Source organism: Paraburkholderia sp. EB58 (assembly GCF_050436665.1).
GTDB lineage: Bacteria > Pseudomonadota > Gammaproteobacteria > Burkholderiales > Burkholderiaceae > Paraburkholderia.
This window is the reverse complement of record NZ_JBNDMQ010000035.1, coordinates 1-97,671: the sequence shown is the minus strand read 5'-3', so window position 1 is coordinate 97,671 and position 97,671 is coordinate 1. Positions and strand designations below refer to the sequence as shown.

General features: G+C 62.3%; 86 protein-coding genes, 3 tRNA genes and 1 pseudogene. 58 read left to right on the top strand and 32 right to left on the bottom strand.

Annotation, left to right across the window (positions count from 1 at the left end; genetic code table 11):
• Nucleotides 1-357 precede the first annotated feature (357 nt).
• The 4 genes from P3T40_RS35595 to ompR all read right to left on the bottom strand — a co-directional run bounded on the left by P3T40_RS35595 (nt 358) and on the right by ompR (nt 3,919).
• On the bottom strand, nt 358-882 hold the full coding sequence (locus tag P3T40_RS35595; protein WP_429272390.1) for a carboxymuconolactone decarboxylase family protein: 525 nt from the start codon (nt 880-882) through the stop codon (nt 358-360).
• Nucleotides 883-957: 75 nt separating this feature from the next.
• Nucleotides 958-1,506, bottom strand: a complete 549-nt coding sequence (locus P3T40_RS35590; RefSeq protein WP_429272389.1) for a peroxiredoxin — start codon at nt 1,504-1,506, stop codon at nt 958-960.
• 284 nt (nt 1,507-1,790) lie between these two features.
• Complete coding sequence (locus P3T40_RS35585; RefSeq protein ID WP_429272388.1) at nt 1,791-3,140, bottom strand: ATP-binding protein; 1,350 nt, start codon at nt 3,138-3,140, stop codon at nt 1,791-1,793.
• Nucleotides 3,141-3,184: 44 nt separating this feature from the next.
• Nucleotides 3,185-3,919 (bottom strand): two-component system response regulator OmpR, encoded by a 735-nt coding sequence (ompR, locus tag P3T40_RS35580; protein ID WP_006048917.1) that lies wholly within the window; start codon nt 3,917-3,919, stop codon nt 3,185-3,187.
• Nucleotides 3,920-4,148: 229 nt separating this feature from the next.
• On the opposite strand from ompR, the gene P3T40_RS35575 reads away from it, so the two are divergent.
• The 3 genes from P3T40_RS35575 to P3T40_RS35565 all read left to right on the top strand — a co-directional run bounded on the left by P3T40_RS35575 (nt 4,149) and on the right by P3T40_RS35565 (nt 7,544).
• A complete protein-coding gene (locus tag P3T40_RS35575; protein WP_429272387.1) occupies nt 4,149-4,481 on the top strand; it encodes a hypothetical protein in 333 nt (110 codons plus the stop codon).
• A gap of 341 nt (nt 4,482-4,822) precedes the next feature.
• The gene (locus P3T40_RS35570) at nt 4,823-6,241 is read left to right on the top strand and encodes a DUF1800 domain-containing protein (protein ID WP_429272395.1); all 1,419 of its coding nucleotides are present in this window, start codon (nt 4,823-4,825) and stop codon (nt 6,239-6,241) included.
• 76 nt (nt 6,242-6,317) lie between these two features.
• A complete protein-coding gene (locus P3T40_RS35565; protein WP_429272386.1) occupies nt 6,318-7,544 on the top strand; it encodes a DUF1501 domain-containing protein in 1,227 nt (408 codons plus the stop codon).
• A 68-nt stretch (nt 7,545-7,612) separates the two neighbouring features.
• Here P3T40_RS35565 and P3T40_RS35560 read toward each other — a convergent pair whose 3' ends face one another.
• A complete protein-coding gene (locus P3T40_RS35560) occupies nt 7,613-8,449 on the bottom strand; it encodes a squalene/phytoene synthase family protein (RefSeq protein ID WP_429272385.1) in 837 nt (278 codons plus the stop codon).
• Nucleotides 8,450-8,680: 231 nt separating this feature from the next.
• Between P3T40_RS35560 and P3T40_RS35555 the strand changes: the two genes are divergently transcribed.
• Nucleotides 8,681-8,767, top strand: a tRNA-Leu gene (locus tag P3T40_RS35555).
• Nucleotides 8,768-9,080: 313 nt separating this feature from the next.
• On the opposite strand, the gene P3T40_RS35550 is transcribed toward P3T40_RS35555, so the two are convergent.
• Together P3T40_RS35550 and P3T40_RS35545 are read right to left on the bottom strand one after the other, a co-directional pair.
• On the bottom strand, nt 9,081-9,533 hold the full coding sequence (locus tag P3T40_RS35550; protein ID WP_429272384.1) for a MarR family winged helix-turn-helix transcriptional regulator: 453 nt from the start codon (nt 9,531-9,533) through the stop codon (nt 9,081-9,083).
• A gap of 65 nt (nt 9,534-9,598) precedes the next feature.
• Nucleotides 9,599-10,744 (bottom strand): glycerate kinase, encoded by a 1,146-nt coding sequence (locus P3T40_RS35545; protein ID WP_429272383.1) that lies wholly within the window; start codon nt 10,742-10,744, stop codon nt 9,599-9,601.
• 434 nt (nt 10,745-11,178) lie between these two features.
• On the opposite strand from P3T40_RS35545, the gene tig reads away from it, so the two are divergent.
• The 8 genes from tig to P3T40_RS35505 all read left to right on the top strand — a co-directional run bounded on the left by tig (nt 11,179) and on the right by P3T40_RS35505 (nt 20,353).
• Complete coding sequence (gene tig, locus P3T40_RS35540) at nt 11,179-12,525, top strand: trigger factor (protein WP_429272382.1); 1,347 nt, start codon at nt 11,179-11,181, stop codon at nt 12,523-12,525.
• Nucleotides 12,526-12,691: 166 nt separating this feature from the next.
• Nucleotides 12,692-13,345 carry an ATP-dependent Clp endopeptidase proteolytic subunit ClpP gene (clpP, locus tag P3T40_RS35535; RefSeq protein ID WP_429272381.1) on the top strand — a complete coding sequence of 218 codons (654 nt, stop codon included), beginning with the start codon at nt 12,692-12,694 and terminating at the stop codon, nt 13,343-13,345.
• A gap of 178 nt (nt 13,346-13,523) precedes the next feature.
• Nucleotides 13,524-14,795: an ATP-dependent Clp protease ATP-binding subunit ClpX gene (gene clpX, locus P3T40_RS35530; protein WP_074298724.1), complete on the top strand. Its 1,272-nt coding sequence runs from the start codon at nt 13,524-13,526 to the stop codon at nt 14,793-14,795.
• 185 nt (nt 14,796-14,980) lie between these two features.
• Nucleotides 14,981-17,401 (top strand): endopeptidase La, encoded by a 2,421-nt coding sequence (gene lon / locus P3T40_RS35525; protein ID WP_429272380.1) that lies wholly within the window; start codon nt 14,981-14,983, stop codon nt 17,399-17,401.
• A gap of 336 nt (nt 17,402-17,737) precedes the next feature.
• Nucleotides 17,738-18,028: an HU family DNA-binding protein gene (locus tag P3T40_RS35520; RefSeq protein ID WP_429272394.1), complete on the top strand. Its 291-nt coding sequence runs from the start codon at nt 17,738-17,740 to the stop codon at nt 18,026-18,028.
• Between the two features lie 107 nt (nt 18,029-18,135).
• A tRNA-Val gene (locus P3T40_RS35515) sits at nt 18,136-18,211 on the top strand.
• Between the two features lie 47 nt (nt 18,212-18,258).
• Nucleotides 18,259-18,335 (top strand) — tRNA-Asp (locus tag P3T40_RS35510).
• Between the two features lie 86 nt (nt 18,336-18,421).
• Entirely contained in the window at nt 18,422-20,353 is a 1,932-nt protein-coding gene (locus P3T40_RS35505; protein WP_429272379.1) for a SurA N-terminal domain-containing protein, read from the top strand.
• A 112-nt stretch (nt 20,354-20,465) separates the two neighbouring features.
• On the opposite strand, the gene P3T40_RS35500 is transcribed toward P3T40_RS35505, so the two are convergent.
• The gene (locus P3T40_RS35500; RefSeq protein ID WP_429272378.1) at nt 20,466-20,807 is read right to left on the bottom strand and encodes a hypothetical protein; all 342 of its coding nucleotides are present in this window, start codon (nt 20,805-20,807) and stop codon (nt 20,466-20,468) included.
• A gap of 116 nt (nt 20,808-20,923) precedes the next feature.
• A complete protein-coding gene (locus tag P3T40_RS35495) occupies nt 20,924-21,619 on the bottom strand; it encodes an arylesterase (RefSeq protein ID WP_429272377.1) in 696 nt (231 codons plus the stop codon).
• Between P3T40_RS35495 and P3T40_RS35490 the strand changes: the two genes are divergently transcribed.
• Nucleotides 21,618-22,304: an ABC transporter ATP-binding protein gene (locus P3T40_RS35490; protein ID WP_429272376.1), complete on the top strand. Its 687-nt coding sequence runs from the start codon at nt 21,618-21,620 to the stop codon at nt 22,302-22,304. The genes P3T40_RS35495 and P3T40_RS35490 overlap by 2 nt on opposite strands.
• A 171-nt stretch (nt 22,305-22,475) precedes the next feature.
• On the opposite strand, the gene pgi is transcribed toward P3T40_RS35490, so the two are convergent.
• The 3 genes from pgi to P3T40_RS35475 all read right to left on the bottom strand — a co-directional run bounded on the left by pgi (nt 22,476) and on the right by P3T40_RS35475 (nt 27,533).
• Nucleotides 22,476-24,098: a glucose-6-phosphate isomerase gene (pgi, locus tag P3T40_RS35485; RefSeq protein WP_429272375.1), complete on the bottom strand. Its 1,623-nt coding sequence runs from the start codon at nt 24,096-24,098 to the stop codon at nt 22,476-22,478.
• A 351-nt stretch (nt 24,099-24,449) separates the two neighbouring features.
• A complete protein-coding gene (locus tag P3T40_RS35480) occupies nt 24,450-26,072 on the bottom strand; it encodes an NAD(P)H-hydrate dehydratase (RefSeq protein ID WP_429272374.1) in 1,623 nt (540 codons plus the stop codon).
• Nucleotides 26,073-26,222: 150 nt separating this feature from the next.
• On the bottom strand, nt 26,223-27,533 hold the full coding sequence (locus P3T40_RS35475; RefSeq protein WP_429272373.1) for an FAD-dependent oxidoreductase: 1,311 nt from the start codon (nt 27,531-27,533) through the stop codon (nt 26,223-26,225).
• A 313-nt stretch (nt 27,534-27,846) separates the two neighbouring features.
• On the opposite strand from P3T40_RS35475, the gene purL reads away from it, so the two are divergent.
• On the top strand, nt 27,847-31,929 hold the full coding sequence (gene purL / locus P3T40_RS35470; protein WP_429272372.1) for a phosphoribosylformylglycinamidine synthase: 4,083 nt from the start codon (nt 27,847-27,849) through the stop codon (nt 31,927-31,929).
• 400 nt (nt 31,930-32,329) lie between these two features.
• A complete protein-coding gene (locus tag P3T40_RS35465; RefSeq protein ID WP_429272371.1) occupies nt 32,330-33,829 on the top strand; it encodes an ATP-binding protein in 1,500 nt (499 codons plus the stop codon).
• Nucleotides 33,830-33,884: 55 nt separating this feature from the next.
• Here P3T40_RS35465 and P3T40_RS35460 read toward each other — a convergent pair whose 3' ends face one another.
• The 5 genes from P3T40_RS35460 to P3T40_RS35440 form a co-directional block, all read right to left on the bottom strand.
• A complete protein-coding gene (locus tag P3T40_RS35460; RefSeq protein ID WP_429272370.1) occupies nt 33,885-34,664 on the bottom strand; it encodes a peptidylprolyl isomerase in 780 nt (259 codons plus the stop codon).
• A 10-nt stretch (nt 34,665-34,674) separates the two neighbouring features.
• Complete coding sequence (locus P3T40_RS35455) at nt 34,675-34,989, bottom strand: BolA family protein (RefSeq protein WP_429272369.1); 315 nt, start codon at nt 34,987-34,989, stop codon at nt 34,675-34,677.
• Between the two features lies 1 nt (nt 34,990).
• Nucleotides 34,991-35,524 carry a septation protein A gene (locus P3T40_RS35450; RefSeq protein WP_429272368.1) on the bottom strand — a complete coding sequence of 178 codons (534 nt, stop codon included), beginning with the start codon at nt 35,522-35,524 and terminating at the stop codon, nt 34,991-34,993.
• 225 nt (nt 35,525-35,749) lie between these two features.
• Nucleotides 35,750-36,169 (bottom strand): peptide-methionine (R)-S-oxide reductase MsrB, encoded by a 420-nt coding sequence (gene msrB / locus P3T40_RS35445; RefSeq protein ID WP_429272367.1) that lies wholly within the window; start codon nt 36,167-36,169, stop codon nt 35,750-35,752.
• Between the two features lie 116 nt (nt 36,170-36,285).
• Nucleotides 36,286-37,842: a protein adenylyltransferase SelO gene (locus P3T40_RS35440; RefSeq protein ID WP_429272366.1), complete on the bottom strand. Its 1,557-nt coding sequence runs from the start codon at nt 37,840-37,842 to the stop codon at nt 36,286-36,288.
• 143 nt (nt 37,843-37,985) lie between these two features.
• On the opposite strand from P3T40_RS35440, the gene P3T40_RS35435 reads away from it, so the two are divergent.
• The 4 genes from P3T40_RS35435 (at nt 37,986) to P3T40_RS35420 (ending at nt 43,919) form a co-directional block, all read left to right on the top strand.
• Nucleotides 37,986-39,632 (top strand): 3-(methylthio)propionyl-CoA ligase, encoded by a 1,647-nt coding sequence (locus P3T40_RS35435; RefSeq protein ID WP_429272365.1) that lies wholly within the window; start codon nt 37,986-37,988, stop codon nt 39,630-39,632.
• 152 nt (nt 39,633-39,784) lie between these two features.
• On the top strand, nt 39,785-41,869 hold the full coding sequence (locus tag P3T40_RS35430; protein WP_429272364.1) for a 3-hydroxyacyl-CoA dehydrogenase NAD-binding domain-containing protein: 2,085 nt from the start codon (nt 39,785-39,787) through the stop codon (nt 41,867-41,869).
• Nucleotides 41,870-41,970: 101 nt separating this feature from the next.
• A complete protein-coding gene (gene pncA, locus P3T40_RS35425; RefSeq protein WP_429272363.1) occupies nt 41,971-42,597 on the top strand; it encodes a bifunctional nicotinamidase/pyrazinamidase in 627 nt (208 codons plus the stop codon).
• 143 nt (nt 42,598-42,740) lie between these two features.
• Entirely contained in the window at nt 42,741-43,919 is a 1,179-nt protein-coding gene (locus P3T40_RS35420) for an acetyl-CoA C-acyltransferase (protein WP_429272362.1), read from the top strand.
• Between the two features lie 20 nt (nt 43,920-43,939).
• On the opposite strand, the gene P3T40_RS35415 is transcribed toward P3T40_RS35420, so the two are convergent.
• The gene (locus P3T40_RS35415) at nt 43,940-44,446 is read right to left on the bottom strand and encodes an LEA type 2 family protein (protein WP_429272361.1); all 507 of its coding nucleotides are present in this window, start codon (nt 44,444-44,446) and stop codon (nt 43,940-43,942) included.
• Between the two features lie 337 nt (nt 44,447-44,783).
• Here P3T40_RS35415 and P3T40_RS35410 point away from each other — a divergent pair, with 337 nt between their 5' ends.
• Nucleotides 44,784-45,374: a BPSL1445 family SYLF domain-containing lipoprotein gene (locus tag P3T40_RS35410; RefSeq protein WP_429272360.1), complete on the top strand. Its 591-nt coding sequence runs from the start codon at nt 44,784-44,786 to the stop codon at nt 45,372-45,374.
• A gap of 137 nt (nt 45,375-45,511) precedes the next feature.
• On the opposite strand, the gene P3T40_RS35405 is transcribed toward P3T40_RS35410, so the two are convergent.
• Nucleotides 45,512-46,498: a zinc-dependent alcohol dehydrogenase family protein gene (locus P3T40_RS35405; RefSeq protein ID WP_429272359.1), complete on the bottom strand. Its 987-nt coding sequence runs from the start codon at nt 46,496-46,498 to the stop codon at nt 45,512-45,514.
• 99 nt (nt 46,499-46,597) lie between these two features.
• Here P3T40_RS35405 and P3T40_RS35400 point away from each other — a divergent pair, with 99 nt between their 5' ends.
• The 5 genes from P3T40_RS35400 (at nt 46,598) to P3T40_RS35380 (ending at nt 51,130) form a co-directional block, all read left to right on the top strand.
• Nucleotides 46,598-47,497, top strand: coding sequence for a LysR family transcriptional regulator (locus P3T40_RS35400; RefSeq protein ID WP_429272358.1), 900 nt, complete (start codon nt 46,598-46,600; stop codon nt 47,495-47,497).
• Between the two features lie 190 nt (nt 47,498-47,687).
• Nucleotides 47,688-48,029, top strand: a complete 342-nt coding sequence (locus P3T40_RS35395; protein WP_429272357.1) for a PadR family transcriptional regulator — start codon at nt 47,688-47,690, stop codon at nt 48,027-48,029.
• Entirely contained in the window at nt 48,026-49,156 is a 1,131-nt protein-coding gene (locus P3T40_RS35390; protein ID WP_429272356.1) for a DUF1700 domain-containing protein, read from the top strand. The genes P3T40_RS35395 and P3T40_RS35390 overlap by 4 nt, the downstream gene beginning before the upstream one ends.
• Nucleotides 49,157-49,250: 94 nt before the next feature.
• The gene (locus P3T40_RS35385) at nt 49,251-50,048 is read left to right on the top strand and encodes a BPSS1780 family membrane protein (RefSeq protein ID WP_429272355.1); all 798 of its coding nucleotides are present in this window, start codon (nt 49,251-49,253) and stop codon (nt 50,046-50,048) included.
• Nucleotides 50,049-50,134: 86 nt separating this feature from the next.
• Complete coding sequence (locus P3T40_RS35380; protein WP_429272354.1) at nt 50,135-51,130, top strand: NAD-dependent epimerase/dehydratase family protein; 996 nt, start codon at nt 50,135-50,137, stop codon at nt 51,128-51,130.
• Between the two features lie 17 nt (nt 51,131-51,147).
• Here the strand turns inward: P3T40_RS35380 and P3T40_RS35375 are convergent, their stop codons facing one another.
• A complete protein-coding gene (locus tag P3T40_RS35375; protein WP_429272353.1) occupies nt 51,148-51,621 on the bottom strand; it encodes a GNAT family N-acetyltransferase in 474 nt (157 codons plus the stop codon).
• 313 nt (nt 51,622-51,934) lie between these two features.
• Between P3T40_RS35375 and P3T40_RS35370 the strand changes: the two genes are divergently transcribed.
• From P3T40_RS35370 to P3T40_RS35340, 7 genes are all read left to right on the top strand, one after another.
• Complete coding sequence (locus P3T40_RS35370; RefSeq protein ID WP_429272352.1) at nt 51,935-53,014, top strand: fatty acid desaturase family protein; 1,080 nt, start codon at nt 51,935-51,937, stop codon at nt 53,012-53,014.
• Nucleotides 53,015-53,048: 34 nt separating this feature from the next.
• A complete protein-coding gene (locus tag P3T40_RS35365) occupies nt 53,049-53,357 on the top strand; it encodes a non-heme iron oxygenase ferredoxin subunit (protein WP_429272351.1) in 309 nt (102 codons plus the stop codon).
• 313 nt (nt 53,358-53,670) lie between these two features.
• Nucleotides 53,671-53,973 (top strand): Dabb family protein, encoded by a 303-nt coding sequence (locus P3T40_RS35360; RefSeq protein WP_429272350.1) that lies wholly within the window; start codon nt 53,671-53,673, stop codon nt 53,971-53,973.
• A 130-nt stretch (nt 53,974-54,103) separates the two neighbouring features.
• The gene (locus P3T40_RS35355) at nt 54,104-54,556 is read left to right on the top strand and encodes a PaaI family thioesterase (RefSeq protein ID WP_429272393.1); all 453 of its coding nucleotides are present in this window, start codon (nt 54,104-54,106) and stop codon (nt 54,554-54,556) included.
• An 89-nt stretch (nt 54,557-54,645) separates the two neighbouring features.
• Nucleotides 54,646-55,644 carry an NADP-dependent oxidoreductase gene (locus tag P3T40_RS35350; RefSeq protein ID WP_429272349.1) on the top strand — a complete coding sequence of 333 codons (999 nt, stop codon included), beginning with the start codon at nt 54,646-54,648 and terminating at the stop codon, nt 55,642-55,644.
• Between the two features lie 117 nt (nt 55,645-55,761).
• Entirely contained in the window at nt 55,762-56,628 is an 867-nt protein-coding gene (locus tag P3T40_RS35345; RefSeq protein ID WP_429272348.1) for an SDR family oxidoreductase, read from the top strand.
• 97 nt (nt 56,629-56,725) lie between these two features.
• Nucleotides 56,726-57,694 (top strand): alpha/beta hydrolase, encoded by a 969-nt coding sequence (locus tag P3T40_RS35340; protein WP_429272347.1) that lies wholly within the window; start codon nt 56,726-56,728, stop codon nt 57,692-57,694.
• Between the two features lie 27 nt (nt 57,695-57,721).
• Here the strand turns inward: P3T40_RS35340 and P3T40_RS35335 are convergent, their stop codons facing one another.
• The 4 genes from P3T40_RS35335 to P3T40_RS35320 form a co-directional block, all read right to left on the bottom strand.
• Nucleotides 57,722-58,552 carry an NRDE family protein gene (locus P3T40_RS35335; protein ID WP_429272346.1) on the bottom strand — a complete coding sequence of 277 codons (831 nt, stop codon included), beginning with the start codon at nt 58,550-58,552 and terminating at the stop codon, nt 57,722-57,724.
• A gap of 88 nt (nt 58,553-58,640) precedes the next feature.
• The gene (locus P3T40_RS35330; protein ID WP_429272345.1) at nt 58,641-59,066 is read right to left on the bottom strand and encodes a PIN domain-containing protein; all 426 of its coding nucleotides are present in this window, start codon (nt 59,064-59,066) and stop codon (nt 58,641-58,643) included.
• The gene (locus P3T40_RS35325; RefSeq protein ID WP_429272344.1) at nt 59,053-59,286 is read right to left on the bottom strand and encodes an AbrB/MazE/SpoVT family DNA-binding domain-containing protein; all 234 of its coding nucleotides are present in this window, start codon (nt 59,284-59,286) and stop codon (nt 59,053-59,055) included. The genes P3T40_RS35330 and P3T40_RS35325 overlap by 14 nt, the downstream gene beginning before the upstream one ends.
• 71 nt (nt 59,287-59,357) lie before the next feature.
• Nucleotides 59,358-60,410, bottom strand: coding sequence for a YgfZ/GcvT domain-containing protein (locus P3T40_RS35320; protein ID WP_429272343.1), 1,053 nt, complete (start codon nt 60,408-60,410; stop codon nt 59,358-59,360).
• Between the two features lie 78 nt (nt 60,411-60,488).
• Between P3T40_RS35320 and mltG the strand changes: the two genes are divergently transcribed.
• From mltG to P3T40_RS35270, 10 genes are all read left to right on the top strand, one after another.
• Nucleotides 60,489-61,499 (top strand): endolytic transglycosylase MltG, encoded by a 1,011-nt coding sequence (mltG, locus tag P3T40_RS35315; protein WP_429272342.1) that lies wholly within the window; start codon nt 60,489-60,491, stop codon nt 61,497-61,499.
• Complete coding sequence (tmk, locus tag P3T40_RS35310; protein ID WP_429272341.1) at nt 61,499-62,119, top strand: dTMP kinase; 621 nt, start codon at nt 61,499-61,501, stop codon at nt 62,117-62,119. The genes mltG and tmk overlap by 1 nt, the downstream gene beginning before the upstream one ends.
• A 93-nt stretch (nt 62,120-62,212) precedes the next feature.
• Nucleotides 62,213-63,250 (top strand): DNA polymerase III subunit delta', encoded by a 1,038-nt coding sequence (locus P3T40_RS35305; protein WP_429272340.1) that lies wholly within the window; start codon nt 62,213-62,215, stop codon nt 63,248-63,250.
• A 246-nt stretch (nt 63,251-63,496) separates the two neighbouring features.
• Complete coding sequence (locus P3T40_RS35300; protein ID WP_429272339.1) at nt 63,497-64,003, top strand: N-acetyltransferase family protein; 507 nt, start codon at nt 63,497-63,499, stop codon at nt 64,001-64,003.
• Nucleotides 64,004-64,076: 73 nt separating this feature from the next.
• On the top strand, nt 64,077-64,868 hold the full coding sequence (locus P3T40_RS35295) for a TatD family hydrolase (protein ID WP_429272338.1): 792 nt from the start codon (nt 64,077-64,079) through the stop codon (nt 64,866-64,868).
• A gap of 51 nt (nt 64,869-64,919) precedes the next feature.
• On the top strand, nt 64,920-65,669 hold the full coding sequence (locus tag P3T40_RS35290) for an ankyrin repeat domain-containing protein (protein ID WP_429272337.1): 750 nt from the start codon (nt 64,920-64,922) through the stop codon (nt 65,667-65,669).
• A gap of 147 nt (nt 65,670-65,816) precedes the next feature.
• Entirely contained in the window at nt 65,817-66,173 is a 357-nt protein-coding gene (locus tag P3T40_RS35285) for a Rap1a/Tai family immunity protein (protein ID WP_429272336.1), read from the top strand.
• A gap of 157 nt (nt 66,174-66,330) precedes the next feature.
• Nucleotides 66,331-67,743, top strand: a complete 1,413-nt coding sequence (gene otsA / locus P3T40_RS35280) for an alpha,alpha-trehalose-phosphate synthase (UDP-forming) (RefSeq protein WP_429272335.1) — start codon at nt 66,331-66,333, stop codon at nt 67,741-67,743.
• Nucleotides 67,744-67,771: 28 nt separating this feature from the next.
• Nucleotides 67,772-68,935, top strand: a complete 1,164-nt coding sequence (locus tag P3T40_RS35275; protein WP_429272334.1) for an AAA family ATPase — start codon at nt 67,772-67,774, stop codon at nt 68,933-68,935.
• Between the two features lie 205 nt (nt 68,936-69,140).
• Entirely contained in the window at nt 69,141-70,211 is a 1,071-nt protein-coding gene (locus P3T40_RS35270; RefSeq protein WP_429272333.1) for a glycosyltransferase family 4 protein, read from the top strand.
• Nucleotides 70,212-70,299: 88 nt separating this feature from the next.
• On the opposite strand, the gene P3T40_RS35265 is transcribed toward P3T40_RS35270, so the two are convergent.
• The 3 genes from P3T40_RS35265 to P3T40_RS35255 form a co-directional block, all read right to left on the bottom strand.
• Nucleotides 70,300-70,887, bottom strand: coding sequence for a BPSL1445 family SYLF domain-containing lipoprotein (locus P3T40_RS35265; protein ID WP_429272332.1), 588 nt, complete (start codon nt 70,885-70,887; stop codon nt 70,300-70,302).
• 407 nt (nt 70,888-71,294) lie between these two features.
• Nucleotides 71,295-71,741, bottom strand: a complete 447-nt coding sequence (locus P3T40_RS35260; RefSeq protein WP_429272331.1) for a hypothetical protein — start codon at nt 71,739-71,741, stop codon at nt 71,295-71,297.
• Between the two features lie 233 nt (nt 71,742-71,974).
• Nucleotides 71,975-72,262 carry a PsiF family protein gene (locus P3T40_RS35255; protein ID WP_429272330.1) on the bottom strand — a complete coding sequence of 96 codons (288 nt, stop codon included), beginning with the start codon at nt 72,260-72,262 and terminating at the stop codon, nt 71,975-71,977.
• A 446-nt stretch (nt 72,263-72,708) separates the two neighbouring features.
• Here P3T40_RS35255 and P3T40_RS35250 point away from each other — a divergent pair, with 446 nt between their 5' ends.
• Both P3T40_RS35250 and P3T40_RS35245 read left to right on the top strand, forming a co-directional pair.
• Nucleotides 72,709-73,005: a YciI-like protein gene (locus P3T40_RS35250; RefSeq protein WP_429272329.1), complete on the top strand. Its 297-nt coding sequence runs from the start codon at nt 72,709-72,711 to the stop codon at nt 73,003-73,005.
• A 533-nt stretch (nt 73,006-73,538) separates the two neighbouring features.
• Nucleotides 73,539-74,723: a DUF6566 family protein gene (locus tag P3T40_RS35245; protein ID WP_429272328.1), complete on the top strand. Its 1,185-nt coding sequence runs from the start codon at nt 73,539-73,541 to the stop codon at nt 74,721-74,723.
• Nucleotides 74,724-74,799: 76 nt separating this feature from the next.
• On the opposite strand, the gene P3T40_RS35240 is transcribed toward P3T40_RS35245, so the two are convergent.
• Entirely contained in the window at nt 74,800-76,320 is a 1,521-nt protein-coding gene (locus P3T40_RS35240) for a mannose-1-phosphate guanylyltransferase/mannose-6-phosphate isomerase (protein WP_429272327.1), read from the bottom strand.
• Between the two features lie 610 nt (nt 76,321-76,930).
• Between P3T40_RS35240 and P3T40_RS35235 the strand changes: the two genes are divergently transcribed.
• The 10 genes from P3T40_RS35235 (at nt 76,931) to P3T40_RS35190 (ending at nt 89,973) form a co-directional block, all read left to right on the top strand.
• On the top strand, nt 76,931-78,328 hold the full coding sequence (locus P3T40_RS35235) for an undecaprenyl-phosphate glucose phosphotransferase (RefSeq protein ID WP_429272326.1): 1,398 nt from the start codon (nt 76,931-76,933) through the stop codon (nt 78,326-78,328).
• Between the two features lie 96 nt (nt 78,329-78,424).
• Nucleotides 78,425-79,855: a UDP-glucose dehydrogenase family protein gene (locus P3T40_RS35230; RefSeq protein ID WP_429272325.1), complete on the top strand. Its 1,431-nt coding sequence runs from the start codon at nt 78,425-78,427 to the stop codon at nt 79,853-79,855.
• Nucleotides 79,856-79,877: 22 nt separating this feature from the next.
• Nucleotides 79,878-80,339 carry a low molecular weight phosphotyrosine protein phosphatase gene (locus P3T40_RS35225; protein WP_429272324.1) on the top strand — a complete coding sequence of 154 codons (462 nt, stop codon included), beginning with the start codon at nt 79,878-79,880 and terminating at the stop codon, nt 80,337-80,339.
• A complete protein-coding gene (locus P3T40_RS35220) occupies nt 80,333-81,505 on the top strand; it encodes a polysaccharide biosynthesis/export family protein (protein WP_429272323.1) in 1,173 nt (390 codons plus the stop codon). The genes P3T40_RS35225 and P3T40_RS35220 overlap by 7 nt, the downstream gene beginning before the upstream one ends.
• Before the next feature lie 105 nt (nt 81,506-81,610).
• Nucleotides 81,611-83,809, top strand: coding sequence for a polysaccharide biosynthesis tyrosine autokinase (locus tag P3T40_RS35215; RefSeq protein ID WP_429272392.1), 2,199 nt, complete (start codon nt 81,611-81,613; stop codon nt 83,807-83,809).
• 26 nt (nt 83,810-83,835) lie between these two features.
• Nucleotides 83,836-84,762 carry a glycosyltransferase family 2 protein gene (locus tag P3T40_RS35210; protein WP_429272322.1) on the top strand — a complete coding sequence of 309 codons (927 nt, stop codon included), beginning with the start codon at nt 83,836-83,838 and terminating at the stop codon, nt 84,760-84,762.
• Nucleotides 84,763-84,865: 103 nt separating this feature from the next.
• A complete protein-coding gene (locus P3T40_RS35205) occupies nt 84,866-86,014 on the top strand; it encodes a glycosyltransferase family 4 protein (RefSeq protein ID WP_429272321.1) in 1,149 nt (382 codons plus the stop codon).
• Between the two features lie 3 nt (nt 86,015-86,017).
• Nucleotides 86,018-87,478 (top strand): glucose-6-phosphate isomerase, encoded by a 1,461-nt coding sequence (locus P3T40_RS35200; protein ID WP_429272320.1) that lies wholly within the window; start codon nt 86,018-86,020, stop codon nt 87,476-87,478.
• The gene (locus P3T40_RS35195) at nt 87,479-88,756 is read left to right on the top strand and encodes a glycosyltransferase family 4 protein (RefSeq protein WP_429272319.1); all 1,278 of its coding nucleotides are present in this window, start codon (nt 87,479-87,481) and stop codon (nt 88,754-88,756) included.
• A 50-nt stretch (nt 88,757-88,806) separates the two neighbouring features.
• Complete coding sequence (locus P3T40_RS35190) at nt 88,807-89,973, top strand: glycosyltransferase family 4 protein (protein WP_429272318.1); 1,167 nt, start codon at nt 88,807-88,809, stop codon at nt 89,971-89,973.
• A 78-nt stretch (nt 89,974-90,051) separates the two neighbouring features.
• Here the strand turns inward: P3T40_RS35190 and P3T40_RS35185 are convergent, their stop codons facing one another.
• Nucleotides 90,052-91,434: a hypothetical protein gene (locus P3T40_RS35185; RefSeq protein WP_429272317.1), complete on the bottom strand. Its 1,383-nt coding sequence runs from the start codon at nt 91,432-91,434 to the stop codon at nt 90,052-90,054.
• Nucleotides 91,401-93,068 (bottom strand): S8 family serine peptidase, encoded by a 1,668-nt coding sequence (locus tag P3T40_RS35180; RefSeq protein ID WP_429272316.1) that lies wholly within the window; start codon nt 93,066-93,068, stop codon nt 91,401-91,403. Before P3T40_RS35180 ends, P3T40_RS35185 begins: the two co-directional genes overlap by 34 nt.
• Before the next feature lie 794 nt (nt 93,069-93,862).
• On the opposite strand from P3T40_RS35180, the pseudogene P3T40_RS35175 reads away from it, so the two are divergent.
• Nucleotides 93,863-94,261: pseudogene (locus P3T40_RS35175) on the top strand (glycosyltransferase); the annotation flags it as partial.
• Between the two features lie 121 nt (nt 94,262-94,382).
• Here the strand turns inward: P3T40_RS35175 and ppk2 are convergent.
• Both ppk2 and P3T40_RS35165 read right to left on the bottom strand, forming a co-directional pair.
• Nucleotides 94,383-95,414: a polyphosphate kinase 2 gene (ppk2, locus tag P3T40_RS35170; protein WP_429272391.1), complete on the bottom strand. Its 1,032-nt coding sequence runs from the start codon at nt 95,412-95,414 to the stop codon at nt 94,383-94,385.
• A gap of 172 nt (nt 95,415-95,586) precedes the next feature.
• A complete protein-coding gene (locus tag P3T40_RS35165) occupies nt 95,587-95,808 on the bottom strand; it encodes a YdcH family protein (RefSeq protein ID WP_429272315.1) in 222 nt (73 codons plus the stop codon).
• A gap of 286 nt (nt 95,809-96,094) precedes the next feature.
• Between P3T40_RS35165 and P3T40_RS35160 the strand changes: the two genes are divergently transcribed.
• Genes P3T40_RS35160 through P3T40_RS35150 form a run of 3 tightly spaced genes read left to right on the top strand, consistent with a single transcriptional unit; the run spans nt 96,095 to nt 97,380 of the window.
• Entirely contained in the window at nt 96,095-96,577 is a 483-nt protein-coding gene (locus tag P3T40_RS35160; RefSeq protein ID WP_429272314.1) for an Hcp family type VI secretion system effector, read from the top strand.
• An 18-nt stretch (nt 96,578-96,595) separates the two neighbouring features.
• Nucleotides 96,596-97,078 carry a DUF2778 domain-containing protein gene (locus P3T40_RS35155; RefSeq protein ID WP_429272313.1) on the top strand — a complete coding sequence of 161 codons (483 nt, stop codon included), beginning with the start codon at nt 96,596-96,598 and terminating at the stop codon, nt 97,076-97,078.
• Nucleotides 97,075-97,380 (top strand): hypothetical protein, encoded by a 306-nt coding sequence (locus P3T40_RS35150; RefSeq protein WP_429272312.1) that lies wholly within the window; start codon nt 97,075-97,077, stop codon nt 97,378-97,380. Before P3T40_RS35155 ends, P3T40_RS35150 begins: the two co-directional genes overlap by 4 nt.
• Nucleotides 97,381-97,671 lie beyond the last annotated feature (291 nt).

Sequence of the window (97,671 nt, the reverse complement as noted above, 5' to 3'; positions counted from 1 at the left end):
CTATCTGAATCCGGAGCGAACCCGGGCCTCGGCCGAAATGTACAAACACGCAGCATAGCGGTTCACGCGACAACTACCTTGACACACACCGCGGCGGCGGCAAAGAAAGTGAGTGCCGCCCCGCACAGGGGCGAAGCTAATAGACCAATATCAAATCAAGGAAAGTCCAACGCCGCAGGCAAACCACCAATAAACGAGGCGCCGCAGGCAAAACAGCCAGACCGATATCAAAACAAGGAGAGGCCAACACCATAAGCAGACAACCAAAAAGCGCCGCACCGGCAAAAAAGCCAGATAAAAATGAAAGACGCCACACAAAAAAACCGCGTAGCGTCCCACTTAAAGTGAAAGACCGAATTACTTCCCTTCAGCCACAATAACCTGCGCCGCAGCATTAACAACCGAAGCAATCCGCCCCACATCCCGCAGCTGAGTGGAACTCATCCCCTCAGCAACGAGCGTATCAAAGTGCGATTTAACACAAAAATGGCACTTACCAATAATAGAAGCCGCCAGCGCATACATCTCAAACCGCCGCTTATCCACGCCACCATGCGAAGCATAAGCATTCATCCGCAAACCAGCCGGCTGCGATTTCAGATCCGCATTGTCAGTCATCTCCACATACGGATACCAGACATTGTTCATCCCCATCAAGGCAGCAGCCGTCAGCGCGCCATTGACTTCCTCAGGGGATAACACGCCCGCATTGCGAATCGCATCGACAATCACCGGGCTCTTCGCAGCAAACGCTGCCGCCAGCGCAACACCCACCGCATCCGTGCCTTCCAGCGACGAGCGCGCAATCGTGCCGTCCAGATTCAAACGAATGTCTTTAGCGTAATCAGGAACAAGCGCTTTAATCGCAGACAAGAATTCCATTGATATCTCCTATCAGGTTGCCGATAAAAAAGCCCGCAGGCTCTTTCAAGCTTAGCGGGCTTCCGACTGCAATGCTTACAGCGTTGCGCCGCCAACTGCACGGTTGCACGGGCACAGTTCGTCCGTTTGCAGACCGTCCAGAATACGCAGCACTTCTTCCGGGTTACGGCCGACGTTCAGGTTGTTCACCGAAACGTGCTGGATCGTGTTGTCCGGGTCGACGACGAACGTTGCGCGCAGTGCCACACCAGCTTCCTTGTCGCGCACGCCCAGTTGGTCGATCAGCTCGCCCTTGACGTCGCCGAACGCGTAGTGGTTCAGCTTGCTCAGGTCCTTGTGCTCACGGCGCCATGCCAGCTTCACGAATTCGTTATCCACGCTGCCGCCCAGCAGGATAGCGTCACGCTCTGCGAAGTCGTTCGCCAGCTTGCCAAATTCGACGATTTCCGTCGGGCACACAAAAGTGAAGTCCTTCGGGTAGAAGTAAATGATCTTCCACTTGCCCGGGAACGACTGTTCGGTGATTTCCTCGAACGCCGACACGCCATTTTCTTCGTGATTGTTGAAGCCCGGCTTGGCTGCGGTGACGGTGAAAGCTTCGAGTTTGTCGCCAACGGTTTTCATGCGGAATACTCCTGTGAAAGGTTGCCAATGAGTTGGAAAAACAGCCTGTTCAAGCTACCTGCTCGCTGTAACGAATACGTTACACACAGCTAATTATAACTCTATTGATGCATCGCAGCAATAGTTTTTAACTAACAAAGCGGATAGTTTTTCTTCACTGCGCTGATAGTTGATTCAAATGTCACCCTTTCCGACGCTTTCATGGCAAGGGCGTTGCGCGGAAGGTGAAGAGGGTCGTGCGCCGCAGCATGCGACCTGGTGACGCAGGTGACGCAGGTGGCGCTTTAAGCACCCTTGGCGAGCGGAAACTCGATCGTGACTTCGAGTCCCGGCCCGGGGGTACGGTTGCGCAGGCGCAGACCGCCCCGATAGCGTCCGACGAGGCGTTGTACGATCGCCATGCCGAGGCCGGTGCCGTTGGCCTGGGTGCGCGCCGTATCCACCCGGTAGAACGGCCGGGTCACGAGCGCCAACTGGTCTTCCGGAATGCCTGGCCCTTCGTCGACCACGGACAGTTCGACGCGCGCATGGGATACGCGCGTCTCGAGGATCACGTGCGGAATGCCATCACCTTCGCTCAGCCCATACTTGCGAGCGTTCTCGAGCAGGTTGCCGATGACGCGGCGCATATCGGTTTCGTCGGCCTCGATCACCGCTGAGGGCGCGAGACGCGTGATCAGCCGCATGCCGTCTTCGGACGACATGCGCGCCGCCAGCTCTTGTGCGATCACGGAAAGGTCGACAGGTTCCGGGACTCTTTGCACCGGCCGCGCGTAATCCAGGAACCGGCCGATGATCATGTCCATCTGCTCGATGTCGTCGACCATCGCGTCCTTGGTGGTCTGATCGGACGGGCTCATTTCCGTTTCGAGCCGCAAGCGGGCGAGCGGGGTGCGCAGATCGTGCGAGATACCAGCCAGCATCAGCGCGCGGTCGGCCTCGAGCTGTTCGAGGTCCTGGACCATCTGGTTGAAGCTGCGGTTGGTTTCGGCAGCCACGCCCATGCCACGCTCGGGTAACGGTTCGGGTGATTGCCCGGAGCCCACCTTGCGTGCCGCCATGGCGAGCCGCGCGAAGGGCCGGTTCACCAAACTGGTGATGAAGGCCGCGCCGAACAGCGAGAGCGCGAGCGCGAACACCCCCCAGCCGGCCCATTGCAGGCCCGTGGCGTTATCGAGTTGATCGCGGTCGAGCGCCACCCAATAGTCGTCATCGTCGATCTTGAAGCTGATCCACACGCCGGGGATGTCATTGACCGACTGCGCGATCACCGTGTCGTCGCCAAGCCGTCCGCGGATGTCGTGTTCGATCAACCGGTTGAGCGACTCGTCCGGTTGCAGCTTGTACTTGTCGGTGGTTTCGCGCGGATACACGCGCACCCCTTCATTGCTCTCCAGGTCCTGCAGCAACGCACGCCGCAGATCGGGATCGGAATAGAGGAGTGCGGTACGCGTGAGCTTCACGATGGCGACGAGCTGCAGCGCCACGCGCTGCGCGCGCGGCTCGCGCTCGATCACCCGGAAGCTCTGGAACCAGGCGGCGAGACTGACTGCGATCAAAAGCGCGATCAACAGAAAGGTCCGCCAGAAAAGGCCGCCGAACGCGAGCGTCAGGAGGCGCCGGTCGATCCGCATGGGCCCTTCTTATCTGAAAACAGAAACGGAAAGCGCGAACAAGCTCAGGCTGCGCCGTCGGGAATGAACACGTAGCCAAGACCCCAGACGGTCTGGATGAATCGCGGGCTGCCCGGATCGGGTTCGATCAGCTTGCGCAGACGCGAGATCTGCACGTCGAGGCTGCGGTCGAACACTTCGTATTCGCGGCCACGCGCCAGTTCCATGAGCTTCTCGCGCGACAGCGGCTGGCGCGGATGGCGGGCAAACACCTTCAGCACGGAGAACTCGCCGGTGGTCAGCGGGATTTCCTGGCCTGCCTTGGTCAGCGTGCGGGTGGCGAGGTTGAGCGCGAATTCGCCGAACTCGAAGACCTCGGTGGTCTCGGACGGCGCACCCGGCAGCTCGGATGGCGACTGACGGCGCAGCACCGCGTGAATCCGTGCCACCAGCTCGCGCGGGTTGAACGGCTTGGGCAGATAGTCGTCAGCGCCCATCTCGAGGCCGACGATACGGTCTACATCCTCACCCTTGGCCGTGAGCATGATGATTGGCGTGCGGTCGTTGCTGCCGCGCAGGCGGCGACAGATCGACAGCCCGTCTTCACCCGGCAGCATCAGGTCGAGCACCAGCAGGTCGAAACGTTCACGCACCCAGAGCTTGTTCATTGACGGCGCGTTTTCGGCGACGTAGACGTTGAAGCCCTGTTCGCCAAGGTAGCGGCGCAGAAGATCGCGCAGACGCGGATCGTCATCGACGACGAGGATTTTCGAAGGGTTTTTGGTTTCCATGGTCGGCATCTTAGCGCGATTACAAAGTGGTGCGAGTTTGCATCAATTCGCGGGTTACAGTCAGTTACAAAATTTACCCGCACTGTGGCACGACGTAAAGCGGTGGCAGGTAGACTGCTTTACTGAATGCGGCTGTTCGGTGGATACTTCACTCGAATAAAATTCTCGCTCCCGGCTTCTTTCCGGGGTTTGTACACGCATTTAGGGTAGCCGGTTGCCGCACCACGAAGGGAACAAGATGAAGGGAGGGGTTTGGCCGAATCTGCGCCTAAGCGTGATTGCGCTGGCAGTGGCCGGCAGCCTCACGGGCACATTCGGCCCTACGCTCGCCCATGCCCAGTCCTCCGAAGAACGGGCATCGAACGCACACGTGCCTCGTTCTCGAGGCTCCAAATCGTCCCACCAGCCGCATACTCCTACTGACGACCACCCTGCATCAGACGCCATGATGCGCACTGCAGTTCCCCCCGATCTCGATCAGCGTCGCCGCGACGGTCACATGACACCGGAAGAACGGCGTCTGTTGCGCCAGCATATCGAAGACGCCGTGCGCGAGTTGTACAAGCGCTAGAGCGCCCACGCCCAACACCCGTCGCCGTATGCCGCGATGTGCGTGAAAAATTTCGTTGCACTTCGCCCGTCAACTTTCCTGCTTGATCTGCCGTTGAGTCGCCAGAGGGGACAACCGTACGAAACGCGGATGCCTTTGCGCCACCGTCACCCGACCACGGACGACTGACAATGAAAACGCTGTTCAGGTGGACTCGCGGCATGTCGGCGCCGTTGCTCGCTGCCGCGGCAGCTGCAACGCTCGTGTGCGCGCTGCCGGCCCTGGCCCAGGACGGCACGCTTCATAGCCAGCGCGCGAAACATCATGCAGCGGCGGTGGCTGGGGATGATTCGACTGAGACCATGCTCGACGGCGATGACGCACGCTTTTTCCTGACCCGGGTGGGCTTTGCGCCGGACAACGCCGAGGTCGTCCAGTATGTGGGCCTCACGCGCGAGCAGGCGGTCGACAAGGTGCTGGCCGCTGCACATACGGAAGCCTCGACGCCCCTGCCTGCGTGGGTGCTGGAGCCGGTCCCGACGCGCGACGAGCGCAAGGTCTGGACCCAGGATCAGCGTCAGGCCGAGCAACGTATGCGCGGCCAGCGTTACGAAGAGCTGCGCGCATGGTGGGTCCGCGAGATGTTGACCACGCCGTCGCCGCTGACCGAGCGCATGACGCTCTTCTGGCACAACCACTTTACTTCTGGGCAGGACAAGGTCGGCTATCCGCAACTCATGGGGCAACAAAACATGTTGTTTCGCCGTGATGCGCTGGGCAATTTTGGCGAACTGCTGCACGACGTTGCGAAAGACCCGGCCATGCTGCAATACCTGGATGGCGCCGGCAGCCGCAAGGGCAAGCCCAACGAGAACTTCGCCCGCGAGGTGATGGAGCTGTTCACGCTCGGCGAGGGCCACTACTCGCAGCAGGACGTGTCGGAGGCCGCGCGCGCTTATACCGGCTGGACCCTCGACCCGGATACCCAAGGCTATGTATGGCGCGCCAACCTGCACGACGATGGCGTCAAGACGGTGCTCGGTCAGGGCGGGCCGTTCGACGGCGATCAGGTGCTCGACATTCTGCTAGCCCGGCCGGAGACAGCCACCTTCGTCACGACCAAGCTATGGCGCGAGTTCTTATCCGATACGCCTGACCCGGCTCAGGTCGCGCCTATCGCGGCGCGTTTTCGTGCGAGTCACTACGACATCAAAGTCGCGTTGCGCGGTATCTTCCTGAGCGACGCGTTCTGGGACGACAGCAATCGCGGCATGCTGGTGAAGTCGCCGGCTGAGTTCGTGGTGGGTACGCTGCGCGAGTTCGATATCGGTTATGACAACACAGCGCCGTTCGCCGGCGAAATTCGCACCTTGGGCGAAAACCTGTTCTATCCCCCCAACGTCAAGGGCTGGCCGGGTGGTCAGACGTGGATCAATAGCTCGACGCTGCTCGCCCGCAAGCAGTTCGTCGAGCAGCTATTTCGCGCCACCGAGGCCGCCGCTGCGCATCACGCGCAAAATGGCATGAGCCAGAACCCGAAAGGTGCGGCGATGGTGCGGCGTGCCATGGCGCGAGTGGGTCAGGGCGGAGTACGCTTCGATATCGACACCTGGCTGGCCCAGTACGACACCACGCCCTCCGCAAAGGCGGGGTTGTCGGCGGAGCTGCAGTTGCAGCACGCGGTGCTGCCGCTTGCACCGGTCGACGCGATCGAAACCGATTCGACCGCCAGCGCGTACCTGGAGGCGCTGTTGATGGACCCGGCTTTTCAGCTGAAATAAGTGGCATGCGTGGTGAACCGAAGCGGCGCGAGCCGGGCGGTGTACCTGGCGCCACCACAACCGAACGAGGTGCAGCATGAAACGGCGCGACTTTCTTTCGATGACCGCTGCGGCAAGCGCCGCCCTCTGGTTGCCGCGGGCGTTCGGCGCGCAGGCGCCGGGCCAGGCCGACGGCGCAGCGCTCGCGCGCGGCGGCTATGGCAATCTCCTGATCCTCGTGGAGTTGAAGGGCGGCAACGACGGCCTGAACACGGTGATTCCGTACGCCGATCCCACTTACTACCAGTTACGCAAGAACATCGGCATCAAGCGCGAACTGGTGATCCAGATAGATGAGCGCACCGCCTTGCACCCCGCGCTGCAGCCGCTGATGCCTCTGTGGCAGAGCCAGCAACTGGCGATCGTGCAGGGCGTCAGTTATGCGCAACCGAATCTGTCGCATTTCCGTTCGATCGAGATCTGGGACACCGCCTCGCGCTCGGATCAATATCTGCGCGAAGGATGGCTGACACGGGCGTTCGCTCAGCACGCGGTGCCGCCGGGTTTCGTCGCGGATGGCGTGGTGATCGGCAGCGCCGAGATGGGGCCGCTCGCCAACGGCGCGCGAGCGATTGCGCTGGTGAACCCGGCGCAGTTCGTCAAGGCATCGCGGCTCGCGACGCCGGTGTCGCTGCACGAACGCAATCCCGAACTGGCGCATATTCTCGACGTCGAGAACGACATCGTGAAGGCCGCCGACCGTCTGCGTCCCTGCGAAGGGCAATTCCCTTTGAAGACGGCTTTTCCCGCGGGTGCGTTCGGCGCCTCGATCAAGACCGCGATGCAGGTGCTCGCCGCAGGGGACACGCTGCAGGGCCGGCCGCTGAACGGGCAGGGGGTGGCCGTGATCCGGCTGACGCTGAACGGCTTCGATACTCATCAGAATCAGCCCGGTCAGCAGGCCGCGCTGCTCAAGCAGCTCGCGGAGGGGTTTGCATCGATGAAGTCGGCGCTTGTCGAGCTCGGGCGCTGGGACAATACGCTGGTGATGACCTACGCAGAGTTCGGCCGTCGGCCGCGCGAGAACCAGAGCAACGGCACCGATCACGGTACGGTCGCGCCGCACTTCGTCATGGGTGGACGGGTGCGCGGCGGCTTGTATGGCGCGCCCCCGGTTTTGACGCAACTGGACGGGGGTGGCAACTTGCCGGTGGGCGTTGATTTCCGCCAGCTCTATGCCACGGTCCTCGGACCGTGGTGGGGACTCGATGCCACGACTGTCCTGCAACAGCGCTTCGAGCCGGTGCCTCTGTTGCGTGTGTGACCGATGCGCCGTGCACGCCCCGCGTATTTGACTGGCGGATGGCGCCGCACCGCGAAGCGGACTGCCGTCTAGCTTTGGCGCGCGCCGCGCCACGCGATCCAGAGCTTGCGGATCGGCGTCAGTGCGATACGCTGATGCAGCACGTGGTAGCCGTCCCGCTCAATCTCATCCAGTAGCGCCAGCGCGAGCGCGGCTTGCGCCCGCAAGGTGCGCTGCGTGCGCCGCTCGCCGGCCGGCAACGCGGCGAGCGCGGTGCGGATGGCATCACGGGCGCGACTCGTCTGAAAGCGCATCAGTTCGGTGAACGCGTCGCTGTATTTGCGATTGATCAGGTCAGCCGCGGTGACGTTGAAGCGTTGCATCTCGTCGATCGGAATATAGATGCGCCCATGCCGCGCGTCGTTGCCGAGTTCGGCGACGAGCTGGGCCAGCATCAGCGCGTGACCGAGCGGTGCGGCCCAAGCCGCGGCTTCGGCCGGATTTTGCGCGGTGGCGCGTGCGACTAGCGTGGCAAACGTACCGCCGACGCCATGCAGATAGCGGCGCAGATTCGGGTAGTCGAGGTAGCGGGCCTGATCAAGGTCCATTTCGAAACCCGCCAGCAGCGTTTGCAACGCCGAATATTCAGCCTCGACGCCACTACCGAGGTGGGCAGCCAGCGCCTTCGAGACCGGATGCGAGGGCGTTCCCGCGGCCAGCGCAGCAGTTTCGTTCTGCCACCAGGCGAGCTTGGTGCGGCCAATGGCCGGATCGCTGGTTTCCTTCACCGTTTCCTCGAATTCGCGGCGCAGCGCGAACAGGGCGGTCAGGAGCGGCTGGCGTCCCGCGGGCGCCTGACGGAGCGCGTAGTAGCTGCTCGAGCCGGGGGGCGCCGCCTTCTGCTGGCAATATTCGTCGAAATTCACTTGAATGGAGTGTGGGGAGCTTGAAGCAGGGACGGCACGGCGCGTGTGCCGTGCGTACGTTAGCCAAAAATTGTAGCATCGACCTACGTCGGGCAAATGCAGACAAGCGCAAATCTATCGGTTAGAATCTCGCGCTTACGCTTTCGGACGCGTCCAGGCCAGCTTGGCCGGCAGGGCGCGGACGTGGGCTAGCCAGACATCGGACGCGGCGTGCAAACGTTTCGCCCGGCTGCGAGGATGGCGAAATTGGTAGACGCACCAGGTTTAGGTCCTGACGCCAGCAATGGTGTAGGGGTTCGAGTCCCCTTCCTCGCACCACGTATTTGTGAAAACCCCGCCAGTCGATGACTGGCGGGGTTTTTTGCTTGATGGCGTTGGGGACGTGCATATCGCCGTGAGTGGTGGTGGCAGCCCTTTGGGGCATCTTGCCGCGTGGGCAGTCGTACAGGAGGTTGTATTCGGTTCGAAGTAACAGTCTTCAAACTGGTTGTCCGCACAACCAGATCCGCTGATCCTCGAAACGCCGAGGTTTGCGCATCGAATCTGCTCAATATCGACTTCGACGGCAGGACTGTGAGCGCCTCAAAACACCCGGTGAATCAGGCGGGTTTTGTCGTGCACTACCACGCTATCACTCAGTGCGCGCCTGCACGCTTTCGATAATTTTGTCGAGCGTGGCGCCCAGCACCGCTTTCTCATCCTCACTGAGGCAATCGAATAGATCGGCATTCCACTTGCGGGCGATCGGCATGACCTTCCGGTAAAGCTCGCGTCCTGCGGGCGTCAGGGAAATCAGCACGACGCGTCCGTCTTCTTCGCTTGCCTCGCGCTGCACGAGCCCCTGTTTGATGAGCGCTTCAGCCGCGCGGCTCGCCTGGCTTTTGTCGAGGTTCGCGTGCCGCGCCAGATCCATGATCGAGAACGGCCCGAACGACCCCACCGACGCAATCACGCGCGCCTCCGGCACGGTCACGCCGAGCTTTTCCTGGTAGCGCTCGCCGATGCCGCGCTCGGCAAGCTTGTTCAAGACATGCAGGCGATACGTCAGAAACTGTTCGAGTCCGGCTTTGGCGGAGGCCTTCATGGTCGTCCCGGGATTGAGTGGAGGCGGAAGTGGCGCTGTGATTGTTGCCGCAACCGCCTCACCGGTCAACGCATGCCGTACTTTAGGCGCGTCAATTGCTCAGCTTCGTTGGCGAGTAGTCTGGCCGCGTCGCTGATCGCCACCTCGAGCGTGATCGGGCCGGGAGCCGGCGAGAAGCAGCCGTTGAAATGCTCGGAGAGACGCGGCAGCGCGGCGGAGTCGACCGCGCCCGACAGCAGTGTGGCCGGCACGCCCAAGGCGCTCGCGTGGCCGCAGGCGATAAACGGCGCCTTGCCGTGCAGCGTCTGCACGTCGGAGCGGCCTTCGCCAGTGATCAGCCAGTCTGCCCCGGCGAGCGCGGCATCGAGGCCTATCAGCCGCGCGACCGTTTCCGCGCCCGGTTCGAACTGCGCGCCGAGCATATGCAGCGCGAAACCGAGGCCGCCGGCCGCACCCGCGCCGGGCAGGTTGCGCGCCGTGCGCTGCAGCGCCGGTTCGATCAGGTCGGCGAAGCGGGCGAGGGCTGCGTCGACGCCCGCAATCTGTCCGGGCTGTACCCCTTTCTGAGGCCCGAAGACCGCAGTGGCGCCGTGTTCGCCGGTGAGCGGATTGTCCACGTCCGACATGCCGACAAACGACGCATCGGCGAGCCGCGCATCGAGTTGCGACACGTCTACACGGGCGACGCGGGCCAGTTGTTCCGGCGTCGGCTCGAGTTCCTTATCATCTGCATCGAACAGCTTCACGCCGAGGCCGGCGAGGAGACCTGCACCGCCGTCATTGGTGCTGCTGCCGCCTAGCGCGACGAAAAAGCGCCGCACGCTGGCATCGAGCAGCGCACGAATCGCTTCGCCCATGCCGCGTGAACTGCGTGCTTCGACCGGCACGCCCATGCCGACCGGATCGGTAATGCCGACAATTTCGGCCGTCTCGACGATCGCGCTGCCGTCGGCGAGGAGGCCCGTGGCCGCTTCACGCACGGGCCCGGCGGCGCCGCGCACGGTAAGCACGCGGCGCTCGCCCCCGCCGGTGAGCATGGCGTCGAGTGTGCCTTCGCCGCCATCGGCCATCGGGCAGATGCGTACAGTGGCATCCGGCCGTGCTCGCGTCACGCCGGTTGCGATGGCTTGCGCCACCTGTTCGGCGCTAAGCGAACCTTTAAAAGAATCGGGAGCAATGACGACGACGGGCGCGGACGACGGGTTCGGCATGGTGTCTCTTGATGGTAGGAGTCGAGGCGATGGCGGAGCAGGCGGGCAGGGGCCCGAACGCGTCCGCTAGCTTATCAGCATGCCGCGTGCGGCTGAATATGTCGAATCGCATAGCCGGCATCGAACGCGCGGAACCTGCCGGACCCCGGGCGTGCCCCCCCCGCAAAGACGCCTGCAGCCGGCCCCAACAAGCCAAAAGCAGCCTCAAAGTGGCCCCAAAACGCACAAAAACGGGCGCGAAACATCGAATCCCGGCTAAGCGCGCGAATAGTTTGCTAAAATATTCGGCTCTTTAGACCCAAACCGTGCTGCCGGTGATCTGCAAGCCCGCGGCGCAGGCGCTGAATTGATGTGACGCGCGATGCGAAGCGACATCGAAAAGCGGCACGTGAAGATAACTGATTCGCTCGAATAATTTTAGGACGATTGAAGCCATGGCTAACGTTGTTGAAAACCTCGGCAAGCTGGAACGCCGCGTAACGATTTCCCTGCCGAAGGATTCCGTGCAGAAGGAAGTGGACTCGCGTATCCGCCAACTCGCGAAGAACGTGCGCATGCCGGGTTTCCGCCCGGGCAAGGTGCCGCTCAAGATGGTCACGCAACAGTATTCGGGCCAGGTGGAAGCCGAAGTGCTGAGCGACAAGGTCGGCAAGGAATTCTTCGACATCAGCCGCGCTGAAAACCTGCGCGTGGCTGGCCAGCCGAGCTTCGCGCCGAAGACCGACGCGGCAGAAAACGACTACGCTTTCGACGCGACCTTCGAGGTGTACCCGGAAGTCAAGCTGGGCGACGTCGCCACGGCTGAAATCGAGCGCACCAAGACCACCATCAGCGAAGCGGAAATCGACCGCACGCTGGACATTCTGCGCAAACAGCGCGTGCATTTCCACGCACGTGGCGAGGCAGGTGAGCACGGCGACGGCGGTACGGACACCGCAGCCAAAGACGGCGACCGCGTCACGGTCGACTTCGTCGGCAAGATCGAAGGTGAAGCGTTCCAAGGTGGCAGCGCGGACGATTTCGCATTCGTGCTCGGCGAAGGCCGCATGCTGCCGGAATTCGAAAAGGCAGCGCTCGGCCTGAAGGTCAACGAGGCGAAGGAATTCGATCTGGCATTCCCGGCCGACTATCACGGCAAGGAAGTCGCCGGCAAGACGGCGCAGTTCACGATCACAATGAAGAAGATCGAGTGGCCGCATCTGCCGGAAATCGACGGTGAATTTGCGAAGTCGCTCGGCATCGAAGACGGCGATCTGGTCAAGATGCGCGCTGAGATCAAGGACAACCTTGAGCGCGAAGCGAAGCGCCGCACTCAATCCATCGTCAAGAACCAGGTGATGGACGCGCTGCTGAAGATTTCCGAACTGGATGTGCCGAACGCACTGGTCGAACAGGACCAGCAGCGCCTCGTCGAAATGGCGCGTCAGGACCTGACGCAACGTGGCGTGCCGAACGCTGCCGACGCGCCGATCCCGGCAGAAATGTTCAAGGAACAGGCTGAGCGCCGCGTGAAGCTGGGCCTCGTACTGGCGGAGTTGGTCAAGGCCAACAACCTGCAAGCGAAGCCGGAGCAGATTCGTGCCGAAGTCGACGACTTCGCGAAAAGCTACGAAGACCCGAAGGAGGTCGTCCGCTGGTATTATTCCAACCAGCAGCGCCTTGCAGAAATGGAAGCGTACGTCGTGGAAGCTAACGTCGTCGATTTCGTCCTCGGCAAGGCCAAGGTGACGGACAAGGAAGTGAGCTTCGAAGAACTGGCAAGCGCAACGGCGCAAGCGTAAGCGTCGCTGCAACGGCGTGCCGGCTGTCGGAGCGACGGCCCGCACGCCGTTTTTTTCTGGAGCGTCGTGTTGATCGCGTTGCGCGGGTTTTTGCGCACTTGAATACCGCGCCGTCGCACTCACCTGTCCGGTATCGAATAAATATTCCCAGACAAGGATCCATTGCATGACCTTTCGCGCCCAAATGCTGGACACGTTGACCTCCCAGTCGTCGCGGGATCTCGAAGCGCAGGCGCTCGGACTCGTGCCGATCGTCGTGGAAACGAGCGGCCGCGGCGAGCGCTCGTATGACATCTACTCGCGTCTGCTGAAGGAGCGGGTGGTGTTTCTGGTCGGTGAAGTGAACGACCAGACCGCCAATCTCGTCGTGGCACAGTTGCTGTTCCTGGAAAGCGAGAATCCGGACAAGGACATCAGTTTTTACATCAACAGCCCGGGTGGCTCGGTTTCGGCCGGGATGGCGATCTACGATACGATGCAGTTCATCAAGCCGGACGTTTCGACGCTGTGCATGGGGCTCGCCGCCAGCATGGGCGCGTTCCTGCTAGCAGCTGGCGCGAAAGGCAAGCGTTTCACTTTGCCGAATGCGCGCGTGATGATTCACCAGCCGTTGGGTGGCGCGCGCGGCCAGGCGTCGGACATTGAGATCCAGGCGCGTGAAATCCTGTATTTGAAGGAGCGGCTTAATCAACTGCTCGCGCATCACACCGGTCAGCCGGTCGAACGTATTGCACGCGACACCGACCGCGACAATTTCATGTCCGGCGACGACGCCCAGGCGTACGGTCTGGTCGACCAGGTGCTGCACAAGCGTCCATGATCCGGAGCGCTCTCGCCCTTTTTTGAGGGTGAGAACGACCGCGTTTTTGGTGTGAAATAATCAGATTCGTCCAAACGCCTGCGGCAAGCGCCGTCACTGCTTTTGCTCATTCGCCCCAACTGCGAGGCAGGGGCAAACGGCGTATCATGTAATCGAGTGTCCGGAGGCTCACACATCTATGGCGGACAAAAAAGGTTCTAACAGCGAAAAGCTGTTGTATTGCTCGTTTTGCGGCAAGAGCCAGCATGAAGTCAAAAAGCTGATTGCAGGCCCGTCGGTCTTCATCTGCGATGAATGTATCGACCTGTGCAACGAAATCATCCGTGATGAGGCTGCAGGCGCGGGCATTGAAGCGGGCTTGTCCAAGTCCGATTTGCCGAGTCCGCAGGAAATCCGCGAGATTCTCGATCAGTATGTCATCGGGCAGGAACGCGCGAAGAAGATCCTTGCAGTGGCTGTTTACAACCACTACAAGCGACTCAAGCACCTCGACAAGAAGGATGAAATCGAGCTGTCGAAGAGCAACATCCTGCTGATCGGCCCGACCGGTTCCGGCAAGACCCTGCTCGCGCAGACGCTCGCGCGCCTTCTGAACGTCCCGTTCGTCATTGCCGATGCAACGACGCTGACGGAAGCCGGCTATGTCGGCGAGGACGTCGAGAACATCATTCAGAAGCTCCTGCAGAACTGCAACTACGAAGTCGACAAGGCCCAGCGCGGGATTGTCTACATCGACGAAATCGACAAGATCAGCCGCAAGTCGGATAACCCCTCCATCACGCGCGACGTGTCGGGCGAGGGTGTCCAGCAGGCCTTGCTGAAGCTGGTTGAAGGCACGATGGCGTCGGTGCCGCCGCAAGGTGGTCGTAAGCATCCGAACCAGGACTTCATCCAGGTCGACACCACCAATATTCTGTTCATTTGCGGTGGTGCATTCGACGGCCTCGAAAAGGTCATCGTTGACCGTACGGAAAAGACGGGCATTGGCTTTGGCGCCAGCGTCAAGAGTAAGCAAGACCGCGACGCGGGTGAAGTGCTGCGCGAAGTGGAACCGGAAGATCTGATCAAGTTCGGGCTGATTCCTGAACTGATCGGCCGTCTGCCGGTGGTCGCCACGCTCGGCAAGCTCGACGAAGCGGCCCTGATGAAGATTCTCGTCGAACCGAAGAACGCGCTCGTGAAGCAGTACCACAAGCTGTTCAATATGGAACGCGTCGAACTCGAGATTCGTCCGGGTGCGTTGCAAGCCGTTGCGCGTAAGGCGATTCGCCGCAAGACGGGTGCTCGCGGTCTGCGCTCGATTCTGGAACAGGCTTTGCTGGACGTGATGTATGAGTTGCCGGCGATGAAAGGTGTTAGCAAGGTCATCATCGACGACAACGTGATCGACGGTGACGGCAAACCGTTGCTGATCTACGAAGACGCGCCGAAGGTCGCAGGTTCGAATTGATCGGCTTTAAAGGTTTTGCGAAAAAAGCCGTTCATGGCAACGTGAACGGCTTTTTTGTTTATCTTGGGTTAGGATGGTTGTGTTTCCTTTGGAGTCACTGAACTTTTCCCACACGCGGAGGCCTTGTAATCGTTTTTGCAGGCCTCACCTATCGAACGAACTGATACCACTCATGGGGAAATGAAATGTCAGGAACCCAACTCCTCCCGCCGGAACGCACTACGCTCCCGCTGCTCCCGCTGCGTGATGTAGTCGTTTTCCCGCACATGGTGATTCCGCTCTTCGTAGGCCGCCCGAAGTCGATCAAGGCTCTCGAAGCAGCGATGGAAGGCGGCAAGCACATCATGCTCGTCGCCCAGAAGACGGCTGCGAAAGATGAGCCGACCGAAAAGGACATGTACGAAGTAGGGTGTATTGCTAACATCCTGCAAATGCTGAAGCTGCCGGACGGCACCGTGAAGGTGCTTGTCGAAGGCTTGCAGCGCGCGAAAACGCTCTCGATCGAAGAGCAGGAAACGCAGTTTTCGTGCGAAGTCATGCCGCTCGAGCCCGACCACGCCGACAGCGCTGAAACTGAAGCGCTGCGCCGCGCGATCGTGTCGCAGTTCGACCAATACGTGAAGCTGAACAAGAAGATCCCGCCGGAGATTCTGACTTCGCTTTCGGGCATCGACGAAGCCGGCCGTCTGGCCGACACGATTGCAGCGCATCTGCCGCTGAAGCTCGACCAGAAGCAACACATCCTCGAGATGTTCCCGGTCATCGAGCGCCTCGAGCATCTGCTCGCGCAGCTCGAAGCCGAGATCGACATCCTGCAGGTTGAAAAGCGCATCCGTGGGCGCGTGAAGCGCCAAATGGAGAAGAGCCAGCGCGAGTACTACCTGAACGAACAGGTCAAGGCGATCCAGAAGGAATTGGGCGAAGGCGAAGAAGGTGCGGATCTCGAAGAACTCGAGAAGCGCATCACCGCAGCGCGCATGCCGAAGGAAGCCAAGAAGAAGGCTGATGCTGAGCTGAAGAAGCTCAAACTGATGTCACCGATGTCGGCGGAAGCCACTGTCGTGCGCAACTACATCGACACGCTGATCGGCTTGCCGTGGCGCAAGAAGAGCAAGGTCAACAATGACCTCTCGAATGCGGAACGCGTGCTCGACGAAGACCACTTCGGTCTTGAGAAAGTCAAAGAGCGCATTCTTGAATATCTTGCGGTCCAACAACGCGTGGATAAGGTGAAAGCGCCGATCCTCTGCCTCGTTGGGCCTCCGGGTGTCGGTAAGACGTCGCTGGGCCAATCGATTGCACGCGCAACGAATCGCAAGTTCGTGCGTATGGCACTCGGTGGCGTGCGTGACGAGGCCGAAATTCGCGGCCACCGTCGGACCTACATCGGTTCGATGCCAGGCAAGATTCTGCAAAGCCTGACCAAGGTCGGCGTGCGCAATCCGCTCTTCCTGCTCGACGAAGTCGACAAGATGGGCCAGGATTTCCGCGGCGATCCGTCGTCGGCATTGCTGGAAGTACTCGATCCGGAACAGAACCATACGTTCGCCGATCACTACGTCGAAGTCGACTTCGATCTGTCGGATGTGATGTTCGTGGCGACGTCGAACTCGCTGAACATTCCGCCGCCGTTGCTCGACCGGATGGAAGTGATCCGTTTGTCGGGTTACACGGAAGACGAGAAGGTCAGCATCGCGCAACGCTATCTGTTGCCGAAGCAGAAGAAGAACAACGGCCTGAAGGAAGGCGAGGTCGATGTCACGGAAACTGCAATCCGCGACATCATTCGTTACTACACGCGTGAAGCGGGCGTTCGTTCGCTCGAGCGTGAAATTTCGAAGATCTGCCGCAAGGTCGTGAAGATGCTTCTGCTGAAGAAGGCGGAAGGCGCTGTGAAGGTCGACGGTACCAATCTCGATACCTTCCTCGGCGTGCGCAAGTACGACTTCGGTCTGGCAGCGAAGGAAAACCAGGTCGGCCAGGTCACGGGTCTCGCGTGGACAGAAGTGGGCGGCGATCTGCTGACCATTGAAGCCGCCGTGATGCCGGGTAAGGGCGCTGTGACTCGTACGGGTTCGCTGGGGGACGTGATGAAGGAATCCGTCGAAGCGGCGCGCACGGTGGTCCGTTCGCGTTCGCGTCGTTTGGGTGTCAAGGACGAAGCGTTCGAGAAGCAGGACATTCACATTCACGTGCCCGAAGGTGCGACGCCGAAGGACGGTCCGTCCGCAGGTATCGCGATGACGACCGCGCTGGTGTCGGTGTTGACCGGTATTCCGGTGCGCGCCGATGTCGCGATGACGGGTGAAATCACGCTGCGTGGTGAAGTGTTGCCGATCGGCGGCCTGAAAGAGAAGCTGCTCGCAGCGCATCGCGGTGGCATCAAGCTGGTGCTGATCCCGGAAGAAAACGTCAAGGATCTGACGGAGATTCCGGACAACGTGAAGAACGCGATCGAAATCGTGCCGGTCCGCTGGATCGACAAGGTGCTTGAACTTGCGCTCGAACGTGTGCCGCAAGCGTTGCCGGAAGAAGAGCCGAAGCCTGCCACGCCTGTCGCGGCAGAGCCCGGTAAAGACGCCGCAACGGATGTCGTGAAGCACTGAGCCACTTCCTACTGCACGTAGTGTTTGCATCAACAGAAACCCGCGGCCTTGTCCGCGGGTTTTTTATTATCTGAGCCAAATGCAGCATATGCATTTGCATAGCTTTTGCCCGCTGATTCCCACTTTCTGGGCCAAAAGCGCCGCGCTCGACGAATGAGTTGTGGTCGCACTCATCGGCCGCAAGATTTCGTTATAAATACTGTGCCAAAAGCACCCTCTAATCCGGCTCAACCCCGCTTGACACAAGGGTTTCGGCCAATTCTAATTGGTTCGCTCGGCGTTTTTGCCGTGCCACGTTGACCTGGCGCTTTGAAGCGCCATTACGATTGTCCAAAAATATTCTCGGGGGTTGGAATGAATAAAACGGAATTGATCGATCACATTGCACAAGAAGCCGACATTTCGAAAGCGGCGGCAGGACGTGCGCTGGATGCCGTGATCGGTGGCGTCAAAGGTACGTTGAAGAAGGGTGGTTCGGTGACGCTGGTAGGCTTCGGTACGTTTGCGGTGGGCAAGCGCACGGCACGCACCGGTCGTAATCCGCGCACGGGAGCGGCAATCAAGATCAAGGCCGCCAAGGTGCCGAAATTTAGGCCTGGCAAAGCGCTAAAAGATGCGCTAAACTAATCGACTTGCTGCTTGGGGGTGGCGCGGTTTAAAGAGTTAAGAAACCTGCGGGTTGAAAGACTTGAGAAGCGCGGCGCAACATCAGGTAGCAGGCAGAATCGCGGAGCGGGTGCTTAGCTCAGTTGGTAGAGCGGCGCCCTTACAAGGCGTAGGTCGGGAGTTCGAGCCTCTCAGCACCCACCAGTTCCCGGTTCCACATGCAGTATTTAGGCAGCACACACGCAGTATAAGGAGTGGTAGTTCAGTCGGTTAGAATACCGGCCTGTCACGCCGGGGGTCGCGGGTTCGAGTCCCGTCCACTCCGCCAGTATCCTTGAAAGGCGAACTCCGGTTCGCCTTTTTTATTGCCCGCTGTTGTAATATCGGGCGTTCCGTTTTTGGCATCCTTAACGCATGCTCGATTTCTTCCGCAATCACAAACGCCTGATGATGTTCATGCTCATCCTGGTCATCGTACCGGGGTTGGGTTTTGTGGGTATTCAAGGCTTCCGCGGCTTCTTTGACGAAAGCGCAAACGTCGCCAGCGTCAACGGGCACAAGATCACCCGAGCCGAGTACGACGACGCGATGCGTCAGCAACTGGATCGCGCGCGCCAGATGCTCGGTGGGCAGTTCGACGCGAAGATGTTCGATACGCCTGAACGCCGCAAGCAATTGCTCGATAGCCTTATCGAGCAGCGCGTACTGGCTGATGAAACGCAGCGGCTGCATCTGACCGCCTCTGACGACGCAGTGCGGCGTACGTTGCTGAGCGATCCGGTCATCTCTTCGCTCAAGAATCCTGACGGTTCGATCGATGTGAGCCGCTACAAGGAACTGCTCGCCATGCAGGGCATGACGCCCGATCAATATGACGAGCGCGTGCGCTACACGCTGGCTACGCAGCAGTTGCCTGGCAGCATCGAGGGCAGTGCCTTTACGTCGAAGACGCTTGCACAGAACCTGACTGCGCTCGCTGAGCAACAGCGCGAAGTGCAAGGTCTCGCATTCAATCCACACGACTACGTGGGGAAGGTGCAGCCGACGGACGCGCAATTGCAGGCGTACTACGACGCGCATCGCAACGATTTCGCCACGCCCGCTACGGCCACCATTCAGTATCTGGTGATGTCGCCGGCTGCGCTCGCTGCGGGCCTACAGCCCACGGATGCGGATCTCAAGAAGTTTTACGACGACAACATCGCTCACTACCAGACCGCTGCGCAAATGCGTGCGAGCCTGATCCTCGTCTCAGTCGCGCCGAACGCGAGTGCGGACGACAAGGCCAAGGCAAAGCAGAAAGCAGACGCGTTGCTTGCTCAAGTGAAAGCGCATCCAGACGACTTCGCGAAGATTGCTGAGCAGAGTTCGCAGGACCCGGCTTCGGCCTCGAAGGGTGGCGATCTGGGTTACTTCGGCCGCGGCATGATGGCCGGTGGTCAGGCGTTCGACGACGCTGCGTTCAAGCTGAAGAAGGATGAAATCAGCGACGTTATCCCGACGGATGTGGGCTTGCTGATCCTGAAGGCGACGGATGTTAAGCCGTCGGTCACCCAGCCGTTCGATACCGTGAAGGACGCGATCGCCAAGGACCTGAAGACGCAACTGGCGGGCAAGGCATTCAGCGACGATTCGGACGGCTTTACATCGGTCGTCTATGAGCAGGCGAAGAGCTTGCAACCGGCCGCCGACAAATACAAGCTGCAGATCCAGACGGCCACGGTTACGCCGCAGCCGAACGCAGCACTACCGCCGGACAGCCCGCTGAACAACGCGAAATTCTTGAGCGCAGTGTTCGCGAACGACTCGGTCCAGGCCCATAACAATACCCAAGCCATCGATGTCGGCAACAACACGCTGATCGCTGCTCACGTCACCGATTACAAGCCGGCTGCGGTGCCTCCGCTCGACACGATCAAGGACGCGGTGCGCCAGAAGGTCATCGCGGTTCAGGCCGATGAGATGGCGCATAAAGATGGCATCGCCAAGCTCGCTGAGTTGCAGAAGTCGAATGCAACCACCGGCTTCTCAGCGCCGGTGAAGGTCTCGCGCAATGACGCACAAGGCTTGCCGCCTGCTGCACTGAGCGCAATCTACAAGGCCGACTCGCAGAAATTGCCGGCTTACGTGGGTGTCGATCTGGGCGATGCGGGCTACGCGGTGTATCGAGTGAATGCCGTGGTAGCGGGTGCGCCGATCGATCCGCAGCATCTGGCCGCCGCGCAGCAGCAGATCACTCAGGCTGAGGCACAGTCCGATGTTGGCGCGTATGTCGAAGCGCTGCGCGCTCGCTCGAAGCTCAAGTTCTATGGCTCGCTGGATAGCGCGCAATCGGGCGGTGACTGATCGAGGATGCGGTCGCGTGAGCGGCGTGCGTCGCAAGTACAAAAAAACCCCGCAATTTTGCGGGGTTTTTTTATCCGGCGAGCAAATCGCTGGAGGATTTGTTAAGGCTACCTTAGAGGCAGCCGCTGATCGCGCCAGTAGCGTCGCTACCGGCACCGCCATTGGAGCGGAAGCCAACCCATGTGCCCGAGCCGCTGTAGGCCGGGCGCACCACAGCCGCTGCGCCGCTGGGCGGTTGCTGGCCCGGTACATAAACGTCCATTGCCTGGTCGTTTGCCATCGTGTCCTGCGAGACAACCTGTTGTTGAGAGCTGTCAGCCCACTTCTGGGCGATACATTGCGCGACGGCCTTAGGCGGTTGCTGGCTTTGTCCAACGGATTGCACGCCCGCCGGCGGTTGAGCGGCGCAAGCAGAAATGGCCACGGTCAAAGCGATAAGCGGTAGGTATTTCACGTTATCTCCTCACAAAAGCGCTCGAGACGAGCCGGATTTCGCGGTTAGCGAAAATGTCTGAGCGACATTCCCTACGCACGTTCCCAGTTCGTTCGCAACAAGATGTAAGTGCCTTGTCAGTGTGAGGGGCTGTTGTGCAGCAGAGGTTTCAATGTCGTCCACACGTTATCGAGTAGCACGGGCTGTGCCCGCTGGGTGGGATGCATCTGGTCGGACTGGAACATCTCCGGTTTGTCCGCGATGCCTGCGAGGAGGAACGGCACGAGCGATGTGTGCAGTTCTTTCGACAACTGCTCATACACACCGTGGAACTTTTGTGTGTAGTCCGGGCCGTAATTAGGTGGCACGTACATACCGATGAGCACAACCTTCGCATGACCTTGTTGTGCCTCTTCAACGATCGTGCGCAAGTTGTCTTCGGTAGTCGGAAGCGGCACGCCGCGCAGTGCGTCGTTGGCGCCCAGTTCGACAATCACGATGCTGGGCTTGAGCCGCTGCATCAACTCGGGCATGCGGGCGCGTCCGCCGCTGGTTGTGTCGCCACTGATGCTTGCGTTCGCAACGCTATAATCAATGCGCTCGCTGGCCAGACGCTGGCGCATCAACGCCACCCAACCCGTGTCGCGCGGCAGCCCATACTCGGCGGAGATGCTGTCGCCTAGCACCACGATGACCGGTTTGGCCGGCTCCGGTGGATTAGCGGCATGAGCCGCAAGCGGCAGCGTCGCGGCCATCATGACCATGCCGAAGGCTGTATTCAACGCGGCGGCGCCAGGTGCAGCTAGGCGCACTTTCAACCTACGCCTTACCATGCAAAAGAAAACTGATCCAGTCATCGAAGTGCGGGGATTGTGCAAGAGGGTTAAGGATGCTACAGGCGAGCTGACGATTCTCGATCATATCGATCTTTCAATCGAAGGCGGCAGCAGCGTGGCCATTGTCGGTGCATCCGGATCCGGCAAGTCTACGCTGCTAGGTCTGCTCGCAGGTTTGGACAGTGCAACCTCCGGGTCGGTTCGGCTGCTGGGTCAGGAACTCACCGAGTTGAGCGAGGACCAACGCGCGGCACTGCGCAACGGCTCGGTCGGCTTCGTGTTCCAATCGTTTCAATTGATGCCGCATTTGACGGCGCTCGAGAACGTGACCTTGCCGCTCGAATTGCAAGGCGGCATCGCTGCGCGCGATGCAGCGGCGCGAGCGCGTGGCCTCCTCGAACAGGTGGGACTGGGGCAGCGTACCCGTCACTATCCCAAGCTGCTGTCGGGCGGCGAGCAGCAGCGCGTCGCGTTGGCGCGCGCCTTCGTCACTCATCCGGCCATCCTGTTTGCCGATGAGCCGACCGGCAGTCTCGATGCGGCAACGGGGCATGCGGTTATCGATCTGATGTTCGAGATGAACCGGGCTAATGGCGCAACCTTGATTCTGGTCACGCACGACATCGAACTCGCGCGTCGTTGCGATACCACGGTCACGATCGAGGCAGGGCGCCTCGCCTGAGGGCTGAGCGCGTACAAAAGAAAAGCGGGCCGTCGATGGCCCGCTTCACAACAAGTTCTGCAACTGATCGATCACGTGGCGATGCTCAGGCTATCGCCACGTGTTGCCCACTCAACCGAAAACGCAGCAGCAAACGTAGAAGCAAACGTAGAAGCAAACGCAGCCGCCCACTCAGCGTTTCAAAGCCGCACGCGCGCGTGCGATCAACGCGGTGGTCGAGGAGTCGTGCTTGCCGCCCTCGACGCTAGCCGAGGTCAGATCGGCCTCCACTACCTTGCCGAGGATCTTGCCCAACTCGACGCCCCACTGGTCGAACGAATTGATATTCCACACCGTCCCCTGGACTAGCACCTTGTGTTCGTAGAGCGCGATAAGCGCGCCGAGCGAACGCGCCGTCAGCGCTTCGAGAATCAGCGTGCTGGTGGGGCGGTTGCCCGGGAACACCAGATGCGGTGCGAGTTCCGGCTTGTCCGGACCAGCCACCTTCTTCGCTTCCTCCAGTGTGCGGCCCAGCATCAGCGCTTCGCTTTGCGCGAAGCAGTTCGCCAGCAGCTTCGGGTGATGGCTCACTAGCGGGTGCTCCGGCGTGAGCACGGCGATGAAGTCGATCGGCACGATCGTCGGGCCTTGATGCAGCATCTGGAAGAAAGCGTGCTGACCGTTCGTGCCCGGTTCGCCCCACGTCACGGCCGAAGTCGGATAGTCGACCATCGCGCCATCCAAACGTGCGGACTTGCCGTTGCTCTCCATTTCCAGTTGCTGCAGATACGACGGAAGATAGTGCATCGCCTCGGAATACGGCGCGACCAGATAGCTTTGCGAGCCGAAGAAGTTGCGATACCAGATGCCGATCATGCCCATCAGCACCGGCAGGTTGCGTTCGAGCGGCGCAGTGCGGAAGTGCTGATCCATTTCGTTCGCACCGGCGAGCAGTTCGTCGAACTGCTTGGGGCCGATCGCGATCATGATCGACAGGCCGACCGCCGACCACAGCGAATAGCGGCCGCCCACCCAGTCCCACATCTGAAAGACGTTCTCTTTCGCAATGCCGAACTTGACGACTTCGGCCGGGTTGGCCGACACGCCGACGAAGTGCTTCGCCAGCGCGCTTTCCGGACAGCCTTTCTCGATGAACCAGTCGCGCAGCGAGCGCGCGTTGGTCATCGTTTCGAGCGTCGTGAAGGTCTTGGAGACGATGATGGCGAGCGTCTCTTCCGGATTGATCTCCTGAAGGACGCGGTACAGATCGGCGCCGTCGACGTTCGACACGAAGTAGCTCTTGATCTCCGGCGTGGCCAGGTGATGCAGGGAGTGCACCACCATCTTGGGGCCGAGATCCGAGCCGCCGATGCCAATGTTCACCACATAGCGAATCCGCTTGCCGGTGTAGCCGGTCCACTCGCCGCTGCGCACCTTGTCGGAAAACGCTGCCATCTTGGCGCGTTCGGCCATGACTTCGGCATGGAATGGCGCGTTCGGATCGCTCGCACGCAACGCGGTGTGCAGGACGGCGCGGCCTTCGGTGGGATTGACGATTTCGCCGGCGAACATCGCGTCGCGGCGTTTTTCGACACCGGCTTCACGGGCGACTTGCACGAGCAGCTTGAGGGTTTCGTCGGTGATGCGATGCTTCGAGAAATCGGCCGCGATACCGCCCCCGGCAAACGCGAAGCGTTCGGCACGGGTAGGAGCGGGATCGTTCGCGGGGGCAAACCAGTCGCGCATGTGCGCATCGCGAATCTGCTCGTAATGGGCTTGCAGCGAGGACCAGGCGGGGAGCGAGTTCAACGTCATGGGATCGTCCATCTAACGTAGGGGCACGAATGAAAGGCAGTGCGCAAAGCGCGGCCGCGGGGATGCTCTGGCGTGCTGTCGGACTTCGGGTTCGCAACGGTTCCCGGCCGGTCAGCACGAGCATTCAGTATAGCGGCCTTGGCGGGAAGGGGGCAGGGACTTGGACCCCGGGTCCAGATAGCGGGATCGTGCGGGGGCCAAGCGGTGGCCGCCCGGGGTTCAAGTACGGCTGAAGCAGGGTGCAAGGGGGCAAGTACAGCTGTGAAGCAGGGCTCAGGCGGGACCTAGGTACGGCTGAAGCATGATTCAGGCGGGACTCAAGCAAGGCCGAAGCGAGGTTTCAAGCAAGGCTCAAGCCGGCGGATAAAACATCCGGTTCAGCAGCTTGCGAACCATCGGCGCCAGCTCGCCAGCGGTCAGGCCGGCGGGACCCTCTCCTTGAGCAGTCAACGTGTCGGCGGCGAGGCCGTGCAGATACACGCCCGCCAATGCCGCCTCGTAAGGCGGCAAGCGCTGCGCCAGCAAGGCGCCAATGATGCCGCCGAGCACGTCGCCCGTGCCGCCCGTCGCGAGCGCGGCGTTGCCGGTCGGATTGATCGCATACCGGTCGTCCGGTGCGGCGACCACGGTGCCGGTTCCCTTCAGCACGATCACGCTGGCAAAACGTGCCGTCAGCGCACGCGCCGCGGCCAGCCGGTCGCGCTGCACCGTAGGCGCGTCGCAGCCGAGCAGACGCGCCGCTTCAAGCGGATGCGGCGTGAGTACGCACGGGTCGCCCTGCGCACCACGCGCGGTGACCTTCGCGGCGAGCGAGGCATCTGCTGCCAGCAGATTCAACGCGTCGGCATCGAGCAGCTTGGGGACATCGAGCGCGAGCACATCGTTGAGCACCTTGGTGGCGCGCTCGCGGTTACCCATGCCGCAGCCGATCGCCAGCGCGTCCATCTTGTCGAGCGGCAGATCGTCGACGGGATGCAGCATCAGTTCGGGATGCGGTGGATCGTAGGGCGGGGCGCCCGCGCCAAGCAGCGCAACATGGACTTTTCCCGCGCCGGTATAGAGCGCTGCGCGCGCGGCAAGGATCGGCGCGCCGCACATGCCGGTATCGCCTCCGACCACCGCGAGGCTGCCAAACGAGCCCTTGTTGGTCGAGAAATCGCGCGCCGGCAGGAAGGCGGCGAAGAGCGTCGGTGCGTTCAGTTGCACAGCAGTGCGGGCGGCGCTCGCCACGCGCTCCACGCCGATCGGCGCGACCGTCACCGTGCCCGCGAGATCGCGTCCCGAGGCCATGAAGAGGCCTGGTTTCGCCCCGATGAAGGTAATGGTATGCGTGGCGCGCACGCTGGTGCCCGCTCCGACCACGTTGCCAGTGTCGCTGTCGAGGCCGCTCGGCACATCGAGCGCGAGTACCCGGCCTTGCTGTTTCGCGCGTTGCCACAGGTGTTGCGCGAGGGTCGCGAAGACGCCTTCGAGCGGCCGTGTGAGACCGATTCCGAACATGCCGTCGACCAGCCAGCCATATTGCTCGAACGATGCGGGCGCAGTGGCTGTGATCGCTACGCCGGCGGCGCGTGCTTCGGCGAGTGCCCAGCGGGCGTCGTCCGGTTTGACGTCGACGGGCATGCAGACTTCTACCGCGATTCTCGCGCGCTGGAGTTCGGTGGCGAGAACCAGCGCGTCGCCGCCGTTATTGCCGGGGCCTGCTGCGATCCATACCGTGGAAGGAGACGCGGCTGCGTTGTCCTGTGCGATCTGCTCGCGCAGCCAGCAGGCGGCGGCGCGGCCGGCGCGCGCCATCAGCGTATGCGGCGGCAAACCAGCCATGGCGTCGGCCTCGATCGCGCGCAACTCCGCGAGGGAGAGGAGCGTGAGCGGGCGGTCGTGCGGATTCAGCAGCGTAGGCGTTTCAGGGGCGAGGGAAGATGCAGCGGGCGCGGCGGATGCGACATGTGTTCCAGGTGTGGCTTCGGTCATGGCAGTCTCGAGCGTTGACTCTGAGCATTGGGCCCGGGCGTTGCGCCCAGGCATTGACCCCGGCAGCGCCCCCGGACGGTGTGGAACTGCCATGGTAGTTGAATGCGCGCGGACCTGTGAACCGCTTCGGCCCCAGCCCCTCAGCCGGGGTCAGCCGCCGTAGCGCCCGAACCGCTCCGGCCGCAACGCGGCGAGCGTGTCGGCGGGCAGATCCGGCGTGACGCCGCCGATCAGATCCGCCACCAGTTTGCCGGCCCCGCAAGCGAGCCCCCAGCCGGCCGGCCCATGTCCGGCATTGACGAACAGGCGCGGATGCAGCGCATTACCGACCAGCGGCAGCCCATCCGGTGACAGCAGCTTGAGTCCGTCCCAGGACAGAGCCGCCGAAATCTTGGCGGCGCCCGGAATCCAGTCGTGCGTGGCCTGGCCGAGCAACGCTAGCGCATCCTTGGTGACCGCTTCGGAGAGCGGCTTGTCGGCCTGGCCGGCGCCTTGCAGCACCGCGCCGCCGGCGATGCGCAGGCGGTGGTTCATGCGGGTGATCGTGATTCGCTTCACCGCATCGACAATCGCCACGTGCGGCGCGCATTCCTCGTGGGCAATCGGCGCGGACAGCGTATGCAGACGCAGCGGATGCAATGGCACCCGCAAGCCGAGCCGCTCGAGCAGCGGCAGCGTGCCGGTGCCGGCCGCGACCACGACGGCGTCGGCATTGATCACGTCGACTTCACGGGTCGAAGTGACTTCACCCAGTCGCGGCGCCAGTTCGACGGCGGCGCGGTGCCCGTCGAGCCGAATGGCCGCGACTTCGCGGTTCAGCATGAACTGGACGCCGCCCTGGGTATCGAGGGTCTGCTTGATGAGCTTGGTGAAGAGCGGGCAGTTCGCGGTGCGTTCCTGGTCGAACAGCACGCCGCCCGCAAACTCAGGATCGGTCGGGACCGAATGCTCGAACGCGGCGCACTCGGCGGGCGTCAGCACATGGTGCGGGACTTCGTATTGGCGCAGCAATTCGAGCGCCGGCTGGGTTTGCTGCCATTCCTGCGCCGAGCGCGTGAGATACAGCACGCCGTCCGACTGTTCGAAATCGAGCCCGAAACGGGCCTCGATATCGGCCATCGCGTCACGCGATGCCTCGATCAGCGGCCGCAGCAGCCCGTATTGCCGGCTGAAGGCTTGCGGTTCCTGCCAACTGGCCAGTTGCTTTTCGAACAGGCGTGCGGCGCCGTTAAACCCCGTCTTGCGGATTACGCCGCTTTTCGCTCCCTGGCGGCTATGCATGAAGGTCGGCCCGAACCAGACGTCGAGCGGCGTCGGCAGCACGGTGCCGCCGTGGCCGTAGGTCGCGCCTTGCGCGACCGTCGCAAAGCGTTCGACCACGCATACGCGGTGGCCGGCTGCGCGCAACTGATAAGCGGTGGCGACGCCCACAATTCCGCCGCCAATGACGATGACATCCATGTTTGATTCGATTTGCCGGCGGAACGCGAACAACCCGCGTTCCCCGTAGGCGTGACATGCGGCGCATGCGAAGGCTTGCTGCGCCGATCTGGTGAAAGGCGGAATGATATCAGTCAAACAGGTCAGACGCGTAGGCGTCGGACCATCCCGAAATCGGCTGGCGGTGCGTCCCGACACTCGCTAAAACCCCACAGACACGCCACCGGAACGCTGTCAGCAGGGGCGCGGGAGGGTCTTCCCGGGGTATAATCTCGGACTTCCCTTTCGCCTCACGTCGCCTGTATGCGCGACTCATAGACGCAACGTCAAGTCCATGGCCCACTTCTCGTGTTTCCCCGGCGCTTCGGCCCTCTCCGATTTCCGTCAAACCCGCCTGCTCGAGACGCTTACGCGCATCGATCCCAACATCACCAGCGTGCGCGGGCAGTATCTGCACTTCGTCAATTCACAGACGCCGCTTGCGGCTGACGACAGCGCGAAGATCGAGGCGCTGATGCACTACGGCGATCCGTTCGCCGAAGCGAAGGAGCGCGGCGGCGCCGAGACTTTCCTCGTGGTACCGCGTTTCGGCACGGTGTCGCCGTGGGCCAGCAAGGCGACGGATATCGCGCACCATTGCGGCCTCACGCAACTGCGCCGCATCGAGCGCGGCATCGAATACACGGTCACGTTGAAGAGCGGCCTGCTGGGCGGCAAGAAAGCCTTGTCCGACGAAGCACGCGAGGCCGTCGTGGCTGCGTTGCACGACCGCATGACCGAGAGCGTCGCGCCGTCGCGCGATCACGCCATGCATCTGTTCGACGAACTGCCGGCCAAGCCGCTGCAAACGGTCGACGTGCTGGGCCATGGGCGTGGCGCGCTGGAAGCCGCCAACGCCGAACTGGGTCTGGCACTCGCGGAAGACGAGATCGACTATCTGGTCGACGCCTTCACGAAACTCGGCCGCAACCCGACCGACGTCGAACTGATGATGTTCGCGCAGGCCAACAGCGAGCATTGCCGCCACAAGATTTTCAACGCGGAATGGACCATCGACGGCGAGAAGCAGGACATCTCGCTGTTCAACATGATCCGCAACACTGAGAAGCTCAATCCGCAGGGCACGATCGTCGCGTACTCGGATAACTCGGCGATCATGGCGGGCGGCGTGGCCGAACGCTGGTTTCCGCGCAAGCCGGGCCAGACTGATGGCGCGGGCGAGCTGGCTGAGCACTACGGCCGCCACACCGAGCTGACGCACACGCTCATGAAGGTGGAAACGCACAACCACCCGACCGCGATCTCGCCGTTTCCAGGCGCCGCGACCGGTGCGGGCGGCGAAATCCGCGATGAAGGCGCGACGGGCCGCGGTGCGCGGCCGAAGGCTGGTCTCGCGGGCTTCACCGTGTCGAACCTCGACTTGCCGGATGCGCGCGAAGCATGGGAAAACGCCCGTGACGCCGTGCAGCCGGTCGGTCACCGCAATCCGGCCGACACGCAGGAAGTGTATGGCCGTCCGGACCGCATCGCCTCGCCGCTGCAGATCATGATCGACGGGCCGCTCGGCGGCGCGGCGTTTAACAACGAATTTGGCCGGCCGAACCTGGGCGGTTACTTCCGCGCCTTCGAGCAGAACGTGGCGGGCGTCGTGCGCGGCTATCACAAGCCCATCATGATTGCCGGCGGCATCGGCAACATCTCCGATCAGCACACCCACAAGCACGATTTGCCGGAAGGGTCGCTGCTGATCCAGATCGGCGGCCCGGGCATGCGCATCGGCATGGGCGGCGGTGCCGCCAGTTCGATGGCGACCGGCACGAACACGGCTGAACTCGACTTCGACTCGGTGCAGCGCGGCAATCCGGAAATCGAACGGCGCGCGCAGGAAGTCATCAACGCCTGCTGGCAGCTGGGCGAAAAGAACCCGATCCTGAGCATTCACGACGTCGGCGCGGGTGGTCTGTCGAACGCGTTCCCAGAAGTAGTGGACGGCGCGAGCAAGGGGGCGATTTTCGAACTGCGCAAGATCCAGTTGGAAGAAAGCGGCCTGTCGCCGCGCGAGATCTGGTCGAACGAAGCGCAAGAGCGTTATGTGCTGGCCATTGCACCGGCCGATCTGGCGGAATTCCAGGCCATCTGCGAGCGCGAGCGCTGCCCGTTCGCGGTGATCGGCACGGCAACGAACGAACGCCAGTTGAAGCTCGTCGACACCGAACAGAAAGACGACAACGCCCACCAGCCAGTCGACATGCCGATGGAAGTGCTGCTCGGCAAGGCGCCGCGTATGCATCGCGACGTCAAGCGCGTCGAGACGACGCTGCTGCCGGTCGATGTCACCGGCGTCAACCTGTCGGAAGTAGCGGTGAGCGTGCTGCGCCACCCAACCGTGGCCAGCAAGTCGTTCCTGATTACGATCGGCGACCGCTCGGTGGGCGGCACGACCGCGCGCGATCAGATGGTCGGCCCGTGGCAGGTGCCGGTTGCCGACGTGGCGATCACCACGATGGACTACGCCGGTTTCCGCGGCGAAGCGATGACGATGGCTGAGCGTACGCCGCTCGCCGTGATCAACGCGCCGGCGTCGGGCCGCATGGCGGTTGGCGAGGCGGTGACGAACATCGCCGCGGCGCCGATTGCGTCGCTCGACAAGCTGAAGCTGTCGGCCAACTGGATGGCCGCTTGCGGCGCACCGGGCGAAGACGCCGCGCTGTACGACACCGTCAAGGCGATCGGCATGGAACTGTGCCCGGCGCTTGGCATCAGCATTCCGGTGGGCAAAGACTCGCTGTCTATGCGCACCAAGTGGCAAGACCAGGGCGTGGCGAAGGAAGTGGTCGCGCCGGTGTCGCTGATCATCTCGGCCTTCGCACCGGTCGAAGACGTGCGCGGCCATCTGACGCCGCAACTGCGCCGTGCCGACGAAGCGGGCGACAGCGTCCTGATCGCCATCGACCTCGGCCGCGGCAAGCATCGCCTCGGCGGCAGTATCCTCGCGCAGGTCACCCAGCAGGTGGGAGATACCACGCCGGACGTCGACGATCCGGAAGATCTGAAGCGTTTCTTCGCCGCCATCCAGGCGCTCAATAGCGACGGCAAGCTGCTCGCTTACCACGACCGCTCGGACGGCGGCCTGTGGGCGACAGTGTGCGAAATGGCGTTTGCGGGCCATGTGGGCGTGTCGCTGAATGTCGATATGCTGACGCTCGATCCGAACCACGAATTCGACTATGGCGACGCCAAAGACTGGGCCAAGCAGACCAGCGGCCGCCGCGAAGACCGCACGATCCGCGCGCTCTTCAACGAGGAACTGGGCGCTGTGATCCAGGTGCGAGCGCAGGATCGCGATGCCGTGCTGGCTGCGCTGCGCGAGCATGGCCTCTCGGCGTGCTCGCACGTGGTCGGCAAGATCAACAATCGCGACGCCATCGAAATCTACCGCGACGCCAAGAAGATCTACGAAGCACCGCGTACGGAACTGCATCGTGCGTGGAGCGAAGTGAGCTGGCGCATCTCGCGCCTGCGCGACAACCCGGCTTGCGCGGATGCTGAATACGACACGCTGCTCGACGCCGCCGACCCGGGCATCACGCCGCAGCTGAGCTTCAATCCGGCTGAGGACGTGGCTGCACCGTTCATTAGCAAAGGCGCACGTCCGCGTGTCGCGATCCTGCGTGAGCAGGGCGTCAACTCGCACCTCGAAACCGCTTACGCGTTCGACCGTGCGGGTTTCGATGCGTACGACGTGCACATGAGCGACCTGCTGGCCGGTCGTGCCACGCTGGCTGACTTTGCCGGCGCGGTCGCGTGCGGCGGCTTCTCGTACGGCGACGTGCTCGGTGCCGGCGAGGGCTGGGCGAAGACGATCCGCTTCAACTCGCAGCTGGCGGACATGTTCGCCGCGTTCTTCGGCCGCAACGATACGTTTGCGCTGGGCATCTGCAATGGCTGCCAGATGATGAGCAGCCTCGCGTCGATGATCCCGGGTGCGGAGGCCTGGCCGAAGTTCACGCGCAACAAGTCGGAGAAGTTTGAAGCGCGTTTCTCGCTGGTTGAAGTGCAGCAGTCGCCGTCGCTGTTCTTTACCGGCATGGAAGGCTCGCGCATTCCGGTGGCTGTCGCTCACGGCGAAGGTTTCGCAGACTTCTCGCAACAAGGCGATGCGTCGAAGGTCGCGGTTGCCATGCGCTTTGTCGACCACCGCGGCCAGGCCACCGAGCAGTATCCGTTCAACCCGAACGGCTCGCCGAACGGCATTACCTCGGTGACGACGCCTGATGGCCGCTTCACCGTTCTGATGCCGCATACGGAGCGCGTGCATCGCACGGTGCAGATGAGCTGGCATCCGGAAGGCTGGAGCGCCAACGACGGTAGCCCGTGGCTGCGCGTGTTCCAGAACGCCCGACGTTGGTTGGGTTGATGCGCTGACTGGGCGACTACTAGCCGCCAAAAACAACAAAGCCGCCCTCGGGCGGCTTTGTCGTTTGGTGTATTGATGAAGTCGCGACGTTATCAGGACGCCTTGTGAGCCAAATCCTCGTGGATCACGTTATGCCCGTGAGAATCGCTGCCCACGGAAAAAGAGTATTTTTTCGTTTAAAATCAATGGTATAACTGGATGGATAGAATAGCGTACAATTTGCTACGCTAATTTTGTGCCACAGCCGTCAGCGTAGGCCGGACGCAGCGAAATAGCTTTAAACAGGCATCGCCACTTCCCTCCGGACACGGATCAACCCGATTTTATCTCGCAAATTCAATGGTTTGCGATAGCCTATCCGTTAGCGTAGAATTTAGTACGCTAACTTACCAGGGACGATATGGCAGATTGGCGTTTCTACGGGCGACGCAGTACGTTGGACGAATTGCGCGGGCTGCTTGAGCAGCCGCAGTGGTTTTTCTGCCGGATTCAAGGTCGCAGGCGCATTGGCAAGACGACGTTACTGCGTGAACTGGCGCGCAACGACGAAGCGCTTGCAGAGCGCCTTTTCTACGTCCAGATTCCCGATTCCGACCAGACCGACGTCGCTAGCCAGTTTCGGCGGGCGTTGCAGGACAGTCTCTCGACCTCGGTGCAGGCGCTGGCAAATGACGTGCAGGACTTCGCATCCATGGCGCGGGCAATTGCCACGATGAACCGCGCCGGCATCATCGTGGTCCTGGACGAATTTCAATATTTCACATCCCCCCAGCTCGCCGCATTCAACTCTTTTTTGCAGGCTGAAGTCGATGTTCTGCGTGAATCAAAGAGCGGTGGTCTCTTCGTACTGGGCTCACTTCAATCTGAAATGAGCGCTCTGCTGGATGATAAGGCGGCTCCGCTATACGGCAGACTGACCCATTCGTTTCTTCTTGACCACTGGGACTTCGAAGACCTGCTCGCGGTGTACAACGACCACGGTGTGGCAAACCCGTACCAGTGGCTGCTCTTATGGACTTACTTTGAGGGTGTCCCAAAGTTCTACAGGGATGCCTATGGGCAAGGGCTCTTCAATGCTTCCACCAAGCATTTGCGGAACGAACTGATCGGACGTCTGTTCCTGAACGAAGGCAGCCCGCTTTCGGAAGAAGCGGACACTTCGTTTTTGCGCGAGATGAAAGGGCAACTGCTCTCGATCCTGCACTTCGTGGCGGATCATCCGGGTGCCGGTCACAACGATCTGGTAGCAAACATGCAGGCGCCGGCTGACATGAGCCGTTCATTGGGTGGGCAACTCAAGAAGCTGGTCGACGACTACGGGATGATTGACCGGCGCTATCCCGTGTTCTCGGACAGTCGAAGCCGCAATGCCCGATACTACGTGACAGATAACTTCTTGCAGGCGTGGATTGCAGTCGTTCGGCCTGCGCGTGACGCGGCGCGAATGCAGCTTCGCGAGCGCGTGCTGGAGAAGGCAAGTCCCCGTAGCGAGACGCTCGAGGGTTTTGCGTTCGAGAAGCTGATCCGGCAGTTGCACGTCGAGTGTTCAAGAAAGGGCCGGGGCGATTTTCCCATCACGTCTATAGAGGTGGGATTCTGGAATCGCGCTCGTTCGATCGATCGGTTGATCGAGATTGATATCGTGGCATTGAATCGCGACGACAAACGTGTGCGATTCGGTTCCTGCAAACGAAGCGCGAATGGCCACGACAACGGCGCATTGGTCGCGTTCGAAAATCACATCGCGGGATTCTTGTCGACAGCGGAGGGGCGCAAGCTCACCGGCTGGGAAATCGAGAAAGTATTGTTTTCGCCTACTTTCTCGAAGAACGAGGCAAGTGGTCTTGAGAATGCAGGGTATCGCTGTGTCGATCTGGAAGAGTACGCGAAACTCTTTTAAGCGCACCTTCGAACAGACGCCGGAAGTCTCTCCGGCGTCTGAACCGTACTGACTCTTACTGGACCTTCGCGTTCTTCCGCAAGCTCTCTTCAAACGCCTGCAGCTTTTCCTGCTGGATCTGCTGGACGATCTGCGGGCGCACCTGTTCGAGCGGCGGCGGCGTGATGTCGCGCGTGTCGTCGAGACGGATGATGTGCCAGCCGAATTGCGTGTGTACCGGCGTGTCGGTCATCTGGCCTTTCTGCAGCTTCTCGGCCGCAGCCGCGAATTCAGGCACATACGCCTTCGGATCCGACCAGTCGAGGTCGCCGCCGTTCTTGCCCGATCCCGGATCCTTCGAGTACTGCTTGGCGAGATCTTCGAAGCTTGCGCCGGCCTTGATCTTGGCGATCAGGTCTTTGGCTTGATCCTCGTTATCCACGAGGATGTGGTGCAGGTGATATTCCTTGCCGCCAGCGTCCTTCGCCAGTGCGTCGTAGCGTGCTTTGACCTCTGCGTCGGTCGGCTGGTTGTTCTTCAGGAAGTCTTCGATCAGCGCGCGCAGTACGACGGTCTGCTGGGCGACGGCGACTTGCGCCTTGACGTCGGGACGCGTCGGGATACCGCGACGGGCCGCTTCCTGCATCAGGATTTCACGGTTGATCAGTTCTTCGCGCACGGCCGCCTGCAACTGCGGCGAGTCCTGCTGACCCTGATGGACGAGTTGCTCGACGAGCGCGTCGACGCGTGCCTTCGGGATCGGCGTGCCGTTCACGACGGCGATGTTCTGTGCAAACGCAGGCGCAGCCGCAAAAGCGGCCAGCAATACCCAGAGGCGGGTTTTCTTCAAGGTCATCGGAAGTTTCCTAACGGGACAGCAAATCGAATTCTTCGGGCGTGTACGCCGTGATTGCGAGGGCGTGAATGCCGCGCTGCATGGCATCGGCCAGCGCATCATACACCAAGCGGTGCCGTGCTACGCGGGCCTTTCCGGCGAATGCAACTGCCACAATCGTGACACTGTAATGACCGCCTGCCGAGGCGCCGGCATGCCCCGCATGTTGTGCACTGTCATCGCGCACGCTGATCGAAGCAATCGGCGCAAGCGCCGCAGCGAGGCGCGCTTCGATCAGCGCGAGGCGCTCGGCGGGCGTGGCGTGCAGGAAAATGTCGTCGCTCATGTCACTCTTCTTCCTTCATGTACTTTGAGAGCCACAGGCTCTGGCCGACAATAAACACCACCAGACAGCCGGTCGCGCCGAACAGCTTGAAGTTCACCCAGGCATTGGTCGAGAAGTGGTAGGCCACGAACAGGTTGAGGATACCCAGCAGCACGAAGAACACCGCCCAGATCATGCTCAACTGGCCCCAGATGCGATGCGGCAGCGTGATTTGCTTGCCCATCATCGCTTCGATCAGGTTCTTGTTCAGCACCAGCTGCGAGAAGATTAGCGCGACCGAAAACGCCCAGTACAACACGGTCGGTTTCCATTTGATGAAGGTGTCGTTGTGCAGCACCAGCGTGGCCCCGCCGAACACCGTGACGACCCCGAGGCTCACCCACAACATCGCGTCCACTTTACGGTGACGGAAGGCCACCCACGCGATCTGCACCAGCGTGGCGACGATCGCCACTGCCGTGGCCGGGAAAATGCCCCACAGCTTGAACGCGACGAAAAACAGGATGATCGGGAACAGATCGAACAAGAATTTCATTATCTGGGCGGGGACCTGGAGAAATGAGGGAAATATAAGCGCGGACTGAAGGGCGCTTCGCGCCCAGGATATGCGTGCTGTGTGTACCCGTCGCGGCGGCCGGCTAGCGGCCGGCGCCAGATGGCCGGTTCGCAAGCTGGCTGAAGCGTTTAAGTCGGGGTTTGCATCGCTGGACGGCCTCGCGCCGTCCAGCAACGCCGCCGGACCTGCGCTGCCCGCGTTGCGTTACTTGGGCTCGAATTGTAGCGCAGCCGAATTGATGCAGTACCGCAGTCCGGTCGGCGCGGGGCCGTCTTCGAAGACGTGGCCGAGATGCGCGCCGCAATTCTTGCACTGCACCTCGATGCGCAGCATGCCGTGCGAGCGGTCGGTTTTCTCGGCGATCACTTCGCCGTTGATCGGCTTGAAGTAGCTCGGCCAGCCGCAGCCGGCGTCAAACTTGGTGTCCGATTCGAACAACGGCGTGCCGCAACAGACGCAGTCATAGATGCCGCGGTCCCAGTGGTCGTTGTACTGGCCGGTGAACGGGCGTTCGGTGGCAGCGTGGCGGGTCACCTGATACTCGATGTCGGACAGCTGCTTGCGCCATTCGGCATCGTCTTTCTGCAGGGCAGGCGCGGGGGTCTTGGTGTCGTCTGAGTTCATGGTTGGTTCCTGTCTCGGGTTTTGTCTCTATGTAGCTCTGGTTAGGGCGGGTGTTGCCTGGCGCGGCCAGCTGCAGCCCGCCGCCGCCCGGTAACGCCGCGGGGCGGACGCGCGCTTTATGACGAGCAACTGACTTCCAGCGAACTTGCCCAGTCGGGTGGCAGCGCGGCGTATGCCTCGTGTTCCGGTTGCTCGTCGAAGGGACGGCGCAGTACGGCCGCCAGCCGCTCGAGTTCCGAAAAGTCCTTCTCCTTGGCGCGGCGAATCGCCGTTTCGGCCAGGTGATTGCGGAGAATGAATTTGGGGTTCACGCGGTTCATTGCAATGGCGCGTTCGGCATCGTCGAGTGTTTCTTCGGACAGCCGCGCGCGGTAGTCGTTCACCCAGACATCGAACGCGGCACGGTCGAGAAACAGGTCGCGAGCCGGCGCGTCGCCGCTCGCGTCGTGTTTCGAAACACGCGCCAGATTGCGGAAGGTCAGCGTGAAATCCGCGCGGTTCGCCTGCATCACTTCGAACAGGCGGTTCGCCAACGCGTCGTCGCCCGGGCGTTCGGTCTGCAGGCCGAGTTTGGCGCGCATCCGTCCCTCAAGGGCGGGCGCGAAACGGTCCTTGAAGCCTTCGAGCACGCGCTGTGCGTCCTTCACTGCTTCCTCGCCGCGCACGCTTTCATCGTGCTGTTGACCGAGCAGCGGCAGCAAGCCCTGGGCAAGGCAGAAGAGGTTCCAGTAGGCGATCTGCGGCTGCATCCGGTAGGCGTAGCGGCCCTGCGAATCGGAGTGATTGCAGATATAGCCCGCATCGAAGCCGTCGAGGAAGCCGAACGGGCCATAGTCGATCGTGAGACCGAGGATCGACATGTTGTCCGTGTTCATCACGCCGTGGCAAAAGCCGACCGCCTGCCATTGCGCGAGCAGATCTGCGGTGGACAAAACCGCTTCATTCAGTAGCGCGAGATACGGGTCGTCCGCTTCCTTGCAATCCGGGTAGAAACGTTCGATCACGTGATCGGCGAGTGCCTGCAGCGCGTCGACGCGGTCGTTCGAATAGAAATGCTCAAAGTGGCCAAAACGGATGAAGCTCGGCGCCACGCGCGTGACCACCGCCGCCGTTTCGATTTCCTCGCGCCGCACGGACTGATCGGAGCCGATCACGCACAGCGCGCGCGTAGTGGGAATGCCGAGGTGATGCATGGCTTCCGAGCACAGATACTCGCGGATCGACGAGCGCAATACCGCACGGCCGTCTCCCATACGGGAATAGGGCGTGCGTCCCGCACCTTTGAGTTGCAGTTCGTAGCGTGCGCCGTCGTGCTCGACTTCGCCGAGGCCCAGCGCGCGACCGTCGCCGAGCTGGCCGGCCCATACGCCGAACTGATGCCCCGAATACACCGACGCATACGGCATCGCCTCGGCGGGCCAGTCGCGTGTGGCGTTGCCGGAGAAGAACTCGGCGAAGGCGGTATCGTGCGGGAGATTGGCGTCGAAACCGAGCAGGGCGGCGGTCTCGGCAGAAAAGCCGACGACATACGGCGCGCTGAGCGGCTGCGCCGGCAGGCGGGTCATAAACACGCCGCCGAGCTGTGCGAATGCGCCTTCGCGCGGGGTGCCGAGGGCCTCGGCGAGCGCCGCCATCGACCCGGACAGGCCGGAAATGCTTGGGGAAAACGACATATTGAGCGCCTCTGGATTAACCGATATTGTAAGTCGGCGCCCGCGGCGCTGCTGGCTGGCCGGTTGCCGGCGCCGCCAGCCCGGCGCCGCGCGGCATCGAACCTGAGAGAGAAGACGAAAACACCGCGAGGAGACCGCTGCTTATGACGACGCCGTTGCTGGGCCAGATGATGGACATGCCGCTCACTGTGTCTTCCCTGCTGGCGCATGCCGCGCGGCATTTCGGCGACACGGAAATCGTTTCGCGGCGCATCGAAGGCGACGTGCATCGCTACACCTACCGTGATTGCGAGAAGCGCGCGAAGCAACTGGCGCAGGCCTTGATTGCGCTCGGCGTGCAGCCGGGCGAGCGGGTCGCCACACTCGCGTGGTGCGGCTACCGGCATCTGGAGGCGTACTACGGCACGACCGGCTTCGGTTCCGTGTGCCATACGATCAACCCGCGGCTCTTTCCCGAGCAGATCGCCTACATCATCAATCACGCCGACGACAGCTATGTGCTGTTCGACATCTCATTCGCCGAGCTGCTCGACACGCTGGCCCCGCAGTGCCCGAAAGTGCGCGGCTGGATTGCGCTGACCGACGACGCACACCTGCCGCAGATGCAGACGCCGGTGCTCAGCTACGAGACATTGCTCGCCGCGCAGGACGGTGTGTACGACTGGCCGCCTATCGACGAACGCGCGGCTTCTTACCTTTGCTACACCTCCGGCACGACCGGCAATCCGAAGGGCGCGCTGTACTCGCATCGCTCGACCGTCTTGCACGCCTACGGTGCATCCCTGCCAGATGCGATGAGCCTGTCAGCGCGCGACTCAGTGCTGCCGGTGGTGCCGATGTTCCATGTGAACGCATGGGGCATTCCGCACGCGGCGCCGTTGACGGGCGCAAAGCTGGTGTTCCCCGGCAAGGACCTCGACGGCAAGTCGCTCTATGAGATGATGGAGGCCGAACGCGTCACCTATTCGGCCGGCGTGCCGACCGTCTGGCTCGGCTTGCTCGCGTATATGAAGCAGGCCGGCGTGCGCTTTTCTTCGCTCAATCGTACGGTGATCGGTGGCTCTGCCTGCCCGCCGGCCATGCTGCGGACCTTTCAGGACGAATTCGGCGTCGAAGTGATCCATGCGTGGGGTATGACGGAGATGTCGCCGCTCGGCACCCTGTCGAAGCTCACGTGGGAGCAGTCGCAGCGCTCGCCTGACGAGCAACGCAAGCTGCGCGAAAAGCAGGGCCATGTGATCTACGGCGTGGACATGAAGATCGTCGATGCGGACGGCAACGATCTGCCATGGGATGGCGTCGCGTTCGGGGATCTGCATGTGCGCGGCCCGTGGGTCATCGACCGGTATTTTCGCAAGGACGATTCGCCGCTCGTGGACGGCTGGTTTCCGACCGGCGATGTCGCCACGATCGATCCGGACAGCTTCCTGCACATCACCGATCGCAGCAAGGACGTGATCAAATCCGGCGGTGAATGGATTAGCTCGATCGACATCGAGAATGTCGCGATCGCGCATCCGGCGGTGGCCGAGGCGGCCTGTATTGCCTGCTCGCATCCGAAGTGGACCGAACGCCCGTTGCTGGTCGTCGTCAAGCGCAAGGGCACCGAGGTGACGCGTGAAGAGCTGATTGCCTTCTACGAGGGCAAGGTGGCGAAATGGTGGATTCCCGATGACGTGGTGTTCGTCGACGAACTGCCGCACACGGCCACCGGTAAGCTGCAAAAGCTCAGGTTGCGCGACATGTACCGCGACCACGTGCTGCCCTCGGCGATGGAGCGTGCGGTCTGACTCGAGGTCGTCAACCCCAGGGCAAACCCTTTCCCGCTATAAATTGAACGAGCGTGCTTTTTTGTGTATCCTGCTTGCTGACCCGGAATGTCGGACAATGAACCGGCACAGGCAGCGCGCGATGCGCTGCCTTACCGCATGGAGGCAGGCAGATGGCAGTGGACTACACGACTCATGACGGCGTCGCCGTCATTACGCTAAACAATCCCCCGGTCAACGGGCTCGGTCTGTCGACGCGAGCCGGCATCGTCGAAGGGCTCGAACGCGCGCAGAACGATCCGGCCATCAAGGCCATCGTGCTGACGGGCGCCGGCAAGGCCTTCTCGGGCGGCGCGGACATCACCGAATTCAACACCCCCAAAGCGACTCAGGAGCCGACGCTGCACACGGTCATCAAGGCCGTCGAAGGTAGCGCCAAGCCGGTCGTCGCGGCGATCCATAGCGTCGCCATGGGCGGTGGGCTCGAACTGGCGCTCGGCGCACATTACCGGATCGCGGCGCAGGGCGCGCAGATCGCGCTGCCGGAAGTGAAGCTCGGCATCCTACCGGGCGCGGGCGGCACGCAGCGTCTGCCGCGCGCCATCGGCCTCGAAGCGTCGCTCAACATGATCGTGTCGGGCGCGCCGGTGATGTCAGAAAAGTTGGCCGGCTCGGGCCTGTTCGACGAAGTGGTGGAAGGCAATCTGCCCGAAGCCGCGCTTGCGTTCGCGCGCAAGGTTGGCGCACAGACGGGTCCGCATCCGAAGGTGCGTGATCGCAAGATCGAGCATCCGAACGCGGAAGGCTTCATTCAGTTCGCACGCAATAGCGTCGCGGCGATTGCGAAGAACTTCCCGGCACCGCATAAGTGCATCGATGCGGTTGAAGCGGGCGTGAAGGACGGTTTCGACAAGGGTCTCGCGTTCGAACGCGAATGTTTTATGGCGCTCGTGCAGACGCCGGAAAGCCGCGCGTTGCGTCATGCGTTCTTCGGTGAGCGTGCGGCGAGCAAGATTCCCGATGTGCCTTCGGATACCGTTGCACGCGAGATCAGGCAGGTTGCCGTGATCGGCGCCGGCACGATGGGCGGCGGCATCGCGATGAACTTCATCAACGCGGGTCTGCCGGTCACACTGCTCGAAACGAAGCAGGAAGCGCTCGACCGTGGCATCGCGACGATTCGCAAGAACTACGAGGCCACCGTCAAGAAGGGCAAGTTGAAGCCCGAAGCGCTGGAACAGCGCATGGCGCTGATCACGCCCACGTTGTCCTACGACGACCTGAAGCAGGCCGACCTGATCGTCGAAGCCGTGTTCGAAGAACTCGGTGTGAAGGAACAGGTCTTCAAACGTCTGGATGAAGTCGCGAAGCCCGGCGCGATCCTGGCGTCGAACACTTCCACGCTCGACGTCGACAAGATTGCTGCGTTCACCAAGCGTCCGCAGGACGTGGTCGGCATGCACTTCTTCAGCCCGGCCAACGTGATGAAGCTGCTCGAAGTGGTACGCGGCAAGGAAACGGCGAAAGACGTGCTCGCCACCGTCATGCAACTGGCGAAGAAGATCAAGAAGACGGCGGTGGTGTCGGGCGTGTGCGACGGCTTCATCGGCAACCGGATGATCGAGCAATACATCCGCCAGGCGCTCTTCATGCTCGAAGAAGGCGCGCTGCCGGCCCAGGTCGACAAGGCCATCGAGAAGTTCGGCTTTGCCATGGGGCCGTTTCGTATGAGCGACCTCGCGGGCAATGATATCGGCTGGGCCATTCGCAAGCGCCGCTATCTGGAGCATCCGGAGATGCACTACTCGAAGATCGCCGACCGTCTGTGCGAGACGGGGCGCTTCGGGCAGAAAACCGGTGGTGGCTGGTACGACTACAAGGCCGGCGACCGCACGGCGTATCCGTCGAAGCTGGTGGACGAGATGATCGTTTCCTTCTCGAAGGAGACGGGTGCCGAGCGCCGCAAGATCAGCGACGTGGAAATCGTCGAACGTCTGGTGTTCGCGCTCGCCAACGAAGGCGCGAAGATTCTCGAAGAGGGGATCGCCTCGAAGGCGTCGGACATCGACATGGTTTATCTCACGGGCTACGGCTTCCCGTTGTGGCGCGGTGGCCCGATGCTGTACGCGGACACGGTGGGGCTCTACAACGTCGAGCGCGCGATTCGCGGTTATGCCGCGCGTCCGAACGGCGATGCGTGGCAACTCGCGCCGAGCATTGCTGAGTTTGCCGGGAAGGGCCGCGGGTTTAACGGCTGAGTGCTCGGCGTGTGCTTGGGCTCAGCTCGGGCGAGGCGGGTGAAGCCTGGATGGCAGGACTGGCAGATAGCAAAGTGAACGAGATTGCGCGAGGTGCCGCGATGAAAGATGCCGACGAAGTGCTGCTCGTCATCGATGTGCAGAACGATTTCATGCCTGGGGGCGCATTGGCTGTCGCACATGGCGATGAAGTCGTGCCGGTCATCAACCGGCTGGCGCGCGGGTTTAGCCACGTCGTGCTGACACAGGATTGGCATCCGGCTTCGCACATCTCGTTTGCTGCCAATCACGCGGGTCGCTCGCCGTTTGAAATGCTCACGCTGCCGTATGGCGAGCAGGTGCTGTGGCCGACCCATTGTGTGCAGGACACGCCGGGTGCGGCCTTGCATCGGGATCTCGACATTGCCCATGCGCGAGCGGTGATCCGCAAGGGGCACCACGCTGGCGTCGATAGCTACTCGGCTTTTCTCGAAGCCGATCGCACGACGCCGACGGGCCTAGCAGGATATCTGCGCGAATTGGGCGTGAAACGCGTCTGGTGCTGTGGCCTTGCGACCGACTATTGCGTCGCCTGGTCCGCGCTTGATGCACGGACAGCAGGATTTGAAGTTGCGCTGATCGAAGACGCTTCGCGCGCCATCGATCTCAACGGTTCGCTCGAGGCCGCATGGCGCGATCTGCACGCAGCGGGTGTCAAGCGCGTGCAGGCCGCGGAAGTGGCGGGGTAAGGAAGGGGTGAAGGTCCAAAAGGCTTGTACACCGGAGTGCCGCCCACCAGGGCGCCGGCCGTCGGGAGGCCAGCCCCCGGATGGCCGGCCGACGGAAGGCCACCCCAACGAACCACATTCAACATTGGAAGCAGGAGACATGCATGACTGACGCCGTAATCGTATCGACCGCCCGCACGGGTCTTGCCAAATCGTGGCGCGGCGCTTTCAACATGACGCACGGCGCGACGCTTGGCGGTCATGTGACGCAAGCCGCAGTCGAGCGCGCAAAGCTCGATCCGGCACGCGTCGAAGACGTGATCATGGGCTGCGCGAATCCCGAAGGCGCGACGGGCGGCAATATTGCACGGCAAATCGCCTTACGCGGCGGCTTGCCCGTCAGCGTGCCGGGCATGACGGTCAACCGCTTCTGCTCATCGGGCTTGCAGACGATTGCGCTCGCCGCACAGCGGGTGATCGCCGGTGAAGGCGACGTGTTCGTCGCGGGTGGGGTCGAGTCGATCTCGTGTGTGCAGAACGAGATGAACCGCCACATGATGATCGAAGGCTGGTTGAACAAGAACAAGCCGGAGATTTACTGGTCGATGTTGCAGACCGCTGAAACCGTCGCCAAGCGCTACTCGATTTCGAAGGAGCGCCAGGACGAATACGGCGTGCGTTCGCAGCAGCGCGCGGCGGCCGCGTTGGAAGCCGGCAAGTTCAACGACGAGATCGTGCCGATGACGGTGCTCGCGGGCGTCGCCGACAAAGCCAGCGGCCGGCTCTTCACGAAGGAAGTAACGATTGCCGCCGACGAAGGCATCCGCGCCGACACGACGCTCGAAGGCGTGTCGAAGATTCGCACGGCGCTGCCGGGCGGCGTGATCACGGCCGGCAATGCGAGCCAGTTTTCGGACGGCGCATCGGCCTGCGTGGTGATGAACGCGAAGGTGGCCGAACGCGAAGGGCTGCAACCGCTCGGGATTTTCCGCGGCTTTGCCGTAGCGGGTTGCGAGCCTGACGAGATGGGCATCGGTCCGGTGTTCGCGGTGCCGAAGCTGCTCAGGCAGGCAGGCCTGAAGGTCGAAGATATCGACCTGTGGGAACTGAACGAAGCGTTCGCCGTGCAGGTGCTGTATTGCGCCGACAAACTCGGGATCCCGCACGACAAGCTGAATGTGAACGGCGGCGCGATCGCGGTTGGCCATCCGTACGGCGTGTCGGGTGCGCGTCTGACCGGGCATGCGCTGATCGAAGGCAAACGGCGCGGTGCAAAACTGGTCGTCGTGACGATGTGCATCGGCGGCGGGCAGGGCGCGGCGGGCTTGTTCGAAGTGGTTTGAGCCCGAGGCCGGGCCGCGACTCACTGCCCAGCTAGCCCGAGCCCCGGCAGCGACAGCACGCCCTGATCGAGGAAGCGCGTGCCGCCCGTCAGGCCGCCCGCCAGCCGTCCGCGCAAGATATAGGGATACTGGCCGGGCGGCGTATCGCTGCCGGCGAGCGAGAAGGCCTGACGCAAGGCCGTAAACGCGGGCACCGTCAACGGCACGCTCACGACGGTCTCGCCGTAGCGCGGCACCGTGCCCTGCTGATTGCTGACGCCGCTGGCAAACGCTTTGCCGTTCAGTTGCAGATCGACTGAGACGCCGTCGAAGTTAAGCGCCTCTTCGTTGGGATTCTGGATCCGCAGCTTCACGTTGAAACGCATTTCCAAACCCTGGCTGTCGAGCGGTTCGATGCCCGCCACGCTCACGCGCAGCGGGTCGTGGCCGAACCATCCCGCGCAGCCGCCGAGCGTCACTACCGCGAGCAACCCCGCCGCGAGGAGGCGGGCGGAGCGCCCGGACAACAACAGACGAAGGAAGGGCATAGCGGGCACCTCGAGTCGAACTGGGTTGGGGTTGGTCGGTATTCTACCGGCAGGGCCAGTTTGCTGTGTGGCCCGCGATTACTCCGACTCTACAGCCGCGGAGGTCGCTTGAGTGAGTCGAACTGCCGCATCCGGACAGACAGGTTCCATCGCCTTACCGGACTGAATCGCGCACGAACTCAGCGTGATAATGGTTGTCCGATTGGCACTAGCCGAAAGTCTCCGTTTCGCGAGCACAATGAAACGGTTGCAGAGGGATCGAAAACGGACTTCAATGCCGTACTAAAGCGATTTCGTGACGGCTATCGATCAACCCTGTCTTCATAGGAAAGCAACGATGCACCGACGTCAATTCATTACCGGCACCAGTGTGCTTCTCGCATCGAGCGGCCTGACGCTGGCAGGCTGCACCACCACGCCGCTCGGCTCGGGTGAGACCGCCGAGGACTACGCGCAAAAGCGCAACACGATTAACGCCGGGATCGATTCGACGCTCGCTCGCCTGCAGAGCACGGTAAATGGTTCGCAGGAGATCCTTGCCAAAGCGCGCGGCGTGCTGGTGTTTCCGTCTGTGTTTGCGGCCGGTTTCTGGTTTGGCGGCCAGTACGGACAGGGCGGCCTGCGTGTCGATGGGCAGACGACGGGTTACTACAGCACCGTCGCCGGCTCGTTCGGTTTGCAGATCGGCGCGCAGTCAAAGGCGATCATCTTTGCTTTTCTGACGCAGGAAGCGCTTGATCGTTTTATGCAAAGCCAGGGCTGGGCGGCCGGCGCGGATGCTACCGTCGCGCTGGCGAAGATCGGAGCGAACGGCAATCTCGACACCTCGACGGCGATGAGTCCAGTGGTCGCGTTCGTGCTGACCAATGCTGGACTGATGGCGGGTATCTCGCTGGAAGGCACCAAGGTTTCGCGGCTCGTGATTTGAGCGGCGCCAAGGTGTCGCAGCCCGGTGATTTGAGCGGCACCAAGGTCTCGCGGTTGGTGATCTAAGCGGGTGCCAAGATCTCACGGCTGATTCTCTCAGCACAAAAGCCGTCGCTCGCCCCAGGTCCAACGCGACGCTCAATCTATCTCCACCACCACTTTGCCGCGGGTGGTGCCGCTCGTGATGGCTTCGTAGGCAAGTTCGGCTGAACCCAGATCGAAACGGCGCGGATCGAGCCGCGGCTTGAGCTTGCCCGCTTCCGCGAGCCGCGTGGCTTCGCGAAGCATGGAGCCGTGGTGGGCGCGATGCTCGCCGGTAAGGAGCGGATACAGCGTGAACACGCCCGAGTAGCTCGCTTCACGAAACGAAAGCGGCGCGAGCGCATGGGTTCCCCAACCCAACGCGCTCACCACGTGGCCGAAATGCCGGACCGCTGCGAACGACGCATCCAGGGTCGCACCGCCGACCGTGTCGACCACCAGCTCGAAGCCTTTGCCGTCCGTCGACGACGCCACGTATTGCTCGACGGTTTGCGCCCGGTGGTCGATTGGCGTCGCGCCGAGGCTCGCCACGAAATCCAGATCGCGTGTGCTCGCAGTCGCGAACACCTTCGCGCCAAGTGCGTGAGCCAGCTGCACGGCGACATGTCCGACGCCGCCTGCGCCGCCCTGGACCAGCACGGTTTGTCCGGCCTGCAGCCGCGCCCGGTCCACGATGCCTGCGTACGCGGTGATGAAGGCGAGCGGCAGGGCGGCGGCTTCGCGCATCGACAGATTGGCCGGTTTCAGCGCGAGCAGGTCGGCGTCGACGGCTGCGTACTGGGCCAGCGACCCTTGAATACCGCCAACCCCGCCCGTCATGCCATACACCTCATCGCCAACCTTGAACGCGCTGACTCCTGGCCCGACCGCTTCGACCACCCCCGCCATGTCGATACCCAGCACCAGCGGCAACGGATGCTTCGCATGGTCGGCGCTGCCGGCGCGGATCTTGGTATCGAGCGGATTCAGACCACTGGCTGCAATCCGCACGAGCACCTGACCTTGCGAAGGGCGCGGACGGGAGAGCTCGGTCATTTCGAGGGGGCCGTGGTAACGGTTGAGTACGAGAGCGTGCATGGACATGGTGATCTCCTTCCGGTTGAGTCGGTGCTGCGATAAGTCCATACTCCTTCATGCGAAAAGGCATGTAAATCAACGTTGTTGAATGATGGTCAAACGAAAATGAATGGACGCGAACTGGAATGGAGTGACGTGCGTATCTTCCTCGCTATCGCCCGGACCGGCACGCTAGGCGCGGCGGCGAGGCAAACTGGCCAGACTCAGCCGACCATGGGCCGGCGCCTGCGCGCGCTCGAAGAGGCGACCGGGCATGAGTTGTTCCAGCGCACCCGCGACGGTTTCGTCCTGACCGATGAGGGCACGGCGGTGCTGGCCTACGCCGAGCGAATGGAGGAGGAAGCGCATGGCTTCACGCGAGCGCTGGCCGGCAAGGACGCCCAGCTGTCGGGCTTGTTGCGCGTGTCGTCATCGGACTGGTTCGGGATCCACGTGTTGACGCCTGTATTTGCGCGGTTCCTGGCACGGCATCGCGGCGTGTCGATCGAACTGGTGACGGATTCGCGCCGCTACAACCTCGCGCGGCGGGAGGCGGATCTGGTGTTTCGCATCACACCCTTTGACGAAGCCGATGTCATCCAGCGCAAGCTGATGCACATGGATTACGCGCTGTACGGACGCCTGGATCTCGTCGCCCCGCAGGCGGGCGACGGGGAAGGCCATACGCTGATCACGATGGACAGCGCCTTCGGCACGCTGCCCGATGTGGCGTGGGTCACACGCATGCTGCCGAATGCGCGGATCGCGTTCGGCAGCAATAACCGCGGCGCACAGGCGCAGATGTGTGCCCAAGGTGCCGGCTTTGCGGTACTCCCGTGTCTGCTCGGCGATACGACCGCAGGACTGCGGCGCATCGATCTCGGCGAGGTGCCGCCGGGCCGGGAGGTCTGGTTCGGCTACCACCGCGACCTGCGCCGGGTGGCGCGCCTGCGGGCCTTGCTGGATGTGACGATCGAGGCGCTCGGCATCGAGGCGCTCGGCATCGAGGCACTGGGCAACACTTGATGGGGTACTCGCGCCGATCCACGGCCAACCTATGGCCGATCCGACGCTCCGGAGATATGTATAAAACGGTACCTTGCATAAAACAGTAGAGCCTGCTACATTTCAGCCATGGTCACCGCGGCCATTAGTCCGCCCGGTGACAGTGCATAGCACGGTACCTTGCAACGCACACTACGAATCGTGGAATTAGATGAAGACGCAGTTAAAAAAAGGAACGCTCGATATGTGCGTGCTGGCCGTGCTGGCCCGCGGGGACAGCTACGCGTACGAGCTGGTGTCGACACTCGCTGAAACGATGGAAATCAGCGAAGGCACGATCTACCCTTTGATGCGGCGGTTGCAGGCCGAGGCATGGGTGTCGACCTACCTCGTCGAGTCGAGCTCGGGGCCGCCACGCAAGTACTACTCGCTGACGGGCACCGGTCGCCGCAGCCTGCTGGAGATGGAAGAGGAGTGGCGCAGTTTCGTGGATGAAGTCAACGGCGTACTTGAACAACCCGCCATAAAAATGAACACAGGGGAAAACCCATGAAGCAGGAAGTATTCATTGAGGCTCTGCGGCGGGAATTGAGCAGTCTGCCGAAGCAGGCGGTCGATGAAATCATTGCCGATTACCACGAGTACATTGGCGACGCGCTCGCCGCCGGGCGGCGCGAGGAAGATGTGATCGCGGCCCTGGGCGACCCGGTCAAGCTCGCTCGCGAACTCAAGGCGCAGGCGAACTACCGTCAGTGGCAAGACCGCCGTTCGTTCGGCAACCTGATTCGCGTGATCATGTCGATTTCCGCGCTGGGCCTGCTGAACGTCTTGCTGCTGGTGCCGTTCATGCTGTACCTGGCGTTGCTTACCGCCGGCTACGCGGTCTCCGTAGGGCTGACGATCGCCGGGCTGGTGGGGGTGATCGCGTTGAGCGGTCATCACTTCTTCGGCAAGACCGCACGTGATGCGCTGCCGTTCAGCTTTAGTAGCAGCTCCAGCGAGCAAGCCAAGACGGCACCTGGCGGCGCCTCAGACACGAAGGATGCGGATGACGATAGCGACGACCAGACGCCGACCAGTCTGAAGAGCTTGAAGATTGTCGGCGACCGTTTCGTCTTCAACCTGCAGGACGACAGCAAGCTCGAGCTGGTCACGCGCTCGGGATCGATCGAGATACGCAACGACGGCGACAACTTCAAGTTCGAGAGTTCGTCCGAAGCCGCCCGGCACCTGCTGACAAAGGACGCGGACGGCACGTGGAGCATCCCGCGCGACGAAGTGGTCACGCTGGAGTTGAAGGACGACGACGAGAAAGTATCGTTTGTGCGCTCCAGTAGCGATCCCAAATCGGGAGTTTGGGACATCTCGAGCGACGACGGCGATAACGTCAAGCTGGAGCAGGATGCGAACGGCAAGACTAATCACGTGACGGCGCATAGCGGTGAGGACACGGTGGATATCGGCAACGGCAAGATCGCCATCAACGACGGGCACGACGTGATCCGCGTGGCGGCATCGGACAGCGAATACACGTATGCGATCGTGATGCTGCCCATCGGATTGCTTGGCCTTGTGTTGTGTATCTGGCTCACACGGATTACCTGGCGCAGCGTGGCGCGCTACGTGAAGCGGCAAATCGACGTCGTCTCGGCGAGTCTCGAGCGCCAGCAGACGTCCTGAAGAAGCACGGGCAAAACCCGAACAACGAAGTACCGAATATCTGAACCCTTAGTAGTACGTACAACCATTTTTCGCTTTAATAGAGGAAATTGTCATGAACATCGATTACCCGAGCGACGTTTCTAAGGAAACCCGTCTCCATCGTGTGCCGGCACTGCCTTTTTCCGGTGGAAGAGAAGTCAATCCCCTGCGTATTGCCGACTGGCTGATGGCCGGCTTGCGTGCCGCCGGCGTGCAGCCTGTGCTGTGGCTCAGCGTGTTGCTGATCTGCGCCGATTTCGCGACGGCGTTGGGGTTCCTGCCGCTGTTGCGTCCGCTGGCGGTGTTGCTGGCGCCGCTTGTCGTGGGTGGCCTGATGGTGGTTCAGGACGGTGCCGTCAAGGGTCAACCGGTGTCGTTGCGTGAAGCGTTCGCGGTGCTGGGGCGGCGTAGCAACGCGCTGTGCGTGATCGGGCTGTACGGTGCGGCGATCGTCGCCGTCGGCTATGTGATCCTGCTGGCAACGTTCCATGTCTCGCTGAACGCTTCGGTGACGGCAAGCGGGGTCCATAACCTGTCGATCAGCTACGGCGGCGATCAAGGCGTGCGCGGCGCGCTCGAATCGCTGCTCGGCGCGTCGATCTTTGCGGTCGCGATTGCCTCGGCGTGCTTTGCTCCGGCGCTGGTGGTGCTGCACGACATGACCCCGCATGACGCGATGATCGCGAGCCTGAGCGGTGCCGCACGTAACTGGCCGGTCACGCTGATGTACTTCGCGGCGATGACGGTGGCTGTGCTGTTCGCGCCGATGGTGCCGCTGGCGCTGCGCGCCCTGGTGCTGACGCCGGTTCTGACCGCTGTGCCGCTGCTGTCGATCTACGGCGCTTACCGGGATGTGTTCGTCGGGCGCTGAGCTGGAATGTAAGCGTGTGTGGACGGTGTACACGAGCCGGTCTGCGCGAGAGTTGCACGGATGATATGAAGGGTGACGGAGTACGCATGAGACTGCTGATCATGGGAGGGACCTTGTTTCTCGGCCGCCATATCGTGGAGGCGGCCTTGAGGCGAGGGCACGAAGTCACGCTGTTCAATCGCGGGCTTCAGAATCCAGGCTTGTTTCCGACGGTGGAGAAGCTGACCGGCGACCGGGACTCGAATCTGTCCGCATTGAAAGGGCGCTGCTTCGACGCGGTGATCGACCCGTCCGCTTACCGCCCCGAACAGATCGATCGGCTGCTCGCGGCCTTGAGTGAACCGACTTCGCACTACACGTTGGTGTCGACCATTTCAGTGTATGGTGCGTTTCCGCCGAGGCGCCGTTTTGACGAAAGCACGGCTGTGGTTGCCGGCCATGAAGGTTACGGCGCGCTGAAGGCGCGGGCCGAGGCGGCGGTTCAGGCCGCGCTGCCGGGCCGGGTTGCCATTGTACGTCCCGGATTGATCGCGGGTCCTCACGATCCCACCGAGCGGTTGACCTATTGGCTGCGCCGCATCGACGCCGGTGGCTGCGTGCTGGCGCCGGGGCGTCGCGAGCGGCCGGTTCAGTTCATCGACGCGCGGGATCTTGCCGAATGGTCGGTGCGCCTCGCGGAGGGGCGCGTCTGCGGCGTCTATCATGCGGCCGGCCCACAGGCCACGCTGACAATGGGGCAGTTCCTCGACCAGTGTCTGGCGATAACCGGAAGCGATGCCGAGTTCGCCTGGATTCCCGATGAAGAGGTCGTAGCCGCAGGAATCGAAGGTTGGACCGAATTGCCGCTATGGATTGCAGAAGACGACGCGGAAGCTGGCGGGATCTTTTACGCGGACAACGGCCACGCGATCGAGCAGGGGCTCACATTCCGCCCGCTCGCACAGACCATCCGGGACACGCTTCAATGGTGCCGTGAAGCGAGCGGCGAAAGCATCGATTCGCCGCTGCGTGTCAGGACCTTGAGTGCGCAGAAAGAGCGGGAGACCCTCGCGCAACTGCGTCTGCGTCCGCTGTCGGGCTGAAGCCTGCGCGCCCGGTACTACGCTGACATCGTTGTCTCCGCGGCCAGATTCTTCTCCATGAAGACGCTCAGCGGATCGGGCTGGTAATCCGCGAACGGCTCGCGGGCGACGAAACCCGCCCGACCGTAGAGGCCGAGCGCCGAATGACTGTCGACGCCGGTCTCGAGGCGCAACCAGCGCACCCCGTGTGCACGGGCCTGATTTTCGAGCTTGCCGAGGATGGCCTTGGAGAGTCCCTGGCCGCGCGCCTGCGGCTCCACCCACATCCGTTTGATTTCAGCCCAATCGCCTTTCAGGACCACCGCGCCGGTTGCCAGCGCTGCGCCGGATGCGTCGCGGGCGACGTGAAACAGCACGCTGGGTTCGCGCAACGAGTCGAGCGGCAAGAGGTGGTTGCTCTCGGCCGGATAGAGCCTCGCGGCTTCTGCGTCGCCATGCTCGAGCAGGGCAATAATGTCGGGCTGGGCGGGATCTTCGATGGCGATGTTCATGGGTGAAGTCGACTGTGTAAGCGGATGGTCAGGCAGGCATGAGCGTATCAAAGATGGCGCGTCTGTCCAAAATGTTTTATGCCGGCCTCGATGTATTGACGATGCGCGTCCAACATCTCATGCCCGACCCACGTCACCTGGCCCGCGAGGCCCGCCTGGTGCAGTGCGGCCTCGATGCCGTGCCATCGCTACGCCAGAGAAATGGCGAGATTTCGTGAATCTTCCCATTGAGGCGCGCCGTCCGCTCGCCTATTTTTTATTATGCGAGCTCCACGCCGGACAAAGCGGAGCCAACCCGAGCAAGGAGACACAAGTGGCGAACACGGAGACAGGCGCACGGGAGCCTTCGGCCGCGGCGCGCGACGCGTACCGGTTGATAGGCGGTGCGGGCGAACGCGCGCGGGCGGCAGGCCTTGTCAATGCCGACTGGTACAAGTCCCCGGTGCCGCGCCCGATGATGAAGCAGTTGATGCAGCGCAGCAATGCGCGTGCGATCCGCGACACGCTGCTCTGGTACGCGGCGATCATCGCGAGCGGCGTGCTCGCCGGATTCGCCTGGCATGCTCACTCATGGTGGGTGATCCCGGCGTTCCTGCTGTACGGCACGCTGTATTGCAGCCCCGCCGACTCGCGCTGGCACGAAGCGGGACACGGCACCGCCTTCAAGACGCGCTGGATGAACGATGCGCTGTATCAGATCGCGTCGTTCCAGATCTTTCGCCGCGCGACCGTCTGGCGATGGAGCCACGCACGTCATCACACGGACACGCTCGTCGTCGGCCGCGATCCGGAGATCGCCGCGCCCCGGCCCACCGACTGGCTCGCACTCGCGCTCAACGTGTTCGCGATCAAGCACGTCGCTCACGAACTGCCGAAGATGGTGAGCGCCGCGTTGGGCCGCGTCGGCGCGGACGAGGAAACCTTTGTTCCCGCTTCCGAATGGCCGAAAGTGATCCGCGAGGCGCGCATCAGCCTGCGCGTCTGCGCGCTCGTGATTGCCGCCTGCATCGCGTTCCGCTCGGTGCTGCCGCTGCTCTATATTGGGCTGCCGAGCCTGTACGGCGCGTGGCTCTACGTCTACTTCGGTCTGACGCAGCATGCTGGCATGCCGGAGAACGTGCTCGATCATCGCCGGAACTGCCGCACGATCATGATGAATCCGCTGTTCCGCTTCCTCTACTGGAACATGAACTACCACGTCGAGCATCACATGTTCCCGTTGGTGCCGTTTCACGCGTTGCCGCAACTGCACGAGGTGGTGAAGGCGGACATGCCGCCGCCGTATCGCAGCAGCCTCGCCGCGTATGCGGAGATCATTCCGGCGCTGGTGCGCCAGACGCGCGATCCGTCGTATGCGGTCGTGCGGCCGGTGCCCGGCACCGCGCAGGCCTGACCCGGCGCGACCACACAGGATTCAGGAGACCAACATGACGCAATGGATCGATGCAGCCGCATTCGACGATATCGAAGACGAAGACGTGATGCGCTTCGATCATGCTGGCCGCACCTACGCGATCTACCGGGTCGAAGACGAGGTCTATGCGAGCGACGGACTCTGCACGCACGAGCAGGTCCACCTGAGCGGCGGGTTCGTGATGGGACACGAGATCGAATGTCCGAAGCACAACGGCCGCTTTGACGTTCGCGATGGCCGGCCGCTGTGCGCACCCGTATGCGAAAAGCTGCAGACGTATGCGGCGAAGGTCGAAGGCGGACGCATCCTCATCGAGGTGTGACGCGCTGCCTGCCGGAACATACTTGACACCTCTAACATAGTGGCGGGACCTCGATATAGAGGCCAATGCAGTCCGTAAGTTTGATAGGCTTGCAGCCTGCCTTGAGCTGCCTGATCCTGGTGCCAGTAAGCGCCAAGGGGTAGAAAGCGGGTATCGTTTTCGGTTCTGCACTGCATACCCTCTGTATGCCCGCTTTTTCGCCGGATGGGGATGCCTTCCTGAGGAAGGTTGCGGACGCCGTGGCACGCTGGGATCAAGGTAGGGTAAGGTATTGAGCCCATTTAACGGACTGGCGCGAACCGCTGGGAACACTATGATTCGACATATTGTGATGTGGAAGTTGAAGGAATCGGCAGAAGGTGCGAGCCGCGCAGAAAACGCTGCCAAACTCAAGGAAAAGCTCGAAGGTTGCCGCGACATCGTTCCCGGCATCCTGCATCTCGAAGTGGGGCTCGCAGCACCTGGCCTCGAATCGACCTATGACGTCGTGCTCGTTTCCGACTTCATTGACAAGGCTGCGCTCGACGCCTATCAGGTCCACCCGACCCACCTGGCGCTTAAAGGTTTTGTCGGCGCGGTGCGTGAATCGCGCGACTGTGTCGATTACGTCGTCTGACGGCGCGGCAATGACTGATTCGCAAAAAGAGGGGGCCGGTGATCCGGGGGCCGGCCTTCCGGGGGCCGGCCTTCCGGGCCCCACCCATTCCGCCGCCACCCCAGCCACACCCCGCGCCGCGCCCAACGCCCTGGCCGTCCTCGAAAGCCCCTTCGTCGACCACCTCGGCGTGCAACTGGTGTCCGCGGCGGACGGCGTCAGCGAAGTCGTGCTACCCCTTGCGCCGGATCATATGAACACGTGGGCGGTCGCACATGGTGGCGTGACGATGACGCTCGCCGACGTCGCGCTGGCGATGGCCGCCCGCAGTCTCGCGGGCGACGGCGTCGGCGTCGTCACCGTGGAAATGAAAGTCAACTTCATGCAGCCGGGGCGAGGCGAGTTGCGCGCTTCTGCACGCGTGCTGCATCGTTCGACCACGATGGCCTATTGCGAAGGCGAAATCCGCGATAGTGAAGGCCATTTCGTTGCGAAGGCACTCGGCACCTTCAAGTACATGCGGCGGCTTGCCGTGGGCCGCGACGTGACGCATCAGCGTCTGCGCAGCGACCCGTCCGCCAAACCCGGTCCCAGCGACGGTTAATTGCGGCGCCGGACGTGCCACTGCGCGCGTCCCGCTGTGCATATCCCGGAGTGTCCGGCTTCACCTTAAAAATTATGGAGACGATCCTCATGACCCAGATTAACCGCCAACTCGTCCTCGCGTCCCGTCCGGAAGGCGCGGCCACGCCGGACAATTTCAGGCTCGTCGAAACGCCGCTGGCACCGCTCGCGGAAGGTCAGTTTCGCGTGCGCAATCACTATCTCTCGCTCGATCCCTACATGCGTGGCCGCATGAACGACAGCAAGTCGTACGCCGCGCCGCAACCGCTCGACGAAGTGATGATCGGCGGGACGGTGGGCGAAGTCGTGGAATCGAAGCATCCGAAGTTCGCGGCGGGCGACAAGGTGGTCGCCATGTTCGGCTGGCAGGAATACGGCACCTCCGACGGCACGGGCGTGCGCAAGGTCGACGACACCCATGTGCCGCTCTCCGCCTATCTCGGCTCGGTGGGCATGCCGGGTGTCACCGCCTGGTACGGGCTGAACAAAATCATCGCGCCCAAGGCCGGTGAGACGGTGGTGGTCAGCGCGGCGAGCGGGGCGGTCGGCAGCGTCGTCGGGCAACTGGCGAAGCTGGCCGGTGCGCGGGCGGTCGGCATCGCCGGCGGCGCGGACAAGTGCCGCTATGTGGTCGAGCACCTCGGCTTCGACGCCTGCGTCGACTACAAGGCCGGCAAGCTGTATCAGGACCTCAAAGCGGTGACGCCAGAGGGTGTCGACGGCTACTTCGAGAACGTCGGGGGAGAGGTGCTTGACGTGGTGCTAGCGCGGATGAGCGCGTTCGGCCGCATCGCGTTGTGCGGGATGATTGCCAGCTACGACGGCCAGCCGATGCCGCTCAAGCACCCGGCGCTGATGCTCACGCAGCGCTTGCTGGTGCAGGGCTTTATCGTTAGCGAGCACCCGGACGTGTGGCCCGAAGCGCTCACGCAACTTGGCACGCTCGTCGCGCAAAAGAAACTGCATTACCGCGAAAGCATCGCGCAGGGGCTCGAACAGGCGCCCGAGGCGTTCGTCGGCCTGCTCAAGGGGAAGAACTTCGGCAAGCAGCTGGTCAAACTGATCTGACGCGACGTGGCCGGAACCGGTTGCGGTAGGGCGGGTCGCCGTGGCAAAGCCCGCTTTTACGACAACGCCGCCCGGTCAGGCTCACCCCTCACAACAAATAACTAACGGAGACACACGATGTTCCAGTTCGAAGGCAAAGTGGCTGTGATCACCGGCGCGGCGAGCGGCTTTGGGCGTGCGTTTGCCGAAAAAGGCGCAACGCTTGGCATGAAGCTGGTGCTGGCCGACGTCGACGGCGAAGCGCTTGCGCAAACCGTCGAAGCACTGCGCGCGGCCGGCGCCGATGCGATCGGCGTGCCGACCGACGTCTCGGACGCCGCCCAGGTCGACGCGCTGGCGCTCGCGGCGCTCGATGCGTTCGGCAAGATCCATCTGCTGTTCAACAACGCGGGCGTGGGCGCCGGCGGCTTTCTGTGGGAAAGCACGGCCAACGACTGGTCCTGGGTATTCGGCGTCAACGTGATGGGCGTCGCGCACGGCGTGCGCGTGTTCACACCGATCATGCTGCGGCAAAACGAACCGGCGCACATTGTCAATACGGCTTCGGTGGCGGGGCTCCTGTCGCCGCCGGCGATGGGCATCTACAACGCGTCCAAACACGCGGTCGTCTCGTTGACGGAGACGCTCTATCACGATCTGCAGAATACTGGCGGACAGGTAGGGTGTTCGCTGCTGTGCCCGGCGTTCGTGCCGACCGGCATCGCCAACGCCGAACGTGCACGTCCCGAGACCTTGCGCAACGACGCGGCGCCGACCCGCTCGCAACTTGCCGCGGGCAAGCAACTGCAGCGGGCGGTGCAGTCGGGCAAGCTAAGCGCGAAGGATGTCGCTGAGCTGACGTTTGCGGCGATCGAAGCAGGGCGCTTCTACATCATCACGCACCCGGCGATCATGCCGACCGTGCGACTGCGCCACGAAGATATCGAGCAGCAGCGCAATCCGACCGATCCGCTGTCGCTCAAGCCGGAGGTGAAGGGCGAGTGAGCCCGCGCTGTGCACGAGGCCGGGCGCCCCGCTCCGGCTTCATGGCATCATACGGCGCTTACGCCACCCATGGCGCGCTCGCGCCGCCTGACGCACGATGCCGTTGAATCCGAAGCTCAAGCAGGTGCTCGACATGATCGCGCGGGCGAAGAACCCGTCGTACCACGAGCTCACCGCGCAGCAGGCGCGCGCCGCTTACGAGATGAGCGCGCCCATTCTCGAGATTCCCAGCGCGCCGATGTTCTCCGTCGAAGACCTCGCGGTCCCGACGCGCGACGGTGCGACCATCCGCGCTCGGCTTTATCAGCCGTCTGAGCCGAGCTGGGCGGAGCCCGCGCCGTCGCTTGTCTATTACCACGGCGGCGGCTTCACGGTCGGCAGCGTCGACACGCATGACGCGCTGTGCCGGATGTTCGCACGTGACGCGCAATGCGCCGTGCTGTCGGTCGACTATCGGCTCGCACCCGAACACAAATTCCCCACTGCCGTGCATGACGCGTTCGACGCGTTGAGCTGGCTGCACGCGAATGCCGGGTTGTATGGCGTCGACGCCGGACGCATTGCCGTTGGCGGGGATAGCGCGGGCGGCACGCTCGCCGCGGTCTGCGCGGTGCTGGCGCGCGACGCCGGTCTGCCGAAACTGGCCTTGCAGTTGCTGATCTATCCAGGCACGATCGGGTATCAGCAAACCGATTCGCACGCCCGGCTCGCTGATGGCTATCTGCTCTCAGGGAAGACGATCCAGTGGTTTTTCGAGCAGTACGTCCGCGACCAAGGCGATCGCGACGACTGGCGCTTTGCGCCACTCGACGGCACGCGCGGCGCACCTGCGTTCAACGGCCTCGCGCCGGCGTGGATAGCGACGGCGGAATACGATCCGCTGAGCGACGAAGGCGTCGCCTACGCGGAGAAGCTGCGCGCGGCGGGTAACGAAGTCGCGCTCAAGCGCTACGCCGGCATGATCCACGAGTTCTTCAAGATGGGCGGCTTTGTGCCCGATGTGGCGCAGGCCCATTTTGATTCCGCGAGCGCGTTACGCCTCTCGTTTGGGCTTGATCCTGACTGATTGCTGAAGCTGAAGCCGAAGCGCGCCTCAGCGCTCGATATTGAACGCGAAACTACGCTCGAAGTCACCAGGCCGAACCACACGATGCGAGCCGTTGTCGTCGCTGCGTTCGGCGACGGCCGCGCTGAGATGCTCGCCATGCGTGGAGTTCGCCACCACCCTCAAAGCGGTCGTACCCCGCGTGCCGTATTCGGGCGACTCGATAAACGCCGCCGACAGCACCCGTTCGCGTTCGAGCGGAATACCGGTCGACGGCAACTCGTCGTCGCGGGCGAGCCGCGGATCGCGCATCAGATCGATGAGCCGCTCGAGCGGCACAAGCGGATCCACGGCAAGCAGCGCCCCTAACTGCGAACGCTTGCGCACGAGCTTGGGCCACGGTGTGTCGAGCACTGCGTTGGAGATGCCATGTGTGCCGGCCGTGAGCAACGCAGGACCTGCGGGCGAGCGGTTGCAATACCAGCCAAGCTCACGCCGCGACCAGTCGCCGACCAGCAGATTAAAACCGTTATAAATGTCGCCGTCCTTGGCGACTTGCTGCAGGTAGTCGAGCGGCGCGAGCTGGGCGGACGGTTCGCCCAGCAGCCAGTTGCTCACCAGCGTGCCGCGCGTGGGCGCGTCGGGGCGCATTTCGTGCGGTGCCCGGTAATTCGTCAGCGCCGCGAAACGGCCGTCGCGCGTCATGCCGAGCCAGGTGCCGCCGCCCACCAGATCGCGTCCGGCGAGCAAAGCCGGCGCCTCGGACCACCAGTGCATCGGCTCCGCCGTGCGGCGCAAGAACTCGTCGCGGTTGGCGGCAAGCGTAAAGAGCGGTCCGTCGACCGCATCGGGCCGCCAGTCGAAGACGATCAGGCACATCGGGGGGAGTCTCCCGCGGTGGGGTAAGCGCGTTCAATGCGGCCATCCGGTCGCAGATTCAAGGCAGCGGCGACCTCGGTGAGCGGGCTCAAGATGCCGGCGACACCGGTGCGGCGAACGGATTGCGAATCCGCAACTGCTGGTCGACCAACAGTCCGTTCTGCATGTCCTCGGAGTACAGGGTTTCGCATCCGCTCTCCAGCGCAGCGGCGACGATCATCGCGTCGTAGACGCTCAACCCGTAACGCTGTGCCACCAGCCTGCCGCGCTCGTGCATTTCGACGGTCAGAGGCTCGACCGAGCACAGGGATCGTATGAGCGACCGCACTTCATCAAGCTGGGCCCAAGGCATGGCCAGCTTGCGGCGGGCCACATTGGCGATTTCGTTTAACACCTGCACGCTGATCCGACCGCCGGCCCGCACGGTGGACTCGGCCCGGTCGGCTTTGGCCGCATCGGCCGATAGCAGGTAGAGCAACACGTTGGTATCGATGAACGCTTTAGCCGCGGGCATTCGCGTCGTCCCGGTCGAACGTGAAATCGGCGGGCAACGTGCCGCGGAACGCGCGCAGGCGAGCGAGAAATTCCTCGCTTCCGGGCTTCTTGCTTAACTCGAACACTCGGACATCGGCAATGCGTACTTCGATGTCATCGCCTTCGTGTAACGCCAGTGCTTCGACCACCGAAGCAGGCAGCCGAATGGCCAGACTGTTTCCCCACTTTGAGACTTGCATGGCGCGACTCGCTTGATTGATATACATATGGCAAAGTATATCAATCAAGCGGCACCAGCGCCAACGCCGCTTCAAACCTCAGCGGGCAGCGCGTACGGCAGCGGCAGGAAGTTCAGCGCCGGACCCTCGGCGGCGCCCAGATGAACCGAACCCGTTTCAAGGGCCGCGAGCTTGACTTCCACGAGCACATCCACGCCGCCATCCGGCGCCGACGCTGCATTGACGACCATGCCACAAGGCTGACCCGGATCGTCCGAGTGGAACACTTCCGCACCCGGCAAGACCGTATCCAGTTCCTCCGCGACGTTCGCTAGCGCCGTGCGCCGCTTGATCGTGCCGCGGTACTGGCTGCGCGCGACCACCTCCTGGCCCGGATAGCAGCCTTTGCGGAAATTCACGCCGCCGAGCACGTCGAAGTTGACCATCTGCGGCACGAACTGCTCGACCACCGGCTGGGTGATACGCGGCTCGCCCGCGCGGATATCGAGCCAGTCCCACACCGCCGCCGAGGCACGCGTGAGCTTGCCTTCGAGAAGCGGCAAGCGCGCTTCGACCTCGGCTTTCGGCCCGACCCATAGATAACGCAGGCGCCCGAGCGCGTCAGGCACGCGGATCAGCGCGCCCGCCGGGCCGTCCACCTTGATGTGCACGCCATCCGGCACCGCGTCGAACACACCCGAGAGCGCCTTGCGCACGTCGCCCGCGAGACCCACCACAGCCAGCTCGCCGCTAGCATCCGTGAGCTTCGCCTTGGCGCGCAGCACGAACATCGACAGACGTTTTTGCACCGCCGCCTGGACGTCCTTCGACACCAGCAGCCGGATCGTTTCCCCGCTGCGCCAGCTCAGAAACGATGCCAGCAAACGGCCCTTGGCCGAGCAATAGCCGGACAGACGGGCGGTGGCGGCCTCCAGGTGCTGGGTATCGTTGGTCAGCTGGCTGTGCAGGAAGCTCGCCGCATCGTCGCCGATGGCGTCAATGACGCCGAATTGCGTGAGCGGCATATATGCGCCGCGTGCAGTCACCGCGTCGAATTCCTCGCGCGTGGGGCGCGGCAGCAAGGGGAGCGTGACCGGTGTGGCGGCAGCAGCGGTGCCGGGAGCAGAAGCGAGCGGTGCGTTCATGGATTCACAGAGCAGTCAATTCTGACTTTAGCTAGGGCAAGCTTGTATTATATGAGGTCCACCCCAGCCACGTTTCGCATGTCCCTTCTGAAGAAATGTCTCATTGCCGGCACGATCGTCGTTGCGCTGGCCGCAGCCGCTGTTGCCGGCGGATATCACTGGGCCAACACTCCCATCAGCCTGACACCCCCGCAGCTCGACGTCACCGTCAAACCGCATAGCAGCCTGCGCAGCGTCACGCTGCAGCTGAACCGCGGCGGCGTGCCGGTCGAGCCGGAACTGTTCGTCATGATGACGCGCCTGCTCGGGCTGCAAAGCCAGCTCAAATCGGGCAACTACGAGTTCAAGAGCGGCGTGACGCCCTACGAAGTTCTGCAGAAGATCGCTCGCGGCGACGTCAACGAATACGTCGCAACGATCATCGAAGGCTGGACCTTCAAGCGCATGCGCGCCGAACTGGACGCCAATCCGGCGCTGACGCACGATACTGTCAGCATGAGCGACGCCCAGCTGCTCACCGCAATCGGCGCGCCGGAAGCGTCGATCGGCAACGGAGAGGGGCTGTTTTTCCCGGACACGTATCTGTTCGACAAGAACACCAGCGACCTCGACGTCTACCGCCGCGCCTATCACCTGATGCACGAGCGTCTCGACGAGGCGTGGATGGCACGAGCGCCGGGCCTGCCGTACAAAACGCCTTATGATGCGCTGACGATGGCGTCGATCATCGAAAAGGAAACCGGCAGGCCATCGGACCGGCCGATGGTCGCGGCGGTGTTCGCAAACCGCCTGCGCGTGGGCATGCCGCTGCAGACCGATCCGACGGTGATCTACGGCATGGGCGACAGTTACGCCGGGCATTTGCACAAGCACGACCTGCTGACCGACACTCCCTACAATACCTATACGCGGATGGGCCTACCGCCAACCCCAATTTCGTTGCCGGGGGTCGCGTCGCTGCAGGCGGCGCTCAACCCGGCACAGACCACCGCGCTGTACTTCGTGTCGCGCGGCGACGGCAGCAGCATTTTTTCTGACACACTCGGCGATCACAACAAGGCCGTCGACAAATATATTCGAGGGCAATGATGGCGCGGGGCAAATTCATCACGTTCGAAGGCATTGACGGAGCGGGCAAGACCACCCATCTCGCGTGGTTTCGCGAGCGCCTCGAACTGCACATCGCGCCGAGCGGCCGGGCGGTCGTCATGACGCGCGAGCCGGGCGGCACCGCTCTCGGCGAGTCACTGCGCGAGATCCTCCTGCATCAGAAGATGGACCTCGAAACCGAGGCGTTGCTGATGTTCGCGGCGCGCCGAGAACATCTGGCCCAGGTGATCGAGCCGGCGCTGGCGCACGGCGACTGGGTGCTGTCGGACCGCTTCAGCGACGCGACCTTTGCCTATCAGGGCGGCGGCCGCGGCCTGCCACGCGACAAGCTGGAAGCGCTGGAGCGCTGGGTGCAGGGCGGTTTCCAGCCGGACCTGACGCTGCTGTTCGACGTGCCGCCCGATACCGCCAGTGAGCGGCGCAGTTCCGCGCGTGAACCGGACCGCTTCGAGAGCGAATCGGACGCGTTTTTCACCCGCACGCGGGCCGAGTATCTGCGTCGCGCGGAAGAGGCGCCGTACCGGTTCGCTATCATTGACTCTTCGCAGAGCATTCCGCAGATCCAGAAAAGACTCGAAGAGTTGATCACAACGCTTTGATTTTAAATAAATATAAACGCCAGTCATAACAGGTCGACAGCTCGCGTAGTGCTTGAGAAAATGCTGTCAACCGATTGAATTAAAAGAGAAAAGATGATTTATCCGTGGCAAGCCGATGACTGGAACCGTTTGCAACAACTGCGCGGGCATTGGCCGCATGCGTTGTTGCTCCATGGGCAGGCGGGGATCGGCAAGCTGCGCTTTGCGCAGCATCTGGCGCAAGGCCTGTTGTGCGAGGCGCAGCTTCCCAATGGCGAACCGTGCGCTACCTGCGCCGCCTGTAACTGGTTTGTGCAGGGCAACCACCCGGACTACCGGATTGTCGTGCCGGAGGCGCTGGCCGCAGAAGCGGGCCTCGCCAGTGCGGCCGCGGACGAAAAAGCCGAGAAGGCCGACGCCGACGACGGCAAAAAGACCCGCGCCCCAAGCAAGGAAATCAAGATCGAACAGGTGCGCGCGTTGCTGGACTTCACCGGCGTGGGCTCGCACCGCGGTGGCGCGCGGGTTGTCGTGCTGGCGCCAGCCGAGGCGCTCAACGTCGCGGCGGCCAACGCGCTTCTGAAGACGCTCGAAGAGCCGCCTGCGGGCGTGGTGTTCCTGATGGTCTCGGCGCGCATCGACCGCCTGCTGCCCACCATCATCAGCCGCTGCCGCCAGTGGCCGATGACGGCGCCCGCGGCGGATGTCGCAACGCCGTGGCTGGCCGCGCAGGGCGTGGCCGATGCACCGGCGCTACTGGCCGAAGCGGGCGGCGCGCCGCTCACCGCGCTGGCGCTGGCTAGCGACGAAAACCGGACGCTGCGCGACTGGACCCTCAAGCAACTCGCCGCTGGCCCGCAGTGCGACGCGTTCGCATGCGCCGAAGCGCTGCAGAAGCTGCCGGTGCCGCTCGTGCTTGGCTGGCTGCAGCGCTGGCTGTACGACCTGCTCGCACAACGCACCGCCGGCGCGCCGCGCTATTTTCCGCAGGCGGGAGCGGCGCTCACGCGCTGCGCCGCCCAGGCTGATGCCACTGCGTTCGCCCGTTACACGAGAAGCGTGACGCGTCAGCGCGCGGTGGAGAATCATCCGCTGAACGCCCGCTTGGTCTTCGAGGAGCTGTTTATCGGCTATCGCGACCTGTTCGCCTAAGCATCGTTGATGCTGGCGCGCGCCTTTTGTCCGGTCCTTGGCCCTTGGCCCCGGTCACGGCGCCCAACCCTGGCCCTGGTCCCGGTCCGGGCACTCGGCTCCAGCCTTGGCCCTGACCTTGACCACCGGCTGGACTGCGCCGCGTCGGCCGCTTTGCCGCCAATCCGCCGCGCGATTGACACCCGATTTCCTTTTGATTGATCCCCGCTTGAACCCTGATTGATACCAGACAACTTCACCGCCACCATGAGCCTTTCCTACCGCGATGCCACGCTCGACGACCTGCCCGCAATCGTCGCCATCTATAACTCAACAGTGCCGTCGCGCCAGGTCACGGCCGATCTGGAGCCGGTGAGCGTCGAAAGCCGGCTCGGCTGGTTTCACGCGCACGGGCCGGAAAAGCGGCCACTGTGGGTGGTCGAAGGGGAAGGCCGGGTGATCGCGTGGCTGAGTTTCTCGGATTTCTACGGCCGCCCCGCGTATTCGCATACGGCCGAGGTCAGCATCTACCTGGACGAGGCGGCCCGCGGCAAGGGCCTCGGCAAGCAGTTGCTGGCTGCGTCTCTGAAGGCCGCGCCGGCGCTCGGCATCGACACCGTGCTGGGTTTCATTTTCGGCCACAATGAAGCGAGCCTGCGCCTGTTCCGCAGCTTCGGCTTCGGTGATTGGGGCGCGTTGCCGCGTGTCGCGGTGCTGGACGGCGTCGAGCGCGACCTGATCATTCTCGGACGGCGACTCGAGCCCGCTGCCTAACGTCTGGGCTTGACCCCGCCCGCTCCCGCTTCAGACATTCAGACCACCACCGGATTCATCGCAGGACGCCACCATGTTTGTAGACTCGCACTGCCACATCAACTTTGAAGGACTCGCCGACCGCCTGCCGCAGGTCATCGAGAACATGCGCACCCATTCGGTCACGCATGCGCTGTGCGTGTCCGTCGACTTCGAATCCCTACCGTCCGTGCTGGCGGTCGCCGAAGCGTATGAGAACGTCTACGCGTCGGTCGGCGTGCATCCGGATCATGAGGACGCACAGGAGCCGAGCGTCGCCGAACTGGTCGAGTTGGCCCGACACCCGAAGGTAGTCGCCATCGGCGAGACGGGTCTTGACTACTACCGCCTCGAAGGCCGCGCGATCGCCGATATGGAATGGCAGCGCGAGCGCTTTCGCACCCATATCCGCGCCGCGCATGCAACGGGCAAACCCCTCATCATCCATACCCGCTCGTCGGCGGAAGATACGCTGCGGATCATGGCCGAGGAGCGCGCGGGCGAACCCGGCGGCGTAATGCACTGCTTTACCGAACCGTGGGCGATTGCCGAACAGGCGCTGGCGCAGAACTTTTATATCTCGCTCTCCGGCATCGTCACGTTCAAGAGCGCGACAGACGTGCAGGACGTGGCGCGGCGTGTGCCGCTCGAGCGGCTCCTGATCGAAACCGACTCGCCGTACCTCGCGCCCGTGCCTTATCGCGGCAAGCCGAATGAACCTGCGTACGTAAGTTATGTCGGACGCTTCATCGCGCAACAACGCGAGATGCCGGATGCGGCGCTGGCCGCCGCGACGACGGAAAATTTCTTCCGGCTCTTCAGGATTCCCGCATCGGCCGGTGCGTGAAGCTGAAATCGAATATTATCAACAGGATAGGGACGCTTCCTAAAGCTATATATGAACAATTACTTGACTCAGACCCACGCCCAGATCGCCTCGTCGCCCGCTACCAACCGCACGCGGAGCCTCTCGTCGCTGCGGCGCGGCGCTGCTCGCGTCGCCCGGCTGGCGCTGGCCGGCGGCTTCGCCTGCGCGGCATTCGCTGCGCTGCCGGTTCAGGCTGCGCCCGCTGACACGATGATCAAGGCAGTCAAGTTCGACGATGTCAACGAAGTCAACAAGCAGCTCTCGCACGGTATGGACCCGAATCTGACCGACGACCAAGGCATGCCGCTGCTGGTGCTGGCTGCCCGCGAAAAGTCGGATAAGGTCGCCGCCGCGCTGGTCGCCAATCCGAAGACCAACATCGAGATTACGGATAAGGCCGGCGAAAACGCCATGATGCTCGCCGCGCTGAATGGCGACATGGACATGGTGCAGCTGCTGATTTCGAAGGACGCCGAGGTCAACAAGAAGGGCTGGGCGCCGCTGCACTACGCGGCCGCCAATGGTCATGACGACATCGTCAAGCTGCTGCTGGATCATTCGGCCTATGTCGACGCCGGCTCGCCGAACGGCACCACGCCGCTGATGATGGCCGCGCGCGGCGGTCACATCTCGACCGTGAAGCTGCTGCTCGATAACGGCGCGGACCTGAACGTGAAAAACCAGATCGGCATGAACGCGCTCGACTTTGCCAAGCAGTACAAGGAACCGGACGTCGTCGAGGGGCTGACGGCGCGCATGCAACAAACGCAGCCGAAGTAACCCGGCAGAAGCAATCCTGCAGAAGGAAGGCAGCCGGCATGCTTCGCATGCCATAAAAACAGTGCAGAATAACGGTTACGGCGCGCTTTGGGGCGCGCCGTTTCTATGCGGCAGCAGACCGCTCGATAATTACCTGGAAGGATCACCATGCTGCGGGCTTTGATTTGCGCCAGCGCGCTTGCCGTACCGCTAACGGCAGCCGCGTTCACGGGAGGCGACCTCAACAGGCTGTGCGAGAAAACGGATGTAGCGTCACGAAGTGCCTGCGCCGCGTATGTCGAAGGCGCGGCCGATGGCGTCTTCAATACGATCGACGCGATCGGCGGCACCACCGGCCCGCGGGTCGGCCAGTATTTCTGCCTGCCGCAGGACGCCCGTTCGCAACAGTTGACCGATGCGGTGCGCAAGTACATCGCGGAGAATCCGAACGCCGTCGGCTATAACGCCAGCACAGCCATTTCATTGGGGCTCGGCAAGGCGTTTCCCTGCAGGAGCGGCGAGTAAGACTGCCTGCGTTGAAGCCCGGCCGGTCGCGCCGGGTTTATGCCTGGCCTGCAACTGATCCTCCTCAAGACGGGTCGAAGTGTCATTCTGACCTGACAAGCGAACCTGGGCGGCGCGCCGGCATGGCCGTTGCCCCGAACCGAGGAGGACAACAGACATGGGCCGACTGATCGTCGTGTCGAATCGCGTCGCAACGCCGACGGAAACCAAAGGGTCGGCGGGGGGGCTTGCGGTTGGCGTATTCGGCGCACTAAAGGACGCGGGAGGCGTGTGGTTCGGCTGGAGCGGCGATGTGGTCAGCGAGACCGTGGCCAACGCCGGCCCGACGCTGGAACAGGAAGGCGCGGTGACGTTCGCCACCGTCGGCCTCACGCGCAAGGACTACGACCAGTACTATCGCGGCTTTTCGAACGCGACCCTGTGGCCGGTCTTTCACTATCGCAATGATCTCGCGAAGTATGAGCGCGAGGAGTACGCGGGCTACCGGCGCGTCAACGCCTGGCTCGCGCACCGCCTGATCAAGCTGCTTGAGCCCGACGACGTGATCTGGGTGCACGACTATCACCTGATTCCGTTCGCCGAAGCGCTGCGCTCCGAAGGCATCACCAACCGCATTGGCTTTTTCCTGCATATCCCGTTTCCCGCGCCGCAGATCCTGCTCAATATCCCGCCGCACGAAGAGCTGGTGAAGTCGCTGTGTTGCTACGACCTGCTCGGCTTCCAGACCGCCACCGACCAGGAAGCGTTTCACGACTACCTGGTGCGCCACGCTCGCGGCAGCGTGAGCGCAGATGGCCACGCGGAGGCCTTTGGGCGCAAGCTGCGCACGGGTGTCTACCGGATCGGCGTGTTCCCCGACGAAATCGCCGAACAGGCGCAGCGGTATGAGAGCCGCCAGCACGTGCTGGACCTCAAGCAGAGCCTCGAAGGCCGCAAGCTGATCATGAGCGTCGACCGGCTCGATTATTCGAAAGGCCTTATCGAGCGTTTCCGCGCCTTCGAGCATCTGCTGGAGCGCTCGCCCGAATGGCGCGGCAATGTCACGCTGGTGCAGATCGCGCCACCCACTCGGTCCGATGTCGCCACCTACCAGCAGATCCGCCAGGACCTCGAATACGAAGCCGGGCGCATCAATGGCCGCTATTCGGGCCTCGACTACACGCCGATCCGTTATCTGAATCAGCGTTACGACCGCTGGAAACTGATGTCTCTGTTTCGCGAGTCGCAGATCGGCTTCGTTACGCCGCTGCACGACGGCATGAATCTCGTCGCCAAGGAGTATGTGGCGGCGCAGAACCCCGACGATCCGGGCGTGCTGGTGCTGTCGATTTTCGCGGGCGCAGCGGCGGAACTGACCGGCGCGCTGCTGGTGAATCCGCACGATTCAGTAGGCATGTGCGAGGCCCTGCAGCGGGCGCTCTCGATGCCGCTCGAGGCGCGCCAGCGCCGTCACGAGATCAACATGGCCGCGCTGCGCGAGAACGATCTCGGCGTATGGCGCGACTCGTTCCTGCGCGACTTGCGCAGCGTGCCGGAGCATGGAGCGGGTGCCGCGGGACGGTCGTCCTGATGCGGGCGGGCTTGCGGGCGGAGGCGTCATGCTGAGCGCGCTCGCGATTGCCAACTATCGCTCGCTTCGCGAATTAATTGTGCCGCTTGGCGCGCTGAATATCGTCACCGGGCCGAACGGAAGCGGCAAGTCCAGCGTGTATCGCGCCTTGCGCCTGCTGGCGCAGACGGCGCGCGGTGGCGTGATTGGCTCGCTGGCGCGCGAAGGCGGTCTGCCGTCGACGCTCTGGGCCGGTCCCGAGCGTTTCTCGCGCGGCATGCTGACGGGCGACCAGCCGGTGCAGGGCACGCGCCGCAGCGAGCCGGTCAATCTGCGGCTCGGCTTTGCCAGCGATCAGTTTAGCTATGCGATGGATCTCGGCTTGCCCACGACCAAGGAGACGGCGTTTGCGCTCGACCCTGTGATAAAGCGCGAATGCATCTGGAGCGGCCCGCTGCTGCGGCCGTCGGCGCTGCTGGTAGACCGCCAGGGCGCGTCGATCCGGGCGCGTGATGACAGCGGCGAATGGCAGACCATTCCGCAGCCAGTCGCCACTTTCGACAGCATGATGACGGAGTTCTCCGACCCGCGCAACGCGCCGGAAATGATCGCGGTACGCGAGCAGATCCGTTCGTGGCGCTTCTACGACCATTTCCGCACCGACAGCGAGTCGCCCGTGCGGCTGCCGCAAATCGGCACGCACACGCCGGTGCTGAGCGACGACGGCGCCGATCTCGCCGCCGCGCTGCAGACCATCCGCGAAATCGGCGATCCGGTCGCGCTCGATGCCGCCATCGACGACGCGTTTCCCGGCTCGAGCGTTTCAGTCGCGAATCTCGAGGGCCGCTTTGAAGTAACGATGCATCAGCACGGGCTACTGCGCCCGCTGAAGGGCGCGGAGCTGTCCGATGGCACCTTGCGCTACCTGTTGCTGGTGGCTGCGCTCCTGACGCCGCGCCCGCCCGCCTTGCTGGTGCTGAACGAACCGGAAACGAGCCTGCATCCCGATCTGCTGCCGGCGCTGGCGCGGCTGATCGCGGGGGCCGCACGCCATTCGCAGGTGGTGGCGGTTTCCCATGCGGCGCGCCTGATCGCGGCGCTCGAACGCGAGGACGGCAGTCAATCTGTCGTGCTCGAAAAGGAACTGGGGGCAACGCGGATTGCCGGCGCGGACGACCTCGATATGCCGCCGTGGAAATGGCCGGGGCGGTGACTGCAGCGCTGGCGGCTTTGGCGGTGCTCCATGCCGCGGATGTTTCCTGACTGTAACAGCGCAAAGGAATTGAAAGGTTTAGGTTTTTTGGGGACGTAATCGGCAATAATGCGAATGAGAGGCTAATGCAAGCGGCTAATGCAGGCTAGCGGCAGGCTAATGCAAATACAGGCCGTAGAGGCCGACAGTTTCACGGAGACAGTCGATGAGAATTGCTCAGATCGCCCCCTTGACGGAATCGGTGCCGCCCAAGCTGTACGGCGGGACTGAGCGCGTCGTGTCGTACATTACCGAGGCGCTGGTCGACCTCGGCCACGATGTGACGCTGTTCGCCAGCGGCGACTCGGTCACCAGCGCAAAGCTCGAAGCGGTGTGGCCGCGCGCGCTGCGGCTCGATCCCGGCATCCGCGACCGTATTGCGCCGCATATGCTGCTGATGGAGCTGGTGCGCCGCCAGGCCGATTCGTTCGACGTGCTCCATTTCCACATGGATTACTACTCGTTCTCGGTGTTCAAACGCCAGGACACGCCGTTCGTCACGACCCTGCATGGCCGGCTCGATTTGCCGGAGCAGCAGCCCGTCTTCGACACCTTCAACACCGCGCCGGTGATCTCGATTTCGAACTCGCAGCGCCAGCCCTTGCCGCAGGCCAAATGGCTGACCACCGTCTATCACGGGCTGCCTGAGAATCTCTATACGCCGCAGCCGGTCGAACAGAAGTACCTGGCGTTTCTCGGCCGTATCTCGCCGGAAAAACGCGTGGATACGGCGATTCGCATAGCCGGCCGCTGCGGGCTGCCCATCCGGATCGCGGCGAAGGTCGACTCGGCCGACCGCGAGTACTTTGATCGCGATATCAAACCGCTGCTGGATCTGCCGTATGTCGAATTCATCGGCGAGATTGCCGACGATCAAAAGGCCGAATTTCTCTCGGGCGCGCATGCGTTGCTGTTCCCGATCGACTGGCCGGAGCCGTTCGGCCTGGTGATGATCGAGGCCATGGCGTGCGGCACGCCGGTGATCGCCTTCAATCGAGGTGCTGTACCGGAAGTGCTGGACGACGGCGTGACGGGCTTTATCGTCGAGGACGAAATCGGCGCTGTGGCCGCGGTGAACCGTCTGCACAAAGTGCCGCGGGCAGGCGTGCGGGCGTGCTTCGAGGCGCGCTTTACTTCGCACCGGATGGCGCAGCAGTATGTCGACGCGTACCAGTCGGTGATTCGCGCGCAGAAGCGCTCGCGCTTCAAGGTGATCGATACGTCTACGCCACGCTGAGCGCAGCGTCTCTCGCGGCAAGAAAAAACGGCGATGCCAGACGCATCGCCGTTTTGCGTTGGGACCTTACGTCCCCCATGCCGTGTGCCTAGATCTTCAGGCGCGACACCTTCGTACCGTTGATCGAAATGTCGCCCATCAAACCGGTGTTCGTCATCACGAACACTTCGACCGGCGCGGTGGCCGTGGTGGTGTCGATAGAGCCGTTCGCGCCCATCTTCACGAGGGCAACCGAAGCGTCGCCGCCTGCGGACCAGCCGTCGGTATTGCGGAATTTGTCGAGCGCGTCCTGAGTCATGAACAGGAAGATGATGGCCTTCGACTGCGCACCGGCCGTCAGACCGAACGAGCCAGAGACCGTACTGTAATAGCCGACCGTGCTGCCGCCGACTTTCAGCGAACCCTCGCCATACTGGCCGCCGACGATCAGACCCGCCTGTATGACCGACGGGAACACGAGCACGCCACGCGCCTTCGACACGAGCTCACGTGAACCGGGCACCGTCTGGAAGAGGCGCGACATCGTGCCGTCGACACTGGCGTCGATCGACTGACGCTTCGACATGTTGGTCGATGCGTTATCGGGCGTGCCCGACGACGTGGTACATCCAGCGAGTGCAAGGCCTCCGAAAGCTAGCGCAACGGTAGTCTTCAGCATGAAGTTTCGTCTTTGCATCGTTTTTCTCCATCACGGTTCCTGGGCGCAGCCTCTGCCTGCTGCTGGGCTGCCTGATTAGTTATATCACACGCAGGCTTAAAGGGTGCAAACCCTCGCAGCCCGCGAACCCTTATAGGACGGGCGTTTGCGGCCAATCTGTAAAATCTGTTGGGTAACTATGACCGAACGCAACACACCCGCTGAAGCGTATCGCTCGCTTGAGGCGCCATGGATTTTGCGCCGCTCGCGCGTCTTCCCAGCAACCGTGCGGCAAGCTCCAGGCAACTGCCGTCTCACCACTTTTTACCGATTTCGGGCGGGCGTAGAGCATATGAAATAAAAATGAAAGAATTGTGCGAATGTGTTGCACGGATGCCGCAACGCGGTATCGCAGCCAGAGGGCGAAGGAAGTGGCGCGCCGGCATTCAATGATTGGGTGTGCTTTTGACGGACGGCGGCCGGCGCAGCGCCCGGCGAATCCCGCCAATCACCATGCCGATCAGAAACAGCGTGACGGCCGGCACGACCCAATAACCGACAAATGCGTGCCACAGATAGGCGGCGAGCGTACTACGGCGCAAGGTGTATTCGTCGCGCGCTTCCTGCTGGCGGGGCGCGTTGGCGGCCAGCACGTCCGCCGGGCAGCCTGCCGCGCGCGCCTCGTCGGGCTCGCCACGGCAGTGGGTGGCGGCGCCTGCGGCGCGTTGGGCGTCGGTGAGATCCCAGGTGGTCAGTGAGTGTTCGAGGTCGACGGCGTTATAGGCCATCTCCTCCTGAATTTCGCGCACCGCGACAATCGCGACCGGCACCGCCCAAAAGACGATGACAACCAGCCACCGCCTGAACCAGCGGTTTTTGTGTCTCCATACCATCCTTGCCTCCGTTCAATGCTCTATGGCATCAACGACAAGATGGCGGCCCTATGGCGCATGTGTTTTATAGACGGGCCGTCTCCGCAGCCATCATAGAAGAAAATGCCGTATTCCGGCGAACGGACTTTGAAAGCTGGCGGAGGGCTAGGGAAGCGGCCGGGCTGGCGGCGCGGGGAGGGGCGCGAGTGCCCGAACGTCGCTACGGTGGCCGCGACGCCCAGGCCGGCTCAGGTTTAGCTCTTGTTGCTCAGGCATGACGACATGAAGGCCTTGCGATCGTCACCTTTCTTGCCGGCGGCTTGCACGTTGCAGGCCTTCATCTTGTCCTGCTGGGACATGGGGGCGGCGGCGGGTTTCGCCGACAGGCACGATTTCATGAAGGCCTTGCGGTCGTCGCCTTTCTTGTCGCCGGCCTGCTGGTTACAGGCGGTCATCTTCGACTGCTGGCTGTTCTGGGCGAAAGCGGGCGACGCCAGCACGGCGCCGAGGAGGAGGGCAGCGAGAGCGGATTGGATCTTCATGGGACACTCCGTCGGTGGTGAAACTGTTATGGGTAGTCGTACAACCGGGTCACAGGCATCCGTTTGCCCATCGCCGTCGCTATTATGGCAAAACTGTCAGGTAAAACGGATGACGCTGTCGGCTGGTTGACAGGCGCGGGGACGGATTTTCCCCTACGTGTGCGACGGATTGTGGTAGCGGGGTGATAACCCCCAGGGCGCGTCTGTTTAGCGCTGGGAGCGAAAATGTTATGGAATCCATATCGAATAAGGAAGTGTAAGTCTCTTTTCTTCGGGCTTATTTCGGCTTCGCGGGGACTTGCACGCTGCGCACATTAGCATCTCAGTCCATTCGCTTCGCTGCCAATAAGAATTCGGCAGAAAATTCCGTAAATAATGTAATGCCGAAAAATTGACACTATTGACTCGATGCGATTCTTTTGTTGTGTAATTCGTGAGGCGTAACCATGCACTATCTATTGATCTATGACTTGACTGCGGACTATCTCGAGCGCCGCGCCGCGTGGCGAGACGAGCATCTGAAGCTCGCATGGGCCGCGGCTGCGCGCGGTGAATTGCTACTGGGCGGGGCGCTCGTCGAGCCGACGGATCAGGCGATGTTGTTGTTCGAAGGCGAGTCGCCCGTTGTCGCCGAGGCGTTTGCAAATGCGGATCCGTACGTGCGCGAGGGGCTCGTCACGCATTGGCGCGTGCGTCCGTGGATGACGGTGGCGGGTGAGCACGCTTCGAATCCGGTGCGTTGAGCCGCTGCGCTGGCGTTCGCCGAGGCGTGCGTGAAAGCCGAGTTGGAAGGGCGCACAACGGTGTGATCGACCTGCGCGGCACGGCAATTCGCTGCTCACACTCACGCCTCACCCGCGATAAAAAAAGCATAAAAATCTTGAGCCGTCTTTACATCGGAATTCGGCGATTTATCCACCACAAGGCTCTGCGCGATAGCCGAATGTGCTGTTGACACTGACAGGATTTCTGCGGCGACATTGGAAATTCAACGTGACAAAAAGAACAAGATTGTTTCCATCCGTAACAACTGTCATTGTCATATTCATGCAAACCCTGGTGGTGGTATGCTTCCTGCACAAAATCTCCAATGCACGGGTGAGACCACGTTTCGTGCTTCGCGGTGGGGAAGGCCCGCACTATCACAGTGCGACATACGCCATTTAGCCGGAACGTAAATACATATTTGTGCAACCGAGGGCACTCCACGAATCGTGAACGCTGAATTCGTGAGCGGCCCAACGCCGCAGCCTGGCCAGGCTGTGTGGAGAACCGCATGTTTTTCGATGAGCTAAGCAATGACGAATGGGCGCTGCTCGCGGCGCTTGTTTCCGATGAGCCGGCGGTCCGTTTGAATCGACGCGGCCGGCCGCGCGCCGAGCCACGCGTCGTGGCAAATGCTGTCCTGTGGATTCTGACCACCGGTGAGCCCTGGTCGAAACTACCAGGCCGCTATCCGTCGGGTCCAACCTGCCGGCGCCGTTTTGAAGAATGGCAATTGAACGGCACGCTTGCCGAGATGATCCGGCTGTTGTCGCAGACGGGCCGCACCTTTGTCTATGTTCCGCAGGCGTCGCAGCCGGTGGCGGCGAAACCCGCTGCGCAACCGGAAGTGGTCAGCGTGCGTGAAGACAGTCTGCGCGGCGTGTCCTGGAAGAGCCCCGAGTCATGGCAGACGCCTGCTGGCGTAACCAATGGCTTGCGCTCGCTCGATCCGCTCGCCGACATGACCCGCCAGCTGTCCGGCGCGCTGCCTCACGAAGCGCCGCGTGCCGAGCCGCCTGTCAGCCGGACGGTCGAGCTGGGCGGCGTGACCCCGCACCGCGACCATCCACGCAGTCCGCTGCCTATGAGCGTCGCGGCGCGTGGCGTGCAGGTCGTCGACCGGCGCGGCTACGTGATCTACGTGGCGGCCGAGCGCGTACCAAATGCGATGTATCGCGCCTGGGCGGAGATCGAACAGGACGGTCGTCGCGTCGAGCGCTCGGGCCTTGTCGGCCCACGTTTCGCGGATCCTGACGAAGCGCAGGAATACGCGCTGGAGTGGGCGCGTCAATGGATCGACGGGCAGTGCCGGATGTTGAGCGTAGCGCAAAATGCACCGGCGCCAGTGGGTTACGCGCGGCCTTTGCCGGGCCTGCGTACGATGCCGAATACGCCGACCGTCGGTTCCGCGGGGGTACATGCCGATGGGCCTGGAAGCGCTCCAATGAGCGGCCAGGCGGGTGGTCAGATGAGCGGTCAAGCCGGTGGACAAGCGAATGCACAAACAGGCGGCCACATGGCGAAGCCGCTAAACGGGCCAATGAGCGGCCCAATGAGCGGCCCGCTGACCGGTCCGCTGCATGGCCCGGCCAGTGCGTTGCGAGCCCCGCTGCGCCGCTATCCTGGCGAAGCAACCACGGACAACACGGCCGAACGATTCCCGACGGCCTCAGAGCTCATTTCCCACGCAGGGTGAGCCAAAGAGCAGCCCGCGGCCGGTAGGAGCAACCGCCGCAGGATCAGTATCGCCAGCAAGTGAATCGCCGCAGCGTTCATTGCCGTCCGTAGGTGTCGTCGAAGCGCACGATGTCGTCTTCGCCGAGATAGGAGCCGGACTGCACCTCGATCATCTCCAGCGGCATCTTGCCTGGGTTCTCGAGACGGTGAGTAGTGCCAAGCGGGATATAGGCCGACTCGTTTTCGGAGACGATAAAGCGCTCTTCACCGCGCGTGACGAGTGCCGTACCGCGTACGACGATCCAGTGTTCGGCGCGGTGATGGTGCATTTGCAGCGACAGCCGTGCCCCAGGATTCACGACGATGCGCTTGACCTGAAAGCGCTCGCCACTATCCACCGAATCGTAGTGGCCCCACGGGCGGTGAACCTTGCGATGGTTCGCCGCCTGTGGACCGCCTTCGGCGCGAATCCGGCCGACGATCTTCTTCACGTCCTGCACGCGCGATTTGTCGGCCACCAGCACGGCATCGGCGGTTTCGACGATCACGAGATCCTGCGTGCCGACGCACGCGATCAGCCGGCCCTCGGAATGCGCGAAGGTCGACGCCGAACCTTCGAACATCACGTTGCCGCGGGCCACGTTGTTGGCTCCGTCCTTGGAAGAGATCTGCCAGATCGCGTCCCACGAACCCACATCCGACCAGCCCGCCCGCAACGGTACGACGACACCCGAGGCGACCGACGGCGCGCTGCCGAGCTGCTCCATCACCGCATAGTCGATTGAATTCGACGGCGAGGCGCTGAACGCTTCGCGCTGCAGGCGGAAGAAATCGCCATCGGCTTTGCCGCCGGCATAGGCCGCTTCGCAGGCCGCGAGAATCGCCGGCTGAAAATGCCCAATTGCGGCGAGCCACGTCGAGGCCCGCATGATGAAGATGCCGCTATTCCACCAGTACTCCTGAGATTCGACATAACGTTGCGCGAGTTCGAGGTGCGGCTTTTCGACGAAGCGGTCGAGGTTGTGTGCATCGAGCGTGCCGGCACGGCCAAGCGGTGCGCCCAGGCGAATATAGCCGTAACCGGTTTCCGCATGGGTCGGGACGATCCCCATCGTGACGATATGGCCTTCGTGCGCGTGCTGCACGCCTGCAGCGACCGCTGCATGGAACGCTTCGACATCGGTGACAGCGTGGTCGGCGGGCATCACCACCATGATGCCGTCGTCATCCTGCGCGGCAATCGACAACGCCGCGACCGTCAGCGCGGGTGCGGTGTCGCGTCCGGCGGGTTCCAGAATGAGCCGGCTCGCCTTGCCGCTGGTGCGTAGTTGCTCGGCGGTCGTGAAGCGATGTTCTTCATTCGCGACCACGATAAGTTGATCGGCGAGCGGGTGTCCGGCGTCGAGCGCGTCGAGCCGGCGGGTGGTGGACTGCAGCAGCGAGTCGGCGCCCAAGAGGCCGATCAGCTGCTTTGGATACTGCTCGCGCGACATCGGCCACAGACGGGTGCCGGAACCGCCCGCCAGGATGACGGGATGAACCTTCAGCTTGACCTTCAGGGATGCGGCGGCGTCTGGCCGGGTGTCGGCGACGGATGCCGTAACCGTTGCTGTCATGGTGATGTACTCCTCGGGGCTGGGTGAGTGCGTTGAGTTTTATCATGGCGTAAATAGCCAATAAAAGATCGTTAATTGGATCTTTCAGAAAATTAATTGGAATCCGGCATAAAAAATCGCCGAATAATTTCGGTTTTATTGCAAAGCGCCGGAAAAATAAGAAAATAATGGCCAAAAAATTGCGAGAATTTTTAAGCACGGTGCCTTGCTGAAAAAAGGGGCAGCAGGCAGGCATCGCATGCCATGCAAGGTCTGCGGGCGAATCGTACGTACGGGCCCGGCGTAAAGGCTCTCTGCGAATAAAAAGTCGATCATTTCGGCAATAATTTCCGAAAAAACCACAGAAAAATCTAGCAGTTTTGACCGATACATTTTGAGATATTTTGCGATCTTGCAGTGCGATTTTTAATGCCGCCTTATCTAGTCCTGTACGGGTATTCACTCATTCGGACTCACGCTTTTCGAATTGGCTCGATAAGCCGAGGTACGCATCCATTTGCAATTGCGCGAGGGTGCGCGAGGTGAATGCCGGGAGCCGATGCCTTTCACGCGGTGCACACGCCCGCTTACTTCACGGATGGAACTTGACTGACGAACTGAGGTGCAGCGCATGCTGAGCGTTCTATCGAGAATCATCGACATTGCCATGGTCGCACTGGGCGCGCTGATCGCAGCGGCCGTGCACAACGGGCAATGGGTGTGGCTGGACGACATGCAGAGCGTCTCGCTCGCGTTCGATTGCCTGCTGGTGGTGGTGTTCTTTCCCGCGCTGGGTATCTATCAGTCATGGCGCGGCAAGCCGCTGATGGACCTGCTGTTCCGGGTCTCGGGCGCCTGGGTGATGGTCGAGACTACCGGCGTGCTGATCAGCTTCAGCCTGCACCGCTCGGACATGCTGTCGCGCCTGTGGCTGCTGTACTGGGCGGCCGCGACCATCGTGCTGCTGATCGTCACCAAGGCGCTGGTGTATTCGGTGCTCAAGGGTCTGCGCCGCGAGGGCTTCAATCACAAGGCCGTGGCGATCGTCGGCGGCGCGCCGTACGGCAAGTTCCTGATCGAACAGATGCGCAGCCGCCCGGAAGCAGGCTTCAGTCCGCTGGTGGTGTACGACGAGGACGGCCCGGTCGATCCTTACCAGGATCCCGACGCGGCCCAGGCAGTGGAGGGCGTGCCGGTGGAGCGCGACTTCGCCACCATGATCCAGCTCGTGCGCGACCGGGCGATTCGCGAACTGTGGCTCGCGCTGCCGATCTCGAAGGAGAAGACCATCCATCGCTTCGTGATGGAGCTGCGCAACGACTTCGTGAACATCCGCTTTATTCCGGACGTGCGCAGCCTGACGCTGTTCAGCCAGCCGATGGTCGATCTGCTCGGCGTGCCGGCGATCAACCTCGCGGCCTCGCCGATCACCGATCTACGGGTGCTGCCCAAGCGCGTGTTCGACCGCCTGTTCGCGTTCGGCGCGCTGACTGCATTGGCTCCGCTGATGCTCGTCATCGCTGCGATGGTCAAGCTGTCGTCGCCGGGACCGGTGTTCTTTCGCCAGAAGCGCAAGGGTATCGACGGCAACCAGTTCGAGATCTACAAATTCCGCTCGATGAAGGTGCACGCGGAGGTGGCCGGCAAGGTGACCCAGGCGACCCGGCGCGACCCGCGCATTACGGCAGTGGGCGCATTCCTGCGCCGCACCAGCCTCGATGAGTTGCCGCAGTTCATCAATGTGCTGCGCGGCGAGATGTCGGTGGTGGGGCCGCGTCCGCATGCGCTCGAACACGACGACATCTACAAGGATCTGGTGAAGGGCTACATGCACCGTTACCGCATCAAGCCGGGCATTACCGGCTGGGCGCAGATCAACGGCTACCGGGGCGAGACCGACCGCATCGAAAAGATGATGGGACGCGTGAAGCTCGACCTGTACTACATGCAGAACTGGACCTTCTGGCTCGACATCAAGATCGTCGTCCTGACGTTCTGGAAGGGCTTTGTCGGCAGCAATGCTTACTGAACTACGAAACAAATAAGCAGGCCTAAGCGGGCGCCGGAAAGCATGAAGATGCAGGCGCCCTGTTTCAGAACCATTCAAATCTCCGAGGTGTAATTCATGAACCTGACGATCATTGGTAGCGGCTATGTGGGCCTCGTGACGGGCGCCTGTCTTGCCGACATCGGCAACGACGTGTTCTGTCTCGATCTCGATCAGCGCAAGATCGACGTGCTCAACAGTGGCGGCGTACCGATCCATGAGCCGGGCCTGCAGGAGATCATTGCGCGCAACCGCAAGGCGGGGCGCCTGAAGTTTTCGACGGACGCGGCCGCCGCGGTGGCGCACGGCGATATCCAGTTCATCGCGGTCGGCACGCCGTCCGACGAAGACGGCTCGGCCGATCTGCAATACGTGCTGGCGGCTGCGCGCAACATTGGCCGCCATATGACCGGCTTCAAGGTGATCGTCGACAAGTCGACCGTGCCGGTCGGCACGGCCGTGCGGGTACGCAATGTGATCGCTGAAGAACTGGCCGCGCGCGGTGTGCAGCATATGTTCTCGGTGGTGTCGAATCCGGAGTTCCTCAAAGAGGGCGCCGCAGTCGAAGACTTCACGCGTCCAGATCGGATCGTGCTCGGCTGCGACGAGGACGTGCCCGGCGAGAAGGCTCGCGAATTGATGAAGCGCGTCTACGCGCCGTTCAACCGCAATCGCGAACGCACGCTGTATATGGACGTGCGCTCGGCCGAGTTCACCAAATACGCCGCCAACGCCATGCTGGCCACGCGCATCTCGTTCATGAACGAACTGGCGAATCTGGCCGACCGCGTCGGCGCGGATATCGAAGCGGTGCGGCGCGGTATCGGTTCGGACCCGCGTATCGGCTACGACTTCCTGTATGCGGGCTGTGGCTACGGCGGCTCGTGCTTCCCGAAAGACGTGCAGGCGCTGATCAATACGGGGGTTGAGCATCATGCGGGCCTGCGCATTCTGGAGGCCGTCGAGGCCGTCAACGAAACGCAGAAGAAGATTCTCGCGCACAAGATCGTCGCGCGCCTCGGTGACGATCTGTCGGGCCGCACGTTCGGCGTGTGGGGTCTGGCGTTCAAGCCCAACACCGACGACATGCGCGAAGCGCCGAGCCGTCCGCTGATTGCGGAACTGCTCAAGCGCGGTGCACGCGTGAAGGCCTACGACCCGGTGGCGGTCGACGAAGCGAAGCGGGTCTTCGCGCTCGATCTGCAACAGGTGCCGCAACAGCAGGCCCGTCTCACGTTCGAGAACGAGGAAATGGACGTCGCGCGTGGCGCTGACGCGCTGGTGATCCTGACGGAATGGAAGGTCTTCAAGAGTCCTGATTTCGGCAGCCTCAAGCAGCACCTGAAAACGCCCCTGATTTTCGACGGCCGCAACCTGTATGAGCCGGAGGCGCTTCAGGAACTCGGCATCGAGTATCACGCGATTGGCCGTCAGCATGCGCAGCGCGAAGCAACGGTCCATGGTGCGGCACACGCTGCGAGCACGGCCGGCGCGGCGGCGACGCAGTGAGTTCAAGCGAAGGAGTCTGCCTATGTTCGCCAACGTACTGATTGTCTGTCACGCCAACGTGTGCCGTTCGCCGGCCGCCGAAATGTTGTTCAAGGCACGTCAGCGCACGGCCGTGGGGGTCGAAGGATGTGCACGGCGCGCGATCAGGTTTCATTCGGCGGGCATTCGCGCCGTCGACGGCTACGGCATGGACCCAGTGATGCGGCGCCTGCTTGCCGAGCGCGGTGTGGCGTCCGGCGTCCACCACGCGCGGCGCCTGAATCGCCAGATCTTGCGTGATGCGGATCTGGTGCTCGTGACCGAACGCCGCCAAGTGAAGGACGTCGAGGCGCTCGATCCGGTTTCGCGCGGCAAGGTCTATCCGCTCGGCCAATGGGAGGACTCCGATGTGGCTGACCCGCATGGCGGCGCGGAAACCGAGTATCGCGAGAGCCTCGTGCTCATCGAACACCTGGTCATGGGATGGCTGAACAAAATATGCTGAAACGAAATCTCACTGTTGCTCTTTTGCTGACGGCTTTTCTGTCGGCCTGCGCCACCGCGCCTGGCAATTATCTCGACACCTCCAGCCTCAAGGAGGATTCGTCGAATAAGCCGGCTGAAACGTATCCGGTCCATCTGATCGACTCCGATCTTGTCATGACCGAGGCGCAGCAAGCCGCGGCGCAACAGACGATACTGCCGCCCGGCAAGTACACCGATCCGTCGCAGTATGTCTACCGCGTGGCGCCGCAGGACATCCTCGGCATCACCGTGTGGGACCACCCAGAACTGACGACGCCGAACGGCAGCACGCTGTCGACCGGCGACAACACCACGCAGACGCTCGCGGGCGCCGTGCAACAGCCCTATACCACGGCGTTGCCGGGCCAGGCCGACCCGTACGGCCAGACGGTCGCCTCCGATGGCACGATCTTCTTCCCCTTCGTCGGACGCATGCAGGCGGCCGGCAAGACGGTAAGCGACATCCGCGGCGAACTGGCGGCGCGTCTCGTGCCGTACATCCGCAATCCGCAGGTGGACGTGCGGGTGCTGTCGTTCCGCAGCCAGAAGGTGCAGGTGACGGGCGAAGTGAAGTCGCCCGGGCCGCTCGCCATCAGCGATGTCCCGCTCACGCTGGTCGACGCGATCACGCGCTCGGGGGGCAGCACCTCGATCGCCGATATCCAGCGCGTGCGCCTGACCCGCAACAAGCAGCTGTATGTGCTCGACGCCGACAGCCTGCTCGACAAGGGCGATACGCGGCAGAACGTGATGCTGCAGGCTGGCGACATTATCAACGTGCCGGACCGCGTGGATAGCCGCGTGTTCGTGATGGGCGAGGTGAAGAACCCGCAGACGGTTTCGATGTTGAGAGGACGCCTGACGATTGCCGATGCGCTTACACAGGCCACCGGGATTCTCGATACCGATGCGAACCCGCGCCAGATCTATGTGTTGCGCGGCATGAAGGACCACCCGACCACGCCGGAAGTCTATCGCCTCGACATGACGCAGCCGAACGCCATCATGCTGTCGTCGCAATTCCAGTTGCAGCCGCTGGATGTGGTGTACGTCGGCACGGCACTTTCGACCACCTTCAACCGCATCATCCAGCAGGTGTTGCCGGCCATCCAGTCGGTGTTCTACATCAAAGAAATGACCAACTAGGCGCCTGACCCGCCAACGGTCCTGGGCTGTGCGAAGCAATGCGCAGTGCAGGACCCGAGGCGACCCAACTGGGATCGAATTGTGAGCACTCAAGTAAATCCTCATATGGCCATGCCGGCCAGGACCGAAGAAGAGGACGTCGTCCTCGGTCAACTGCTGCAGGTGATTCTCGACGACATCTGGTGGCTGATTGCCATTGCGGTGACGATCGTCGCGATGGCCGCACTCTACTGCTTCGTCGCGAAGCCGATTTATTCGGCCGATGCGTACGTACGGGTAGAGGAGTCCGACAACACCTCACAGGCCCTCACGCAGACGCAGACGGGCGCGGTGATTTCCACCCCGCAGACGTCGCTGCCCACCGATGCCGAGATCGAGATCATCAAAAGCCGGGGCGTCGTCGGGCCCGTGGTTCAGCAGTGCAAGCTGAACTTCTCGGTCGAACCGAAGACGATTCCGCTGCTCGGCAGTCTCGCCGCGCGCCTCGCCACGCCCGGCGTGCCGTCCCGTCCGTGGCTGGGTCTCAAGAGCTATGCGTGGGGCGGTGAGCTGGCTGATGTCGACACCGTCGAAGTCGTGCCGGCGCTCGAAGGCAAGAAGATGGTGCTGACCGCGCTGTCCGATACGCAGTACGAACTGCGCGCGCCTGACGGCACGCTGCTCTTGCGCGGCGTGACGGGGCAGACCGAGCAGGGCGGTGGCGTGACGATTCTGGTCAACAAGCTGGTCGCCCGTCCAGGCACGCAGTTCACTGTGATGCGTGCCAACGACCTCGACGCGATTACCGCGTTTCAGTCCGCGATCAAGGTCGAGGAGCAAGGCAAGCAGACCGGCGTGATCGAGATCTCGCTGGAAGACAAGGACCCGGCGCATGCCGCGCTGGTCGCCAACGCACTCGCCGAGTCGTATCTGCGCCAGCACATCGCCGCCAAGCAGACCGACGCGACCAAGATGCTCGATTTCCTCAAGAGCGAGGAGCCGCGTCTGAAAAGTGACCTCGAACGTGCGGAAGCCGCACTCACCGCGTATCAGCGCCAGTCCGGCTCGATCAACGCGAGTGACGAAGCGAAGGTCTATCTGGAGGGCAGCGTCACGTACGAACAGCAGATTTCCGCCCTGCGCCTGCAGATCGCCTCTCTTCAGGAGCGCTACGGCGACGAACATCCGCTGATCAAAGCCTCGCGCGAACAGATGGCCGAACTCGAAGCACAGCGCGACAAATACAGCGACCGCTTCCGCGATCTGCCTGCCACGGAAGTGAAGGCCGTGCAGTTGCAGCGTGATGCCAAGGTGGCCGAAGACATCTACGTGCTGCTGCTCAATCGCGTCCAGGAGCTCTCGGTGCAGCGCGTGGGCACGGGCGGCAACGTGCACATGGTCGACGAGGCATTGCGTCCGGGTACGCCGGTCAAGCCCAAGAAGGTGCTGATCCTCTCGGCTGCGGTGATTCTCGGCCTGATTGTCGGCACCGGCTTCGTGTTCCTGCGCCGTAACATGTTGAAGGGCATCGACGACCCGGAACGCGTGGAGCGCATGTTCCATCTGCCGATCTATGGGCTCGTACCGCTCTCCGCCGAGCAGGCGGTGCTCGAGAACACATTCGAGCGCGGCGGCAACCGCCTGCGTTCGGTGCTGGCCGACGCGAAGCCGAAGGACGTTTGCATCGAAAGCCTGCGCAGTCTGCGCACCTCGATGCAGTTCACGATGATGGACGCGCGCAACCGCATCGTCATGCTGACAGGCCCGATGCCCGGCGTGGGGAAGAGCTTCCTGACCGTCAATCTCGCGGTGCTGCTCGCGCATTCCGGCAAGCGCGTGCTGATGATCGACGGCGATATGCGGCGCGGCGCGCTCGAGCGGTATGTCGGTGGCGCGCAGGACAACGGTCTTTCCGAACTGCTGAGCGGCCAGATCTCGCTGGAAGAGGCGATTCGCTCCACCAGCGTCGACGGCCTGAGCTTCATCTCCTGCGGCCGGCGTCCGCCGAATCCCTCGGAGCTGCTGATGTCGCCGCGCCTGCCGCAATATCTCGAGGGTCTCGCCAAACGTTATGACGTCGTCCTGATCGATACGCCGCCGGTGCTAGCCGTGACCGACGCGTCGATTATCGGCGGCTACGCGGGCTCGACCTTCTTCGTGATCCGGTCGGGCGTGCATAGCGAGGGCGAAATCGCCGATTCATTGAAGCGCCTGAAAGCGGCGGGCGTGCATGTGCAGGGCGGCATCTTCAATGCCATGCCGCAACGCGCCCGCGGCGGCTACGACCGCAGCTATGCCGCGGTGCAGGAGTACCTGAGTGCGTGAGGAATCCCGATAAGGAGCATGACGCGATGAAAGTAACCGTACTGGTCCCCACTTTTCGCCGCCCGAGCGATCTGGCGCGCTGCCTCGCCGCGTTGCAACAGCAGTTGCGCGCTCCGGATGAAGTGGTCGTCGTGGCGCGTCCCGACGACACCGCGACGCACGTCTGCCTGCGCGATCCGGCGGTCGTCGGCGCACTGCCGCTCTCGGTTGCGCTGGTCGAGGTGTCGGGGCAGGTCGCCGCGCTCAACCGCGGCCTCGACGCGGCCAACGGCGACGTGATTGCAATTACCGACGACGATGCCGCGCCGCACCCCGATTGGGTCGAGCGAATCGCTGCCGCGTTTAGGAGCGACGCGCGTCTGGGCGCCCTCGGTGGACGTGACTGGGTGCACGAGAAGGGCCGCGTGCTGGACGGCGAACGGCCATTGGTGGGCAAGGTCCGGCCGTCCGGCAAGATCATCGGCAATCACCACCTGGGCGTAGGCGGTGCACGCGAAGTCGATCTGCTCAAGGGCGCCAACATGAGCTACCGCCGCGAGGCGGTCTGCCATATCCGCTTCGACGCACGGCTGCGCGGAGCGGGTGCCCAGGTCCATAACGACATGGCTTTCAGCATGAGCGTGAAGGACGCCGGCTGGAAGCTCGTCTACGACCCGCGTGTGGCGGTCGATCATTACCCGGCCGAGCGCTTCGACGACGACCGCCGCGATGCGCAGACCATGATGGCGGTGCGCAACGCGGCCTACAACCTGCACCTGATTTTGCGCGACCATCTGCCGCCGCTGCGGCGCGAGGCCGCCTGGTGGTGGTATGCGCTGGTCGGCACGCGCGTCTATCCGGGCTTCGCGCACGTAGTTCTCGCGCTGGCCTCGAAGCAGGGCCGCACGCGGCTCTCGCGCTGGCGCGCGGTGCGCACGGGTGCGCACGAAGCACGTCGCGCGGCGGCCTCGTAATGCGCGCCGGCTCCGTGATGCAAGCACACTGCGCGACGCCGCATCGGGCCCAGCGCGCCGATCTCCTCTCAAACCGCGTCACCCCGCTGACCGGAGTGCCTGAATGAGTACGAAAGTCCACGTTCATCTGTTTTACGGTGCCGATCCACGCTTTTATCGCAAGGGCGATAACATCGGCTGCCTGTACGGCTATCACCATGCGGAGTCCGAAGAATTCGCGCTGACCTATTCGCAGGACGCACGCGAAAATGCCCCCGTACGGCTGGTGCGCCGGGCATTGAAGGCCGTGCTGGGTTTCGATCTGATCCATACGCTGCGCAATCGCGACGAGATCCTGCGCTCGGACGTGATCTGGACGCATACCGAGCACGAGTATCTATCGGTCGCGCTGGTACTGTTGTTGAGCGGCCGCCGCACGGCGCCGCCGCTGCTGCTCGCGCAAAGCGTGTGGCTGCTCGACAAGTGGCCCAGCTATGGGATGCTGCGGCGCTGGCTGTATCGCAAGCTGATTGCGCGCGCCGACGTGCTGACCACGCTGGCAAGCGAGAACGCCGAACTGTGCGAGCGTTACCTCGGGCGCAAGGCGACGCATGTGTTCTACGGCCTGAACACCATCGATTTTCCGGTCAAGGTGCCGCACGAGTGGCAGCCCCATACGCCGGTGCGGATCGCCGCGATCGGCAACGACCGCGATCGCGACTGGGAGACGCTCATCGAGGCGTTCGGCAACGATTCCCGCTACAACGTCAGGCTTGCGACACGGCGCCGGATCCCCGCGAAGCTGCGCGCCCCGAATGTTGAAATTGCGCCCGCTGCGGGGCTGAAGAAAGCCCGCGAACTGTACGACTGGGCCGACATCGTACTGGTGCCGTTGCGGCCGAACTCGCACGCTTCCGGCATTACGGTGATGCTCGAGGCCGCGGCGCTCGGCAAGCCGATGGTGGTCACCAATGTGGGCACGCTCAACGACTATTTCTCGTACCGGGCGGCGGCTTATGTGCCGCCGTTTGACCCCAAGGCAATGCGCGAGGCGGTCGACCGGCTGGCCGCGTCGCCCGCCGAAGGCTTGCGCCAGGCGCAGGCCGCCGCCGAACAACTGCTGTCGCGCGACCTGACCACGCGCCAGTTCGCGCTGCAGCACGTGCGCATCACTGAAGAGTTGCTGCGCCGGCGCGCCGCACCGCATGGCCGTCCGGCGGACGAGCGGCTCGCGCCGGTCAATGTCCAAAGCCAGTCTCGCGGGGGTCTCTAACCGATGTCAACGATCGCGCGTGCCGCCGCGAGCGGCGCCGTCCGCCGCCTCAAGAGCGACCCGATGGAATGGGGGCCGCCCGCCTTGCTGTGGCTTGTCACGGCGCTCCTGATCGGCGCGCACCAGGGCACGGTGCTCACGCTCGCCTTTCCGGTGCTCGCCACGCTGACGGGACTGTGGCTGTACTTCAAAAGGCCCGCACGCTACGTAGGTTTCATGTGGTGGCTGTGGTTCCTGAGCCCTGAGGTGCGGCGCCTCGCCGACTGGTCGAAGGGCGCCTTCACGCCGACCAGTCTGATCCAGGTCGCGCCGCTGGCGGTCACGATGATCAGCGGCCTCTCGCTGATTCGCCACTACCCGGTGCTCGGCCAACGGCGCGGCTTACCGGTGCTGCTGATTCTGGCGGGACTGGCTTACGCGTTTATGGTCGGCGTCGTCTCGAGCGGACCGCTCGCGGCCACCTACGACCTCGCCAACTGGCTCTACCCGATCCTGATCGGCTTTCACATCATGGCGAATACGCGCGACTATCCGACGTATCGCGACACCATCATCAACACCTTCATCTGGGGAATGCTGGTGATGGGCGCCTATGGCCTCGTGCAGTTTGCCATCATGCCGCAGTGGGACGCGCTATGGATGCTCGGCTCGCAGATGAATTCGCAAGGCGATCCGGTGCCAATGGGTGTGCGCGTGTTCAGCACGATGAATTCGTCGGGCCCGTTTGCGTTCGCCATGATGGGTGCGATGGTCTACGTGATGGCGGCGAACCACCGGGTGCGCTGGATCGCCGCCGCGCTGGGTTTCTTTGCGTTTGGCCTGAGCCTCGTGCGTTCGACGTGGGGCGGTTGGGTCGTGGCATTGCTCATTCAACTGGTCAAATCGAATAACCGCGTGCGGCTCCGCATTATCGCCAGCGGGCTCCTGCTGGCCGGCCTGTGCGTGCCGCTGCTGGCGGTGGGTCCGGTGGCCGACCGGATGCAGACGCGTCTGAACAGTATCGTCAATCTCAAGGACGACCAGAGTTACGCCGCACGTAACGAGTTCTACGCGACCTTCGCGAAAACCGCGTTCACCGACGTCTCCGGCGAAGGCATGGGCGCGACCGGCACCTCCACGAAGCTGTCGAACGACGGCGGCCAGCTCGGCCAGTACGGCAACTTCGACAGTGGCGTGATGAATATCCCGTTCGTGCTCGGCTGGCCCGGCACACTGCTGTACCTCTCCGGCATTCTCTGGCTGCTGGTGCGGGCGGTGCTGGCCTCGTTCAAGATGCGCGACGATAAATTCGTCTCTGCTTCGTTAAGTCTTGGCCTCGCGATCTTCGCGATGCTGGTGTTCACCAATTCGCTGGTCGGAACAGGTGGACTACTGCTTTTCATGAGTCTTTTTTCGATCCTCTCCGCGACGCACTGGCAAAAGCAGCAGCGCCGTCGGGAGCTCATTCTGCACGGAGGCATCTGATTGAGAGTCGCCATTGTCACGCATGTGGTGCGCCATAACGACGGCCAGGGACGCGTGAACCACGAGATCGCACGTGCGGCCCTCGACGAGAATATTGCGGTGACGCTCGTCGCCTCGCACGTGGCACCCGACCTGCTTGCGCATCCGAAGGTGCGCTGGGTGCCGATGAAAATCGGCCGCTGGTGGCCGACCAACCTGTTGCGCCAGCAGGTATTCGCGCTGAAAAGCGCGCTCTGGCTGCGCACGCATCGCAGCGAGTACGACGTGCTGCACGTGAACGGCTTCATCACGTGGATGCCGGCCGACGTGAACACCGCGCACTTCGTGCATAGGGGCTGGTTCGGCAGCAAGTACTATCCGTTCGGGCTGACCAAGGGTCTATGGTCGGCCTACCAGTTCGTCTATACCCGCGTGAATGCATCGCTCGAGCGCTGGGCGTATCGCCGCTCACGGGTCATTACCGCGGTCTCGCAGAAGGTGGCCGACGAGATTCGCGCAATCGGTCTCACGCCGAACAATCGTGTCGACGTGATCTATAACGGCGTCGATACGCGAGGCTTCGCTGCCGCGCAGGGCGATCGCGCGAAATTCAATTTGCCTGCCGAGGCGTTCCTGTTGCTGTTTGTGGGCGACCTGCGCACGCCGCGCAAGAATCTCGGCACGGTGCTGGAAGCGTTGCGCCATCTGCCCGACCACGTGCATATCGCGGTGGCAGGGTATCTGCCTGGCAGTCCTTATCCGGAGCAGGCGCGCTCGCTCGGCATCGCCAATCGCGTGCATTTTCTCGGGCTGGTGAAGGAAATGCCGGTGCTGATGCACTCAGTCGATGCCTTTGTGTTTCCGTCGCGCTACGAGGCGATGAGTCTGTCGCTGCTCGAAGCGATGGCGGCAGGTTTGCCGGTGGTGACCGCGCGCACGGCGGGCGGCGCGGAGATCATCACGCCCGAATGCGGGATTGTGCTCGACGATCCGGACGATCCCAAAGCGCTCGCCGGCGCGATTGCCCAACTGGCCGAATCCGACGAAGCGCGCCGCGCCATGGGCATCGCCGCCAACGAACTCGCCACCGGCTTTGGCTGGGCACGCATGGCGGCGCAGTACATCGCGCTGTACCGGCAACTGGCCGGGCAACAGGAAGACCGTCAGCGCGCCAGCGCCGCGGCCGACGCCGAGCCGCTCGCCGCCAACGTGCTGACCGGCCGTAAAGGGACCGAATCCCGGGGAATCAAACTGACCGGTGCCGGATACACGAGCATCGAATACAAGGGGGCCGAATGAACGCACCCACGGCCCCACACGAACTTTCACGCCACACAAGGGACACGGTCATGAACACGGGCTCAATCAAATCGTTGCAAATCGGCATGCACTGGTTCCCGGAGCGTGCAGGCGGCCTCGACCGCATGTACTACTCGCTGGTTGGCGCATTGCCGGGCGCCGGGGTGGCGGTGCGCGGCGTGGTGGCGGGCTCGCCGCGCGTGGCGGAGGATACGGGCGGCGCGATCCAGGGCTTCGGCTCGGCGGCGCAATCGTTGCCGCTGCGCTTGATGGCGGCCCGCCGTGCGCTGCGCCGCGAGGTCACGCGGCAGCGGCCCGATGTGATTTCCTCGCATTTTGCGCTCTACACGTTTCCGGGTCTTGATGTCACGCGCGGCATCCCGCAAGTCTCGCATTTCCAGGGGCCGTGGGCGGACGAAAGCCACGTGGAAGGCGCTGATTCGTTCGGCCAGCGCGCGAAGCGTTATCTGGAACAGTCGGTGTATGCGCGCTCATCACGGCTGATCGTGCTGTCCGACGCGTTCGGCAAGATCCTCACGTCGCGCTACGGCATCTCACCGGAGCGGGTCCGTGTGGTACCGGGCTGCGTGAATGTCGATCAGTTCAACTTGCCGATCACGCCGGCCGAAGCGCGTCTCAAGCTGCAATTGCCGCAAGGCCGCCCGATCGTACTGGCGGTGCGGCGTCTGGTGCGACGCATGGGGCTGGAGGATCTGATCGATGCGGTGAAGGTGCTCAAGCAGCGCGTGCCTGACGTGCTGTTGCTGATCGCGGGCAAGGGGCGGCTGCAGGAGGAACTGCAGACGCGTATCAACGAGGCCGGACTCGACGACAACGTGAAGCTGCTCGGCTTCGTGCCCGATCAGCACCTGGCGGCACTGTACCGTGCGGCGACGATCAGTGTCGTGCCGACGGTGGCGCTCGAAGGGTTTGGTCTGATTACGGTGGAATCGCTGGCCTCGGGTACGCCGGTGCTGGTGACGCCGGTGGGCGGCTTGCCGGAGGCGGTGGCAGGGCTATCGCCCGATCTGGTGTTGCCCGCGACCGGTGCAGCAGCGATCGCGGATGGCTTGCGTGCAGCGCTCGACGGTTCATTGAAGTTGCCCGATGCCGAAGCATGCCGGGCTTACGCGCGGGCCAACTTCGATAACTCGGTGATCGCGAAGCGGGTGGCGGCCGTGTATAGCGAAGCGATCGCGTCGGGCGAGGTTCACTGAGCTGGCCGTCGCGGAGGCTCGCAGTCTGGGGCAGGGCGGCCAAGGCAGATTGTGCCGCGAGCGTCCGGTTGGGACAACCTACCGCCACGGCACGCAATGCGGATCCACTGGCGCGTCAAGCCATTCCCGCAACGCCTCCCGCACTTCTTCGATAACTGGCCCCCACTGACCTAACTCGCGTTGGCGGAAAAGGCGCATCGATGGATACCACGGGCTATCGGCGCGATCTTTTAGCCATCGCCACTCGGTATAAGCCGGCAGAAGGACCCACACGGGGAGACTAGCTGCTCCTGCCAGATGTGCGACGGACGTGTCAACAGTGATGAGCAGGTCGAGCGTTTCAAGGATGGCGAGCGTATCGGCGAAGTCTTCGATAGTTGGTCCGAGCGTGTGCAAATCAAATTCCTCCGCGATGGCTTCGCTGTCGCGCTCACGGTCTCCCTTTTGCAGCGAAAACCAGGTCGTGTTCGGCATGGCAAACAGGGGCATGAGCGCGTCGAGCTGGATTGACCTGAATCGGTCGAGCGCATGATTTGGCCCGCCGGCCCACACGACGGCGATACGGCGGCTCTTTTTATGAGTCGCTTCTGGCGAAATAAAATCGATGCGGACTTGCCATAAGTCGAGCCTCTCGGGCTCTGACGCGAGGTACGGCATAGCAATGGGCAGCATTGGCAGGTCGAGTTTCATATGCTCTGGCATCCGTAGCATGTGGCTCCAGTAGTCATAGGGCCCGGCGGGCAGCTCTGTAAATACCGACCGTACGCCGGTCATGCTGGTCGCAATTCTCGCAATGGGCTGGCTGACCAGTACATCGACGATTGCGCCCCGTTGGTTCAACCATTCAGCGAACCGGATGAACTGGATTTCGTCGCCGCGTCCCTGTTCGCCCACAAGCAGGAACTTCCGTCCGGTAACGCGCTCGCCATTCCACAAAGGGAAGTTCGGAAAGACCAATGAGTTTAGCTGTACCGGCAGCGTGTAGAACTGATTGTGGCGCGTCCAGCCATTCTTGAACTCCCCATTGCTTAGTTCAAGACACCCAAGCTGATACTGCATCACCGGGTCGTTCGGCAGAAGTCGGGCCGTTTCCCTGCTGTGAATCATCGCTTCAACGTTGCTGCCACGTACGCTCAGGGCATGTGCCGCGTAGAGGTGGAGCATGGCCCGTTGCGGATCGATGGCGAGTCCCTGCCGGGCAACACCTAGCATCACGCTAAAGTGGTCGATTCTATACAGCGCGAGACACAGTGCCTCCAATGCCTCGGCGTCGGCAGCGTGCTGCGTTCTGATCTGTCTAACCACTTCGTCAAGCTGTGCGGTGTGCTTGGTCTTAGCCAGTGCAGCAACGAGGTCAAGCCCAACTTGCAGGTTAGATGGGGCAAGCGCCCAGGCGTTAGCGTGAGCTATCTGGGTGCTGCCGTCTTTTATGTCGGGATCACTGACGTGGGGGGTAGACATTTCTGAGATACCTTACTTAGCTCGCGCGAGAAGTTACACCCCTGCGCGCCGCAATGGCAACAGAGGGGCGCAATTTCAGCCTTGATTGTCAGGTTTTGGATTACTTGTAGGACGCCGTGAGGGCTGTGCGTAATTCGCGATTGAGGGTTAACAATCACGTAGTAAGGCCCTGACGCTGGATTGTCGATTGAGCACGTCGCAGCATTGCCATTCGCCATACCTTTTTGACAATCGGCATGCATATCGGTCGGTGATCCGGCCTTGATATATAACCATGCGCCTTCCGAGGAGGTCGACGGCGTTAGACTAGCGGTCAAGTTAGTTGCTCCGGCGGGAACATCCAGTTCGTAGTATTGCTCAACGTAGACATCCCCTGACACCACTGCATTGTAATTGTTCGAGATAGAGGTAACGGACGGCGGCGCGACCATAATCGGACGCGAAAGGGTACTCGTCGCACCGTTGGCATCGGTGACTGTCAGACTGACTTGGCGAACGCCCGGGTATTCATAGCTGGCGTACGGATTGACCGTTTGACTCACGGGGACAGGGGCGTATCCGGTGTCGAGGTTCCATACCCATGTCTTGATAGGTACGCCGCTCCTTGCCGTAGACAGGTCCGTACAGGTTACTGTCATGCTATTTGTCCATTCGCTACACGTAAAATCCGCAGCCACGGGAATTTTCCCGGATTTCGCAGCGGCAACCGTCGCGGTTGCATCGACGATTCCCGCACCGATAGGCTGGTCAGGTGTTTTCGGAAAGGGCTGGGCGTTCTGCTGAAGCAGAGTCCGCATTTCAGCAACGCTCAGTGGCGTCGGCGCGACGGACTGCGCGAGCGCGATTACGCCGGTAACCATCGGCGTGGCCATTGACGTTCCGGTCATATACGCGTAACTCTCGTTACCCAGTGCGGACGTTCCATCGTTGTAGGTGGATAATATATCGGTGCCGGGCGCGGCAATATCCACCATAGGCCCATAGTTAGACGAAGGATTTCGCGAGCCGTCGCGCTGGCTATTACCCACGTTGATAACACCATGGCAGTTGGCTGGCTGATGATTTGATGCATCGCCACTATCGTTGCCGGCGGCCACAATAACAATCGCGCCCAATCTATTCACATAGTCAATTGCGTCCTGATACGTCTGCGAACACTGTCCAGCACCGCTAAGGCTAGCGTTAGTAAGCTTTACAGGGCGAGGATTGTCCGCCATTCCTGCAACCGTTCCACCCGCGGCCCATACCATTGCTTCCACAATACTGGAAACTGAGCCGGCGCCACAGGCACTCAACGCGCGAACCGAAAGCACTTTGGCGGACGGCGCAACGCCAGCGATTCCGATGCCGTTATTGGTCAGCGCGGCCATGATGCCCGCAACGTGAGTGCCGTGAAACGATATCGCGCAGTTTCCTTCGACTGTGCGGCCAGGGTTCGTGCCATCCCCAGGCCCAGGAAGAAATGTAAAGTCAAAACCACCCGGCAGAACATTCGCGTTCAGGTCGCTATGGCTCGTTACACCGTTGTCAACAAGTCCGATTGATATGCCCGCCCCTGTAGCAATGTTCCATGCATTCTCCGCGCGGATGCCCACAGCAGTCTGTCCTGGGTCTTGAGTTGAAAAAAGCCCCATTGATCGCTGTAGTCGGGGTCGTTAGGTACTGAATCGATGGACATCGGTGTGTCAGGTTCAACGTACTCCACGTTCGGGTCCGATGCTATCGCACGCATGAATGCCTTCGCATCTCTCGCGTTTAGCGCGCGTTCGGTCGTGACCACATCAGCGCCGAGCACCAGCCGTCGTGAATGGTGCGCCCTCGCAGGGAGCGCGCTGGCCAGCCTATCGAGTTTTGCCTGTACGGCGATCGTTGATCCACGTTCCGCAGTTCCAGTTTTATACTTGATGATAAACCGGCTGGTCTGCGTGTCGGGGGCAATACTGCTCGTATGCATCTTCAACGAGGTTGCGAGCGAAACGCTAGTAGAACTTGCGGCACTTGCCGCTGTCGCCACCTCCGCCATGCTTTGTGCGGTTGGTATAGCTCCAGAGGTCGTGCCGCCGGTGCTGCCGCCACCGCATGCGGCAAGCGCGACCGAAAGCGTGATACCAATAGCGCTGGCAACGATTCGACGTGGGATAGCTTCGACCAGACTGGGCCTGTTCTGGTGATCGCGTGTTGAAAACCACCCCGGCCGGTTTTCGCGTTCTCATCGTTCATCTTTACATCTCCCTTGTTCTCTCGCGATAAGTCTTTCTAACGAGTGGCAACATGCACAACACATGTAACACTCGTAACGAAAGCTTAATCATTTAGAAAAGGGGGAACCAGCAGACAGCGCCGGTTTATGTGAGAGGTGATATACCGGTAGCGTAAGGGAAGTCGACGCATTACCCGTGATTTGCTGCAAGAGGTGACGAGAATTTCGGAACTGCCCGGCTGCCGGCCAATCGTGCTGGCGGCCCGGCGTCTGGTACCACGGAAGGGGCGGAGAATCTGATCCATGAGGTGAAGCTGCTAAGGCAGCGCCTGCCTGACGTGCTGTTGCTGATTCCGGGCGATGGACCGCTGCAAGAGGAACTGCCGACGCGCATCAACGAGGCCGAACTCGATGGCAATGTGAAGTTGCTTAGCTTTTTGCCCGATCAGCATCTGGCGGCGCTATACCGTGCGGCGACAATCCGTGTCGTGACGACGGTGGCGCTGGGGGGCGATTACGGTCGAATCGTTGGCCTTGACGCTATTGGGCGGCTCGCCGGAAGCGGTGGCAGGGCTCTTGTCTGATCTGATATTGCCCGCGACGGGCTCCGCGGCGATCGCGTCGGGCGAGGTTCACTGTGGCTCGCTGATCTTCGCTCAGACGAAGCGAGAGCTGGCGAGGGCGAATAATTGAGCCTGCGAGCGTGCGGGCCGTTGACGTCAAACGCCTGCCCGCGCCCATCGCTGCCCTACATGGCGCGTCCGACCAGCAGCGGATCGATCGCACCGATCATCGCCAGATCGCGGTTCGCATAGGGCAGCTTGTGGAGCACATATCGCATCGCGTTAAGGCGCGCGCGCTTCTTGCAATCGGAGCGGATCACGGTCCACGGCGCCTCTGCGGTATCGGTATGCGCGAACATGGCCTCCTTGGCTTGGGTGTACTCGTCCCATTTGTCGAGCGAGGCCAGATCCACCGGGCTCAGCTTCCATTGTTTGAGCGGGTGCACTTCACGCTCCTTGAAGCGGCGGCGCTGCTCCTCACGACTCACTGAGAACCAGAACTTGATGATGTGGGTACCGCTACGGGCGAGATGCCGCTCGAATTCTGGCACCTGCTCGATGAAGTCGTCATATTCGTACGGCGTGCAGAATTCCATCACGCGTTCCACACCGGCGCGGTTGTACCAGGAGCGGTCGAACAGGACGATTTCACCGGCCGTGGGCAGATGCTGCACATAGCGCTGAAAATACCATTGACCGCGCTCTGAATCACTGGGTTTCTCGAGCGCGACCACGCGCGCCCCGCGCGGATTCAGATGCTCCATGAAACGTTTGATTGTGCCGCCTTTGCCGGCGGCATCGCGTCCTTCGAACAGGATCACGACGCGTTGGCCTGTCTCGCGTACCCAGGCCTGCAGTTTGAGCAATTCAACCTGCAAACGGTACTTTTGCTTCTCATAGGCGCGCCGTGACATGAGATTGCGGTACGGATAGCCGCCTTCGCGCAGGGCTGGCGACAACTCGTCGTCGGGGTGGCGCGCGTGAGCGGCATGCCAGACCGCGGGGTTGCCTTCGAGCAACGCACTGCGCAGGGCGGCGGCTTCATCGGGTGAGAGGCCATCCATCAACGTGCGGAGCGTGTCGATCAGCGTAGCGGCGTCTTGTCCGGCGTTCGCAGACAGCGCGTGCTGAATGCCGTTTGCGATCAGTTCGTTGGCTGCCTGCACTGAGCGGACGGTGTCGTTGCGTTCGGCTGCGAGCGACGTATGGCCGGCCATCACGTCACCCTGCGAGGTACGCCTGACAGACGGTTGATTCTCCGGCGAGCGGTGAGGGAGTTTTTCCTGCTGGGATGTCAATGCGTTGATCTCCGTGTTGAACATGAGTCCGACGGGTGCGCAAGCGCTCGCGCGTGCCCTGCGCTGTGTGGAGCAGGGCGGCGTGTTCTGGTTAGACCTCTGCGTCGGCCTTCTTCAGCACCGCGTAAAGCCGGTCTTTCAACAGGAGCTTTTCTCGTTTGAGGGTGTCGATCGTGACGCTATCTGCAGGGGTGACGCCTGTCTCCATGTTGTGGATCTGATGATCCAGTTCGTTGTGGCGCTGGAACAGCCGGGAGAAGTGAGCGTCTTCGGTCTTGAGGCGGGAGATCAGATCGCGGTACTCGGGAAACATGTGGCGCTCCTTGTAAGGTGAAGAAGGCTTGCGTCTTCTGGAGCGACTATTTTTGCACTGCCAGGCAACGGGCTCATTGACGTGGGTCAGCAGAGGCAAATTCACACGGTTACGGGAGCGAGATTCGGCTTGCCGGCCTTGCTGTTCGGCATACGCCGATTTGCCTGACAGACTAAGGTGCTTTGACAAATTTCAACGTCCGGAAGTCGGGACGCTGCTAGGTTCGAATGCGCGCTGCGTTTCTACGCGGCGCGAATTTATTTTCTAACCTGGAGACTTCCGACTTATGGCTATTCCTTTGCACCTGTGGCTTACCGACCAGGACGGATCGGATATCAGAGGATCAAGCGCCGTATCGGGACGCGATGGCAGCATCGAGGTTCTGAGTTTTTCTCACGGGATTCATATCCCCGCCGACGCCAGTACAGGCAAGCTAATAGGAGTCAGGTCGCATGATGCGATGGTCGTGGAAAAGGAAATTGATCGGTCAACGCCGCTGTTGTACCGGGCAGCGGCTAAAGGCGCAACGTTGCGTTCGGCGACCTTGAAATGGTATCGAATCGACGAAAGCGGACTGGAGCGGGAATACTTCCGTATCACGATGGCAGACGTCAAGGTGACGTGCATCATGCCGCGCGTAGCCAACATCAAGGACTCGGCCACGGCTACACAAAATCACGTCGAAACGGTCGGCCTGCGATACGGAAAAATCACCTGGTCGTACCTGGACGGAAACCTGGTTTTCTCGGACGAGTGGAATCAATACTAAAACGAGGGGACCGGGCAAATGCCAATCAGATGCACATTCGAATTGAACAACCGGAAAACCTCCTACCTGTACTGTGCCGGCATCGGGCAGATAGAAGCGTTTTCCGGCCATGGCCAAGGGCGCGACAATCCGAACAACACCGACGAGGAAGACGTGGGTGCCATTCCCAAAGGGACGTATTATCTGATTGATCGTGAATCCGGGGGGCATCTCGGCATGCTCTACGACCTCTGGGATGAATATGGTTTCGGTACGACCGACAGAACGAAATGGTTTGCGCTATGGAACCCTCTAACCGGCGATACGACTATCATCAATGGCCACAAGCGCGGGAATTTCAGGTTGCATCCGATGGGTCGAATGCGTTTGAGCGAGGGCTGCATTACCGTAGTGAGTCCGGCACGTTTTGACCAGCTCGCGAGATATCTTCGTTCCCGGAAACCTGACATGCCGGTGCCCGGCAGCTCGGCGATGGCATATGGAATTGTCGAAGTGCGATGAAACGATTCTGCGCAAAAGGATTGATTGCGTTTGCCAACGTGACGATTACGCTCATTGGAGGCTGGTTTCTTAGTCATGTGATCGAGTTCTGGCCGTACAACATGCCTGACTTTCTGGACGTGGCTATCCGAGCCGTTTTGAAGGTCACGGGACATGAGGAGCTGGCGAACACGGATGACATCGAAACGCTCGCCATATTGCTTTTTCTCATAGTGTCCATTCTGTTCGTGGGCGCTGTCGTCCTGCTTTGCAATATCGTTGTGCGGAGATATCTGGCAGCGCACAATCGACTTCGTTCGTAGCCTGCACCAGCGCATCGGGTTCCCAGGAAAACCCATCCACGACGCACACAGTGCGGAGTGGGATGGATGAGCGCCTTGTCACGAGCGAGGGTGACGCGAGGGAACAATCTTGTCTTCGGACCACTCCGGGTACACACAGAGATGGACACCTACAGGCTTGCGGTGTGAAGCCCGCTTTCTTCCCTTACTTTCTTTGCGGCCCTCCATGTCAGGCTAGTTGTCGCGTCACCCGAACCGATTAGTGTAAAGATGGAGGGCGGGCAGCGAATGGAAGATGAGACGCTATTCAGC

Coding starts and splice junctions, on each gene's coding strand:
- tig (WP_429272382.1), top strand. CDS start 11,179: ATGGCTAACGTTGTTGAAAACCTCGGCAAGCTGGAACGCCGCGTAACG.
- P3T40_RS35505 (WP_429272379.1), top strand. CDS start 18,422: ATGCTCGATTTCTTCCGCAATCACAAACGCCTGATGATGTTCATGCTC.
- P3T40_RS35545 (WP_429272383.1), bottom strand. CDS start 10,744: ATGCCGAACCCGTCGTCCGCGCCCGTCGTCGTCATTGCTCCCGATTCT.
- P3T40_RS35220 (WP_429272323.1), top strand. CDS start 80,333: ATGCTGAAACGAAATCTCACTGTTGCTCTTTTGCTGACGGCTTTTCTG.
- pgi (WP_429272375.1), bottom strand. CDS start 24,098: ATGACGTTGAACTCGCTCCCCGCCTGGTCCTCGCTGCAAGCCCATTAC.
- P3T40_RS35350 (WP_429272349.1), top strand. CDS start 54,646: ATGACCCAGATTAACCGCCAACTCGTCCTCGCGTCCCGTCCGGAAGGC.
- P3T40_RS35160 (WP_429272314.1), top strand. CDS start 96,095: ATGGCTATTCCTTTGCACCTGTGGCTTACCGACCAGGACGGATCGGAT.
- P3T40_RS35260 (WP_429272331.1), bottom strand. CDS start 71,741: ATGGTATGGAGACACAAAAACCGCTGGTTCAGGCGGTGGCTGGTTGTC.
- P3T40_RS35165 (WP_429272315.1), bottom strand. CDS start 95,808: ATGTTTCCCGAGTACCGCGATCTGATCTCCCGCCTCAAGACCGAAGAC.
- P3T40_RS35570 (WP_429272395.1), top strand. CDS start 4,823: ATGCTCGACGGCGATGACGCACGCTTTTTCCTGACCCGGGTGGGCTTT.
- P3T40_RS35285 (WP_429272336.1), top strand. CDS start 65,817: ATGCTGCGGGCTTTGATTTGCGCCAGCGCGCTTGCCGTACCGCTAACG.
- P3T40_RS35380 (WP_429272354.1), top strand. CDS start 50,135: ATGAGACTGCTGATCATGGGAGGGACCTTGTTTCTCGGCCGCCATATC.
- P3T40_RS35320 (WP_429272343.1), bottom strand. CDS start 60,410: ATGAACGCACCGCTCGCTTCTGCTCCCGGCACCGCTGCTGCCGCCACA.
- ppk2 (WP_429272391.1), bottom strand. CDS start 95,414: ATGGCCGGCCATACGTCGCTCGCAGCCGAACGCAACGACACCGTCCGC.
- P3T40_RS35155 (WP_429272313.1), top strand. CDS start 96,596: ATGCCAATCAGATGCACATTCGAATTGAACAACCGGAAAACCTCCTAC.
- lon (WP_429272380.1), top strand. CDS start 14,981: ATGTCAGGAACCCAACTCCTCCCGCCGGAACGCACTACGCTCCCGCTG.
- P3T40_RS35200 (WP_429272320.1), top strand. CDS start 86,018: ATGTCAACGATCGCGCGTGCCGCCGCGAGCGGCGCCGTCCGCCGCCTC.
- P3T40_RS35575 (WP_429272387.1), top strand. CDS start 4,149: ATGAAGGGAGGGGTTTGGCCGAATCTGCGCCTAAGCGTGATTGCGCTG.
- P3T40_RS35300 (WP_429272339.1), top strand. CDS start 63,497: ATGAGCCTTTCCTACCGCGATGCCACGCTCGACGACCTGCCCGCAATC.
- purL (WP_429272372.1), top strand. CDS start 27,847: ATGGCCCACTTCTCGTGTTTCCCCGGCGCTTCGGCCCTCTCCGATTTC.
- P3T40_RS35205 (WP_429272321.1), top strand. CDS start 84,866: ATGAGTACGAAAGTCCACGTTCATCTGTTTTACGGTGCCGATCCACGC.
- P3T40_RS35595 (WP_429272390.1), bottom strand. CDS start 882: ATGGAATTCTTGTCTGCGATTAAAGCGCTTGTTCCTGATTACGCTAAA.
- otsA (WP_429272335.1), top strand. CDS start 66,331: ATGGGCCGACTGATCGTCGTGTCGAATCGCGTCGCAACGCCGACGGAA.
- P3T40_RS35480 (WP_429272374.1), bottom strand. CDS start 26,072: ATGACCGAAGCCACACCTGGAACACATGTCGCATCCGCCGCGCCCGCT.
- P3T40_RS35245 (WP_429272328.1), top strand. CDS start 73,539: ATGTTTTTCGATGAGCTAAGCAATGACGAATGGGCGCTGCTCGCGGCG.
- P3T40_RS35240 (WP_429272327.1), bottom strand. CDS start 76,320: ATGACAGCAACGGTTACGGCATCCGTCGCCGACACCCGGCCAGACGCC.
- P3T40_RS35275 (WP_429272334.1), top strand. CDS start 67,772: ATGCTGAGCGCGCTCGCGATTGCCAACTATCGCTCGCTTCGCGAATTA.
- P3T40_RS35550 (WP_429272384.1), bottom strand. CDS start 9,533: ATGAAGGCCTCCGCCAAAGCCGGACTCGAACAGTTTCTGACGTATCGC.
- P3T40_RS35440 (WP_429272366.1), bottom strand. CDS start 37,842: ATGTCGTTTTCCCCAAGCATTTCCGGCCTGTCCGGGTCGATGGCGGCG.
- P3T40_RS35270 (WP_429272333.1), top strand. CDS start 69,141: ATGAGAATTGCTCAGATCGCCCCCTTGACGGAATCGGTGCCGCCCAAG.
- P3T40_RS35225 (WP_429272324.1), top strand. CDS start 79,878: ATGTTCGCCAACGTACTGATTGTCTGTCACGCCAACGTGTGCCGTTCG.
- P3T40_RS35385 (WP_429272355.1), top strand. CDS start 49,251: ATGAACATCGATTACCCGAGCGACGTTTCTAAGGAAACCCGTCTCCAT.
- P3T40_RS35410 (WP_429272360.1), top strand. CDS start 44,784: ATGCACCGACGTCAATTCATTACCGGCACCAGTGTGCTTCTCGCATCG.
- P3T40_RS35375 (WP_429272353.1), bottom strand. CDS start 51,621: ATGAACATCGCCATCGAAGATCCCGCCCAGCCCGACATTATTGCCCTG.
- mltG (WP_429272342.1), top strand. CDS start 60,489: ATGTCCCTTCTGAAGAAATGTCTCATTGCCGGCACGATCGTCGTTGCG.
- P3T40_RS35305 (WP_429272340.1), top strand. CDS start 62,213: ATGATTTATCCGTGGCAAGCCGATGACTGGAACCGTTTGCAACAACTG.
- P3T40_RS35390 (WP_429272356.1), top strand. CDS start 48,026: ATGAAGCAGGAAGTATTCATTGAGGCTCTGCGGCGGGAATTGAGCAGT.
- P3T40_RS35345 (WP_429272348.1), top strand. CDS start 55,762: ATGTTCCAGTTCGAAGGCAAAGTGGCTGTGATCACCGGCGCGGCGAGC.
- P3T40_RS35215 (WP_429272392.1), top strand. CDS start 81,611: ATGGCCATGCCGGCCAGGACCGAAGAAGAGGACGTCGTCCTCGGTCAA.
- ompR (WP_006048917.1), bottom strand. CDS start 3,919: ATGCCGACCATGGAAACCAAAAACCCTTCGAAAATCCTCGTCGTCGAT.
- P3T40_RS35590 (WP_429272389.1), bottom strand. CDS start 1,506: ATGAAAACCGTTGGCGACAAACTCGAAGCTTTCACCGTCACCGCAGCC.
- pncA (WP_429272363.1), top strand. CDS start 41,971: ATGAAAGATGCCGACGAAGTGCTGCTCGTCATCGATGTGCAGAACGAT.
- P3T40_RS35295 (WP_429272338.1), top strand. CDS start 64,077: ATGTTTGTAGACTCGCACTGCCACATCAACTTTGAAGGACTCGCCGAC.
- P3T40_RS35495 (WP_429272377.1), bottom strand. CDS start 21,619: ATGGTAAGGCGTAGGTTGAAAGTGCGCCTAGCTGCACCTGGCGCCGCC.
- P3T40_RS35490 (WP_429272376.1), top strand. CDS start 21,618: ATGCAAAAGAAAACTGATCCAGTCATCGAAGTGCGGGGATTGTGCAAG.
- clpP (WP_429272381.1), top strand. CDS start 12,692: ATGACCTTTCGCGCCCAAATGCTGGACACGTTGACCTCCCAGTCGTCG.
- P3T40_RS35435 (WP_429272365.1), top strand. CDS start 37,986: ATGACGACGCCGTTGCTGGGCCAGATGATGGACATGCCGCTCACTGTG.
- P3T40_RS35290 (WP_429272337.1), top strand. CDS start 64,920: ATGAACAATTACTTGACTCAGACCCACGCCCAGATCGCCTCGTCGCCC.
- P3T40_RS35335 (WP_429272346.1), bottom strand. CDS start 58,552: ATGTGCCTGATCGTCTTCGACTGGCGGCCCGATGCGGTCGACGGACCG.
- P3T40_RS35325 (WP_429272344.1), bottom strand. CDS start 59,286: ATGCAAGTCTCAAAGTGGGGAAACAGTCTGGCCATTCGGCTGCCTGCT.
- P3T40_RS35365 (WP_429272351.1), top strand. CDS start 53,049: ATGACGCAATGGATCGATGCAGCCGCATTCGACGATATCGAAGACGAA.
- P3T40_RS35415 (WP_429272361.1), bottom strand. CDS start 44,446: ATGCCCTTCCTTCGTCTGTTGTTGTCCGGGCGCTCCGCCCGCCTCCTC.
- P3T40_RS35360 (WP_429272350.1), top strand. CDS start 53,671: ATGATTCGACATATTGTGATGTGGAAGTTGAAGGAATCGGCAGAAGGT.
- P3T40_RS35150 (WP_429272312.1), top strand. CDS start 97,075: ATGAAACGATTCTGCGCAAAAGGATTGATTGCGTTTGCCAACGTGACG.
- tmk (WP_429272341.1), top strand. CDS start 61,499: ATGGCGCGGGGCAAATTCATCACGTTCGAAGGCATTGACGGAGCGGGC.
- P3T40_RS35450 (WP_429272368.1), bottom strand. CDS start 35,524: ATGAAATTCTTGTTCGATCTGTTCCCGATCATCCTGTTTTTCGTCGCG.
- P3T40_RS35235 (WP_429272326.1), top strand. CDS start 76,931: ATGCTGAGCGTTCTATCGAGAATCATCGACATTGCCATGGTCGCACTG.
- P3T40_RS35585 (WP_429272388.1), bottom strand. CDS start 3,140: ATGCGGATCGACCGGCGCCTCCTGACGCTCGCGTTCGGCGGCCTTTTC.
- P3T40_RS35395 (WP_429272357.1), top strand. CDS start 47,688: ATGAAGACGCAGTTAAAAAAAGGAACGCTCGATATGTGCGTGCTGGCC.
- P3T40_RS35180 (WP_429272316.1), bottom strand. CDS start 93,068: ATGGGGCTTTTTTCAACTCAAGACCCAGGACAGACTGCTGTGGGCATC.
- msrB (WP_429272367.1), bottom strand. CDS start 36,169: ATGAACTCAGACGACACCAAGACCCCCGCGCCTGCCCTGCAGAAAGAC.
- P3T40_RS35190 (WP_429272318.1), top strand. CDS start 88,807: ATGAACACGGGCTCAATCAAATCGTTGCAAATCGGCATGCACTGGTTC.
- P3T40_RS35405 (WP_429272359.1), bottom strand. CDS start 46,498: ATGTCCATGCACGCTCTCGTACTCAACCGTTACCACGGCCCCCTCGAA.
- P3T40_RS35265 (WP_429272332.1), bottom strand. CDS start 70,887: ATGCAAAGACGAAACTTCATGCTGAAGACTACCGTTGCGCTAGCTTTC.
- P3T40_RS35430 (WP_429272364.1), top strand. CDS start 39,785: ATGGCAGTGGACTACACGACTCATGACGGCGTCGCCGTCATTACGCTA.
- P3T40_RS35465 (WP_429272371.1), top strand. CDS start 32,330: ATGGCAGATTGGCGTTTCTACGGGCGACGCAGTACGTTGGACGAATTG.
- P3T40_RS35420 (WP_429272362.1), top strand. CDS start 42,741: ATGACTGACGCCGTAATCGTATCGACCGCCCGCACGGGTCTTGCCAAA.
- P3T40_RS35455 (WP_429272369.1), bottom strand. CDS start 34,989: ATGAGCGACGACATTTTCCTGCACGCCACGCCCGCCGAGCGCCTCGCG.
- P3T40_RS35475 (WP_429272373.1), bottom strand. CDS start 27,533: ATGGATGTCATCGTCATTGGCGGCGGAATTGTGGGCGTCGCCACCGCT.
- P3T40_RS35250 (WP_429272329.1), top strand. CDS start 72,709: ATGCACTATCTATTGATCTATGACTTGACTGCGGACTATCTCGAGCGC.
- P3T40_RS35565 (WP_429272386.1), top strand. CDS start 6,318: ATGAAACGGCGCGACTTTCTTTCGATGACCGCTGCGGCAAGCGCCGCC.
- P3T40_RS35210 (WP_429272322.1), top strand. CDS start 83,836: ATGAAAGTAACCGTACTGGTCCCCACTTTTCGCCGCCCGAGCGATCTG.
- P3T40_RS35230 (WP_429272325.1), top strand. CDS start 78,425: ATGAACCTGACGATCATTGGTAGCGGCTATGTGGGCCTCGTGACGGGC.
- clpX (WP_074298724.1), top strand. CDS start 13,524: ATGGCGGACAAAAAAGGTTCTAACAGCGAAAAGCTGTTGTATTGCTCG.
- P3T40_RS35255 (WP_429272330.1), bottom strand. CDS start 72,262: ATGAAGATCCAATCCGCTCTCGCTGCCCTCCTCCTCGGCGCCGTGCTG.
- P3T40_RS35340 (WP_429272347.1), top strand. CDS start 56,726: ATGCCGTTGAATCCGAAGCTCAAGCAGGTGCTCGACATGATCGCGCGG.
- P3T40_RS35460 (WP_429272370.1), bottom strand. CDS start 34,664: ATGACCTTGAAGAAAACCCGCCTCTGGGTATTGCTGGCCGCTTTTGCG.
- P3T40_RS35400 (WP_429272358.1), top strand. CDS start 46,598: ATGAATGGACGCGAACTGGAATGGAGTGACGTGCGTATCTTCCTCGCT.
- P3T40_RS35330 (WP_429272345.1), bottom strand. CDS start 59,066: ATGCCCGCGGCTAAAGCGTTCATCGATACCAACGTGTTGCTCTACCTG.
- P3T40_RS35185 (WP_429272317.1), bottom strand. CDS start 91,434: ATGTCTACCCCCCACGTCAGTGATCCCGACATAAAAGACGGCAGCACC.